Annotated in this window: 106 protein-coding genes, 1 other RNA gene and 3 pseudogenes (1 of these 110 only partly in view); 41 read left to right on the top strand and 69 right to left on the bottom strand. The window is 65.2% G+C overall.

Annotated features, from left to right (window positions below; genetic code table 11):
* Nucleotides 1-3: 3 nt before the first annotated feature.
* Nucleotides 4-1,215, bottom strand: a complete 1,212-nt coding sequence (locus ACY34H_RS19145; RefSeq protein WP_464975433.1) for an ISL3 family transposase — start codon at nt 1,213-1,215, stop codon at nt 4-6.
* A 220-nt stretch (nt 1,216-1,435) separates the two neighbouring features.
* Nucleotides 1,436-1,612, bottom strand: coding sequence for a hypothetical protein (locus ACY34H_RS19150; protein WP_464979060.1), 177 nt, complete (start codon nt 1,610-1,612; stop codon nt 1,436-1,438).
* A 91-nt stretch (nt 1,613-1,703) separates the two neighbouring features.
* On the opposite strand from ACY34H_RS19150, the pseudogene ACY34H_RS19155 reads away from it, so the two are divergent.
* Nucleotides 1,704-1,943, top strand: a pseudogene (locus ACY34H_RS19155) (transposase); the annotation flags it as partial.
* Nucleotides 1,944-2,046: 103 nt separating this feature from the next.
* On the opposite strand, the gene ACY34H_RS19160 reads toward ACY34H_RS19155, so the two are convergent.
* Nucleotides 2,047-3,339 carry a PQQ-dependent sugar dehydrogenase gene (locus ACY34H_RS19160; protein WP_464979061.1) on the bottom strand — a complete coding sequence of 431 codons (1,293 nt, stop codon included), beginning with the start codon at nt 3,337-3,339 and terminating at the stop codon, nt 2,047-2,049.
* A gap of 5 nt (nt 3,340-3,344) precedes the next feature.
* Nucleotides 3,345-3,824, bottom strand: a complete 480-nt coding sequence (locus ACY34H_RS19165) for a DUF2231 domain-containing protein (RefSeq protein ID WP_464979062.1) — start codon at nt 3,822-3,824, stop codon at nt 3,345-3,347.
* A 182-nt stretch (nt 3,825-4,006) separates the two neighbouring features.
* On the opposite strand from ACY34H_RS19165, the gene ACY34H_RS19170 reads away from it, so the two are divergent.
* The 4 genes from ACY34H_RS19170 to yacG all read left to right on the top strand — a co-directional run bounded on the left by ACY34H_RS19170 (nt 4,007) and on the right by yacG (nt 6,536).
* Entirely contained in the window at nt 4,007-4,882 is an 876-nt protein-coding gene (locus ACY34H_RS19170) for a prepilin peptidase (RefSeq protein WP_464979063.1), read from the top strand.
* Between the two features lie 9 nt (nt 4,883-4,891).
* Nucleotides 4,892-5,515 carry a dephospho-CoA kinase gene (gene coaE, locus ACY34H_RS19175; protein ID WP_464979064.1) on the top strand — a complete coding sequence of 208 codons (624 nt, stop codon included), beginning with the start codon at nt 4,892-4,894 and terminating at the stop codon, nt 5,513-5,515.
* 73 nt (nt 5,516-5,588) lie between these two features.
* On the top strand, nt 5,589-6,344 hold the full coding sequence (gene zapD, locus ACY34H_RS19180) for a cell division protein ZapD (protein ID WP_464979065.1): 756 nt from the start codon (nt 5,589-5,591) through the stop codon (nt 6,342-6,344).
* Nucleotides 6,345-6,356: 12 nt separating this feature from the next.
* Nucleotides 6,357-6,536, top strand: coding sequence for a DNA gyrase inhibitor YacG (gene yacG, locus ACY34H_RS19185; protein WP_131147573.1), 180 nt, complete (start codon nt 6,357-6,359; stop codon nt 6,534-6,536).
* Between the two features lie 144 nt (nt 6,537-6,680).
* On the opposite strand, the gene ACY34H_RS19190 is transcribed toward yacG, so the two are convergent.
* Genes ACY34H_RS19190 through argJ form a run of 3 tightly spaced genes read right to left on the bottom strand, consistent with a single transcriptional unit; the run spans nt 6,681 to nt 9,210 of the window.
* Nucleotides 6,681-7,076, bottom strand: coding sequence for an NUDIX domain-containing protein (locus tag ACY34H_RS19190; RefSeq protein WP_464979066.1), 396 nt, complete (start codon nt 7,074-7,076; stop codon nt 6,681-6,683).
* Entirely contained in the window at nt 7,073-7,975 is a 903-nt protein-coding gene (locus tag ACY34H_RS19195; protein WP_464979067.1) for an ATP-binding protein, read from the bottom strand. Before ACY34H_RS19195 ends, ACY34H_RS19190 begins: the two co-directional genes overlap by 4 nt.
* Nucleotides 7,975-9,210, bottom strand: coding sequence for a bifunctional glutamate N-acetyltransferase/amino-acid acetyltransferase ArgJ (gene argJ / locus ACY34H_RS19200; protein WP_464979068.1), 1,236 nt, complete (start codon nt 9,208-9,210; stop codon nt 7,975-7,977). Before argJ ends, ACY34H_RS19195 begins: the two co-directional genes overlap by 1 nt.
* 323 nt (nt 9,211-9,533) lie before the next feature.
* On the opposite strand from argJ, the gene ACY34H_RS19205 reads away from it, so the two are divergent.
* Together ACY34H_RS19205 and ACY34H_RS19210 are read left to right on the top strand one after the other, a co-directional pair.
* Nucleotides 9,534-10,757, top strand: a complete 1,224-nt coding sequence (locus ACY34H_RS19205) for a porin (protein WP_464979069.1) — start codon at nt 9,534-9,536, stop codon at nt 10,755-10,757.
* 9 nt (nt 10,758-10,766) lie between these two features.
* Entirely contained in the window at nt 10,767-11,186 is a 420-nt protein-coding gene (locus ACY34H_RS19210) for a type 2 periplasmic-binding domain-containing protein (RefSeq protein WP_464979070.1), read from the top strand.
* Nucleotides 11,187-11,357: 171 nt separating this feature from the next.
* Here ACY34H_RS19210 and secA read toward each other — a convergent pair whose 3' ends face one another.
* A complete protein-coding gene (gene secA, locus ACY34H_RS19215; protein WP_464979071.1) occupies nt 11,358-14,126 on the bottom strand; it encodes a preprotein translocase subunit SecA in 2,769 nt (922 codons plus the stop codon).
* A 228-nt stretch (nt 14,127-14,354) separates the two neighbouring features.
* On the opposite strand from secA, the gene ACY34H_RS19220 reads away from it, so the two are divergent.
* Nucleotides 14,355-14,888 (top strand): DciA family protein, encoded by a 534-nt coding sequence (locus ACY34H_RS19220; RefSeq protein ID WP_464979072.1) that lies wholly within the window; start codon nt 14,355-14,357, stop codon nt 14,886-14,888.
* A 31-nt stretch (nt 14,889-14,919) separates the two neighbouring features.
* Here ACY34H_RS19220 and ACY34H_RS19225 read toward each other — a convergent pair whose 3' ends face one another.
* Both ACY34H_RS19225 and ACY34H_RS19230 read right to left on the bottom strand, forming a co-directional pair.
* Entirely contained in the window at nt 14,920-15,393 is a 474-nt protein-coding gene (locus tag ACY34H_RS19225) for an AtaL-like protein (protein WP_464979073.1), read from the bottom strand.
* 15 nt (nt 15,394-15,408) lie between these two features.
* Nucleotides 15,409-15,828: pseudogene (locus tag ACY34H_RS19230) on the bottom strand (NmrA/HSCARG family protein); the annotation flags it as partial.
* Between the two features lie 2 nt (nt 15,829-15,830).
* On the opposite strand from ACY34H_RS19230, the pseudogene ACY34H_RS19235 reads away from it, so the two are divergent.
* A pseudogene (locus tag ACY34H_RS19235) lies at nt 15,831-16,190 on the top strand (LysR substrate-binding domain-containing protein); the annotation flags it as partial.
* An 11-nt stretch (nt 16,191-16,201) separates the two neighbouring features.
* Here the strand turns inward: ACY34H_RS19235 and lpxC are convergent.
* Together lpxC and ACY34H_RS19245 are read right to left on the bottom strand one after the other, a co-directional pair.
* A complete protein-coding gene (gene lpxC / locus ACY34H_RS19240; protein WP_464979074.1) occupies nt 16,202-17,134 on the bottom strand; it encodes a UDP-3-O-acyl-N-acetylglucosamine deacetylase in 933 nt (310 codons plus the stop codon).
* Nucleotides 17,135-17,208: 74 nt separating this feature from the next.
* Nucleotides 17,209-18,051, bottom strand: coding sequence for a DMT family transporter (locus tag ACY34H_RS19245; RefSeq protein ID WP_464979283.1), 843 nt, complete (start codon nt 18,049-18,051; stop codon nt 17,209-17,211).
* Between the two features lie 150 nt (nt 18,052-18,201).
* Between ACY34H_RS19245 and ACY34H_RS19250 the strand changes: the two genes are divergently transcribed.
* The 3 genes from ACY34H_RS19250 (at nt 18,202) to ACY34H_RS19260 (ending at nt 20,685) form a co-directional block, all read left to right on the top strand.
* Nucleotides 18,202-18,702, top strand: coding sequence for an SET domain-containing protein (locus ACY34H_RS19250; RefSeq protein ID WP_464979075.1), 501 nt, complete (start codon nt 18,202-18,204; stop codon nt 18,700-18,702).
* Nucleotides 18,703-18,979: 277 nt separating this feature from the next.
* Nucleotides 18,980-19,849, top strand: coding sequence for a PEP-CTERM sorting domain-containing protein (locus ACY34H_RS19255; protein WP_464979076.1), 870 nt, complete (start codon nt 18,980-18,982; stop codon nt 19,847-19,849).
* Complete coding sequence (locus tag ACY34H_RS19260) at nt 19,846-20,685, top strand: PEP-CTERM sorting domain-containing protein (protein WP_464979077.1); 840 nt, start codon at nt 19,846-19,848, stop codon at nt 20,683-20,685. Before ACY34H_RS19255 ends, ACY34H_RS19260 begins: the two co-directional genes overlap by 4 nt.
* Before the next feature lie 48 nt (nt 20,686-20,733).
* Here ACY34H_RS19260 and ACY34H_RS19265 read toward each other — a convergent pair whose 3' ends face one another.
* The 18 genes from ACY34H_RS19265 to rnpB form a co-directional block, all read right to left on the bottom strand.
* On the bottom strand, nt 20,734-21,237 hold the full coding sequence (locus ACY34H_RS19265) for a redoxin family protein (protein WP_464979078.1): 504 nt from the start codon (nt 21,235-21,237) through the stop codon (nt 20,734-20,736).
* A 233-nt stretch (nt 21,238-21,470) separates the two neighbouring features.
* Entirely contained in the window at nt 21,471-22,679 is a 1,209-nt protein-coding gene (ftsZ, locus tag ACY34H_RS19270) for a cell division protein FtsZ (protein ID WP_464979079.1), read from the bottom strand.
* 162 nt (nt 22,680-22,841) lie between these two features.
* Nucleotides 22,842-24,074 (bottom strand): cell division protein FtsA, encoded by a 1,233-nt coding sequence (ftsA, locus tag ACY34H_RS19275; RefSeq protein ID WP_131147587.1) that lies wholly within the window; start codon nt 24,072-24,074, stop codon nt 22,842-22,844.
* A 79-nt stretch (nt 24,075-24,153) separates the two neighbouring features.
* Entirely contained in the window at nt 24,154-24,918 is a 765-nt protein-coding gene (locus tag ACY34H_RS19280) for a cell division protein FtsQ/DivIB (protein WP_464979080.1), read from the bottom strand.
* A 6-nt stretch (nt 24,919-24,924) separates the two neighbouring features.
* The gene (locus tag ACY34H_RS19285; RefSeq protein WP_464979081.1) at nt 24,925-25,893 is read right to left on the bottom strand and encodes a D-alanine--D-alanine ligase; all 969 of its coding nucleotides are present in this window, start codon (nt 25,891-25,893) and stop codon (nt 24,925-24,927) included.
* Nucleotides 25,894-25,918: 25 nt separating this feature from the next.
* A complete protein-coding gene (gene murC, locus ACY34H_RS19290; RefSeq protein ID WP_464979082.1) occupies nt 25,919-27,307 on the bottom strand; it encodes a UDP-N-acetylmuramate--L-alanine ligase in 1,389 nt (462 codons plus the stop codon).
* A 44-nt stretch (nt 27,308-27,351) separates the two neighbouring features.
* The gene (gene murG, locus ACY34H_RS19295; protein WP_464979083.1) at nt 27,352-28,419 is read right to left on the bottom strand and encodes an undecaprenyldiphospho-muramoylpentapeptide beta-N-acetylglucosaminyltransferase; all 1,068 of its coding nucleotides are present in this window, start codon (nt 28,417-28,419) and stop codon (nt 27,352-27,354) included.
* 44 nt (nt 28,420-28,463) lie between these two features.
* A complete protein-coding gene (gene ftsW / locus ACY34H_RS19300; protein WP_464979084.1) occupies nt 28,464-29,675 on the bottom strand; it encodes a putative lipid II flippase FtsW in 1,212 nt (403 codons plus the stop codon).
* Nucleotides 29,675-31,177: a UDP-N-acetylmuramoyl-L-alanine--D-glutamate ligase gene (gene murD, locus ACY34H_RS19305; RefSeq protein ID WP_464979085.1), complete on the bottom strand. Its 1,503-nt coding sequence runs from the start codon at nt 31,175-31,177 to the stop codon at nt 29,675-29,677. Before murD ends, ftsW begins: the two co-directional genes overlap by 1 nt.
* Before the next feature lie 16 nt (nt 31,178-31,193).
* Complete coding sequence (gene mraY / locus ACY34H_RS19310) at nt 31,194-32,363, bottom strand: phospho-N-acetylmuramoyl-pentapeptide-transferase (RefSeq protein WP_464979086.1); 1,170 nt, start codon at nt 32,361-32,363, stop codon at nt 31,194-31,196.
* A gap of 2 nt (nt 32,364-32,365) precedes the next feature.
* Nucleotides 32,366-33,766: a UDP-N-acetylmuramoyl-tripeptide--D-alanyl-D-alanine ligase gene (locus tag ACY34H_RS19315; protein ID WP_464979087.1), complete on the bottom strand. Its 1,401-nt coding sequence runs from the start codon at nt 33,764-33,766 to the stop codon at nt 32,366-32,368.
* Entirely contained in the window at nt 33,766-35,307 is a 1,542-nt protein-coding gene (locus tag ACY34H_RS19320) for a UDP-N-acetylmuramoyl-L-alanyl-D-glutamate--2,6-diaminopimelate ligase (RefSeq protein ID WP_464979088.1), read from the bottom strand. Before ACY34H_RS19320 ends, ACY34H_RS19315 begins: the two co-directional genes overlap by 1 nt.
* Nucleotides 35,307-37,085, bottom strand: coding sequence for a peptidoglycan D,D-transpeptidase FtsI family protein (locus tag ACY34H_RS19325; protein WP_464979089.1), 1,779 nt, complete (start codon nt 37,083-37,085; stop codon nt 35,307-35,309). The genes ACY34H_RS19320 and ACY34H_RS19325 overlap by 1 nt, the downstream gene beginning before the upstream one ends.
* Complete coding sequence (ftsL, locus tag ACY34H_RS19330; RefSeq protein WP_464979090.1) at nt 37,082-37,354, bottom strand: cell division protein FtsL; 273 nt, start codon at nt 37,352-37,354, stop codon at nt 37,082-37,084. Before ftsL ends, ACY34H_RS19325 begins: the two co-directional genes overlap by 4 nt.
* Nucleotides 37,351-38,328: a 16S rRNA (cytosine(1402)-N(4))-methyltransferase RsmH gene (gene rsmH / locus ACY34H_RS19335; protein ID WP_464979091.1), complete on the bottom strand. Its 978-nt coding sequence runs from the start codon at nt 38,326-38,328 to the stop codon at nt 37,351-37,353. Before rsmH ends, ftsL begins: the two co-directional genes overlap by 4 nt.
* An 11-nt stretch (nt 38,329-38,339) precedes the next feature.
* On the bottom strand, nt 38,340-38,768 hold the full coding sequence (mraZ, locus tag ACY34H_RS19340) for a division/cell wall cluster transcriptional repressor MraZ (RefSeq protein WP_137316218.1): 429 nt from the start codon (nt 38,766-38,768) through the stop codon (nt 38,340-38,342).
* Nucleotides 38,769-39,625: 857 nt separating this feature from the next.
* Nucleotides 39,626-41,113, bottom strand: a complete 1,488-nt coding sequence (gene glpK, locus ACY34H_RS19345) for a glycerol kinase GlpK (RefSeq protein WP_464979092.1) — start codon at nt 41,111-41,113, stop codon at nt 39,626-39,628.
* A gap of 9 nt (nt 41,114-41,122) precedes the next feature.
* Nucleotides 41,123-41,460: RNase P RNA component class A (gene rnpB, locus ACY34H_RS19350), an RNA gene on the bottom strand.
* A gap of 131 nt (nt 41,461-41,591) precedes the next feature.
* On the opposite strand from rnpB, the gene ACY34H_RS19355 reads away from it, so the two are divergent.
* Nucleotides 41,592-43,310, top strand: a complete 1,719-nt coding sequence (locus ACY34H_RS19355; protein WP_464979093.1) for a thiamine pyrophosphate-binding protein — start codon at nt 41,592-41,594, stop codon at nt 43,308-43,310.
* A gap of 31 nt (nt 43,311-43,341) precedes the next feature.
* On the opposite strand, the gene ACY34H_RS19360 is transcribed toward ACY34H_RS19355, so the two are convergent.
* The 3 genes from ACY34H_RS19360 to ACY34H_RS19370 form a co-directional block, all read right to left on the bottom strand.
* Nucleotides 43,342-43,878, bottom strand: a complete 537-nt coding sequence (locus tag ACY34H_RS19360; RefSeq protein WP_464979094.1) for a hypothetical protein — start codon at nt 43,876-43,878, stop codon at nt 43,342-43,344.
* A 109-nt stretch (nt 43,879-43,987) separates the two neighbouring features.
* Nucleotides 43,988-45,103, bottom strand: coding sequence for a porin (locus ACY34H_RS19365; protein ID WP_464979095.1), 1,116 nt, complete (start codon nt 45,101-45,103; stop codon nt 43,988-43,990).
* A 156-nt stretch (nt 45,104-45,259) separates the two neighbouring features.
* Complete coding sequence (locus tag ACY34H_RS19370; RefSeq protein WP_464979096.1) at nt 45,260-46,900, bottom strand: methyl-accepting chemotaxis protein; 1,641 nt, start codon at nt 46,898-46,900, stop codon at nt 45,260-45,262.
* Between the two features lie 334 nt (nt 46,901-47,234).
* Between ACY34H_RS19370 and ACY34H_RS19375 the strand changes: the two genes are divergently transcribed.
* From ACY34H_RS19375 to ACY34H_RS19420, 10 genes are all read left to right on the top strand, one after another.
* Complete coding sequence (locus ACY34H_RS19375) at nt 47,235-48,209, top strand: TauD/TfdA family dioxygenase (RefSeq protein WP_464979097.1); 975 nt, start codon at nt 47,235-47,237, stop codon at nt 48,207-48,209.
* Between the two features lie 29 nt (nt 48,210-48,238).
* Nucleotides 48,239-49,156 carry an AEC family transporter gene (locus tag ACY34H_RS19380; RefSeq protein ID WP_464979098.1) on the top strand — a complete coding sequence of 306 codons (918 nt, stop codon included), beginning with the start codon at nt 48,239-48,241 and terminating at the stop codon, nt 49,154-49,156.
* 181 nt (nt 49,157-49,337) lie between these two features.
* Nucleotides 49,338-50,324, top strand: coding sequence for a MerR family transcriptional regulator (locus ACY34H_RS19385; RefSeq protein WP_464979099.1), 987 nt, complete (start codon nt 49,338-49,340; stop codon nt 50,322-50,324).
* A gap of 176 nt (nt 50,325-50,500) precedes the next feature.
* Complete coding sequence (gene ftsY / locus ACY34H_RS19390) at nt 50,501-51,565, top strand: signal recognition particle-docking protein FtsY (protein WP_464979100.1); 1,065 nt, start codon at nt 50,501-50,503, stop codon at nt 51,563-51,565.
* 22 nt (nt 51,566-51,587) lie between these two features.
* Entirely contained in the window at nt 51,588-52,247 is a 660-nt protein-coding gene (locus tag ACY34H_RS19395; protein WP_464979101.1) for a cell division ATP-binding protein FtsE, read from the top strand.
* Nucleotides 52,244-53,158 (top strand): permease-like cell division protein FtsX, encoded by a 915-nt coding sequence (gene ftsX / locus ACY34H_RS19400; RefSeq protein ID WP_464979102.1) that lies wholly within the window; start codon nt 52,244-52,246, stop codon nt 53,156-53,158. Before ACY34H_RS19395 ends, ftsX begins: the two co-directional genes overlap by 4 nt.
* Before the next feature lie 488 nt (nt 53,159-53,646).
* Complete coding sequence (rpoH, locus tag ACY34H_RS19405) at nt 53,647-54,540, top strand: RNA polymerase sigma factor RpoH (RefSeq protein WP_464979284.1); 894 nt, start codon at nt 53,647-53,649, stop codon at nt 54,538-54,540.
* Between the two features lie 232 nt (nt 54,541-54,772).
* On the top strand, nt 54,773-55,237 hold the full coding sequence (locus tag ACY34H_RS19410) for a hypothetical protein (protein ID WP_464979103.1): 465 nt from the start codon (nt 54,773-54,775) through the stop codon (nt 55,235-55,237).
* Nucleotides 55,234-56,979, top strand: coding sequence for a gamma-glutamyltransferase (gene ggt, locus ACY34H_RS19415; RefSeq protein WP_464979104.1), 1,746 nt, complete (start codon nt 55,234-55,236; stop codon nt 56,977-56,979). Before ACY34H_RS19410 ends, ggt begins: the two co-directional genes overlap by 4 nt.
* Before the next feature lie 119 nt (nt 56,980-57,098).
* On the top strand, nt 57,099-59,207 hold the full coding sequence (locus tag ACY34H_RS19420) for a TonB-dependent siderophore receptor (RefSeq protein WP_464979105.1): 2,109 nt from the start codon (nt 57,099-57,101) through the stop codon (nt 59,205-59,207).
* A gap of 27 nt (nt 59,208-59,234) precedes the next feature.
* Here the strand turns inward: ACY34H_RS19420 and ACY34H_RS19425 are convergent, their stop codons facing one another.
* Both ACY34H_RS19425 and ACY34H_RS19430 read right to left on the bottom strand, forming a co-directional pair.
* The gene (locus tag ACY34H_RS19425; protein ID WP_464979106.1) at nt 59,235-59,579 is read right to left on the bottom strand and encodes an antibiotic biosynthesis monooxygenase family protein; all 345 of its coding nucleotides are present in this window, start codon (nt 59,577-59,579) and stop codon (nt 59,235-59,237) included.
* The gene (locus ACY34H_RS19430; protein ID WP_464979107.1) at nt 59,579-60,649 is read right to left on the bottom strand and encodes a cytochrome P450; all 1,071 of its coding nucleotides are present in this window, start codon (nt 60,647-60,649) and stop codon (nt 59,579-59,581) included. Before ACY34H_RS19430 ends, ACY34H_RS19425 begins: the two co-directional genes overlap by 1 nt.
* A 74-nt stretch (nt 60,650-60,723) precedes the next feature.
* Here ACY34H_RS19430 and ACY34H_RS19435 point away from each other — a divergent pair, with 74 nt between their 5' ends.
* The 4 genes from ACY34H_RS19435 to ACY34H_RS19450 all read left to right on the top strand — a co-directional run bounded on the left by ACY34H_RS19435 (nt 60,724) and on the right by ACY34H_RS19450 (nt 65,628).
* Nucleotides 60,724-61,467 carry a helix-turn-helix domain-containing protein gene (locus ACY34H_RS19435; protein ID WP_464979108.1) on the top strand — a complete coding sequence of 248 codons (744 nt, stop codon included), beginning with the start codon at nt 60,724-60,726 and terminating at the stop codon, nt 61,465-61,467.
* Between the two features lie 99 nt (nt 61,468-61,566).
* Nucleotides 61,567-62,328 (top strand): ABC transporter ATP-binding protein, encoded by a 762-nt coding sequence (locus ACY34H_RS19440; protein WP_464979109.1) that lies wholly within the window; start codon nt 61,567-61,569, stop codon nt 62,326-62,328.
* A complete protein-coding gene (locus ACY34H_RS19445; protein ID WP_464979110.1) occupies nt 62,325-64,637 on the top strand; it encodes a lysostaphin resistance A-like protein in 2,313 nt (770 codons plus the stop codon). Before ACY34H_RS19440 ends, ACY34H_RS19445 begins: the two co-directional genes overlap by 4 nt.
* A gap of 49 nt (nt 64,638-64,686) precedes the next feature.
* Nucleotides 64,687-65,628, top strand: coding sequence for an alpha/beta hydrolase (locus tag ACY34H_RS19450; RefSeq protein ID WP_464979111.1), 942 nt, complete (start codon nt 64,687-64,689; stop codon nt 65,626-65,628).
* Between the two features lie 12 nt (nt 65,629-65,640).
* Here ACY34H_RS19450 and ACY34H_RS19455 read toward each other — a convergent pair whose 3' ends face one another.
* The 12 genes from ACY34H_RS19455 to ACY34H_RS19510 all read right to left on the bottom strand — a co-directional run bounded on the left by ACY34H_RS19455 (nt 65,641) and on the right by ACY34H_RS19510 (nt 75,924).
* The gene (locus ACY34H_RS19455; protein WP_464979112.1) at nt 65,641-65,934 is read right to left on the bottom strand and encodes a hypothetical protein; all 294 of its coding nucleotides are present in this window, start codon (nt 65,932-65,934) and stop codon (nt 65,641-65,643) included.
* A 250-nt stretch (nt 65,935-66,184) separates the two neighbouring features.
* Nucleotides 66,185-66,766, bottom strand: coding sequence for a TerD family protein (locus ACY34H_RS19460; RefSeq protein WP_464979113.1), 582 nt, complete (start codon nt 66,764-66,766; stop codon nt 66,185-66,187).
* Nucleotides 66,767-66,790: 24 nt separating this feature from the next.
* Nucleotides 66,791-67,489, bottom strand: a complete 699-nt coding sequence (locus ACY34H_RS19465) for a TIGR00266 family protein (RefSeq protein ID WP_464979114.1) — start codon at nt 67,487-67,489, stop codon at nt 66,791-66,793.
* 3 nt (nt 67,490-67,492) lie between these two features.
* On the bottom strand, nt 67,493-68,068 hold the full coding sequence (locus ACY34H_RS19470; RefSeq protein ID WP_464979115.1) for a TerD family protein: 576 nt from the start codon (nt 68,066-68,068) through the stop codon (nt 67,493-67,495).
* 174 nt (nt 68,069-68,242) lie between these two features.
* Nucleotides 68,243-69,289, bottom strand: coding sequence for a DUF475 domain-containing protein (locus ACY34H_RS19475; RefSeq protein ID WP_464979116.1), 1,047 nt, complete (start codon nt 69,287-69,289; stop codon nt 68,243-68,245).
* 92 nt (nt 69,290-69,381) lie between these two features.
* On the bottom strand, nt 69,382-70,353 hold the full coding sequence (locus tag ACY34H_RS19480; protein ID WP_464979117.1) for an HpcH/HpaI aldolase/citrate lyase family protein: 972 nt from the start codon (nt 70,351-70,353) through the stop codon (nt 69,382-69,384).
* Entirely contained in the window at nt 70,346-71,470 is a 1,125-nt protein-coding gene (locus ACY34H_RS19485; protein ID WP_464979118.1) for a cysteine protease StiP family protein, read from the bottom strand. The genes ACY34H_RS19480 and ACY34H_RS19485 overlap by 8 nt, the downstream gene beginning before the upstream one ends.
* Nucleotides 71,467-72,222, bottom strand: a complete 756-nt coding sequence (locus tag ACY34H_RS19490; protein WP_464979119.1) for an HAD family hydrolase — start codon at nt 72,220-72,222, stop codon at nt 71,467-71,469. Before ACY34H_RS19490 ends, ACY34H_RS19485 begins: the two co-directional genes overlap by 4 nt.
* On the bottom strand, nt 72,219-73,409 hold the full coding sequence (locus tag ACY34H_RS19495; protein WP_464979120.1) for a phosphoribosyltransferase domain-containing protein: 1,191 nt from the start codon (nt 73,407-73,409) through the stop codon (nt 72,219-72,221). Before ACY34H_RS19495 ends, ACY34H_RS19490 begins: the two co-directional genes overlap by 4 nt.
* Nucleotides 73,406-74,383 carry an ATP-grasp domain-containing protein gene (locus tag ACY34H_RS19500; protein WP_464979121.1) on the bottom strand — a complete coding sequence of 326 codons (978 nt, stop codon included), beginning with the start codon at nt 74,381-74,383 and terminating at the stop codon, nt 73,406-73,408. The genes ACY34H_RS19495 and ACY34H_RS19500 overlap by 4 nt, the downstream gene beginning before the upstream one ends.
* A 323-nt stretch (nt 74,384-74,706) precedes the next feature.
* Nucleotides 74,707-75,288, bottom strand: coding sequence for a TerD family protein (locus tag ACY34H_RS19505; RefSeq protein ID WP_464979122.1), 582 nt, complete (start codon nt 75,286-75,288; stop codon nt 74,707-74,709).
* 60 nt (nt 75,289-75,348) lie between these two features.
* Nucleotides 75,349-75,924, bottom strand: a complete 576-nt coding sequence (locus tag ACY34H_RS19510; protein ID WP_464979123.1) for a TerD family protein — start codon at nt 75,922-75,924, stop codon at nt 75,349-75,351.
* Between the two features lie 210 nt (nt 75,925-76,134).
* On the opposite strand from ACY34H_RS19510, the gene ACY34H_RS19515 reads away from it, so the two are divergent.
* From ACY34H_RS19515 to ACY34H_RS19525, 3 genes are all read left to right on the top strand, one after another.
* On the top strand, nt 76,135-77,037 hold the full coding sequence (locus tag ACY34H_RS19515) for a LysR family transcriptional regulator (RefSeq protein WP_464979124.1): 903 nt from the start codon (nt 76,135-76,137) through the stop codon (nt 77,035-77,037).
* A 239-nt stretch (nt 77,038-77,276) separates the two neighbouring features.
* Nucleotides 77,277-78,611 (top strand): hemolysin family protein, encoded by a 1,335-nt coding sequence (locus ACY34H_RS19520; RefSeq protein ID WP_464979125.1) that lies wholly within the window; start codon nt 77,277-77,279, stop codon nt 78,609-78,611.
* Between the two features lie 118 nt (nt 78,612-78,729).
* Nucleotides 78,730-79,476, top strand: coding sequence for a DUF3108 domain-containing protein (locus ACY34H_RS19525; RefSeq protein ID WP_464979126.1), 747 nt, complete (start codon nt 78,730-78,732; stop codon nt 79,474-79,476).
* A 47-nt stretch (nt 79,477-79,523) separates the two neighbouring features.
* Here ACY34H_RS19525 and ACY34H_RS19530 read toward each other — a convergent pair whose 3' ends face one another.
* From ACY34H_RS19530 to ACY34H_RS19555, 6 genes are all read right to left on the bottom strand, one after another.
* Nucleotides 79,524-80,606 (bottom strand): AI-2E family transporter, encoded by a 1,083-nt coding sequence (locus ACY34H_RS19530; RefSeq protein ID WP_464979127.1) that lies wholly within the window; start codon nt 80,604-80,606, stop codon nt 79,524-79,526.
* A 121-nt stretch (nt 80,607-80,727) separates the two neighbouring features.
* Nucleotides 80,728-81,303, bottom strand: a complete 576-nt coding sequence (locus tag ACY34H_RS19535; protein ID WP_464979128.1) for an SCO family protein — start codon at nt 81,301-81,303, stop codon at nt 80,728-80,730.
* A 1-nt stretch (nt 81,304) separates the two neighbouring features.
* Nucleotides 81,305-82,198: a heme o synthase gene (gene cyoE / locus ACY34H_RS19540; RefSeq protein WP_464979129.1), complete on the bottom strand. Its 894-nt coding sequence runs from the start codon at nt 82,196-82,198 to the stop codon at nt 81,305-81,307.
* The gene (locus ACY34H_RS19545; protein WP_464979130.1) at nt 82,195-83,304 is read right to left on the bottom strand and encodes a COX15/CtaA family protein; all 1,110 of its coding nucleotides are present in this window, start codon (nt 83,302-83,304) and stop codon (nt 82,195-82,197) included. The genes cyoE and ACY34H_RS19545 overlap by 4 nt, the downstream gene beginning before the upstream one ends.
* 26 nt (nt 83,305-83,330) lie before the next feature.
* Nucleotides 83,331-83,924 carry an SCO family protein gene (locus ACY34H_RS19550; protein ID WP_464979131.1) on the bottom strand — a complete coding sequence of 198 codons (594 nt, stop codon included), beginning with the start codon at nt 83,922-83,924 and terminating at the stop codon, nt 83,331-83,333.
* Nucleotides 83,902-84,642: an SURF1 family protein gene (locus ACY34H_RS19555; RefSeq protein ID WP_464979132.1), complete on the bottom strand. Its 741-nt coding sequence runs from the start codon at nt 84,640-84,642 to the stop codon at nt 83,902-83,904. Before ACY34H_RS19555 ends, ACY34H_RS19550 begins: the two co-directional genes overlap by 23 nt.
* A gap of 36 nt (nt 84,643-84,678) precedes the next feature.
* On the opposite strand from ACY34H_RS19555, the gene ACY34H_RS19560 reads away from it, so the two are divergent.
* Nucleotides 84,679-84,879, top strand: coding sequence for a twin transmembrane helix small protein (locus ACY34H_RS19560; protein ID WP_464979133.1), 201 nt, complete (start codon nt 84,679-84,681; stop codon nt 84,877-84,879).
* 171 nt (nt 84,880-85,050) lie between these two features.
* Here the strand turns inward: ACY34H_RS19560 and ACY34H_RS19565 are convergent, their stop codons facing one another.
* From ACY34H_RS19565 to ACY34H_RS19595, 7 genes are all read right to left on the bottom strand, one after another.
* Nucleotides 85,051-85,911: a cytochrome c oxidase subunit 3 gene (locus ACY34H_RS19565; RefSeq protein ID WP_464979134.1), complete on the bottom strand. Its 861-nt coding sequence runs from the start codon at nt 85,909-85,911 to the stop codon at nt 85,051-85,053.
* An 82-nt stretch (nt 85,912-85,993) separates the two neighbouring features.
* Nucleotides 85,994-86,194: a DUF2970 domain-containing protein gene (locus ACY34H_RS19570; protein WP_464979135.1), complete on the bottom strand. Its 201-nt coding sequence runs from the start codon at nt 86,192-86,194 to the stop codon at nt 85,994-85,996.
* Entirely contained in the window at nt 86,191-86,760 is a 570-nt protein-coding gene (locus ACY34H_RS19575) for a cytochrome c oxidase assembly protein (protein WP_464979136.1), read from the bottom strand. Before ACY34H_RS19575 ends, ACY34H_RS19570 begins: the two co-directional genes overlap by 4 nt.
* A gap of 3 nt (nt 86,761-86,763) precedes the next feature.
* Complete coding sequence (locus ACY34H_RS19580; protein ID WP_464979137.1) at nt 86,764-86,865, bottom strand: cytochrome oxidase small assembly protein; 102 nt, start codon at nt 86,863-86,865, stop codon at nt 86,764-86,766.
* A 13-nt stretch (nt 86,866-86,878) separates the two neighbouring features.
* Nucleotides 86,879-88,528, bottom strand: a complete 1,650-nt coding sequence (gene ctaD / locus ACY34H_RS19585) for a cytochrome c oxidase subunit I (protein ID WP_464979138.1) — start codon at nt 88,526-88,528, stop codon at nt 86,879-86,881.
* Nucleotides 88,529-88,542: 14 nt separating this feature from the next.
* On the bottom strand, nt 88,543-89,766 hold the full coding sequence (gene coxB / locus ACY34H_RS19590; protein ID WP_464979139.1) for a cytochrome c oxidase subunit II: 1,224 nt from the start codon (nt 89,764-89,766) through the stop codon (nt 88,543-88,545).
* Between the two features lie 309 nt (nt 89,767-90,075).
* Complete coding sequence (locus tag ACY34H_RS19595) at nt 90,076-90,984, bottom strand: methyltransferase domain-containing protein (RefSeq protein WP_464979140.1); 909 nt, start codon at nt 90,982-90,984, stop codon at nt 90,076-90,078.
* A gap of 71 nt (nt 90,985-91,055) precedes the next feature.
* Here ACY34H_RS19595 and ACY34H_RS19600 point away from each other — a divergent pair, with 71 nt between their 5' ends.
* The 5 genes from ACY34H_RS19600 (at nt 91,056) to ACY34H_RS19620 (ending at nt 98,204) form a co-directional block, all read left to right on the top strand.
* Nucleotides 91,056-91,784 carry a ComF family protein gene (locus ACY34H_RS19600; protein ID WP_464979141.1) on the top strand — a complete coding sequence of 243 codons (729 nt, stop codon included), beginning with the start codon at nt 91,056-91,058 and terminating at the stop codon, nt 91,782-91,784.
* Nucleotides 91,785-91,798: 14 nt separating this feature from the next.
* Nucleotides 91,799-92,269: a tRNA (uridine(34)/cytosine(34)/5-carboxymethylaminomethyluridine(34)-2'-O)-methyltransferase TrmL gene (trmL, locus tag ACY34H_RS19605; RefSeq protein ID WP_464979142.1), complete on the top strand. Its 471-nt coding sequence runs from the start codon at nt 91,799-91,801 to the stop codon at nt 92,267-92,269.
* Between the two features lie 141 nt (nt 92,270-92,410).
* On the top strand, nt 92,411-92,995 hold the full coding sequence (locus ACY34H_RS19610; protein ID WP_464979143.1) for an RNA polymerase sigma factor: 585 nt from the start codon (nt 92,411-92,413) through the stop codon (nt 92,993-92,995).
* The gene (locus ACY34H_RS19615) at nt 92,979-94,016 is read left to right on the top strand and encodes a FecR family protein (RefSeq protein WP_464979144.1); all 1,038 of its coding nucleotides are present in this window, start codon (nt 92,979-92,981) and stop codon (nt 94,014-94,016) included. The genes ACY34H_RS19610 and ACY34H_RS19615 overlap by 17 nt, the downstream gene beginning before the upstream one ends.
* Before the next feature lie 141 nt (nt 94,017-94,157).
* The gene (locus ACY34H_RS19620; RefSeq protein ID WP_464979145.1) at nt 94,158-98,204 is read left to right on the top strand and encodes a TonB-dependent receptor; all 4,047 of its coding nucleotides are present in this window, start codon (nt 94,158-94,160) and stop codon (nt 98,202-98,204) included.
* Nucleotides 98,205-98,254: 50 nt separating this feature from the next.
* Here the strand turns inward: ACY34H_RS19620 and ACY34H_RS19625 are convergent, their stop codons facing one another.
* Nucleotides 98,255-99,127, bottom strand: a complete 873-nt coding sequence (locus tag ACY34H_RS19625; RefSeq protein WP_464979146.1) for a helix-turn-helix domain-containing protein — start codon at nt 99,125-99,127, stop codon at nt 98,255-98,257.
* Between the two features lie 163 nt (nt 99,128-99,290).
* Between ACY34H_RS19625 and ACY34H_RS19630 the strand changes: the two genes are divergently transcribed.
* Nucleotides 99,291-99,527 carry a hypothetical protein gene (locus ACY34H_RS19630; protein WP_464979147.1) on the top strand — a complete coding sequence of 79 codons (237 nt, stop codon included), beginning with the start codon at nt 99,291-99,293 and terminating at the stop codon, nt 99,525-99,527.
* Nucleotides 99,528-99,549: 22 nt separating this feature from the next.
* Here the strand turns inward: ACY34H_RS19630 and ACY34H_RS19635 are convergent, their stop codons facing one another.
* The 6 genes from ACY34H_RS19635 to ACY34H_RS19660 all read right to left on the bottom strand — a co-directional run bounded on the left by ACY34H_RS19635 (nt 99,550) and on the right by ACY34H_RS19660 (nt 108,098).
* Entirely contained in the window at nt 99,550-100,917 is a 1,368-nt protein-coding gene (locus tag ACY34H_RS19635) for an alginate export family protein (RefSeq protein WP_464979148.1), read from the bottom strand.
* Nucleotides 100,918-100,924: 7 nt separating this feature from the next.
* A complete protein-coding gene (locus ACY34H_RS19640; RefSeq protein WP_464979149.1) occupies nt 100,925-102,733 on the bottom strand; it encodes an amidohydrolase in 1,809 nt (602 codons plus the stop codon).
* A 194-nt stretch (nt 102,734-102,927) separates the two neighbouring features.
* Entirely contained in the window at nt 102,928-103,824 is an 897-nt protein-coding gene (locus tag ACY34H_RS19645) for a LysR family transcriptional regulator (protein WP_464979150.1), read from the bottom strand.
* An 86-nt stretch (nt 103,825-103,910) separates the two neighbouring features.
* Nucleotides 103,911-105,686: a monovalent cation:proton antiporter-2 (CPA2) family protein gene (locus ACY34H_RS19650; RefSeq protein ID WP_464979151.1), complete on the bottom strand. Its 1,776-nt coding sequence runs from the start codon at nt 105,684-105,686 to the stop codon at nt 103,911-103,913.
* Nucleotides 105,687-105,743: 57 nt separating this feature from the next.
* Nucleotides 105,744-107,375, bottom strand: a complete 1,632-nt coding sequence (locus ACY34H_RS19655) for an FAD-dependent oxidoreductase (protein ID WP_464979152.1) — start codon at nt 107,373-107,375, stop codon at nt 105,744-105,746.
* A gap of 60 nt (nt 107,376-107,435) precedes the next feature.
* Nucleotides 107,436-108,098, bottom strand: coding sequence for an isochorismatase family protein (locus ACY34H_RS19660; RefSeq protein ID WP_464979153.1), 663 nt, complete (start codon nt 108,096-108,098; stop codon nt 107,436-107,438).
* Between the two features lie 211 nt (nt 108,099-108,309).
* On the opposite strand from ACY34H_RS19660, the gene ACY34H_RS19665 reads away from it, so the two are divergent.
* Nucleotides 108,310-108,774: a DUF421 domain-containing protein gene (locus tag ACY34H_RS19665; protein WP_464979154.1), complete on the top strand. Its 465-nt coding sequence runs from the start codon at nt 108,310-108,312 to the stop codon at nt 108,772-108,774.
* On the opposite strand, the gene rfaE2 is transcribed toward ACY34H_RS19665, so the two are convergent.
* Nucleotides 108,749-109,246: a D-glycero-beta-D-manno-heptose 1-phosphate adenylyltransferase gene (rfaE2, locus tag ACY34H_RS19670; RefSeq protein WP_464979155.1), complete on the bottom strand. Its 498-nt coding sequence runs from the start codon at nt 109,244-109,246 to the stop codon at nt 108,749-108,751. The two genes, ACY34H_RS19665 and rfaE2, sit on opposite strands and share 26 nt — an antisense overlap.
* 145 nt (nt 109,247-109,391) lie before the next feature.
* Between rfaE2 and ACY34H_RS19675 the strand changes: the two genes are divergently transcribed.
* The 3 genes from ACY34H_RS19675 to ACY34H_RS19685 all read left to right on the top strand — a co-directional run bounded on the left by ACY34H_RS19675 (nt 109,392) and on the right by ACY34H_RS19685 (nt 111,739).
* The gene (locus ACY34H_RS19675) at nt 109,392-110,357 is read left to right on the top strand and encodes a hydrogen peroxide-inducible genes activator (protein WP_464979156.1); all 966 of its coding nucleotides are present in this window, start codon (nt 109,392-109,394) and stop codon (nt 110,355-110,357) included.
* A 12-nt stretch (nt 110,358-110,369) separates the two neighbouring features.
* The gene (gene ubiA / locus ACY34H_RS19680; RefSeq protein WP_464979157.1) at nt 110,370-111,275 is read left to right on the top strand and encodes a 4-hydroxybenzoate octaprenyltransferase; all 906 of its coding nucleotides are present in this window, start codon (nt 110,370-110,372) and stop codon (nt 111,273-111,275) included.
* Between the two features lie 89 nt (nt 111,276-111,364).
* Nucleotides 111,365-111,739, top strand: coding sequence for an ElaB/YgaM/YqjD family protein (locus ACY34H_RS19685; protein ID WP_464979158.1), 375 nt, complete (start codon nt 111,365-111,367; stop codon nt 111,737-111,739).
* Between the two features lie 59 nt (nt 111,740-111,798).
* Here the strand turns inward: ACY34H_RS19685 and ACY34H_RS19690 are convergent, their stop codons facing one another.
* A protein-coding gene (locus tag ACY34H_RS19690) for a hypothetical protein (protein ID WP_464979159.1) crosses the window boundary here: on the bottom strand, nt 111,799-111,828 show its 3' end. Its footprint extends 195 nt past the window's final position; only the last 30 of its 225 coding nucleotides appear in the window; its start codon lies beyond the right edge, outside the window; it ends in the stop codon at nt 111,799-111,801.

Genomic DNA, 111,828 nt, shown 5'->3' on the forward strand with positions numbered 1-111,828 from the left:
GGTTCATCGCACTTTGCCGGGGAACGCATTCTTGATTTTCAAGAAGAAGTAGGATGCGTCCCGGAATCCGTAAGCCATGCGTTTGATCACTTTGATGCGATTGTTGACGCCTTCCAGGATGGATGAGTTCATCGGATAGATGGCCGAAGCCAAGATACCGCGCCGGTATTTGGCCAAGCGTTTAGCGAACTGGATCAGCGGTGCGATCTGGCTTTCCAGGGCGAGCTTGAGCCAGGTTTTCCATCGACGAGCACCTTCCCAGGCCGATGGCGCATACCAGATCTCTTTCAGTTCGGTCTTGAGCAGGTAGACCGTTGCCAAGGGCTGGTTGGCGGCGAGCAGTTCGTCAAGTTTGATCGCCTGGTCGGTTTTGAGATTGTCGCGATTACGCAGCAAAAGCCATCGGCTGCGCTTGATGACCTGACGGGCTTTTGGCTCTGCACGTAGTGCATTGGCTTGATCGACCCGTACCCGGTCAACGACTTCGCGGCCAAAACGGGCCACGACATGAAATAGGTCGTAGACCACCTCGGCATTGGGGCATTGCTGGCGCACTTCGAGATCCATAGCCGTGTTCATGTCCATCGCCACGGCTTCAATCCGCTGGCAGCCTTCCGGTCCCAGCATCTCGAAAAATGGCCGGATCGCTTCCCGGCTATTGCCTTCTCCAACCCACAATACGCGCATCCGTTCAGCATCGAGCGCGACAGTGGCATAGCGGTGTCCCTTGTGCAGGGCGAATTCGTCCATCACCAGGCGCCGTACACCCTCTGCTGAGAAGTCAGCATGCAAGTGCTTCAAGCGCCGATGATCGATCTCTTTGACGGTATGCCAGTGTAGGCCGGTCAGCCGGGCCACATGTGCTATCGGAAGCAGTTGCGCCAGCGCCTCGACCCACAGGCGCACACGATGCGTAATGCGTGAACGCCGGTCAAGCCAGACAATGTGCTCGGCAACCCGTGCATTACAGTGATGGCAGTCCAGTCGCCGCACTGGCACATCAAGCCAGACGCGTTTGTCCAGAATATCGCGGTCGCGCACCTTGCGTCTTCGGCGCTCATGCACCAAGGCGCAAGGCTGGCGGCACGACCCACACAAAGCATCACTTGTCGGACAGGGTTCGAGAACGATCAGCAGGGAACCGTCTTTCTGTTCTTGGACGGAGTCGAGAATATGGCCTTCCCAAAACGGGAGAGACGACATAGCATTGAGCATGGCGGTGGTTTGAAAGATTGACTTGTTTGGCGACTATCAATCTACCAACTTCAGACCCCCGCCACCACTTCCTGCTCAGATCGTCAATCCCGTCTTCCCCCATTCCCCGCGAAGAACCAAACATAAGGCATCGGAGTCTTCCTCAAGTGATCAGAAAACTGCCCATGCGACTGTAGCCGCGATACGAAGGCGGGAACCGCCCCGAAGCGGACGATGGACTTCACACATCTTCAAGATCAGAAGCCAAGGCAGGATATGCATCCCAAGTAGCGTGGTGACACACAAATTCAGCCTTTGTCTCTCTAGAGCTACGTTTCAAGGCGATCATCTCCAGCAACTCATTTACAAGCTCAGCTTCGAGAAAATAAAGAAACCCTTCTTCCTTGTCGTGCCGCACGAACAAGTCGTCCTTTCCAAGCTGGACGATCTTCGCCTCCTTGAATCGCCCCGGGTTTTATAGAGGCTCCATTGTTTGAGAGAATGGAGCTATGAAGAAGCAACCCATATATTCCCCTGAGGTGATCGAGCGTGCCGTGCGCATGGCCGGCGAGGCACCCAGCGAGTACAGCTCGCAGTGGGCTGCGATCGAATCCATCGCAGCCAAGATTGGCTGTACACCGGAGACGCTACGGCGCTGGGTACGGCAGCAGGAACGCGACACCGGGCAGCGCCCTGGCCCCACTACTGCTGAAGAAGAGCGCATCAAGGCTCTAGAGCGAGAAAACCGTGTGGCAGAGTCATTCTCTGCTGGCATTGAACTTGGCACGCTACCGATGTCCCCACACAGGGGGCAGTTACGCTGTTGCCGGTAACGACCCGAGCAAATCGGCATCACCGGCTCCGCACCACCCTCCACACCGTATTGGCCAGGTCATCCGCGATGATCAGCGCCCCGCGCGGGTCGACCGTCACGCCGACCGGCCGGCCGCGCGTCTTGCCATCGGCGTCGCGGAAACCGGTCGCAAAGTCGACCGGCTGGCCGGCAGGCATGCCGTCCTTGAACGGCACGAAGATCACCTTGTAGCCCACCGGCTGGTTGCGGTTCCAGCTGCCGTGCTCGCCGACGAACGCGCCGTTGGCATACTGTTCGCCCATCGCCGGCACGGAGAAGCTCAGGCCGAGCGCGGCGACGTGCGAGCCCAGGCTGTAGTCCGGCTTGATGGCGGCGGCGACCTTGTCGGGGTCCTGCGGCATGACGCGCGGGTCGACGTTCTGCCCCCAGTAGCTGTACGGCCAGCCGTAGAAGCCGCCTTCGCGTATCGAGCTCAGGTAGTCGGGCACCAGGTCCGGCCCCAGCTCGTCGCGTTCGTTGACCACGGCCCACAGCTTGCCGGTGTCGGGGTGGATCGCCAGCGCCGTCGGATTGCGGACGCCGGTCGCATAGGGCTTGTGGGCACCGGTGCCCGCATCGATCTGCCATACCTGCGCCCGGTCGACTTCGGCCTCCATGCCGCGCTCGGTGATATTGCTGTTGGAGCCGATGCCGACATACAGGAAGCGCCCGTCGGGAGTGATGGCCAGCGACTTCGTCCAGTGGTGGTTGATCTCGGAAGGCAGCTTTGCAACGCTGGCCGGCGGACCGCTGGCCCTGGTCTGGCCTTCCGCATAGTCGAAGCTGACCAGCTCATCCTGGTTGGCCACATAGAGCTTGCCGCCGGCCAGCGCCAGGCCGTAAGGCGCATCGAGCTTGTCCGCAAACACCGTTTTCAGTTCGTACCGGCCGTCGCCATCGGCATCGCGCAGCAGGGTCAGGCGATTGCCGCTTTCGACCTTGGTATTGCCTTTCGCCTTGATATAGCCGGCGATCACATCCTTGGGCTTGAGCTTGGCGGCATTGCCGCCACGGCCTTCCGCGACGAGGATATCGCCGTTGGGCAGCACCAGGGTCTGGCGCGGAATCTTCAGGTCGGTGGCAATCGCGGTAATGGTGAAACCCTGCGGCACCGTGGGTTTCTGGCTGCCCCACGACACCGGTTCAGCGATCTTCATGCTTGGTAGCAAGCCGCGCTCCGGTTCCGGCAGCTTGGGGTCCGGGCCGCGTGCCTGCTGGCTGTCGCCGTTGTCGGAACACGCGGCGAGCAACACGGCCATCCCCAGCAATGCCAGGGGCTTCATTGGCGTCATCGGCTTCATTTCGTCACCTCCAGATGCTTGTCGAGGGTGATCCAGGCTCCGATGCAGGCGAGCACGGCAACGACCACCGACATGATCAGTCCATCCGGCATCGCCGCCCATGCGTCCTTGGCATGGATAAAGGCATTGCCCAATCCCAGCGCCCAGGTTGCCACCAGCAGCAGCAAGGCAATCAGCGGCCGCCCCGTCCTGCGGTGCGCCCGCAGCAGGGCCGCGATGGAAAGCACCAGGGCAAGACCGCAGAAGAGCAGGCCGCCGGCGATGAGCCACGACGCAAAATTGCTCCACTGAATCTGGTAGGTTTGATAGTAGGCAACATCGCTCGCCAATGCGCCGAGAAACAGCGGAACCATCCCGCCGAGCAGGATGGAATGCAGCCGTCCAATCGGATATCGATGGAGCGGGCCGTTTGTTATCTGTGCAGACATGACATGGTCCTCGTAACTGGTTTTCGCTTGATCCAATCGTATCGACATTACAAATCTCCTGTCGCATAGCTGAGCCTGGGGCCTGCGCGACCAGGGCGATCCGGCCCGCCGCGCCGGACAGCGGCGGCGTGAAGCCATCTGCGGCGCGCCCATCTGCAAATGGCGACCGGTGGTGTAAGCTCTGGTTTTCATCTGCCGCCCCGGCAAGCCAGGGATCACGGAACCCACACATGCTCGAGCAACTCTTTCTTTTCTCACCGCCCGCCACCCTCCCCGCCGCGATCATCGCCGCCATCTTCGGCCTGCTGGTCGGCAGTTTCCTGAATGTCGTGATCTACCGTGTGCCGAAGATGATGCAGCGCGAGTCCGACAACTACGTGGCCAGCGAATCGGGCCTGCCGCTGCCGCACACCGACCGCTTCAACCTGATGGTGCCGCGTTCGGCCTGCCCGCATTGCGGCCACCGGATCACGGCGCTGGAAAACATCCCTGTCGTCAGCTGGCTGGCGCTGCGCGGCAAGTGCAGCCAGTGCAAGGCGCCGATCTCGGCACGCTATCCGGTCATCGAGGCGCTGACCGGCGTGCTGTCGGCCGCGCTGGTGTGGCAGTTCGGCAGCGGCTGGACTGGGCTGGCCACGCTGCTGTTCGCGTACCTGCTGGTCGCGATGACGTTCATCGATGCCGATACCAAGCTGCTGCCGGACGACCTGACCTATCCGCTGCTGTGGGCCGGCCTGCTGGTGAACCTGAACGGCACCTTCGTGCCGCTGGCGGACGCGGTGATCGGCGCGGCGGCCGGGTACCTGTGCCTGTGGTCCATCTACTGGCTGTTCAAGCTGGTCACGGGCAAGGAAGGCATGGGCTATGGCGACTTCAAGCTGCTGGCCGCGCTGGGCGCCTGGCTGGGCTGGATGATGCTGCCGACGATCATCCTGCTGTCTTCCATCGTGGGCGCGGTGGTCGGCATCGGCCTGATCCTGTTCGCGAAGCGCGGCCGCGACAACCCGATCCCGTTCGGCCCCTACCTGGCTGCCGCGGGCATGATCGCGCTGCTGTTCGGGCCGCAGATCGCCGCGTTCACGGGGCGCTTCCTCGGCATGGCATAAGGGCGGGACATGAAGCAGCGTTTCACCGTCGGCCTGACGGGCGGCATCGGCAGCGGCAAGAGCGTGGTCGCGCGCCTGTTCGCCGAACGGGGCGTGGACATCGTCGATACCGACCAGATCGCACGCAGTCTCACCGGGCCGCATGGCGCGGCGATGCCTGCCGTGCTGGCCGCGTTCGGCGGCGACTTCGCCGATGCCCACGGCGCGCTGGACCGGGCGAAGATGCGCGCGCTCGTATTCTCGCGGCCGGAGGCCAGGCGCACGCTCGAAGGCATCCTGCACCCGATGATCCGCGACGCGGTATTTGCCGAGAGCCTGCTGGGCACCGGCCCCTACGTGATCTTCGACATTCCGCTGCTGGTCGAGTCGGGCACGTGGAAGGAGCGCGTGCGCCGCGTGCTCGTGGTCGATTGCCCCGAAGCCGTGCAGGTGGCGCGCGTGATGGCCCGCAACGCGCTGCCGGAACAGCAGGTGCGCGCGATCATGGCCGCCCAGGCGCCGCGGCAGGTGCGGCTGGCGGCCGCGGACGACGTCGTCGACAACGGCGGCGCGCTGGACGCGCTGGCGCCGCAAGTCGACAGCTTGCATGCAACTTACTTAGCGATGGCTGAAGAAGCAGTAAGAAACAGTTAACAACGTTTGTATTTTTGCCTCGCATGCCTCAGAATCACGGGCATATTTCAGGCCCACCCACGAGGGATTCACTTTGATCGTCTATGAATATCCTTTCAACGAGCGCATCCGCACGCTGCTGCGCCTGGAGGACCTGTACGAGAAGTTCAAGTTTTTCCTGAACCAGGAACATCCGCTGCAGCACCACGTGGCGCTCGCCACGATCTTCGACATGCTCGAAGTGGCCGGCCGCGCCGACCTGAAGTCCGACCTGCTGCAGGAAATCGAGCGCCAGAAGCAGACGCTGATGGGCTACCGTTCCAACCCCGCCGTACAGACCGAGATGCTCGATGCGATCCTCGAGGAACTCGACAGCGTATCGTCCGCGCTGGTCGCATCGCAGGGCAAGACAGGCCAGAACGTGCGCGACAACGAATGGCTGATGAGCATTCGCGGCCGCACCATCATTCCCGGCGGCGCCTGCGAATTCGACCTGCCGTCGTATTACGCCTGGCAGCAGCACTCGTTCGAACAGCGCTACAACGACATCGCCACCTGGTTCGCGCCACTGGCGCCGCTGTGCGACGCGCTGGCCCTGGTGCTGCGCCTGCTGCGCAATTCCGGCGCGCCGAAAAAGATGATCGCCAACGCCGGCAGCTACCAGCAGATGCTGCAGGGGAAGGTGTTTCAGATGCTGCGCCTGACGCTCGACGAGTCGCTGGGTGCGATCCCCGAGATCTCGGCCAACAAGTACATGCTGTGGGTACGTTTCACCAGCCAGGGCGGCGACTGCAAGCCCAAGCCGCTGGAAGACGACGTGCCGTTCGAACTGACCCTTTGTAATTTCTGATCTTTACCTGCCATGCCAACCGTTGTCGACTGCCCTACCTGTGGCAAGAAAGTGGAATGGAGCGAGAAAAACAAGTACCGCCCCTTCTGTTCCGAACGCTGCAAACAAATCGACCTGGGCGCCTGGGCCGAGGAAAAATACACGATCCCCGGCACCGCCCCCACCGATCCGCTCGAAGAAGACAAGCAATAACAAATAGGGACGGACCCTGTTTTTGAGGAAATTTCCTGGAAAACAGGCAGTCTGCGCACCGGTCCGTCCAAGATTAATGATCCGCTCACGAAGCAAATTAGTTGCCCGAAAAATGGGGACGTACCCCATTTTCTGGGCAACTAATTACCCGCGGTCGATCCACTGCAGCAGCGGGATCGTGGCCGGCAGCAGCGGTTCGACGCCTACTTCCCCCTGCCATGCGAATGCCTGGCCTTCCAGGCTTTGCGGTTCGCCGCGCCATTCGCGGCTGATGAAGAAGTGCAGCCGCACGTGGGCGTGTTCGTACACGTGCTCGACGCCGCACCATTCCTCGGCCGACAGCACTTCGATGCCCAGCTCTTCCATGAACTCGCGCTGCAAGGCCGCGAAGATGGTTTCGCCTGGGTCCACTTTCCCGCCGGGGAATTCCCAGTAGCCGGCATAGGGCTTGCCGGCCGGGCGCTGGCCCAGCAGCACGTCGCCGTTCGGTTTCATCAGGATGCCGACCGCCACGTCGATCGGCTTCGTTGCCTCCGTCATGCCGCTGGCGTCCCGGATGCGTCCGTGTTCATCTTGCCGGCATGGTCGCGGGCGAACTGCCAGGCCACGCGGCCGGAACGCGAGCCGCGCTGCAGGGCCCAGCGCAGCGCATCGCCGCGTGCTTCCTCGATCTGCGCGGGCGTGCAGCCGAACGTGCCCAGCCAGTGCGCCACGATGTCCAGGTAATCGTCCTGCTTGAACGGATAGAACGACAGCCACAGGCCGAAACGTTCGGACAGCGAGATCTTCTCCTCGACCGTCTCGCCGGGATGCAGGTCGCCATCCTCGTCATGCTTGTAGCTGGTGTTGTCCGACATCCGTTCCGGCAGCAGGTGCCGCCGGTTCGACGTGGCGTAGATCAGCACATTGTCCGACTGCGCGGTGACGGAACCGTCCAGCGCCACCTTCAGCGCCTTGTAGCCGCTTTCGCCTTCCTCGAACGACAGGTCGTCGCAGAACACGACGAAGCGCTCGGGCCGGCCGGCCACCAGGTCGATGATGTCCGGCAGGTCGGCGAGATCGGCCTTGTCCACCTCGATCAGCCGCAGGCCGCGGTCGGCGAAGCCGTTCAGGCAGGCCTTGATCAGCGACGACTTGCCGGTGCCGCGCGCGCCCGTCAGCAGCACGTTGTTGGCGGGCCGGCCTTCGACGAACTGCCGCGTGTTCTGCTCGATCGCCGCCTTCTGCTTGGCCACGTTGTGCAGGTCGTCCAGCCTGATCTTCGACGCATGCGCGACCGGCTGCAGCCAGCCGGCCGCACCGGCGATGCCGCTGCGCTTGCGCCAGCGGAATGCGAACGCGGCGTTCCAGTCCGGCGCCGGAAGCGCCGGCGGCAGCAGCGCCTCCACGCGCGCCAGCACGCTTTCGGCGCGGCGCAGGAAGTCTTCCAGGCCCGTCATCAGGAACGGTAATCCGCGTTGATCGACACGTAGTCGTGCGACAGGTCGCAGGTGTACACGGTGGCGGCGGCGCTGCCGCGCGCCAGCTTCACGCGCACGGTGATTTCGCTCTGCTTCATCACGCGCTGGCCGTCTTCTTCCTTGTAGTCGGGGTTGCGGCCGCCGTCCTTCGCCACCCACACGTCGTCCAGCCACATATTGATCTTCGAGACGTCCAGGTCCACGCCGGCGTAGCCGATCGCGGCCAGGATGCGGCCCAGGTTCGGGTCGGAAGCAAAGAAGGCCGTCTTCACCAGCGGCGAGTGGCCGATCGAATAGGCGATCTTGCGGCACTCTTCGACGGACTCGCCCTCTTCCACCGTGATGGTGATGAACTTGGTGGCCCCTTCGCCGTCGCGCACGATGGCCTGGGCCAGGAACACGGAAAGCTCGGTGACCGCGGCCGCCAGTTCGCGGTATTCCGGCGAATCGACCGAGTTCACCTCGAGCGTGCCGGCGCCGGTGGCGATCAGCATGAACGAATCGTTGGTGGAGGTATCGCCGTCGATCGTGATGCAGTTGAACGACTTGTCGGCGGCTTCCTTGACCAGCACGTCCAGCACGGGCTGCGCCACTTTCGCATCGAACGCCAGGTAGCCCAGCATCGTGGCCATGTTCGGCTTGATCATGCCGGCGCCCTTGCTGATGCCCGTCAGCGTGACCGTGTGGCCTGCGATGGTGACGGTGCGCGAGCCGGCTTTCGGCTGCGTGTCGGTGGTCATGATGCCTTCGGCCGCGTTGAACCAGTTGTCGGCTTTCAGGTTCTGCACGGCGGCCGGCAAGCCGGCCTTGATCCTGGCGACCGGCAGCGGTTCCAGGATCACGCCGGTGGAGAACGGCAGGATCTGCTGCGCATCGAAGCCCAGCTCGGCCGCCAGCGCGTCACAGGTGGCGCGCGCATTGGCCAGGCCCGCCTCGCCGGTACCCGCGTTGGCATTGCCCGTGTTGACGAGCAGTGCGCGGATCGGCTTGCCGCCGGCCTGCGCCGCCGCCAGGTTGTCCTTCGAGATCTGCACGGGCGCCGCGCAGAAGCGGTTCAGCGTAAACACGCCGGCCACGGTGGCGCCCTCGGCCAGTTTCATTACCAGCACATCCTTGCGGTTCGGTTTCTTGATGCCGGCTTCGGCGTAACCGATCTCGATACCGGCGACGGGTTTCAGCTCAGCGGCGACAGGAATGGGGGAATTGACGGCCATGTGTTGTTCTCGTGCGGGTTAGTGAAATCGCTATTTTAAACCCTGTGACAACAGGTGGCGGGCGGTACCCGGCCAGACGGGAAAGACTTATATTTTTTTATAGTAATTGTTTCCAGATAGCGCAATCAGTTCACAAAAAACGACAGTAACTTTCATCGTATACATCTTCCGATAAAGAAAATTTGGTGCCGTGCGGAAATATCCAATAAGGTGGAGGCCGCATGCATTTTGTCGTGACCAACGCGCCGCTCCCCTACCTCCGCAGCGGCCCCACGGCAGGCAGTACCCCATACAAAACAATCATCGGATCGGAATCCTTCAGCATGAAAATGAAACTGTCAGCAGTACTCGTCCTGGGCGCACTGGGCCTGATGCAGGCCGGCGCGGCCAATGCGGTTGCCATCGGCGACGGCAACCTGAACGTCAGCGGCTTCGGCACGCTGGCCGCCGCGAAAAGCAACACGGAAGATGCACGCTTCACGCGCGCCAACCAGCGCGAGGGCACGGCCGGCACGAGCACGCTCGGCCTTGATTCCAACCTGGGCCTGCAGGCCACGTATACGTTCTCGGACAAGCTGTCCGCCACCACCCAGATCCTGTCGCGCAAGTCGACCGGCGACAGCTTCACGACCGAGCTGGCATGGGCGTTCGTCAAGTACAAGCTGAACGACGAAGTGTCGTTCCGTGCCGGCCGCATCGTCGTGCCCGCATTCCTGATTTCGGATTACCAGAACGTGGGCTACGCGAACACGATGATGCGTCCGCCGGTGGAAATGTACGGCCAGATGTTCATCGAGAACGCCGACGGCGTCGACGTGAACTGGCAGCGCGCCTTCGGCGATACGAACGTGACGGCGCAGGCCTTCGTCGGTATCGCGCGCGGCAAGTCCTATGTATCGAGCGACCATTCGTCGCCGCGCTACCAGGCCCCGGTTGGCGGTTTCGCCGTCAGCGCCGAGCATGGCCCGGTCACGCTGCGCTTTGCGCATGCCCAGGGCAAACTGAAAGCCACCGACGTGAAGCCGATCAACTCGCTGACGGCCACGCTGGCCTCGGTGGGCTTCGGCCAGCTGGCCGACGACATCACGATCGCCGACTACAAGCGCGTGGCCTTCACCTCGGTGGGCCTGATGGCCGACTGGAACAACATCGTGGTGCAGTCCGAATTCGGCATGCGCCGCGCCAAGGACCCGGTGTACCTGGCCGACAGCAATGCCTGGTACACGATGGTGGGCTACCGCTTCGGCAAGGTGTTGCCATACTTCTCGCACGCCAAGTACGACGGCAAGGGCTCGACCGTGGCTGTGCCGGCCGCGCTGGCCCGCATCCCGACGCTGAACGCCGGTGTGAAGAACCTGCTGGCACCGGGCAGCCAGTCGTCCAATACCGTCGGCGTGCGCTGGGACTTCGCTTCGTCGGCGGCACTGAAGGTGCAGGTCGACCGCGTCAAGCCGGGTGCCAAGAACGGCTTCCTGAGCGACGTAACGCCGGCCGGCGTCGGCAAGAAGGTAACCGTCGTCGCGGCAGGCGTGGACTTCGTTTTCTAAGGAATACACATGAAAAAGATCACTATCACGCTGGTCATCGCCGCCCTCGCCGCGACGGCCTCCATCCTGCCTTCCTCGGCTTTTGCCGAGACCGTGGTCATCGTCAGCGCAAAGAACCCGGCCACCCGCATGTTCTCCGAACAGGCGGCCCAGTTCTTCCTCGGCAAATCGACGATGTTCACGCCGATCGACCAGGCCGACGGCTCGGCGATCCGCAACGAGTTCTACAAGAAGGTGACCGACAAGGACGCCGCCCAGGTGAAAGCCATCTGGTCGAAGCTGGTCTTCACCGGCAAGGCCCAGGCGCCGAAGGAGTTCAAGTCGAACGCCGACGTGAAGAAGGCCGTGGCGGACGATCCCAAGGCCATCGGCTACATCGACAAGTCGGCGGTGGACGACACCGTCAAGGTGATCCTGACGCTGCAGTAAGCAGCCTCAGCCAGCATCGCGAAGCCCGGCCCTGTGCCGGGCTTTTTCATGCCAAAACTGGGGACGTACCCTTGTTTTCAGGAAGCATTGCCTGAAAACAGGGGTACGTCCCCGGTTTTTTTGTCTACGGTATCGGGCGAAAAAAAACCGGGGCGCGCCCCGGTTTTTGCATCAAGCCAGCTTGCCGTGGCAAGCCTTGAACTTCTTGCCGCTGCCGCATGGGCATGGATCGTTGCGGCCGACCTTCGGCCCGACCTGCACCTGGGCTTCCGGCATGCCGCCGGGAGCCGGATGGGCGGTCGGTGCCAGCAGTTCTTCCGGCGCCGCGTTCGGATCGAAGTCGGCGTGCTGGAAACTGACGTTTTCCAGGTGCGTGGCGGCCATGGCCGCCTCGGCCGCTTCCACTTCCTCGCGCGACTGGATACGCACGGTCATCACCTGGCGCACCACTTCGTTCTTGATCATGTCCAGCATCTGGGCGAACAGTTCGAACGCTTCGCGCTTGTATTCCTGCTTCGGGTTCTTCTGCGCGTAGCCGCGCAGGTGGATACCCTGGCGCAGGTGATCCAGCGCGGCCAGGTGTTCGCGCCAGTGGCTGTCCACCGATTGCAGCATCACGCTGCGCTCGAAACCGCCGAACGCTTCCTTGCCGACGATGGCGATCTTGGCGTTGTACTGCTCGTCCGCCGCGGCAACCACGCGCTCGGCGAGGTCTTCGTCGGTGAGGTTCGTTTCCTTCTCCAGCATCTCGGCCAGCGGCAGGTCGATATGCCATTCGGCCGCCAGCGTGGCCTGCAGGGCCGGCACGTCCCACTGCTCTTCGACGGATTCCGCCGGCACGTACTGGCGTACCAGATCGGTGAACACGCCATGGCGCAGGTTCTGGATCATTTCCGCGATCTCGGTGGCTTCCAGCAGCTCGTTACGCTGCTGGTAGATCACCTTGCGCTGGTCGTTGGAGACGTCGTCGTATTCGAGCAGCTGCTTGCGGATATCGAAGTTGCGGGCCTCGACCTTGCGCTGCGCCGATTCGATGGAGCGCGTGACGATACCCGCCTCGATCGGTTCGCCTTCCGGCATCTTCAGGCGTTCCATGATCGCGCGCACGCGGTCGCCGGCGAAGATGCGCAGCAGCGGATCGTCCAGCGACAGGTAGAAGCGCGACGAGCCAGGGTCACCCTGGCGGCCCGAACGGCCGCGCAGCTGGTTGTCCACCCGGCGCGATTCATGGCGCTCGGTGCCGATGATGTGCAGGCCGCCGGCCGCCACCACCTGCTCGTGCAGCGCCTGCCAGCCGTCGCGCAGGGCCTGCGCACGGGCTGCCTTGTCGGCCTCGGACAGGCTCGCATCCGCCTCGAGGAACTTGATCTGGTTCTCGACGTTGCCGCCCAGGACGATGTCGGTACCGCGGCCGGCCATGTTGGTGGCGATCGTGATGGCCTTCGGCGAGCCGGCCTGCGCGATGATCTCCGCTTCGCGGGCATGCTGCTTCGCGTTCAGCACGTTGTGCGGCAGCTTGGCCTTGTCGAGGATCGATGCCAGCAGCTCGGAATTCTCGATCGACGTGGTACCCACCAGCACCGGCTGGCCGCGCTCGTAGCAGTCGCGGATGTCGGTCACCATCGCCTGGTATTTTTCCTGCGCCGACTTGTACACCTGGTCCTGCTTGTCCTTGCGGGCGGACGGGCGGTTCGGCGGGATCACCACGGTTTCCAGGCCGTAGATGTCCTGGAATTCAAACGCTTCCGTATCGGCGGTACCGGTCATGCCGGACAGCTTGGCGTACATGCGGAAGTAGTTCTGGAACGTGATCGAGGCCAGCGTCTGGTTCTCGTTCTGGATCTTGACGCCTTCCTTCGCCTCCACCGCCTGGTGCAGGCCGTCCGACCAGCGGCGGCCCGTCATCATGCGGCCGGTGAATTCGTCGACGATCACCACTTCGCCGTTCTGCACCACGTAGTGCTGGTCCTTGTGGTACAGCGCATGGGCGCGCAGCGCGGCATACAGGTGGTGCACCAGCGTGATGTTGGCGGAGTCGTACAGCGAAGCGCCTTCCGGCAGCAAACCCATGCTCGTCAGGATCGCCTCGGCCTTTTCGTGGCCGGCTTCGGTCAGCAGCACCTGGTGCGCCTTCTCGTCCTTCGTGTAGTCGCCCGGCACTTCGACACTGCCCTTGCCGTCCGGCTTTTCTTCGCCGATCTGCAGGGTCAGCAGCTTGGGCACTTCGTTGATCTTGTGGTACAGGTCGGTGTGGTTCTCGGCCTGGCCGGAAATGATCAGCGGGGTACGGGCTTCGTCGATCAGGATCGAGTCGACTTCGTCGACGATCGCGTAATTCAGGCCGCGCTGCACCCGGTCGCGGATGTCGAACACCATGTTGTCGCGCAGGTAGTCGAAGCCGAACTCGTTGTTGGTGCCGTAGGTGATGTCCGATGCATAGGCCTGCTGCTTGATCGCATGGTCCATCTGCCCCAGGTTGACGCCCGTGGTCAGGCCCATCCAGCGGTACAGCTTGCCCATGGTCTCGGCATCGCGCTGGGCCAGGTAATCGTTGACGGTCACGATGTGCACGCCCTTGCCGGACAGTGCGTTCAGGTAGGCCGGCAGGGTTGCCGTCAGCGTCTTGCCCTCGCCGGTGCGCATCTCGGCGATTTTTCCGTAATGCAGCACCATGCCGCCGAGCAGCTGCACGTCGAAGTGGCGCATCTTGAAGACGCGCTTGGAAGCTTCGCGGCAGACGGCGAAGGCCTCCACCAGCAGATCGTCCAGCGTTTCGCCTGCCGCCACGCGCTCCTTGAAGGCGGGCGTTTTCGCCTGCAATTCGGCGTCCGACAGCTTTTCGTACTCGGGCTCGAGAGCGTTGATTGCTTTGACGGTTTTTTGGTATTGCTTGAGCAGCCGCTGGTTACGGCTGCCGAAAATCGCGGTCAGTAAGGACATGCTTGAATTCTTGAATAAACGCCGTTAAAAAAAGCTCGCTTCGCGACCTCGCCCAAAGCCTATGGCAAAAGACCATGATTTTAGCACGGGGGTACATTGGGATGGCTGCCGGAAAGACAATAGCCGACAGGCATCGCGGTTCACCCGCTGCGGCCCACCTGCGCGCCTGCCCCGCTTTCTGCCCCGCCTCTGCCCCCCATTCCTCCCTGCGCGTGTCCGCGCCCATGCTTGCGCTACCACGGCGCCGATGCTGCATGCGCGGCGAGGCTATGCTATGTTTCGCGCATGCGATTCAACTCCCGCGATCTGACCCGTTACAACCGGGCGGCTGTCGAAGCCACCGACTTCCTGCGCCGCAACGACCGCCTCGCGGCGCTGCTGCCGGCCGTCCAGCGCATGGCCACCTTGCAGCAGGACTGTGCGAAAGTATTGCCGACCGCTTTCAACTTTTGCGAAATCATCTCGTTCGAGGCCGGCCAGCTGGTGTTGTCGACACCGAACGCCTCGGTTGCCGCCAAGCTTAAACAGCAATTGCCAAAATTGCAAGAAGCACTGGCCAGCAAGGGCTGGCAGATCGACAACATCCGTCTGAAGGTGCAGATGATGAAGGCGATGACGACGCCACCCGTGGAGCGGCGCCAGCTCGTCATTCCCGAAGTGGGGGTCGATTCGTTTGCCCGGCTGTCCGAAGAACTCGAGCCGACCAAGGCCAATGCCACGCTGATCGCGGCACTGAGAAACCTGGTGGCGCACCGGCGCTAGTGGCCGGTGCGCCCGGCCTGCGCCAGCCGGGTCAGATGCTGCCTTCCCCGATCAGCGCGCGGGTGCGCGCGAGCGTGGACAGCAACGCGGTGCGATAGCCGCCGTCGCTGTCCATCCACGCCTGCTCGGCCTGTTCTTCCGGCCCGCCCGGCGCCTTGCCGCGCAGGCCGAGGTAGCAATAGAAGCGCAGCTGCAATGCTCCCTGCCCATCCTCGAACAGTTCGTTGACGATCACGCCCTCGCGCGGGCCTGCCGCCTGGAAGAACGACACCTTGCTGCCGGGCTCGAAGGCGATGATCTCGCGCAGGTCGTCGCCCGCAATCGTGGCTTCGCGCACGATGTGCGTGGTGCTTTCCTCCACCACTTCGCAACGGGTGCATAGCCCGGGCGGCAGGAACAGGCGCGCGTCGCGGGCTTTCCTGACGAGGCCGGCCCATGCCTGCTCGCGGGTCAGCGGCGCTGCGCCTGCCGGGTTGACGGGGATGGTTGCGGTCGAATGGATCATGGTGTTCTCCCTGGCTCAGGCCGCGATGGTGGCGGCAACATCACGATAGGACGCCAGCGGGCGGCCCAGCAGCGCGACGAGGCGCTCGACATCGCCCGGCTCGGCCAGCATGCCGTCGCTCTGGAAGCGCTCGCTCATCAGGCGCATGTCGTAGGCCATCCACGACGGCATGAAGTGGCGCAGGCTGTGCTCGAAGGCGGCGGTATCGTCGCCACCGTAGGCAACCGGCCGGTCCAGCACCTGCGACCAGATCGCGGCGACCTGGGTGCCGGTCAGCGTATCGGGACCGACCAGGTTGAAGCGCTCCGTCGGCAGCGGGCCGGCCGCCTGCTCGCGGCGCAGCAGTTCGATGGCGGCGATCTCGCCGATATCGTGCGCCGATATCATGGCCAGCCCTTTGCCGCCAATCGGCGCCGGGTACACCCCATGTCCCACGATCGCCTCCCGTGGTGCGCGGCGCGAATGGCCACCCGGAAAGCTGGATGGTGAAGGTGGCCGGGGAGACGTCGCCCCTGATGGTGGAGCCGGTGCTGTCACTGTCGTCGCTGATCATGGTACGCGACGCCGTGCGCGCGGGCGTGGGCGCGGCGCGGCTGCCGATCTCGCTGGCGGCGCGCGACCTGGCGGCCGGCCGGCTGGTGCAATGGGGGGATGTGGACGGGCCGGAGATCGCGCTGTGGGCGCTGTATCCGTCGCGCCGGCTGTTGAACGCCCGCGTCTCGGCCTTCCTCGATTACCTGCGGGAAGCCTTCCCGAACGGCACGCCGGACGAGTTGGCGGCCCTGCTGGACGCCTGAGCGTCAGCCGGTCAGTTGTAGGCCCACTCCTGCTCCAGCTGGCGGGCATACGACGGCGGCGCCTGGTCGGCCGACTCGTAGCTGACGAATTCATACGCGTCCGGATTGGCCAGCAGTTCGCGCAGCAGCTTGTTGTTCAGCGCGTGGCCGGACTTGTGCGCCTCGTAGGCACACACCAGCGGGTGGCCGATCACGTACAGGTCGCCGATGGCGTCGAGGATCTTGTGGCGCACGAATTCATCGTCGTAGCGCAGGCCGTCCGGATTGAGGATCCGGTACTCGTCCATCACGATGGCGTTTTCCAGCGAACCGCCGCGCGCCAGGCCGATCCCGCGCAGCATTTCCACGTCCTGCATGAAGCCGAACGTGCGCGCCCGCGCCACCGCCTGGATATACGACTGGCTGCCGAAATCGATCTGCGCGCGCTGCGCGGTGCCGTCGACCGCCGGGTGGTTGAATTCGATGAAGAAGTCCAGCTTGAAGCCGTTGTGCGGCACCAGCCGCGCCCACTTCTCGTTGGCGCCCTGCCCTTCGCGCACCTCGACCGGCTGCTTGATGCGGATGAATTTCTTCGGCGCTTCCTGCTCCGCGAGGCCGGCCTGCTGCAGCAGGTAGACGAACGACGACGCCGAGCCATCCATGATCGGGATTTCCTCGGCGGTGACGTCGATATACAGGTTGTCGATGCCCAGGCCCGCGCAGGCCGACATCAGGTGTTCGATGGTCGACACGCGGGCGCCGTCGCGGATCATCACGGTGGCCATGCGGGTGTCGCCGATTGCCAAAGGGCCAACCGGGAACACGACCGGCGGCTGCAGGTCCACGCGAGCGAAGACGATGCCCGTGTCGGGCGGAGCCGGGCGCAAGGTCAGTTCGACCTTGGTGCCGGAGTGCACGCCGACACCGGTGGTGCGGACTTGTTCTTTGATCGTACGTTGTTTCATTTCACGATTATATCGGCTTTCCAGGCCCTGCGTTCTTATGCAAAAAGGGATAAAAGCATGACAACATGCGGGTTTCAGGGGTGTTCCGCCTCGCTGTGCACTGCCTCGCGCCGCACCAGGTAGATGCCGCTGCCGATGATGATCGCGGCGCCTGCCAGCGTCCACTGGTCCGGCAGCGTGCTCCACAGTGCCCAGTCGATCGCCACGCCCCAGGCCAGCGCCGTGTACTCGAACGGCGCGACGATCGAGGCCTTGCCCATGCTGAATGCCCTGGTGATCGCCAGCTGGCCGAGAAAGCCGGAGAACGCCAGGGTGGCGATCACGGGCCAGTCGTCCCAGCGCAGCGGCACCCAGGCCGGCCAAGCCAGCGGCAGCGCGCCCGCGCCGATCATCACCAGCAGCCAGAACATGATCTGCTCGTTCGAATCGGTGCGCGACAGGATGCGGCTGGCGATCGCGGAAACCGCATAGCATGCCGCCGAGCCGAGGATCGCCAGCCCGGCCAGGGAAATGAAGCTGGTGCCTTCCGGCCGCAGCACCACCAGCACGCCGACCAGGCCCACGCCGATGGCCAGCCACTGCATGCCGTCGACTTTTTCCTTCAGGATGAAGACCGACAATGCCGTGATCAGCGCGGGCGCGATGAAGAACACGGCATACGTTTCAGACAGCGGCAGCGACTTCAGGCCGTAGGCGAACAGCGTCAGCATGCCGATGCCCAGCGCGCCGCGCAGCAGCTGCAACGGCCAGTTCACCTTGAAGATGCCGCGGAAGCCGCCGCGGTACGCCACGAAGGCGCAGACCAAGGGCATAGAGGAAAAGGCGCGCAGCACCGTCACCTGCATGGCCGGATAGCGGGCGGCAAGCAGCTTCATGGCCGTGTCCATGATCGAGAACATCGCGACGGCGATGACCATCGCATAAATGCTGTGCAGGTTTTCCTTGGCTTGCTGTTTCAAAGGCGATTCCCGATGTGCCGATCGTTGGTGAGCCGGCCATTGTAAATCGCCATGCCCGAACAGTGCACGGCTGCGGCGTGGCCAGGATGAAAACGGTATGATATTTACATGACCACGCCCGCCACCAAACCGAAAACCACCGCCATCTTCGAAGTGCATGATTCGCCGATCCACGGCAAGGGCGTATTCGCCCGCCGCAAGATCCCGGCCGGCACCCGTATCGTCGAATACACCGGCGAGATCGTCGACTGGGATGAGACCTGCCGCCGCACCGCCGAAAAAAACGGCCCGATCAACCACACTTTCTTTTTCACGCTCAATAACGGCCTGCTGATCGACGGCGGCGCCGGCGGCAACGAGTCGCGCTTCATCAATCACTCCTGCGATCCGAACTGCGAGGCGATGGAAGAAGACGACCGCGTGTTCATCCACGCGCTGCGCGACATCGAAAAAGGCGAGGAACTGCGCTACAACTATGGCCTGATCTACGACGAGCGCCATACCCCGGCCGTGAAGAAGGCCTTCGCCTGCCGCTGCGGCGCGCCGAACTGCACCGGCATCATGCTGGCGCCGAAGAAGCGCAGCCGGGGCAAGAAGGCCGCCGCGTAAATGTAACTGGCGTAGCTGATCTACAACGTTGCCTTAACGCAAGATCGTTAAATCATCGCCACGCCAGTACCTCCCCGAAAGGGGAATGGTTTTCTTGCCGGACGCTCAACTGCCGTGCTCGTTCCGCTTACACCTGTCTCTGTCGAATTACGCCACGGATATACCGCTTTCCCTCCTTAATTGTTGCCTACAGTAACTTTGTAACGGCAGGGCCAACGCTGCTTCAGGCCGTGTCCGCCTACGCATAATGAAATTCCTGACAACAATAGGAGTTTCAATGAAAAGCCTGGTAATTCACCTGCTGGCCACATCCGTGCTGGCGGGCATGGCGCAAGGCGCCGCCGCAAGCGCCACGAGCGCCGGCGGCATCGGCGCGGTCACGATCACGCTGATCGACCTCGATCCCGACGACGGCATCGCGCCCTCGCTGCTGTTCGCTCCGGATACCGGAGGAAACAGCGGCGGCACGGTCAGCGGGGAGCTGCGCTCCTTCACACCCAACGAGGAAAGCTTTCGCGAATTCCGCAGCCAGGGGTTGGGACTCGCATCGCCGGTCAGCGCCGGCCGGGACCTTGCAATGGCGTCGGGCAGCGGCAGCATTACCGGGCTGGCCGGTCCCGGTTTCTCGGCACTCGCCGCGCAGGGCCAGGCCGGCAGCGGGACCGCTTCGCGCGGTACGTATGACGTGACGGCGCAAAGCGCATGGGTGGGCTTCACGCTGTCCGCCAACACGGCGGTGCGCTTCTCGGCCAACGGCTGGGCGCAAGGCACGACCTCGACCGGCGGCGACCCGAGCACCGGCTGGGACGAAGCCGGCGGCGCACTGGTGGCACTGGGCGTCGCAGGCTTCGACAGCACGGGCACGCTCGTGTGGGACGAAGACCAGCAAGTCGCCACCGCACGCTACACGCTCGATGACGCCGGCAACGTGCAGGGCGATGCGCAATCGTGGAGCGGCCTGCTGTCGGTCTCGTTCAGCAACACGACCGGTGCCAGCGCGGACGGCATTTTCACGGCCGAGGCCAGCGCGTTCGGCCACTCCGCCGTTTCGCCCGTGCCCGAACCATCGTCCGGCCTGATGCTGCTCGGCGGCCTGGGCCTGGTCGGCATGATGGCCCGCCGCCGCCCGGCACGGGAGGCCGCATGAAACGCTTCCTTCTTGCCGCGGGCCTGATGGCCGCCGCGACGGGCGCCCTGGCAGCCGCCAGCAGCAGCGTATCCATCAACGGCGTGACGATCACGCTGACCGACCTTGACCCGAACGACGGCATTGCCGCGGCGGCCACGATGATGCACGGCAGCCAGCCCTACCTGAACATCGGCAGTGCCAGCCTCGATCCGGCGTACAGCAACGACGCTTACGCAGCGCTCGGCACGCATGGCGGCAGCGTGCTGCACGGCGACGTCGGCACCGCGTTCTCTCACTCGTCGGCAACCATCGCTGGCCAGGCGTCGATCGTCGGCTATTCCAGTATCGCGCTCGATGGCGCGGCGCTGAGCGCTGCCGCCGGCCATGGCGAATACGGCGCGACCGCGGCGCCGTACACCGCGATGAACATGCAGGTGGCCGCCAACACGCGGGTCACGGTCACGTTCGACGCCAGTATCGACGTGGCGACGACGCTGGGCCTCGATGCGTCGGGCAACGGCGAGCGCGCGATGGGCCGCGTGATGATGGCGTTCGACGGACTGGATGCGGACGGCGCCTGGGTCATCGACGAGCAATGGCAGGAACTGGTCGCCGGATACCGGCTCGATGCGGCGGGCAACGTGCTGGGCGACAGCCTGCACTGGGATGGCCAGCTGTCCGTCAGCTTCTCGAACTGGACCGGCGGCGACACGGTCGCCACGCTGTACAGCGAGGGGGGCATTGGCGGGAATTCGGTGGTGAGCGCCGTGCCGGAACCGGCCACGTACGGCATGCTGCTCGGCGGGCTGGCGGTGATGGGCGCCGTGGCGCGGCGCAGGAAGGCGGTGCGCTGAGGTTCCAGGGGTGCCGGGGCGCGAACACGCGTCCCGGCGATGCCAGGCTTACACCTGGCCCAGCAGCGTCTCCGCGTTCGACACTTCGAACTTGCCGCCCTGCTCGATGTTGAGCTGCGTGACGACGCCGTCCTCGACCAGCATCGAGTAGCGCTGCGAGCGCGTGCCCATGCCGAATTTCGAGAAGTCGGCGTCCAGGCCCAGTGCCTTCGTGAACGCGGCGTTACCGTCGGCCATCATGCGCACGATGCCGGTGGACTTCTGTTCGCGGCCCCAGGCACCCATCACGAAGGCGTCGTTGACGGCGATGCACCAGATCTCGTCCACACCCTTGGCCTTGAAGGCATCGGCGTGCTCGACGAAGCCGGGCACGTGCTTGGCCGAGCAGGTCGGCGTGTAGGCGCCCGGCAGGCCGAAGATCGCGATCTTCTTGCCCTTGACGAGGTCTTGCACGCTGAACGTGTTCGGGCCCAGCGAGCAGGCTTCGGTTTCTACTTCGATGAATTCGGACAGCGTGCCTTCCGGCAGCGTGTCGCCGATCTTGATGGTCATGGTTATCTCCTTGTGAACCGTTGCGTGCCGTGCTGCCCGATGAGAACCAGGCGCAGCGCAAGCACGCAAAAAAGCCGCGCGGGCCAAAAAAAAAAGCCGCTCCTCGGGTGGCTGCACCCAGGGCGGCAGCTCCGGCAGTATGCCAGAGCGTGAGCGAAACCGCTCGAAGGCGCCAGCCCCTCTCACGTAGGCCGGCGCAGCGGAGTTCGCGAGAACCCCGCAACAACTACCAATCAGTCCGCCTGCTTGCGCAGGAATGCCGGGATGTCGTAGGTTTCCATGCCGTTCTTTTCCATCGCGCGCACCTGCTCGGACGCCGATTCGCGGCGCCATACGGCCGGCTCCCGCTTGCCTTCGAACGAATGGCCGCCGGCGGCGCCCATGCCCATGGCGACCGATGCCGCGGCGCCACCCAGACCAGCCTGCGGATTCAGCGGGTTGTTGTGGGTGCCCGTGCGCAGCATCTGCTGCGGCACCAGCTGCACGTGCTTCTTGTTCTTGCCCAGGCCCGTGGCCACCACGGTCACGCGGATCGAATCGCCCATCGAATCGTCGTAGGCGATGCCCTGTGCGATCGATGCGTCCGGCGCGGCGAAGGCGCGCACGGCGGCCATCACTTCCTTGATTTCCTTGCCCTTCAGGCTGCGGCTGGCGGTCACGTTGACCAGCACGCCACGCGCGCCGGACAGGTCGATGCCGTCCAGCAGCGGCGATGCCACGGCCTGCTCGGCGGCGATGCGCGCACGGTCCACGCCGGCGGCGGTGGCGGTACCCATCATCGCCTTGCCCTGCTCGCCCATGATCGTCTTCACGTCATTGAAGTCGACGTTGATGTGGCCCGGCACGTTGATGATCTCGGCGATGCCGGCCACCGCGTTGTTCAGCACATCGTCGGCATGTTGCAGCCATTCGATCAGCGACTCGTCCTCGTAGATCTCTTCGAGCTTCTCGTTCAGGATCACGATCAGCGAATCGACGTTCTGCGACAGCTGCTCCAGGCCTTCGTCGGCGATTTCCATGCACTTCTGGCCTTCGTGCGAGAACGGCTTCGACACCACCGCCACGGTCAGCGCGCCCAGCGATTTCGCCACTTCCGCGACGATCGGCGCGGCGCCGGTGCCGGTGCCGCCGCCCATGCCCGCGGCGATGAACACCATGTGCGCGCCGCGCAGCGCATCCTCGATGCGCGCGCGCGATTCCTCGGCCAGCTTGCGGCCGACGTCGGGCTTCATGCCCGCACCCAGGCCGGTCTCGCCGATCTGGATGATGTTGTCGGCCTTGGAAGCCGACAACGCCTGGGCATCGGTATTGGCGGCGATGAACTCCACGCCGCTCATGCCCTTGTTGATCATGTGCTGCACCGCGTTACCGCCCGCGCCGCCCACACCGACCACCTTGATCACCGTTCCCAGTGACGCGTTATCGACCATATCGAACTCCATGATGTGCTCCTAGTTGAAAGCGCCCGTCAAGCGCCAGCCTTCATATCGGTAGAGGCCGGGGGTTGAAGAATGCGTATATATAAAAATAGTTTACCCTGTTGTTACCGTTTTGGGTGCATTGCAGGCCGTCGCGAAACGCGGCGGGCCCGCAAGACTCCCCCCTCAGAAGTTCCCGAGGAACCATTCCTTCATGCGTTGCCAGACCGCCTTCACGGACCCGTCCTGGCGCGTCACGATATGCCCGCGCAAATACTGCTTCTTCGCTTCCAGCAGGAGGCCGAGCACGGTGGCGTAGCGGGGGCTGCGCACCACGTCGGCCAGCTGGCCGCGATAGTCCGGCGTGCCGAGGCGCGCCGGTTTCAGGAAGATGTCCTCCGCCATTTCGACCATGCCAGGCATGATCGAGGAGCCGCCGGTCAGCACGATGCCGGACGAGAGCACGCCCTCGTATCCGGACTCGCGCACGACCTGGTGCACCATGGCGAACAATTCCTCCACGCGCGGCTCGATGACGGCAGCCAGCGCCTGGCGGGACAGGTTGCGGGGGCCGCGGTCGCCCAGGCCCGGCACTTCCAGGTGTTCCCCCGGATCTGCCAGTACCTGCTTTGCCACGCCGTAGCGGATCTTGATTTCTTCCGCTTCGGACGTGGGCGTCCGCAAGGCCATCGCGATGTCGTTGGTGATCTGGTCACCGGCGATCGGGATCACTGCCGTATGGCGGATCGCGCCGTCCGAGAACACTGCAACGTCGGTGGTGCCGCCGCCGATATCGATCAGCACTACACCTAATTCTTTTTCGTCCGGCGTGAGCACGGCATCCGCGGATGCCATCGGCTGCAGGATCAGGTCGGAGACCTCGAGCCCGCAGCGCCGCACGCACTTGACGATGTTCTGCACGGCGCTCACCGCGCCGGTAACGATATGTACTTTTACTTCGAGCCGGATGCCGCTCATGCCGATCGGCTCGCGCACGTCTTCCTGGCTGTCGACGATGAATTCCTGCGGCACCGTGTGCAGCAGCTGCTGATCAGTAGGGATGTTAACGGCCTTCGCCGTTTCGATGACGCGCGCCACGTCGGTGGCCGTGACTTCCTTTTCCTTGATCGCCACCATGCCGCTCGAATTGAAGCTGCGGATATGGCTGCCCGCAATGCCCGCATACACATTGCGGATCTTGCAGTCGGCCATCAGCTCGGCTTCCTCGAGGGCGCGCTGGATGGATTCCACGGTCGCTTCGATGTTGACCACCACGCCCTTCTTGAGGCCCTTCGATTCGTGCTGCCCCAGCCCGATCACTTCATGGCGGCCATCGCCCATCACTTCGGCCACCACGGCCACCACCTTCGAGGTGCCGATGTCGAGGCCGACGATCAGGTTTTTCGCGTCTTTAGTCATTATTTGCTCGTTAAATTCGTTTCGCTCTGCTCGGCCCGTTGCGGCCTGTTCTTTTGATTTTTCTTCAGCCTGTATTGCGCTATTTCTTCACTTTTTCGGCCGGTATCTTCAGGCCCGCCGCCGACAGCGCCAGCCCGTTCTGGTAGCGCATGTCGATCGTCTCGATATCCGGCACGCGCGCGGCCAGCTGCGGCCACACCGATACCAGCCGCGCCACGCGGTCCTTCAGCATCGTCGGCGTCTGTTCGCGGCCCAGCGCCACGCTGGCGCCGTTTTCCAGCGTCACAGTCCACGCATAGCGGCTCGACAGCGCCAGGCCGGCCGGCACCAGCCTGGCCGGCGCAAACCACTTGCGCAGCTCGGCGTAGCGCGACAGCACTTCCTTTTCGCTGCCGTCCGGGCCGGAGAACTGCGGCAGTTCGTGATCCTCTTCTGCCTCGGCCAGGTTGGCAGTGAACACATCGCCCTTCACCGACAGCAGCCGACCATCCTCGCCCCAGGTGCCCAGCGCCTCGTGCTCTTCCACTTCCACGATCAGCTGGTTCGGCCATTCGCGCCGCACCGTGGCGCGCCGCACCCAGGGCACCGATTCGAACACCTGGCGCACCTGGTCGAGGTTCGCCGTGAAGAAGTTGCCCGGGATGCGGCCCTGCGTACCGTTCTTCAGCGTCAGCAGGTTGACGTGGCGCAGGTCAGCTTGCTCGATCGCCTCGACACGGATCGTGCGCAGGTCGAAGATCGGCCGGTGCGCGATCCACCAGACGCCGGCGGCGACGCAAACGGCAAGCACCAGCGCGAAGATGCCGCTGGCGGTTGCGTTCAGTGCTTTTGCGTCGTGCCACATCGCCTGTTATCCCTTGATCTTCAAACGCGCGCTGCGCAGGATTTCCACGCACAGCGCCTCGTACGACATGCCTTCGGCGCGCGCCGCCATCGGCACCAGCGAGTGGCTCGTCATGCCGGGCGACGTATTCGCTTCCAGCAGGAACGGCCGGTTGTCGCTGTCGCGCAGCAGCACGTCCACCCGTGCCCAGCCCTCGCAACCCAGCGTGCGGTAGGCGTCCACGGCGATGCGCCGCATCTCGGCCTGGATCGCTTCGTCGAGCTGCGGCGGGCAGAAGTACTGCACGTCGTCCGTGAAATACTTGTTCTGGTAATCGTAGTTGCCCTTCGGCGCCACGATTTCCACCACCGGCAGCGCGCGCGCACCGGCGCCGGTGCCCAGCACCGCCACGGTGAACTCGCGGCCGGAGACGAACGATTCGGCCAGCACCGAATCGTCCAGCGGCGCGCATTTTTCATACGCCGCGCCGAACTGTTCGACCGCCTCGACTTTCGAGAAGCCGATCGACGAACCTTCGTGCGGCGGCTTCACGATCAGCGGCAGGCCCAGTCGTGCCGCCACGCCCGCCAGGTCGGAGGCATCGTCCAGCACCGCGAAATCAGGCGTCGGCAGGCCGGCTTTCAGCCACAGGATCTTGGTGGTGATCTTGTCCATCGCCACCGAGCTGGCCATCACGCCGCTGCCCGTGTACGGAATGCCCAGCAGTTCCAGCGCGCCCTGCAGCGTGCCGTCCTCGCCGTAGCGGCCGTGCAGCGCGATGAAGACGCGGTCGAATTTCTCCGCCGCCAGCTCGGCCAGTGAACGCTGGCCGGGGTCGAACGGATGCGCGTCGATGCCCTGGCTGCGCAGCGCCTCCAGCACGCCCGTGCCGGACATGATGGACACGTCGCGTTCCGCCGAGCGGCCGCCGAACAGCACGCCGACCTTGCCGAACGATTGCGCTTCTTCTTTCGTGATACCCGTGCTCATGTTCATGCCCTGTAGTTCATGCCGTGTAAGTTCATACCGTGTAATTAAGCAGCTTTGCCGGAACGCCGCTGATCGAGCCGGCGCCCATCGTCAGCACCACATCGCCATCGCGCACCAGGTTCATGATCGTTTCCGGTACCTCGCCGATGGTCTCGACGAACACCGGCTCGGTCTTGCCGCGCGCCCGGATCGCGCGCACCAGCGCGCGGCCGTCGGCACCCACGATCGGCGCTTCGCCGGCCGGGTACACCTCCACCAGCACCAGCAGGTCGACCACCGACAGTACGCGGGCGAAATCCTCGAACAGGTCGCGCGTGCGGGTATAGCGGTGCGGCTGGAACGCCAGCACCAGGCGGCGCCCCGGATACGCGGCGCGCGCGGCGGCCAGCGTCACTTCCGTTTCCACGGGGTGATGACCGAAATCGTCCACCAGCGTGAAGGTGCCGCCGCCCTGGATCGCCACCTCGCCGTACCTGGTAAACCGGCGGCCCACGCCGGCGAAACCGGCCAGGCCGGCCTGGGTGGCGCTGTCCTCGATACCGATCTCGCGTGCAATGGCCACGGCCGAGCAGGCGTTCTGCACATTGTGCATGCCGGGCTGGTTCAGCACCACGTCGAGGTCGGGGAAACCTTCCTGCAGCACCGTGAAGTGCATCTGCGTGCCGACCGCCCGGGCGTTGATCGCGCGCACTTCGGCATCTTCCGCGAAACCGTAGGTGGTGACCGGCTTGGTCACCTGCGGCAGGATGCTGCGCACGTGCGGGTCGTCGATGCACAGCATCGCGCGGCCGTAGAACGGCAGACGGTGCGTGAAGTGCACGAAGGCCTGCTTCAGCTTCTCGAAGTCGTGCTCGTACGTGTCCATGTGATCGGCATCGATGTTGGTGATCACCTCGATCATCGGTGCCAGGTTCAGGAACGAGGCATCCGATTCGTCGGCCTCGGCCACCAGGTATTCGCCGGAACCCAGCTTGGCGTTGGCGCCGGCCGCGGTCAGCCGGCCGCCGATCACGAACGTGGGGTCCAGGCCGCCCTGGTACAGCACGGAAGCGACCAGCGAGGTGGTCGTGGTCTTGCCGTGCGTGCCGGCGATCGCGATGCCCCGTTTCAGGCGCATCAGCTCGCCCAGCATCACGGCGCGCGGCACGATCGGGATCTTTTTCGCGCGCGCGGCGAGCACTTCCGGATTGTCCGCCGCCACGGCGGTGGACGTGACGACCGCGTCGGCCGCGCCGATGTACTCGGCCGCGTGGCCCTGGAACACCGTTGCACCCATGCCGGCCAGGCGCTGGGTGACAGCCGAGCTGCCCAGGTCCGAGCCGCTGACGTTGTAGCCGAGCGTGACCAGCACCTCGGCAATGCCGCTCATGCCGCTGCCGCCGATGCCGACGAAGTGAATGTTCTTGACCTTGTGTTGCATGTTTGCGTTCGTCCGTGTTCTGCCGGTTATGTCGGTTATTTCGGTTATGCCAGTTGTTCGAGTACGTTCGCGATCGCCTCGTTCGCGTCGCGCTTGCCCACCGCGTGCGCCGAAACAGCCATGCCGCGGCAGGCGTTGCGAGTCAGCGTCTGCAGCAGCGTCGCCAGTGCCTGCGCGGTCAGTTCGGTCTGCGGCATGTGGATCGCCGCGTTCTGCTGCGCCATCCAGCGCGCGTTGTCGCGCTGGTGGCTGGTGGTCGACGCCACCAGCGGCACCAGCACGCTGGCCACGCCGGCCGCCGTCAGTTCCGACACGGTGATGGCGCCGGCGCGGCAGATCACCACGTCGGCCTGCGCATAGGCGCTGGCCATGTCGTCGATGAAATCGACGACACTGGCCTGCACGCCCGCCTGCGCGTAGCCGGCCCGCAGCGCATCGATGTTCTTCTTGCCCGACTGGTGCGTGACCAGCGGACGATCGCCTTCCGGCAGCAGGGCCAGCGCGGCCGGCAGCGCATCGTTGAGCGCCTTCGCGCCCAGGCTGCCGCCGACGACGAGAATGCGCAGCGGCCCCTCGCGGCCGGCGAAGCGCTGCTCGGGCGCCGGCAGGTCGAGGATCTCCCTGCGCACCGGGTTGCCGGTAACGACCGCCTTGCCGGCCGCGCGGCCGAAGTCCGCCGGGAAGCCGAAACACACCTTCGATGCCACCGGTGCCAGCGTCCTGTTCGACAGCAGCAGCGCCGCATCGGCATTGACCAGCACCAGCGGCACGCCGCGCAGCTTGGTCATCATCCCGCCCGGCACCGTCACATAGCCGCCCATGCCCAGCACCACGGCCGGCTTGCGGCGGCCGATGATGCCGTAGCAATCCCAGAAGGCCTTCAGCATCTTCAGGCCGCCGGTCACCGTGTGGCCCAGGCCCTTGCCGCGCATGCCGGAAAAATGGATGGTGTCCATCGCCACGCCGGCCTTCGGCACCAGGTCGCCCTCCATGCCGTGCGACGTGCCCAGCCAGCTCACGTCCCAGCCGCGCGCGCGCATCGTCTGCGCGATCGCCAGGCCGGGGAAGATATGGCCGCCGGTGCCGGCCGCCATGATGACGAGCTTTCTCATTGGCGTATTCGTTGGCGCATTCGTTGGCGCATTCGTCGGCGTCCTCATGTGCGTCCGCCCCGCATCAGTACCCGGTTTTCGTAGTCGATGCGCAGCAGGATCGCCAGGCCGAGGCAGTTGACGAGCACCCCCGTGCCGCCATAGCTCATCAGCGGCAAGGTCAGTCCCTTGGTGGGCAGCAGCCCCAGATTAACGCCCATGTTGATGAATGTCTGAATGCCGATCCAGATGCCGATGCCCTTGGCGACCAGGCCCGCGAAGGTCTGCTCGATGGCGATCGCCTGGCGGCCGATCTCGAAAGCGCGTTTAACGATCCAGTAGAACATTCCGATGACAGCGAGCACGCCGACCAGCCCCAATTCCTCGCCGATCACGGCCAACAGAAAGTCGGTATGCGCTTCCGGCAGGTAGTGCAGTTTTTCCACGCTGCCGCCCAGGCCCACGCCGAAGATCTCGCCGCGGCCGAACGCGATCAGCGAATGCGTCAGCTGGTAGCCCTTGTCCAGTGCATTGGCTTCGTCCCACGGATTGAGGTAGGCGAAGAAGCGCTCGCGCCGGAATTTCGACAGCGCGATGATCGACACGAACACCGTGACCAGCATGCCGGCGATGCCGCCGAACCAGATCGCGTTCACGCCGCCGAGGAACAGGATGCCCATCGCGATGCAGACGATCACGCCGAAGGCGCCCAGGTCGGGCTCGAGCAGCAGCAGCAGGCCGACCACGCTGACCGCCATTGCCATCGGCAGGAAGCCCTTGGTCAGCTTGTGCATGTATTCCTGCTTGCGCACCGTGTAGTCGGCGGCGTACAGCACGATGAACAGTTTCATCAGCTCGGAAGGCTGCAGGTTGTAGATCTTCAGCGACAGCCAGCGCCGTCCGCCGTTCACCACCACGCCCACGCCCGGGATCAGCACCAGCACCAGCAGGAACATCGTGCCGAGGAACAGGTATGGCGCCCAGCGCTGCCAGGTAGCGACGGGAATGCGGAACGCAACGAAGGCCACCACGGCGGAAATCGCGATGAACGTGGCCTGGCGCGTCAGGAAATACGCATTGTCGTACGAGGCGTACTTGCGCGAGTCGGGCAGCGCGATCGATGCCGAATACACCATCACCATGCCGAGCAGCAGCAGCAGCACGATCACCCACAGCAGCGGCTTGTCGTACTCCATCATGCGCGACTGGCGCGAGCGGATGTCGATCGGCGTGGCCGATCCGCCACCGGAAAACTTGAAGGGCAGCTGGAAGGCCATCAGATCTCCTGCCCAGCATCGAGCGCGATGCCACGCACGGTGTCGACGAACACCTGGGCGCGGTGCGCATAGTTCTTGAACATGTCCAGGCTGGCGCAGGCGGGCGACAGCAGCACGCAATCGCCGCTGAGCGCCATCGCGGCGGCGCTGCCGGTCGCCTCTTCCAGCGTGGCGAAATCTTCCAGCCGTACGCCGGTACCGGCCAGCGCGGCGCGAATGGCGGGGGCATCGCGGCCGATCAGCACCACGGCGCGCACGTAGCGCGACACCGGGCCGGCCAGCGGATCGAATTCCTGCCCCTTGCCGTCGCCGCCGGCGATCAGCACGATCTTTTGCGCTTCGCCGCCGAAACTCTTGCCCAGGCCGTCGATGGCTGCCACGGTGGCGCCCACGTTGGTGCCCTTGCTGTCGTCGTAGAACTCGACGCCGTTGATCGAGGCAACCAGTTCCACGCGGTGCGGCTGGCCGCGATAGTCGCGCAGGCCATGCAGCAGCGGCGCGAACGGCAGGCCGATCGCGCGGCACAGCGCCAGCGCCGCCAAGGCGTTCGTCGCGTTGTGCGTGCCGCGGATCTGCAATGCATCCGCCGGCATCAGCTTTTTCACGTAAGTCTCGACCGCCGGCACCGGCTCGTTCTTGCGGCGCTTCTTTACCGGCTCGGCATCGTCCGTCGGCTCCGCGGTGGCGAGCCACCACACGCCCCGTTCGTTGACGAGGCCAAAGCCGTGCAGGCCCTCGGGCTCGCCGCTACCGAAGGTAACGCTGGTGCCGACCGGATTGGCCATCCGCATCGTCCAGGCGTCGTCGCGATTGAGCACGCGCACGGTGTGCTCGCCGAAGATGCGCGCCTTGTCCGCCGCATAGGCTTCCATGCTGCCGTGCCAGTCGAGGTGATCCTGCGTCAGGTTCAGTACCGTGGCGGCGTCGGCCTGCAGCGAATACGTGGTGTGCAGCTGGAAGCTGGACAGTTCCAGTACCCAGGCCTGCGGCAGCGCCTCCGCATCCATCGCTTCACGCAGCACGTCCAGCGCGGCCGGACTGATGTTGCCGGCCACCTTCACCGACAGGCCGGCGCGCTCGCACAGCTGGCCGGTCAGCGTGGTGACGGTGGTCTTGCCGTTGGTGCCGGTGATCGCGATGACTTTCGGTGCGTAGGCACGGTCGGTCTTCAGCCAGGCCAGCGCCTGGGCGAACAGTTCGATCTCTCCCCAGACCGGGATGTTTTTCTGCTGCGCGGCAGGCAGGATTTGCGACAGCTCGCGGTCCGGCGCCAGGCCGGGGCTGACGGCGACGAAGTCCACGCCGTCGAGCAGCGCGGCATCGAACGGGCCGGAGATGAACTGCGTGCCGGGCACCGTTTCGCGCAGCGCGGGCAGGCGTTCCGGCACGGCGCGCGTATCGGCCACGCGCAGCAGCGCGCCGCAGCGGGCGAGCCACTGCGCCATTGCCAGGCCCGATTCGCCAAGGCCCAGCACCAACGCGATTTTGCCGTTGTAGATCATCGTCGCTCGTCGCCCGTTATCGCAGTTTGAGGGTCGAAAGACCCACCAGCACCAGCATCATGGTCACGATCCAGAAACGCACCACTACCTGGGTTTCCTTCCAGCCCTTTTGTTCGAAGTGATGGTGCAGCGGCGCCATCAGGAAGACGCGGCGGCCCTGGCCGTAGCGTTTCTTGGTGTACTTGAACCATGCCACCTGGATGATCACCGAGATGGTTTCGGCGACGAAGATGCCGCCCATGATGAACAGCACGATTTCCTGGCGCACGATGACGGCGATGGTGCCCAGCGCGCCGCCCAGCGCCAGCGCGCCGACGTCGCCCATGAATACCTGCGCGGGATGCGTGTTGTACCAAAGGAAGGCCAGGCCCGCGCCAGCCATCGCGCCGACGAAGATGATCAGCTCCCCCGCCCCCGGAATATGCGGGATGAACAGGTATTTCGAATAGGTGGCGCTGCCGGTGAGATACGCAAACAGGCCGAGCGCGGAGCCGACCATCACGGTCGGCATGATGGCCAGGCCATCCAGGCCATCGGTGAAGTTGACGGCGTTCGACGAACCGACGATCACGCAATAGGTCAGTGCGATGAAGCCCCACACGCCCAGCGGATAGCTGATGGTCTTGAAGAACGGCACGATCAGGTCGGCCTTCGGCGGCAGGTCCATCGAAAAGCCGGACTGCACCCAGTTGAAGAACAGCGAGAACACTTCGGCCGGCGTCGGCGCCGACACGGAGAACGCCAGGTACAGCGCGGCGGCCACGCCGACCAGCGACTGCCAGAAATATTTTTCGGCCGAGCGCATGCCCTCCGGGTCCTGCCTGACCACTTTCCGGTAGTCGTCCACCCAGCCCACGGCGCCGAAGCCCAGCGTGACGACGATGACGGGCCAGATCAGCCGGTTCGACCAGTCGCACCACAGCAGCGTGGAAACGCCGATCGCGATCAGGATCAGCACGCCGCCCATGGTCGGCGTGCCGTGTTTTTTCAGGTGCGTCTGCGGACCGTCGGTACGCACGGCCTGGCCGTACTTCATCGCGGTCAGTTTGCGGATCACGGCGGGACCGGCGACGAGGCCGATCACCAGCGCCGTGATCGTGGCGAACACGGCGCGGAATGTAATGAAGGTAAAGACGCGGAATGCGCCGATATCGTCCTGCAGGTACTGGGCGAGCCAAAGCAGCATGATCAGTGGGTTTCCTTGTTAGCTTGTTGCGATCCAATCAAATGCTGCACGACCCGCTCCATCTTCATGAAACGGGAGCCCTTGATCAACACCGTGGTGTCCGGCGTCACTGCCGCGTCGACTGCCGCGAGCAATGCGTCGAACTGTTCGAAATGACGGACCGCATCGGCACCCGGCATGCTCATATGCCTTGCCAGCTCGCCCGTCACGAGCACCTGTTCGATGCCCTTCTGTGCCGCGTAGGCGGCGATCTCTTCGTGGAACTCCTTGCCCTGGGTGCCCACTTCACCCATGTCGCCCAGCACCAGCACGCGCGGCGCCGGGCTGTTTGTCAGCACGTCGATCGCGGCGCGTACCGAGTCGGGGTTGGCGTTGTACGTATCGTCGATCACGGTGGCACCGCTGGCGGCCCGCTTGCACTGCAGGCGGCCGCTGACCGGCGCGAAGCTGTCCAGCCCCGCCTTGACGCGGTCGAACGAAATACCGGCTGCGGCCGTGCAGGCGATGGCGGCCAGCGCGTTGCGCACGTTGTGCTCGCCGGCTGCCTGCAGGGCGACATAGAACTGGACCAGTTCGCCATCGCTGCAGCGGATCGACACGAACATCTGGTTGCCGAAATCCGCCGGGCGGAACGTGCAACTCACATCGGCCTCCTTGGTCAGGCCGAAGGTGATCGTGCGGCGGCTGCCGGCGAGCTCGCGCCAGACCGGCGTGAATTCATCGTGCGACGGGAACACCGCCGTACCGTCGGCCGGCAGCGCGGCCAGCACGGAACCGTTCTCGCGCGCCACGGCTTCCACCGTGTGCATGAACTCCTGGTGCTCGCGCTGCGCGTTGTTGACCAGTGCGATGGTCGGCGCGGCAATATGCGCCAGCCGGCCGATCTCGCCCGGATGGTTCATGCCCAGTTCGATCACGGCGGAGGAATGATGCGAGGCCAGGCGGAACAGCGTGAGCGGCACGCCGATCTCGTTATTCAGGTTGCCGCGCGTCGCCAGCCGGTCTTCCTCGCCATGCGCGGCGGCCAGGATGGCGGCGATCATTTCCTTGACGGTCGTCTTGCCGTTGCTGCCGGTGACACCGATCACCGGCAGGTCGAACTGGCTGCGCCACCAGCGGGCGATCTGGCCCAGCGCCGCCAGCGTGTCGGGAACCACGATGGCCGGCGAGGTCCAGCCTTCCGGCAGGCTCTCGACGACGACGGCGGCCGCGTTGTGCGCCACCTGCGGCAGGAAATCGTGGGCGTCGAAATGCTCGCCGCGCAGCGCGACGAACAGCGCGCCCGGCGCCACGGTACGGCTGTCGGTCGACACGCCATCAAAGGCGATCGCCTCGCTGCCGGGCTCGCCCTGCAGGCGCGCGCCGGAGAGTGCGCCAAGGATCTCGTGGAGCGTAGCGCGCATCAGTTCGACCTCATCATCGTCAGTCGGGCCGTCAGCGCCAGCTGGGCGTGATCGGCATCGGAAAACGGCAACTTCTTGCCCTTGATTTCCTGGTACGGTTCATGGCCCTTGCCGGCTACCAGGATCACGTCGCTCTTCGCCGCGTGCTTGACCGCGGAAAGGATCGCGGCGGCACGGTCCTCGATCGCCTGGGCGGGCCGGCCGGCATCCATGCCGGCCACGATCTGCGCGATGATCGCGTGCGGATCTTCGCTGCGCGGGTTGTCACTGGTAACGAGCACGTGGTCCGCCGCCTGCGCGATGCGGCCCATCTGCGGGCGCTTGCCCGGGTCGCGGTCGCCGCCGCAGCCGAACACGCACCACAGCTGGCCGCCGCGGTCGGTGGCCACCGGGCGCAGCGCCTCGATGGTTTTTTCCAGCGCATCGGGCGTGTGGGCATAGTCGATGACGACCATCGGCGCATCGTTGCCGCCGACCAGCTGCATGCGGCCCGGCGCCGGCACGAGCGCTTCGATCGCGTCGACGGCGGCACGCAGCGGCATGCCTTTCGCCAGCAGCGCGCCCAGCACGCCGAGTGCGTTGCTGACGTTGAACGCGCCCACCAGTTGCGTCTTCACCTGGGCGGCGCCGTAGGGCGAGTCGAGGTGGAACTCGGTGCCGGCGCTGCGGCTGCGGACCTGGCTGGCACGCAGCACGGAGACGCCTGGCAACGCGGCCAGGTCGATGTCGTTCCTCAACGTATAGCCGATCACCTGGGCGCCGGTCATCCGTGCAGCCATGCGCGCGCCGGCCGGATCGTCCAGGTTGATCACGGCGGCCTTCAGCCCCGGCCAGGCGAACAGCTTCTGCTTGGCCGCTTCGTAGGCTTCCATCGAACCATGGAAATCCAGATGGTCGCGCGTCAGGTTGGTGAACACGGCGACGTCGAAATGCATGCCCGCCACGCGGCCCTGTTCGAGGCCGATCGACGACACCTCGATCGCCAGCGCGCGTGCGCCGGCGGCGCGGCACTCGTCCAGCGTGCGCGCCAGCAGCACCTGGTCCGGCGTGGTGTAGCCGGTGGCCAGGAATTCGGGCTCCGCACGCCCGTTGGTTCGGCCATAGAACAGGCCGACGCCCAGCGTGCCGATGACGGCCGCGGTTTCGCCGGCGCGCGACAATGCATGGCCCAGCCACACGGCCGACGATGTCTTGCCGTTCGTGCCGGTGATGCCGACGGTGAACATGCCGGCATCCGGCATGCCGTACACGGCGTGCGCGATCGGGCCGGCCAGCTGCTTCAGCATTGCCACCGGCAGGCTGGCAACGCGCCATTCCGGCTTCCATGCGAATCCCTGCGGGTCGTACAGGACCGCCGCGGCGCCCTGCTCGATCGCCACCTCTATATAGTTGCGGCCGTCACCGGCGTCGCCCGGGTAGGCGAAGAATACGTCGCCCGGCTTGATGCGGCGCGAGTCCGAGGCCAGCTGGCCGTTCGGCGCGGCCTGCATGATCCAGCCGCGGATCTGGTTGATGTCGTCGTTATTGTTCATGTCCGTCATTACATGGCCTCCCCGTCGTTGCTCGTCGGAGCCACGATTTCCGTCACGGTGGAATCGGGAGGCACGTTCATGGCCCGCAGCGCGTTTTCCGCGACCTTGGCGAAAGTGGGAGCCGCCACCTGGCCGCCGAACCTGCCGCCCTGGGTCGGCTCGTCGATCATCACCGCGATCACGAAGCGCGGCGCCGACAGCGGCACGATGCCCACGAAGGAGCCGATGTACTTGCGCGGGATCGGATAGCGGCCGTTTTCCACCTTGTAGGCGGTACCGGTCTTGCCGCCCACGCGGTAGCCCGGAATCTGGGCCTGCTTGGCGGTACCGTCCTTGCCGGTGACGACCATCTCCAGCATCTCGCGCATCTGGCGCGCGGTCTGCGACTTGATGATCTGCTGGCCCTGCGGCAGCTCGTGGCTTTTCTGGAAGGTCAGCGGGATCGTGTCGCCGTCGCGTGCAAACATCAGGTACGAGCGGGCCAGCTGGATCAGCGATACAGAAATGCCGTTACCGTAGCTCATCGTGGCCTGTTCGATCGGCCGCCAGTTCTTGTAGGGGCGCACGCGGCCGGCGACTGCGCCGGGGAAGCCCCACTTCGGCTGCTGGCCAAAACCGACCTTGGTAAACATCTCCCACATGTCCTGCGGCGGCATCGACAGCGCGATCTTCGAGGTGCCGATATTGGACGACATTTCCATCACCTGCTGCACGGTGATCACGTGGTGCGGCTTGGTGTCGCTGATCGTGCGGTCCTTGATCGTCAGGCGGCCGTTGCCGGTGTCGATATGGGTGTAGGGCGTGACCACGCCCTTGTCCAGCGCGAGCGCCACGGTAATCGCCTTCAGCGTGGAACCCGGTTCGAACGAATCGGTCATCACGCGGTTGCGCAGCTGCGCGCCGGTGAGCTTGCGGCGGTCGTTCGGGTCGTAGCTGGGATAGTTCGCCAGCGCCAGCACCTCGCCGGTGTGCACGTCCAGCACCACGGCGGCGCCGGCCTTGGCCGCGAATTTCTCGACCGCGGCCTTCAGCTGCGTGAAGGCGATGTACTGGATCTTCGAATCGACCGACAGCACCAGGTCCTTGCCGTCGTGCGGCTCGTGCTTGGCGCCGATGTCCTCGACGATGTGGCCCAGGCGGTCCTTGATCACGCGGCGCGTGCCGGGCTGGCCCACCAGCGTTTTCTGGTGCGCCAGCTCCATCGATTCCTGGCCCACGTCTTCCACGTTGGTGAAGCCGACCACGTGCGTCATCACTTCGCCCTGCGGGTAGAAGCGCTTGTATTCCTTGCGGGTGTCGATGCCGTCGATCTTCAGATGGGCGATCTTGTCGGCGATTTCCTGCTCGACCTGCCGCTTCAGGTAAACGAAGTTGCGGTCGGAGTCGAGTTTCTTGCGCAGCTCGGCCTCGCTCATGTCGAGCAGGCCGGCCAGCGCGCGGAGCTTTTCGGGCGGCGCCTGCAGCACGTCGTCCGGAATTGCCCAGATGGCCTTGACGGGCACCGACGAGGCCAGCACCTGGCCGTTGCGGTCCATGATCTTGCCGCGCGTGGCCGGCAGCTCGATGGTGCGCGCGTAGCGGATCTCGCCCTGCTTCTGCAGGAACTGGGTGGACAGGCCCTGCAGCCACAGCGCGCGCACTGCCAGCGCGGCGAACGCGGCGAACAGCACGAACAGCACCACCCGCGAACGCCAGGTAGGCAGCCGCACCGCGAGCACTGGGCTCTTGGAGAACGACACGCCTTTCGAGGCGGCCACGCGGGAGCTTGCGGCGTTCGAGCGGCTCATTGTTCGCCCTCGGTCAGGTATTGCGTGCGCGCCGGCGTGAGCTGGGTCATGCCCAGGTCACCGTGCGCGATTTCCTCGATGCGGGCGTGCTTGCCCAGCGTCGACTGGTCCAGCTGCAGCTGGGCCCATTCGATGTCGAGCTGGCGCGCCTTGGCCTGCGCCCGTTCCAGTTCGATGAACAGGTGGCGCGCCTGGTATTGCGCGTTGACGAGCGACAGCGCGCAGCCCACCAGCAGCGCGGCCAGCACGGCGGCGAGCTTGCCGCTCATGCCGGCCTCTCGTGTCTGGAAGTCGTTGCCGGGAGCCGCATCGCCACGCGCATCACCGCCGAGCGGGCACGCGGGTTCTCGCCCACTTCCCGGTCGGATGGCTTGATCTTGGCCAACAGCTTCACTTCCGGCTGCGGCAGGTCGGCGGCGCGGATCGGCAGCCGGCGGTCCGGCTGCGGCACGTTGGCACGCTCGGCAAGGAAACGCTTGACGATGCGGTCTTCCAGCGAATGGAAGCTGATGACGGCCATGATGCCGCCTGGCGCCAGCGCGTCGTATGCCTGCTTCAACCCTGCCTGGAGGTCCTCAAGCTCTTGATTGATGTAAATCCGGATAGCCTGAAAGGTCCTTGTGGCCGGATCCTTGCCCTTCTCCCGGGTTTTGACCGCGCCTGCCACGATGCCGGCAAGCTGTCGTGTGCTTGAAATTGGTTCGACTGCCCGGCGAGCAACAATCGCCTTTGCAATCTGAAAAGCAAACCGTTCTTCCCCATAATCCCTGATCACCTTTTCAAGAGTCTGTTCCGATTCCGTGGCCAGCCATTCGGCCGCGGAGATGCCGCGTGTCGTGTCCATCCGCATGTCGAGCGGCCCGTCATTGCGGAATGAGAAACCGCGCGCGGCGTCGTCCACCTGCGGCGACGAGATGCCCAGGTCGAGCAGTACGCCGTCGACCTGGCCGATGCCGCGCGCGGCGAAGGCGTCCGCCATCGTGGCGAAACTGTCGTGCACGATGGTGAAGCGCGGGTCTTCGATGGTTTGCGCGGTGGCGATCGCCTGCGGATCCTTGTCGAACGCGACCAGGCGGCCGTTCGGCCCCAGGCGCGACAGCAGCAGGCGGCTGTGGCCGCCGCGGCCGAACGTGCCGTCGACATAGATACCGTCTGCGCGCACGCCGGCGATGGCAAGCGCATCGACCGCTTCGTCCAATAGCACCGTACGATGCTGGAATTCTGGCACCGCTGTGTTCGTCATGTTGCGGGCCTTTAGAAAGAAAAATCGGACAGTGTGTCCGGCATGCCGACGTCGATCGTGGCTTGCTCGTTTTCGGCGCGTTTGGCCGGGTCCCAGATTTCAAAGTGCGTCAGCATGCCGGACAGGATGACTTCGCGGCCCAGCCCGACGGCGGCGCGCAACTCCGGCGCAACGAGAATGCGCCCGGTGGCATCCATCTCCACGTCGCTGGCATTGCCCAGCAGGATGCGCTGCCAGCCGCGTGCCGACATGGGCCAGGAAGCGATCTGGTCGCGCTTGGCTTCCCAAACGGGGCGCGGGTACATCAGCAGGCAGCCGTCCGGGTGCTTGGTCAGCGTGAGGCGACCTTCGCACTGGATCGTCAGCGCGTCACGATGCTTGGCAGGAATGGACATCCTGCCTTTCGCATCGAGAGTGATCGCGGAAGCGCCCTGGAACACGGCTGTACTTTCTCTTCAGAACCTGGTTTGGATAAATCTGTTGTCGGTATTAGGTGGCGCCGTTTCCGCCCCGATATCCCACAAAACTGCACTTTTTCACACAGGTGCCCACTTTAAAGGGCGGCACGACAGTGGTCAAGCGATTTCCGAAGAGTAAAACTCGATTTTTACTAATGAAATTAAGGACTTAGCGCGTATCGTTCAAGCAGTCTCAAGGCAGAAAACGTCGACAAATCAGGTACCTAGGCTATTTAGTGCATGTGCTACCTCATCTGCGGGAGAGCACAAAACACTGCCAAGTGGCAAACAATAAAATTTGAGGAAAATATAATGTTGCCTCACCACAACGGCTGCGTGGCGGGCCCGCGACGGCTTAAGGAAGAGATTGTGGGGTTCGGGCTGTCGTGGTTTCCCGACACTGTATCCGCATACAGGCAGGGCTCCCGGCGCAGTGAGCACTACCGGGGGCGGGTAATAAAAATGTTTATAAGACAACGTTTAGCGATTGTAATGAAAGACTGGGAGATCACTAAAAATTCTGGGAGGAAACAGGATGTATAGACAACTTTGAGCGCGTCCGCCGGTTTTTTCAGCAGCACGCCCGTACTGAAATCGCTCCGTCAGACGATCCCTGACCGGCTCCAGCATGTACGGCGCCATGCGCCCTGCAGCCAGAGTGAGTACTCATCAGCATGATGAAAGTGGATTTCGCGACTTGCCATCCGAAGCCGGATCGATCCCGGCACCCGATGCCGGGCAAGCAGGTACAAACGACTGAAGAGGAGTACATCGACTGCGGCTCAAGTGGTCCGTCGGATGCTGGAAGGCTTGCTGAGGCCTCGCAAAGCGGAAAAATCTCAGCCCGCTTCCCACCCGCGCGACCGCTCCACCGCCCTGCCCCACCGGTCCAGCAAGGCGCCCCGCCGGTCCTCCGACATCCCCGGCTCGAAGCGCCGCTCGCACTGCCACTGCGCGGCGATTTCCTCTTGCGATGCCCAGAAGTGCACGGCCAGCCCCGCCAGGTAGGCGGCGCCGAGCGCGGTGGTTTCCGTCACGCGCGGGCGCACCACGGGCACGCCCAGCAGGTCGGCCTGGAACTGCATCAGCATGTCGTTGCGGGCCGCGCCGCCATCGGCGCGTACTTCGAGCACCGGGTGCGCGGCGTCGCGCTGCATCGCCGCCAGCAGTTCCGCGCTCTGGTAGGCGATGGCTTCGACGGCGGCGCGGGCAATGTGGGCGGCGGTACTGCCGCGCGTGAGACCGGCGATGGTGCCGCGCGCGTACGGGTCCCAGTGCGGCGCGCCGAGGCCGACGAAGGCCGGCACCAGCATCACGCCGCCGCTGTCGGGCACCGACGCGGCCAGCGCTTCCACGTCGCCTGACTGTTTGATGATGCCGAGGCCGTCGCGCAGCCATTGCACGGTGGCGCCGCCCATGAACACGCTGCCTTCGAGCAGGTAGCAGGCGCCATCGTGGAGGCGCCAGCCCACGGTCGACAGCAGCCGCTGGTGCGATACCGCCGGGCGGTCGCCGGCATGCATCAGCATGAAGCATCCGGTGCCGTAGGTGTTCTTGACCATGCCCGGCACGTGGCAGGCCTGGCCGAACGTGGCGGCCTGCTGGTCGCCGGCGATGCCGGCCACCGGGATCGGGCTGCCGAACAGGCCGGCATGCGTGGCACCGACCTCGCCGCTGGACGACACGATCTCCGGCAGCACGGCTTCCGGGATACCGAACAGCGCCAGCAGGTCGGCGTCCCAGCGCATCAGGTGGATGTTGAACAGCATCGTGCGCGACGCGTTGCTCACGTCCGTCACGTGGGCGCCGCACAGCTTGAATACGAGCCAGCTGTCCACGGTGCCGAAGCACAGTTCGCCGCGTTCGGCGCGGGCGCGGGCATCGGGCACGTTATCGAGCAGCCAGGCCAGCTTGGTGGCGGAAAAATAGGCGTCCAGTTCCAGGCCGGTGCGGTCGCGGATCGATGCCGCCTTGCCGGCGGCGCGCAGCGCGTCGCACTGGTCGGCCGTGCGCCGATCCTGCCAGACGATTGCCGGGCCCACCGGACGGCCGGTGGCGCGCTCCCACAGCACGGTGGTCTCGCGCTGGTTGGCGATGCCGATCGCGCGCACCTGCGACGGGCGCACGTTCGCTTCGCGCAGTACCTGGCGCGCCACGGCGAGCTGGCTGGTCCAGATATCGCCGGCGTCGTGCTCGACCCAGCCGGGCCGGGGGAAATGCTGGGGGAATTCCTGTGCGGCGCAGCCGCCGATGCGGCCTTCGTGATCGAACAGGATGGCGCGCGAACTGGTGGTGCCCTGGTCGAGGGCGAGGATGTAGTTCTTCATGACCGAATTTAGTGAAGCAAGCCGATAGGCCGGATTCTGTTACGGCACCGGCAAGCCGGTGCTATGACAGCCATTCCTCTAGGCGACGGATTACTCCGCCGCTCAAGCTTTCTACCCGCACGCTCCGCGAGCAGCATCATCGCGTGCCTATTTGAAATTGCACCAGGTGGAGGTTACCGCGTTTCACCGTAACTTAATACGCTCGTCTCTGTGGCCCTATTCCTCGCCTTATACCTCGTGAAAGGCTTTCGGCGGACGGCCGTTAACCGTCACCCCGCTCTGTGGAGTCCGGACCTTCCTCCCGCCAACACATTGCTGTGCCGGCCAGCGGCTGTCTGGCTTGCTTCGGGCGCTATTGTACCCGATCGCCGGCCGGGGCTCGAACACCTGCGCCGCAAAACGGAAATCGGTGTCGCCATTTCAAAAGCCCGGCGCCAGGCCCGGCTCTAGAATGCCGCATCACCCACAAGAGGCCCACATGACCCATCCATCCCGTTCCGGCGGCCAGATCCTGGTCGATGCGTTGAAGATCCACGGCGTCGATACCGCGTTCGGCGTGCCCGGCGAAAGCTATCTCGACGTGCTGGATGCCTTGCACGAATCGGGCATCCGCTTCGTGATCAACCGCCAGGAAGGCGGCGCGGCATTCATGGCCGACGCCTACGGCAAGATGACGGGCAAGCCGGGCATCTGCTTCGTCACGCGCGGGCCGGGCGCCACCAACGCATCGATCGGCGTGCATACGGCTTACCAGGATTCCACGCCGATGATCCTGTTCATCGGCCAGGTGGGCGGCGACTTCATCGACCGGGAGGCGTTCCAGGAAGTGGACTACCGCCGGATGTTCGGCCAGATGGCGAAGTGGGTGGCGCAGATCGACCGCGCCGAGCGCATTCCCGAGTACCTGGCGCGCGCCTTCCAGGTTGCTACCAGCGGGCGCCAGGGGCCGGTGGTGCTGGCCCTGCCGGAAGACATGCTGGTTGCCCAGGCCGCCGTGCCGGATACGCGCCGATATCAGCCGGTGCAGGCCAGCCCGTCGCAGGCGCAGATCGACGCATTGCGCGCCATGCTGGCCACGGCCCGGCGCCCGCTGCTGCTGCTGGGCGGCAGCGGCTGGACGGAGCAAGCCTGCGCCGACATCGCCCGGTTCGCCGAAGCGAACCATCTGCCGGTGGCCTGCGCCTTCCGCTACCAGGACCTGCTGGACAACGATCATCCGCACTACGTCGGCGACGTGGGCATCGGCATCAACCCGAAGCTCGCGGCGCGCGTCAAGGAAGCCGACGTGCTGATCGCCCTCGGCCCGCGCCTGGGCGAAATGACGACCGGCGGCTACACCGTCATCGAGGCGCCGCTGCCGCGCCAGCGGCTGGTGCATATCCACGCCAGCACGGAGGAACTGGGCAGCGTCTACCAGGCCGAACTGATGATCGCCAGCGGCATGCCGCAGGCCGCGGCGATGCTGGCCGCGATGGCGCCCATCGACACACCGGCGTGGGTGGGCAGCGTCGCCGATGCCAGGGAAGAGCTGCGCGCGTGGCAGGAACGCCCGGCCATTTTCCAGGATGGCCAGGCGCCGCTGGATTTATGGCAGGTGGTGCGCGACATCGATACGCTGGCGCCGCACGACGTGATCATCACGAACGGCGCCGGCAACTACGCCACCTGGGCGCACCGCTTCCACCGCTATGGCGGCATGCGCACGCAGCTGGCGCCGACCAGCGGCGCGATGGGCTACAGCGTGCCGGCCGGCGTCGCTGCCCGGATCATCGATCCGCAGCGCACGGTCATCACGTTTGCCGGCGACGGCGAATTCATGATGAATGGCCAGGAGCTGGCCACGGCCGTGCAGCACGGCGTCGGTGTGATCGTGATCGTGTTCAACAACCGCATGTTCGGCACGATCCGCATGCACCAGGAGCGCACATACCCGGGCCGGGTGTCGGGCACGGACCTGGAAAACCCGGACTTCGCCGCGCTGGCGCAAGCCTATGGGGGTCAGGGCGAAATCGTCGAGCGCACCGCGCAGTTCGCACCGGCACTGCAGCGCGCCCTCGCATTTACGCGCGAAAGGAATCTGCCGGCGGTGATCGAGTTGCGCTACGACGGCAACCTGATCACGCCGGGCGCCACGCTGGAGACGATCCGCGGCAATGCCGAGAAGGAAAAGGCGGCCCGCGCCGGGCAGCCCGACTAGACGTTATCGGCGGCGCGAGCCCAGGGCCGAGTCAGCCCTGCGACGGCGGCAACGTTTCCCACTTTGGCGCCGCCGGCTTTTCGCCGGGCGCCTCCTTGCCGGCCGGGCAGGCGCGGCAAGCCTTCGGCTTTTGCGCGAAATCGCGCACCTTCTGCAGGGTCATCGGCAACGACTCGTCGGCGCAATAACCGCCATCCAGCGTCAGCGTGTTGCCGTCCCTGGAAAACTTGCCGCTGAGCGTACGCTCCGGCTCGTCCGGCGGCTGCACCGTGAAATACATCATCCGGCCGCGCGGGTCGATGTTGACGTCGTTCGCCACCACCGGCCACGACAGGCCACCCGCCGTGTATTCGTAGATCACCGTGTCCACCTCGGCAAAGCGCTGCAGCGTGATGCGCTGGCCGCCGAACTCGCCGCCGGGCTGCACGCACAAATCCGAATAGACCGCCATGCCGTAGCGCGGCAAGCCGCTTTTTTCCGGCGTGGCTTTCTTTGCGCCCTGCGGCGCGGCCATGGCAGCGGTACAGGCCAGCAGCAATGCGAGGGCGACGCTCGATCTTGTTTTCATTAATGGAGTCGGCAAAGTAAACGTGGCGTCATTCTAACGCACGAAAAAAAACCGGCCCGCGAGGGCCGGTCTTGTTGGCGCGAATGAATTGCGCCGTCATGCGAACAACTTAGAAGGCGTGACGCACGCCCACGTTGAACGCGCTGTCGCCCGAACCGGCGTCGCTGTTGCCGCCGACGGTGAACGCTGCGCCGTTCTTGTTGTCGATCTTCGCGTACGACACGTAGCCGGTGGTGCGCTTCGAGATGTCGTGCATGTAGCCGATCGCCCACTGCTTGGCATCGCGGTTCACAGCTTCGCGGTCATCCTTGTAGATGAACGAAGCGATGACCTTGCCAGCGCCAGCCACTGGCACTTGCACGCCCAGCAGGCCGTCGCGGCTGTCGCGCGATGCCGGCACGGCCACGGTCGTGTAGGCGATGCCGCCCTGATTCACGCCATTGACCACTTGGCTGTTCGCGTAAGCAACGCTGTTCAGGCCCTTGCTGCGGTTGAACATGAAGTAAGCCTTGGCAACCTGGAAGTCATAGTTCACGGCCAGCAGGCTGTTGTGGCCAATGCCGCGTTCCACTGCTGCGGCCGTAGCGGTCGAAGCGGTGTCGTTGTTGCGGTTGTTGTAGGCAACGCGGGCGTTCAGCGGGCCGTTGACGTACGACACGGCAGCGCTCAGCTGGCGGCCGGCCGACGCTTCGGACTGTTCGCCGAAGCCGTAGAACACTTCACCGGAGAAGCCGTTGTAGACCGGGGTCTGGTACACGACAGCGTTGCTGTTACGCAGGTTGATGCCGTTTGCCGGGAACAGGTTCTTCGCGGAACCAGCCAGGCCGGCAGCGAACGGGTCGCCCACTTGCGCCAGCGCGTTGTACCACGGGGTGTACTGGCGGCCGACGGTCAGCGTACCAGCGGTGGTGGAACGCAGGCCGACGAAGGCCTGGCGGTTGAACAACGTGTTGCTGGTGTTGTCCAGCTGGCCGTCGTCGACCTTGTAGCCGGTTTCCAGGGTGAAGATCGCGGACAGGCCGCCACCCAGGTCTTCGGTACCGCGGAAGCCGATGCGCGATGCATTGGCGACGCCGGACGACAGCTTGGTGACGTTGCCGTCTTTACCGCCGCGCTCGGCGACGATACCAGCGTCAACGATACCGTAGATCGTTACATTCGATTGTGCAAAAGCGGCGCTGCTCATTGCGCCCAGAACTGCAACGGAGATTAGAGTTTTTTTCATTACATTTCCTTCAGTTGTGTTGCATCTAAAAAGTAAGGCAACGGCTTAATTCGGTCTTGCGGTGCCGGGAGACGAACACTCCGGACCGCTTATTGGTGAGGGCAAACCCCGATTTGCCACTGTGCCGCGAGCCTTCGGTAAAGGTGCGGCGTTCACTTATTGTCGCGGCCGATTCAATCGCGCCGTCTTGTTATCAGTGCGCCGGGCACTGGAGGCGGCACTATACTGATGGTTTGCTAATCCATCAAGAGTAAAAATACTTACCAGCTGTGCCAGGCTGGATGCCTGATCCTGCATGCTGTGCGACGCGGCGGTAGCTTCTTCCACCAGCGCCGCGTTCTGTTGCGTGACGGCGTCCATCTGTGCAATGGCTTCGTTTACCTGCACGATACCGGCGCTCTGCTGCTGGCCCGCCACGGTAATCTCGCCCATGATGTCGGTCACGCGGCGCACGCTCACCACCACTTCTTCCATCGTGCTGCCGGCCTGGTTGACCAGCTTGGTACCGGCTTCGACCTGGTCGACCGAATCGCCGATCAGTTCCTTGATCTCGCGCGCCGCCGCGGCGGAGCGTTGCGCCAGGTTGCGCACTTCCGACGCCACCACGGCAAAGCCGCGGCCCTGTTCGCCCGCCCGGGCAGCTTCCACCGCCGCGTTCAGCGCCAGGATATTGGTCTGGAAGGCGATGCCGTCGATCACGCCGGTGATGTCCGAAATCTTCTTCGCCGACTCGTTGATCGAGCCCATCCGCTCGACCACCTGCGACACCACCTGGCCGCCCTGCTCGGCGATCGCCGACGCGCTCACGGCCAGTTCGTTGGCCTGGCGCGCGCTGTCGGAATTGTGGCGCACGGTCGACGTCAGTTCTTCCATCGATGCCGCGGTTTCTTCCAGCGAGCTGGCCTGTGCTTCGGTACGGGACGACAGGTCCACGTTGCCGGCCACCACCTGCTGTGCCGCGCTGGCGATCGTTTCGGTGGAGTGGCGTACCTGGCCGACGATGTTGGCCAGGCTGTCGCGCATCGATTTCATCGCGAACAGCAGACTGCTGTCATCGCCCGCCTGGGTGCGCACATCCACGTTCAGTTCACCTGCCGCGATCCGGCCGGCCAGCTCCACCGCGTACTGCGGCTCGCCGCCCAGCGTCTTCACGAGCCAGCGGGTAATCAGCAGCGCAGCCAATGCACCGAGCAGCACCGAGATGACCAGCAGGCCGGCGATCCAGGTGCGCGACGCATTGTATACCTGATCACCAAACTCTGCCGCCGCGTTGCCGCCTTCGCCGTAGTATTTAACCAACTTGTCCACCTGGCCGCGCAAGGCAACGATCAATTTATTGGATTCGCCGCGAATCAGCTGCTTCGCCAGCACCGTGTCGCCAGCACGCACGGCCGCGCGCAGTTTCGCATCCTCGGCCATGTAGCGATCCCACAATGCCAGGAATTCGCTGTACAGCGCCTGCTCTTCCGGCGTCTTGATCAGGGTGACGTATTCGTCCTGCATCTTCTTCAGGTCGACGAGGTCGTTCGCGATCACCTTGTCGTACTTGTCCAGCTCTGCAGCCTGGTCGGAAATGATGTACTGCAGCTCACGGGTGCGGACACGGGCGATCTGGGACTTGATGTCCTGGATCACGCGCATCGCCGGCATCCAGCGCGACGACAGGTCGTTCGCGGTGTCTTTTACCTTGGCGAGCTGGTTGATCGAGAAGATGCCGACGATGGCCGTCAGCAATAGAACCGCCGCGAAGGCCAGGCTCAGCTTGGTGGAGAGCTTGCGCTCAATTAGCCACTTCATGTGTTTCCCTTGGATTGTCTGTGAAAGAAGGCAAATTGCCGTGTGGCAAAATTTTAGCGCATTGCAGCAAACGGCGTATGGATCCCTTGATTTAATGTCCAGCACAAATGCGATTGTGTCGCTTTTGCGTCTTTCCAAAGAAACATTGATGCATGAATGCAAGGTGTTGCAGAGTGAACAAACTTCCCCGCCATTGCAGGGCTTCAGCAGCAAATAATTCACAAATAAACCTGTGTCTTTGCTGCGATGCATCAAAAATTTCTTGAAGAAAATTTTTACCTGCTCCAGAATGCGGTCTTTATTGCCGTGTGGCAATTACAGTTCAGGAGCTTCCATGTTTTCGTCCATTGAGCAATCCGGCAACATCGCTGTCGTCCAGACCAATTTTTCCTGGGGCGACGACCTGCCCCGCATCATCGCCATCGTCGAGCGCCACTTCGACGATTTCAACGGCAACGGTTTCTATCCGCATCCCGACGAGGAAGCGCTGCAGCGCGAACTGCTGGCCGTGCCGACGCTGCGCGATTTCGCCGCGCATATGGCCGCCCGCAAGGCACGCGGCCTGGCCATCACGGGCCTGGGCCTTGCCGGCCTGTCCGAAGCGCACCGCAATGCGGTGCTGTATGCGATCGCGCTGACGCAGGGTTTCCCCACGTCGACCGACCAGCGCACCAAACGCGTCGCGTGGGACGTGCGCGCCCGCCCCGGCAGCCAGTCGAAATTCGTCACGTTCTCCGAACGCACCGGCAATGCGGACATGCATACCGATTCCTCGTTCTACCCGATGCCGGAAGAGCAGTTCCTGCTCTACGTGGTTGCCTCGGCACGCTGCAATGGCGGCGAATCGCTGCTGATCGACGTCGAAGACATCGTCGCCGAACTGCAGAAAACCTCGGCCGGCCGCGCCGCCTACGCGCTGCTGTGCGAAACGCAGGTGCCGTTCCGCGTGCCCTCGGTGTATGCCGCCGGCGACGACGGAATCGAATTATTCTACGCACCCGTTTTCCATGCCGACGGCCGGGCGATGCGGTGGCGCTACGATTCAATTGAAAAAGGGCTTGCAGCCAGGCCCGACTTGGCCACTGCCGAACTGGTCGCCGCACTGCGCCTGCTCAACGAGATCGTCGAAGAGCGCGCGCCCCGCTTCGTGCGCCAGTTGCCGGACGACACGCTGCTGTGGGCCGACAACCACCGCACGCTGCACGGCCGCGCCATGTATACAGACCCGGACCGCCACCTGATCCGCATCCGCATTTCCAGCACGCCGAACGCGCACCGCGTCGGCCCATCCGGCATATCGGCGGATTGACGGCTGAAAGTCCCTATTAGAATCGCATCATGCTTGCTTCCATCCTCCCCGTTTTCCTGATCATCCTGCTGGGCGTGGCGATCCGCCGCTTCGGCTGGATGCCGGCCGAATTCTTCCCGTCGATCGAGAAATTCGCCTACAACATAGCCTTCCCGGCGATGCTATTTGCCGGCACCGCCCGGCTGTCGTTCGAAGGCGGCGAGGTTGGCGAGCTGGCGCTTGCCACGCTGCTGCCCACGTTCGTCGTGGTGCTCCTGACGCTGGCCGCGCTGCTGCTGCTGCCCGGCCTGCCGGGCCCCAGCCGCTCGTCGGTCATGCAGGGGGCAATGCGTCCGAATACCTATTTCGGCCTGGCCGTGGCAGCCCTGTTCTTCCCGGCCGAAACGGCGTCGCTGGTCATGCTGGCGCTGGCGCTGTGCCTGCCGGTAGTGAATGCGCTGTCGGTCCTTGCCCTGGCGTGGTGGAGCGGCAGCAAGCCGAACATGGCCAGCGTCGGCAAGACGCTGGCACGGAACCCGATCATCCAGGCCACGCTGGCGGGGGTGCTCGTCAGCATGCTCGGCATCGCCCTGCCGAAAGAGCTGATGAACACGCTCGACATCCTCGGCAAGTCCGCCACGGCGCTGGGCCTGCTGTGCGTCGGCGGCGGGCTGGTGTTCTCGCTCGACGGCGCGCGCCCGGCGGCACTCGCGGTAACGTCGGTGCTGAAACTGCTGGTGATGCCCTTGCTGGCGGCCCAGGTCTGCGTGATGCTGGGGGTGTCGCCGCAGATTGCGCTGGCGGCCTGCTTCTATTGCGCGCTCCCGACCGCGCCGAACGCCTATATCATGGCGAAACAACTGGGCGGCGACGCCCGCCTGATGGCGTCGCTGATTACACTGCAGACCTTGCTGGCCGTGATTACCGTGCCGTTGAGCCGCTACTTCATGCCATGGCTGGGCGCCTGAGCGTTCCATGGCATAAATATTTTGCAGGGCGTTTGTCCACGACATGCACGGTGGAAAGCTGTAAATAAAAAACATCCATGCATCCTGCCTGCCCATGTCATGGACAAGCCGCGCAGGATGCATTTTTCGCCCCTCGCCATCCGGGAAGGGCTGCAATTTTTCTCCTGGAAAAGGCATTAGAATGCTGCACGCCCAAGAGCAGGAGTACTCCGCGCAGATGAATAACCCGATGTCTTTCTCGCCCATGCCGTGCACGATCAGCGACGTCGAGCGCGACACCGGTGTGGCCAAGGAAACACTGCGCGTATGGGAACGGCGGTATGCGTTCCCGCGGCCGGAACGCGATCCGTTCGGCGAACGGCTGTATCCGGTCGACCAGGTATACAAGTTACGCCTGGTGAAGCGCCTGATCGATCTCGGCTTCCGGCCCGGCAAGGTGATCGGGTACTCGACGCAGGAATTGCATGCCCTGGCCGAGAAAACCGCTGCGGGCAACCGGTCACGCCTGCCGGACGCCGCCGAACTGGCCCCCTACCTGGAACTATGCCGCAGCCATGACAGCGACGCGCTGCGCCGCAAGCTGTCACAGGCGCTGCTGGTGATGGGCTTGCGCAACTTCGTCATCGAGCTGATGGCCCCGCTGACGGCCGCCATCGGCGACTCGTGGGCTTGCGGCGACCTCGGCGTATGGCAGGAACACCTGATCACCGAAACGCTGCAAATGGTATTGCGCAGTGCAATCTTCTCGATGCCGCCGGCCAACCCACTTGGCGGTGCGCCGCGCCCGCGCATCCTGCTGACGACCACGCCGCAGGAAAAGCATGGCCTCGGCCTGTTGATGTCCGAAGCGCTGATGGTGGCGGAAGGCTCCGGCTGCTATTCGCTGGGGCCGCAAACCCCGCTGCCCGACATCGTCGACGCGGCCCGCGCACTGCAGGTGGACGTGGTGACGCTGTCGTTCTCGACGTCGATGAACACCCGCCAAGTGCTGGACGCACTGAAGGAACTGCGGGCCCGCCTGCCGGAACCGGTGGCGCTGTGGGCTGGCGGCGGCAATGCCGCGCTGCGCCGGCGCGTACCCGCTTACGTGCAGGTGCTGACGCTGCCGGACGTGGCCAGCGCGCTGGCCAGCTGGCGCCGCGACCAGCGCAGGCACACCGCGGCCTGACCTTCAATAACTGGCGCCCGGCGGCCGGGCAAAGGCCGGGCATGGGCAAGCCCGGCCGGTAAAAACCGAAAATACCCTTTCAGCAAGGTTTTCCGAAGCGCTCTGGTAGAATAGCCGGCGCAAGAAACCATTCCCAGCGTGTTACCGGCCCCGAGCGGCCGCAGCCCCCACGACACATGTTCAGCTTCTTCAAGAAAAAAACCGTCACGCCCGACGTGCCGCCGGCCGCACCTGCGGACCAGGCGCCCGTCCCGGCTCCCCATTCCGCAGATCCCGTGCCGCCCGTCCATGCCGATGCGGCGCCGCTTGTTTTCGACGCCGAAACGGCGCCACGCCCGGAAAGCAAGCAGTCCTGGATGGGCCGGCTCAAGGCCGGCCTGTCGAAAACCTCCGCCAACCTGTCGCTGCTGTTCGTCGGCGCCCGCATAGACGACGACCTGTACGACGAGCTGGAAGCGGCGCTGCTGATGTCCGACGCCGGCATCGATGCCACCGGCTACCTGCTCGAAGCACTCAAGCGCAAGGTCAAGGATGACAAACTGACCGATGCGGCGGCCGTCAAGGTGGCGCTGAAGGCCTTGATGATCGACCTGCTGCGCCCGCTCGAAAAATCCTTCGAGCTGGGCCGGCACCAGCCGACAGTGATGATGATTTCCGGCGTCAACGGCGCCGGCAAGACCACCACGATCGGCAAGCTCGCCAAGCACATGCAGGCGCACGGCCAGTCCGTGCTGCTGGCCGCCGGCGATACCTTCCGCGCCGCCGCCCGCGAGCAGCTGATGGTCTGGGGCCAGCGCAACAACGTGACCGTGGTCTCGCAGGAATCCGGCGACCCGGCCGCCGTATCGTATGACGCGGTGCAGTCCGGCAAGGCGAAGGGCACCAATGTCGTCATGATCGATACGGCAGGCCGCCTGCCGACCCAGTTGCACCTGATGAACGAGCTGCAGAAGATCAAGCGCGTGATCGCCAAGGGCATGGCCGAGGCGCCGCACGAAACGCTGCTCGTCATCGACGGCAACACAGGCCAGAATGCGCTGGCGCAAGTCAAGGCATTCGACGATGCACTGCAGCTGACCGGCCTGATCATTACCAAGCTGGACGGCACCGCCAAGGGCGGCGTGCTGGCCGCGATCGCGCGCGTGCGCCCGGTGCCCGTGTACTTCATCGGCATCGGCGAGAAGATCGAGGACCTGCAGCCGTTCGACGCCGAGGAATTCGTCGAAGCGCTGCTCGGTTGATGGCTGGGGAGCGCAAACAGCCATGATCGAATTCGTCAACGTCACCAAGCAATACGCTGGCGACACCACCGCGCTGCGCGATGTCACGCTGACGGTCGCCAAGGGCGAGCTCGTCTATCTGGCGGGCCCTTCCGGCGCCGGCAAATCCACGCTGCTGAAGCTGATCGCGGCGATGGAGCGCCCCACGTCGGGCCAGGTCACCGTGAACGGCACCGACATCGGCCGGCTGAAAAGTGCCGGCGTGCCCTTCCTGCGCCGCAACCTGGGCCTGATTTTCCAGCAGCAGCGCCTGCTGACCGACCGCTCCGTGCTGGCCAACGTGATGATGCCGATGCTGGTCACCGGCTTGCCGCGCGGCCAGGCGGAAGAGCGCGCCCGTGCCGCGCTGGACAAGGTAGGCCTGCTGAGCCGCGCCGCCGCCAGCCCGCTGGCCCTGTCCGGCGGCGAGCAGCAGCGCGTGTCGATCGCCCGCGCCATCGTCAACCGGCCGCAGATCATCCTGGCCGACGAGCCGACGGCGAACCTGGACCGCGCCAGCGCCAACAAGGTGTTCGATGCGCTGCGCGCCTTCAACAAGGCCGGCGTGACGTGCCTGATTTCCACCCACGACGAGCTGGTGCTGGACAGTGCCAGCCGCGTGATCCACCTGAAGCAGGGTGCACTGCTGGCGGAGGCCGCATGAGCGTGTGGCTGCGTCAACACGGCTTTGCGCTGGGCGCGGCGCTGGCGCACCTGCGCCGTGCGCCGGGCTCGTTCTTCTTCAACATCCTCGTGGTGGCGATCGCGCTGGCGCTGCCGTTCGCGGGCGTGACGGTGCTCGACAATATCCGGCCGATGTCCGAACAGCTGGCCGTCGATCCCGAACTGTCGGTCTTCCTGAAGCAGGATCTGCCGCGCGAGCATACGCAGGGCATGGCGGGCTCGCTGCGCGCGGTGGCGAAGGATGCGCGGATCGTGTTCGTGCCGCGCGAAAAGGCACTGGAAGAACTGCAGGAAAAGAACGGCGTGGCCGGCGTCATCGACACGCTGGGGGAGAACCCGCTGCCCGACAGTTATATCGTTCGGCTGAACGCTTTCCAGAGCGCTGCCGAAAGCGCGCATGTGGATGACATCGCGGAAAGCATCCGCGCCATCCCCGGCGTCGAATCGGTGCAGGTCGATTCGGAGTGGGTCAAGCGGCTGGCCGCGCTGCTGGGCGTGCTGCGCGTGGGCCTGCTGCTGCTGGCGGCCACGCTGGGCACGGTCGTGGTAGCGGTCGTGTTTAATACGATCCGGCTGCAGGTACTGACGCAGCGCGAGGAAATCCTCGTGTCGCGGCTGATCGGCGCCACCGATACCTATATCCAGCGCCCGTTCTATTACACCGGCGCACTGCTGGGGCTGTTCGCTGGCGCCGTCGCGCTCGGTGCAGTGGCGTTGTCGCTGCGGCCATTGAACACGGCAATCGCCGAGTTTGCCCGGCTGTATGCGTCCGAATTCCAGCTGGCACCACTCGAGCCGCTGGCGATGGCATTGCTGCTGGCGCTGTCTGCGGGGCTCGGGCTGGTCGGTGCGGCGCTGTCGGTGCGCCGCCAGCTGGCGCGCCTTTCCTGAGCATTTTTTCAAGGCGGTCTGCCCTTGCAATCGCGCAGACTGTCCTTATCTGTTTGTTCACACCTGCCTGCCGGCGTACAACCACGTTGGCTGCGCTCCTACACGGCCTCCGGGACGACCGTGCGTTCTCGCACAGAGTTCGTTGTCACGCGCCGATACTCTTGTCCCTAATCCTTTGATCCAGATCAAATTCTACCCAGTAACATTAGGGTGGCAGGTCGCATTCCTGGCCTAACGGTTAGTATCGAGCCATAGTAATTAGGCTATCGGAGCCATTGAATTGTCTAGATTGGCACTCACCGACGGAGAGTGCTAATATATGTTTAAACGCAACGTTGAACACGATAAAGCTTTACCAGGTCTTGACACGAGGTGCTTGCCGGTGGTTAAGACGGAATTAAGCTCAACGCTGCATGCTGTACGCAAATGTCCTGCTGCAATCCCGCAGCGGGTCCATGCAAGACTTCAAGCGAGGAATGAAAATGAATATGATGTCCGCACCCTCCGCCCTGGTTCCAGCCGGCAGCAGTGCACTGGGACTCGGCTTCAGTGGCAACCTGGGTAACCTGGATGCCTACATTTCCGCTGTTAACCGCCTGCCGATGCTGACGCATGAAGAAGAAGTCTCGCTGGGCCGCCGCCTGAAGGATAACAATGACCTGAAGGCCGCGGAAAAGCTGGTGCTGTCGCACCTGCGCCTGGTGGTGTCGATCGCCCGCGGCTACCTCGGTTATGGCTTGCCGCACGCCGACCTGATCCAGGAAGGCAACATCGGCCTGATGAAAGCCGTGAAGCGCTTCGATCCGGACCAGAACGTGCGTCTGGTGTCGTACGCGATGCACTGGATCAAGGCCGAGATGCACGAGTACATCCTGAAGAACTGGCGCCTGGTGAAAGTGGCCACGACCAAGGCCCAGCGCAAGCTGTTCTTCAACCTGCGCAGCCACAAGACCGGCCTGGATGCGATGACGCCCGACCAGATCGACGCGCTGGCGAAAACGCTGGACGTGAAGCGCGAAGAAGTGATCGAGATGGAAACCCGTCTGTCGGGTCGCGATATCGCGCTGGAAGCGCCGACCGACGATGAAGACGACAAGTTCTCGCCGATCGCCTACCTGTCGTCCGACCTGTCGGAGCCGACCAAGGTGCTCGAAGCGGAACAGGTGACGCGCCTGCAATCCGAAGGCCTGGAAACCGCATTGGGCAAGCTGGATGCACGCTCGCGCCGCATCGTCGAAGCACGCTGGCTGGCCAACGACGACGGCTCCGGCGCCACGCTGCACACGCTGGCCGACGAATTCGGCGTGTCCGCCGAGCGGATCCGCCAGATCGAATCCGCCGCGCTGAAAAAGATGAAAGGCGCGCTGGCCGCCTACGTATAAGGCGCCCCGCTCCCCCTCGAACCCGGCCTTCGCGCCGGGTTTTTTACCGTTCAAAACTGGGGACGGACCCTGTTTTTGAGGAAATATTTCTTCAAAAATGGGGTCCGTCCCCTTTTTAAAGCAACTTTATTTCCTGAATTGATGTTTTCCGGGCAGCTATAGCTCAGCAGTGCGACGCAGGACATGGCAATTTGATAACCTTGCCGTTCAGCCTTTGCCGCACGGAGGACATATGCAAGCCAGGCTCATCGGAATAGTCGGCTGCGCGCTGATGGCCGGCATGGTGGCGGCATGCAGCATCGACAGCACGCAGGCCGATACGGTGGAGCGCAAGCCACGCAAGACCAGCGCCAGCTACGCGCTGGGCCAAGGCGACAGCGTGATGCTGGCCGCCGGCACGCACCTGACACTGGAAAGGATCAACGACAGCCGCTGCCGGCAGGGGGCGGTCTGCGTCTGGGCCGGCTACATCAGCTACACGTTCAAGCTGACGGGCCGCCATGGCACGCGCAACTTCGTGCTTGCCGAGAACATGCCGAACGCAAAGCCGACGCTCACGCAGGATGGATTGACATTCGCGCTGGAAAAACTGGTGCCGCCCGAACCGCCGGCCGTGGACGCGCCGCCGCCGGATTATCGGGTAAGCTTGCGCGTTACGATAGCCCGACAATCACTGCGAAACGCCGCCAATACATGACCAGACGCCTCGTCGCCACCATCGTCCTGACCGCCATCGGCACGGTCGCCATCGCGAAAACCCCGGTCGCAACCGGTACCGGCGGCGCGGTCGCCACGATCAGCGAGCGGGCATCGCAATCCGCGCTGGCGATCCTGGACCGGGGCGGCAACGCGGTCGATGCCGCCGTCGCGGCCGCGGCCACGCTGGGCGTAACGGATCCGTTCAGCTGCGGCATCGGCGGTGGCGGTTTCATGGTGGTGTACCTGGCAAAGGAAAAACGCGTCGTCACGATCGACCACCGCGAAACCGCGCCAGCCGCATTTACGCCCGCGGTCTTCCTCGACAACGGCAAGGAGATGGATTTCGACACCGTGGTGGCCAGCGGCCAGTCGGTCGGCGTGCCGGGCACCGTGCGCGGCTGGGACGAAGCGCTGCGCCGCTACGGCACGATGTCGTTCCGGCAGGTGCTGGCGCCGGCCATCGAGGTGGCCGCCGGAGGTTTTACGGTCGATGCCAATTTCTCCCGGCTGGTCGAAGAAAACACCGGCAAGTTCGGCCGCTTCCCCGCCACCGCCGCGCTGTACCTGAAGGATGGCAAGGCGCTGCAGGCCGGCGCGCGGCTGAAGAATCCCGGCCTGGCGCGCGCCTACCGCACGCTGGCGCAAGGCGGTGTCAAGGCATTCTACGAAGGGCCGCTGGCACGCGCGATCGTCGATGCCGTCAACCGCCCCGCCACCGCCCCCGGCGTGACCGTCCGCGGCGGCGCGATGACGCTGGCCGACCTGGCCAACTACGAAGCGCGCATCCGCCAGCCGGTGCGCAGCACCTACCGCGGCTATGAACTGTATGGCATGCCGCTGCCCGGCAGCGGCGGCGTGACCGTGTTCGCGGCGCTGAACATCCTCGAAGGCTGGGACCTGAAAGCGCTGCCGCGCGCGCAGGCCGAGCACCTGTACCTGGAAGCGAGCCGCCTTGCGTTCGCCGACCGCAACGCGTACCTGGCCGATCCCGAATATGTCGATGCGCCCGTGGCCGGCCTGCTCAGCAAGGAGTACGCGGCACAGCGCAGGAAAGCCATCGACGCCGCCCGTGCAGCCTCGGGTCCCGTGGCGGCCGGCGATCCGTATCCATTCCAGCAGGATGCCAGCGTGCCGCTGCGTCCCGTCCCCGCCGCGAAACTGCGCCAGGAAAGCGCGCACACGACGCACCTCACGGTATCGGACAAGGACGGCAATATCGTCGCCTACACGTTCACCATCGAATCGTGGGGCGGCAGCGGCATCGTGGTGCCCGGCTATGGCTTCCTGCTCAATAACGAGATGACCGACTTCGAGTTTTCCGGACCCGGCCCGAACGTGCCGGAAGCGGGCAAGCGCCCGCGCAGCAGCATGGCGCCGACCATCGCGCTGAAGGACGGCAAGCCGGCGTTCACGATCGGCAGCCCGGGCGGCGCCACGATCATCACCACGGTACTGCAGACGATCGTCAACCATGTCGACTTCGGCATGCGGATGGACCAGGCCATCGATGCGCCCCGCCTCTCCGAACGCAACGGCGCGGCCACTGACATCGAGCCGGGCTTTACCGGCAGCGCGCAGGCCGCCGGCCTGGCCCCGTTCGGCCAGCGCTGGGCGGGCAAGCCGGAGGAGATCGGCGCGGCCAACGCCCTGGTATTCAATCCGGACGGCACCGTGACCGCCGTCAGCGAAGGACATCGCCACGGCATCGGCAGCGCGCTGGTGCAGAAGAAGGCGCACTGACGTTCGTCCGGACACACCACCTTTACGCCGTTTTACCCGTTTTGCCGGACAAGGCACCTAGGCATGGCTTGTCTCTTTCGCTAAAATGAGAATAATTCTCATTTACATCGAAGGATATCATGCTGCGTCCCGCCCGCCTGCCACGCCCTACCCCGTTCGCCCTTGCCGCTGCCCTCCTGTGCGGCATTGCGCATGCCGCCCCGGAACCCGACGAAGCCGAGCAGCGCATGCAGACGGTGGTCGTGCAGGGCAGCGCGGAAGCGGAAAGCTACACGGCGCAGCGCAGCGCGGGTTCCGCCCGCCTCGACCTGTCGCTGCGCGAGACGCCGCAATCGGTATCGGTGGTCACGCGCGCGAAACTCGACGACTTCCAGCTTGATTCCGTCAACGACATGCTGGAAACCGTCACCGGCGTCACCGTCGAGCGCGTGGAAAACGACCGCACGTATTACACGGCGCGCGGCTTCGACATCACCAATTTCCAGTACGACGGCGTCGGTACCCCCTTTGTCTTCGGCCTTGTGATGGGCGACCTGGACACGGTGATGTACGACCGCGTCGATGTCGTGCGCGGCGCCAACGGCCTGATGTCCGCCACCGGCAATCCATCGGCCACCGTCAACTTCATCCGCAAGCGCCCGACGATCCCGTTCCAGGCGTCGGCCAGCGTCAGCGCTGGCTCATGGGACACGAAACGGGTGGAAGCCGACATCTCCGGCGCGCTGAACGAGGAAGGCACGATCGCGGCCCGCATCGTCGGCGCCTACGAGGATGGCGATTCCTGGCTGGACCGCTACTCGGCAAAGAAGAAGGTGTTCTACGGCGTGGTGGAAGCAAAACTGGCGAAAGACACCACGCTGTCGGTCGGCCACTCCAGCCAGGTCAACGACACGAAGGGCGCCATGTGGGGCGCTTTGCCACTGATCTATTCGGACGGCACGCCGACCGACCTGCCGACCGGCTATTCGACCGCGCCGGACTGGACCCGCAACCACGTCAGCGACCAGCGCACCTTCGCGGAACTGGTGCACCAGTTCGGCAACGGCTGGCACGCTCAGGTCACCGCCACGCGCAGCACCATCAGTACCGACGGCAAGCTGTTCTACACCTATGGCGACGTGGATGCGGTAACGGGGCTCGGGCTGGCTTCGTATCCTTCGCTGTACGCATCGGAGCTCAGGCAGAACCTGGTCGACGCCTCCGCCACCGGCCAGTTCACGCTGGGCGGCCGCCAGCACGAGCTGACCTTCGGCGCCAGCTGGTCGCGTTCCACGCTGGACGACATCTCGCACTACGGCCAGGGCATCGGTACCGCCCTGCCGGCACTCGGTCAGTGGACCGGCAACTATGCGGAACCCGCGTTCGATGCGTCGACCGACGGCAGTGCCTATGTCGACAGGCGCAAGTCCGCCTACGTGGCGGCACGCTTCAATATCACCGATCCATTGAAGCTGATCACCGGCGTCACGCACACGAAGGCGGACAGCACCGGCACGGCATATGGCATCACGAAGTTCAAGTCGAATACCAGGACCACGCCCTATGTGGGCCTGACCTACGAGCTGACGCCGGCGCTGACCGCCTACACCAGCTTTACCGAAATCTTCAACCCGCAAAGTGAAACGGATGCCGCCGGCGTCACGCTCGATCCGATGGAAGGCAGGACCACCGAAGCGGGCATCAAGGGCGAGTGGTTCGGCGGCAGGCTCAATGCCGCCGCCTCGGTCTACAAAACGAAGCAGCTGAACACCGCCGAGCAGGAAGGCGTGACCACCGCCGGCAAGTCGTACTATCGCGGCATCGATGCCGAATCGAAGGGTGTCGAATTCGACCTGTCCGGCGAGCTGGCCAGGGGCCTGCAGGCCAGCGCGGGCTTCTCCGTGATGAACCTGGAAGACCCGGACGGCAACACCGTCAAGACCTACATGCCGCGCCGCCTGCTGCGCCTGTCCGCCACGTACCAGATCCCGTCGCTGCCGCGGCTGCGCCTGGGCGCCACCGCCAGCTGGCAGGACGACATCTACCGCAATGAAGCCAATGGCGTGATCCGCCAGCCGTCCTACGCCACGCTGGGCCTGATGGGGCGCTACGACATCGACCGGCACCTGTCGGTGGCCGTCAACGTCAACAACGTAACGGACAAGCGCTACCTCACGAGCCTGTACTGGAGCCAGAGCTACTACGCGGCGCCGCGCAACGCCAGCGTGACGCTGAACTGGAAGTACTGACGGCGCCCCGGCCGCGCCCGAAGCGTTTCAGCCATGCCGGGTGCGCGAGTCTGCCGGCGCCTCTTCCCGCTGGTGCAGGCCATAGTCGCGGATCACGCCGGCGATGCGCAGGCGGTAATCGGCAAACAGCCCGCCGCGCCCGGCCTGCTGCGCGGCGCGATGATCCTCCAGGTTGCGCCATTGCCGCAGCGCCGCCTCGTCGCGGAAGAAGGACAGCGACAGCAGCTTGCCGGGATCGGCCAGGCTCTGGAAGCGCTCGACGGAGATGAAGCCGTCGATCCCTTCCAGCAGCGGCCGCAGCGCCGCCGCACGGTCGAGATAGGCCTGCTTGCTTTCGGGATGCGGCATCACTTCGAAGATCACGGCAATCATTATTTACTCTCCACGATAAAGACAGGCATGCGGGCATTGACCGACGGCCTGTAGCGCCACTGCACGCCCGGGGTTACGGCATTTTGCAAGGCATGCATGGCCTGCGTGGCGATGGTCCGCGCCAAGCCCTGGCCAGGGCAGGCGTGGCGGCCGTTGCCGAAGGGCGCCGTGCCCGCCAGCACCAGCAGCAAGGCCTGGCCCGCCGGCACGTGCACGCCGGCGATACAGAGTTCGCCGGCGGTAAACCGGCGCGTGTTGTGGATGGCGGGATCGCGTTCCATCACGGCCGTCACCAGCGCCGCGGGATCGCTCGCGTCGCCGCGCAGCCGGGCGACGATGCAATTGCCGAGCAGGCCCGCCGTGGCTTCATGCGTCTGCGTCATCAGGCCTGCCAGGTTGGCCAGCAGCGCGTGCTCGTCCGGCCATGGGGCGGCGAGTACTCCATCCAGCAAGGCTGAATTCCCTCCGTGCCGTCCATTCCGCAGCAGCCGGCGCACGGCATCGGCCAGCGCCAGCGCCGCTTCGTGCGCCGCCGCGATCTCGCTGGCCGAAGCGAGCGGCGACAGGCACGCCACATAGCGGGCCACCAGCGCCGCCACGCGAGGCAGTTCGCCGTCCGCGAAACCCAGCAGGCTGGCCACCGTTCGCACCGGCACGCCGAAGACAAAGGCGTTCAGCGCGGCGGCATCGCCCGTCCGCTCCGGCACCATGTTCGCCGCGACGCTTGCCGCGCGGTGTGCGGCGGCCGCCTCCGGCAATGCCGCCAGTGCTTCTTGCAGCACAGCCCTGGGCGCGGCATGGCGGGGGCCGTCGTTCATCCGCGCCAGTGCGCCGAACAGGTCGCCCGCCGGCCCGGCCAGCGCCGCGGGCACCGGTTCCTGCACCGGCCGCACGCGGCAATCCCGGTGTGCCAGCAGTTCCCGCACGGTGCCGGGATCCGCGGCGACCCACAGCCCAAGGCGCCCGTCGTAACGGGGCGCCGGATCGCTCGCCAGCGCCGCGTAGTACGGATAGGGGTCGAGGTGCGTCACGGCAGCCACCGCGTCGGCGGGCCAATGATCGGTGTCCATGCTGCTCCTTTGCGTGATCGAATGAATGCAGTATGCTGAAAAGCCCACACCGATACTTCGCCGGAGACCGAAACATGGATGCAGCAAACGCGAAGACAGGCACCGCGGCCGCAGCCAATGCCACCAGTGCCGACGATCGCCTGGCGCGCATCGCCGCCGCCATCGCCGAACCGGCCCGCGCGCGCATGCTGTGCAGCCTGCTGGACGGCCATGCGCGCACCAGCACCGAACTGTCCGTGGTGGCCGGCGTCGGCGCGTCGACCGCCAGCGCGCACCTGGCACGGCTGCACGAGGACGGCCTGCTGCGCCAGCTCGCGCAAGGGCGGCATCGCTACTACAGCCTGGCCGGCGGCGACGTGGCCGCGGCGCTGGAAGCGCTGCTCGTCGTCGCCGGCGTGCAGCGCACGCCCTTCGTGGCGAACACGCCGGACCGGCTGCGCGAGGCGCGCACCTGCTACGACCACATGGCCGGCGCGCTTGCCGTCCTGCTCAACGACCATTTCGTGGCGGCGGGCTGGCTGGTGGAAGACGATGGCGCCTATGCGCTGTCGGCGCATGGTGAAGCGCGTTTCGCCGCGCTCGGGCTGGACATTGCCGCGCTGCGCGGCCAGCGCCGCCGCTTCGCCTGCCCGTGCCTGGACTGGAGCGAGCGCCGGCCGCACCTGGGCGGCGCACTGGGCGCCGCGCTGCTGCGGCTGGCCCTGCAACGGGGCTGGGTCGAGCAGGATCTCGACAGCCGCGCGCTGGGCGTCGCGCCGCAGGGCCGGCGGCGCATGCTGGCCGCCTTGGGCATCGCCGGGAAATCGCCGGACGCATGAGCCGGTACGCATGAGCCGGACGAATGAGCCGGTGCCCGCGCCCGTGCCGCGAACGGGGGCAATGATAAGATCGGCGCTCTGCATCCGGGCGGGAGCGACATGATCGAATTCGATGGGCTGGCCAAGCGCTACGGCGACTACGAAGCGGTAAGGCCGCTGGACCTCGCCGTACGGCGCGGCGAAGTGTTCGGCTTTCTCGGCCCGAACGGCGCCGGCAAGACCACCACGATCCGCATGATGATGGGCATCCTGGTGCCCAGCGCGGGCCGCGTGCTGGTCGATGGACTCGATTGCCATGCCGATGGCGCCGAAGTGAAGCGCCACGTCGGCTACCTGCCCGACAACCCGATCTTCTACGATTACCTGCGCGGCCGCGAAATCCTGCAATTCGTCGGCGAAATGCACGGCCTGCCGCGCCGCGATGCCGCCGCCCGGGCCGAAGGCCTGCTCGCCGAGTTCGGGCTCGGCGAAGTTTCCGAGGAATTCGCCGTCAACTATTCGATGGGCATGAAGAAGAAGCTGGGGCTGGCCTGCGCGCTGGTGCACGACCCGGCCGTGCTGATCCTCGACGAACCGATCAACGGCCTCGACCCGCGCGCCGCGCGCGACGTGCAGGACCTGCTGGTGGGCCGCGCCGCGGCCGGCAAGACGATCTTTGTCTCCACCCACCTGCTCGACATGGCCCAGCGCATGTGCGACCGCGTCGGCATCATCCACCGCGGCACGCTGGTGGCGACCGGCGCGCTGGACGAACTGCGCGACGATCGCGCCACCTCGCTCGAGGAAGTGTTCCTGCGCCTGACGGACGAGCCGGACCAGTCGGACCAATCGGACCAGCCGGACACCGTCGCGCCGCAATGAACGGCCACCTGCCCGTCGGTACCGCGCGCGCGGCCTGGCTGCTGGCCCGGTTGCGGCTGCGGCGCCTGCTGAACATCGCCACGCTGTCGATGCGGCGCAAGCCGCGGGCCGGCCGGGCGGCCACCGCCGGCAAGCGCCGTGGCCGCTGGATCCTGCCGCTCGTGATGGCGCTGCTGATGCTGTTCGCCTTTTCCTTCCAGTCGCAGCAGATCGTGCTGAACCTGCATTGCGAGCTGTCGCCGCACACCGCCTGCGCCGGCCAGGCCAGCCTGGATGGCCGGCAGCGCGCGGCGTCGGACGAACTGCGCGCGGCGCCGTTCAGCGCGCCATTGCAGCGCGCGCTGGCGATGGAGCTGTGGCTGCTGTGGCTCGTGGCGCTGCTGGTGCCGCTCGGCAGCCGCGAGCTGGCGCAGCCGGACTGGGACCTGGAATGGCTGGTCACCCTGCCGGTGCGGCGCAAGGGACTGCTGTGGGCGCGGATACTCGAACGCAGCGTCGCCAACCCCACCGGCTGGCTGGTGCTGTGGCCCGCGCTGCTGATGACCGGCTGGCATGCCGGCCTGCGCGGCAGCGCACCGCTGGCTGCGACGGCCGTGGCACTTGCCTTGCTCGCACTGGCCGCCACGGTGCGCACGCTGGTCGACACCGGGCTGCGGCTGGCGCTGCCGCCATCGCAACTGCGCAACCTGCAGGCGGCGATCTCGGTGGCGTCGATGCCGCTGATCTATCTCGTCATCGCGCTGTCGACCGGCCGCGGCATCACGATGGAGTGGGCGCGCGCGTGGCCGGCATGGACGCTGTGGACGCCGCCCGGCCTCGCCGTCCAGCTGCTCGATGCCCGTTCGCTGCCGGCGGCCCTCGGCCATGGCGCGCTGCTGGCGCTGCAGGCCGGCGTGCTGCTGTGGGCCGGGATCGCACTGCTGGCGCGCCAGTTGTCGGCCGGCGTGGTGGCCGCCAGTTCGCGCGAGGCCGCGCGCACGCAGCGGCCGCCGCCCGCGTCGCTGCATCCCCTGCCCGGCACCGCGCTGCAGCGGCGCGAACTGCGGCTGCTCGGGCGCGACCGCACGTTCCTCGTGCAAAGCCTGGTCGTGCCGCTGGTGATCATCGGCAGCCAGCTGTTCTTCACCGGGCGCATGGACGCCATGGCCCAACTGGGCACCGACCAGGCGCTGCTGGCATCGATCGCGTTCGGGCTGGGCAGCTACGTGCTGCTGCTGTCCGCGTTCCAGACGATCAATACCGAAGGCCAGGCCCTGTGGCTGCTGTACACCTTCCCCGGCACGCTGGAACGGATGCTGCTGCAGAAGGCGCGGCTGTGGGCCGTGCTGGCGCTGGTGTATCCGGCGGCCGTGTTCGCGATCGGCATCGGCTACGCGCCGGGCATCGATGCGGACCTGATCGCGCGCATCGTGCTGGTCGCCCTCGGCATTCCCGTGTTCGCGCTGATCGCGGTGGCGCTCGGGGTGTGGGCTTCCGACCCGCTGGCGCAGGAAGCCGGCGCACGCATCCGTCCAACCTATGTGTACCTGTACTCGCTGCTGGCGGGGCTGTACGGTTTTGCGCTGTACACCACCACCTTGCCGCACCGGGTGGCCGTCGTCGTGCTGCTGGTCGCGCTGGCGCTGGCGCTGTGGCAGAAGGCGCGCGACCACCTGCCCTACCTGCTCGACCCGACCGCGGCGCCGCCACCCCGCGTGTCCGCCGCCGACGGCATGGTTGCCGCGCTGCTGTTCTTTGCCGTGCAGGCGATCGTGCTGGCCCTCCTGCACGACGGTGGCGGGCCGCCCACGCTGCCGGACCTGGCGCTCTCGCTGGCGATCGGCGGTGCCGTCGTGTGGGCACTGGTGCGCTTCGTCTACTGGCGCATGGGCACCAGCGGCGTGCCCAGGTTCCGGAACGGGCCGGTGCTGCCGGCCGTGCTGGCCGGTGCCGCGTGGGCGTTGCCGGCGATCGCCGCCGCCGCGCTGTACCTGCTGGCGGCGCGGCATTTCGGCATCGCACTGCCGCGGCCGGACGGCACCATCGCGCTGCCGCTGCTGCTGGCCATCGCCTGCGTGGCGGCGCCGCTGTCCGAGGAGTTCATCTTCCGCGGCTTGCTGTTCGGCGGGCTGCGCCGCTCATTGCCATTCGCGGCGGCGACCGCCGTCAGCGCGGCGCTGTTCGCCATCGTGCATCCGCCGGCGTCGATGCCGCCGGTCTTCGTGCTGGGCCTGTGCGCGGCACTGGCCTACGGCCGCAACGGCAGCCTGCTGGCGGCCGTCGCCACCCACGCGGTGTATAACGCGGCGATGATCGCCCTGCAGGCCTGAATCGTTGGGCTGAGTTAGAATGAGACTTATTCTCATCTAATAGAGTGCAATGACGACGATCCCCGCTTCTTCTTCCCGCCGCCGGCTGCTGGCCACCGGCGGCGCCCTGCTGGGTTCCGCGCTGCTGCCCGGCGTGGCCCTTGCCGACGAGGCCCGCGCGGGCGATGCCTGGCAAGCCGTGCTGCTGCCGCAGGCGCGCCAGCGCGACCTGGCTTCTTCGATCACTGGCGGGCAATACCGCATCTTCGTCAGCGTGCCGGACACCCCGGCGCCGGCGGCCGGCCATCCGGTGCTGTATGCGCTGGACGGCAATGCCTCGTTCCCGCTGCTGGCGCAGATGGCGCGCACGGCGGCACGGCGCGGCAAATTCACGGGCCAGGCGGCGCCGGTCATCGTCGGCATCGGCTACCCGACCGACGACGACTACCACCCGGCCCGCGGGCGCGACTACACGCCCCCGACGGCCGGCGCCCCGGCCACGGACGGCGGCGCCGACCGCTTCCTCGATTTCATCGAACAGGAACTGAAGCCGCTGGTGCGCTCGCTGGCACCCATCGACCCGGCGCGGCAGGCGCTGTACGGGCATTCGTATGGCGGCCTGTGCACGCTGCATGCGCTGTTCACGCGGCCGGCGATGTTCCAGACCTGGCTGGCCGCCAGCCCGTCGATCTGGTACCGCGAGCGCGCCGTGCTGGCGGGCCTGGAGGGCTTCGACAGGCGCGTGGCCGCGCTGGCGGCGAAGCCGTCGGTGCTGCTGTGTGCCGGCGAGCTGGAACAGCCGGCCAACGGCGGTGCCGGCGCGGCTCCCGGTTCACGCGACGCGGTTGCCGCCCAGCGGCGGATGATCGATGAAGCGCGCGACCTGTCGGTGAAGCTGGCAGCGATGAAGGGCACGGTAGCGCGCGCGCAGTTCATGCTCTTCCCGGGGGAAAACCACGGCTCCGCGGCATTCCCGGCGATGGCGCGCGGGATGGAATTCTTCCTCGGCTAGCGTCGCCGGCAGCTACAGCAGGCGCGCCGGCATCACTGCCCGCGCCAGCCACAGCGCCGCCGCGCCCAGCGCGCTGGTGGCGATCGTCGTCAGCACGATCAGCGTCGGCAACGCGTGCTGGCCATAGTCATCGGCCAGCACGATCGTCCCCAGCGACACGATCAACTGCGCCGGCACGATCACGCGCAGCCAGCGCCGGGCGCCGGGATACCCGCGCCGCACCAGATTGCGCGCCACCAGCACGACCGGCCCGCACAGCACGGCAAGAAAGACAGCGACGAACAGGATCAGTTGCAGGATGCGCATTCGGTTCCTCGGCAAAAGGCCGCCAGCATAACCCAATAGCCCTGAAAAACATTTCCTGAAACCGGGGTCTGACCCCAGTTTCAAGAAATGTTTCCTAGAATCGGGGTCTGACCCCGGTTCTGGGAAACATCCGGAAAAAAAGCGGTGGCCGGGTTAGCGGGCCACCGCGAAGGGAAGCGCGCCATGGGGCTGGCGCAGGTGAAACGCGGTGCGTGGCGGTGCGGCGAAGCCGCGGCCGCCGTGAGGTTTGCTACAGGTGCTGCGCGACCTGCGGCATCAGTTCCTCGAACGTGCGGCCGATGCCGTTTTCGCCGATCGCGTGCATCTTCCATTCGCCGTTGTGGCGGTACAGCTTGGCCATGATCTGGGCGCTGTGCGAGCCCTGCACGGAGAGGTCGAAGCGCGCCACTTCCTTGCCGTCCTTGGCGTTGACCAGGCGGCAGTAGGCGTTCTGCACCTGCGCGAAGCTCTGGCCGGTGAAGCTGTTCACGGTGAACACGATGCTCTTCACGCTGGCCGGCACCTGCTGCAGGCTGACGCTGATCTGCTCGTCGTCGCCATCGCCGGCGCCGGTACGGTTGTCGCCCGAGTGCACGATGCTGCCGTCGCGGCTCTTCAGCTGGCGGAACCACACCGCGTCGACCGGCTTGTTGGCGTCATCGAACAGCAGGCACGAGGCGTCCAGGTCGACGTCGGCGCTCTTGCTGCCGAAACCGAGGAAGCCCTTGCTCTTCACGGCATCCCATCCCAGGCCCATCGTCACCTGCGACAGCGCGCCGCCGGCTTCCTTGTCCAGGGAGATCTTCTGGCCCTTGCTCAAATTGACTGACATGTCATCCTCCTCGTCACTGCACTGTTATTGCGGCTTGGTGCTCGACAGCCACGACAGGAACGCCGCCCGGCTGCGCGAGCACACCACGACCTTGCCGTTTCCGGAGAAACGCAGCACCATCCCTTCGCCGCTCGTCACGCTGTTGACCAGGTTGCCGAGGAAGCCGCCGCTGCGGCTGGTCGACACCGAGATCTCGTAGCGCAGCGAGCTGTCCCAGCAGACCACGTGGGAATTGTCGATCACGATGTCCTTGCCAGCTTCCACGTCCAGCGTGGCCACCGAGCCGAAGCCCGACACCACCAGCTGGCCGCTGCCCGAGGTTTCCGTGATGAAGAAGCCGCCGGTCTGGCCGAACAGCGCGGTGCCCACGTTCTGGGTCCGCACGTTCAGGTTCACGGTCGACGTGGCAGCCACGAATGCGCCGTCGCTGATCATGTACTGGCGCTGGCCTACGTCCAGCACCTGCATCGCGCCCGGCAGCGTGGGCGCCAGCAGGCAGTCGCCATCGCCCTTGACCGCTTCGATGTGCTGCTGGAAGAACGACTCGCCGTTGGCGAAGGTGCGCATCAGCGCCGCGCCCAGCCCGCCGTTCATCTTGCCTTTCAGCTCGAGGTTCGACTCCATCATGACCATCGCGTTGGCTTCGCAATAGATCTTTTCGCCATGGCGCAGGGTCACGTGCAGGAACGGATCCTCTTCCCCGGTAATGGTAAATGCGGGCATCGATTACACCGCTACGCCGTAGCTCTTGGCCAGTGCCGCCAGGCCACCCGCGTAACCCTGGCCCACGGCGCGGAATTTCCAATCGCTGCCGTTGCGGTACAGTTCGCCGAACACCATGGCGGTTTCCGTCGAGCTGTCCTCGGACAGGTCATAGCGCGCCACTTCGGAGCCGTTGGCCGCGTTGACGCAGCGCACGAACGCCTTCTGCACCTGGCCGAAATTCTGGCGGCGCGCGTCGGCATCGTGGATCGTCACGCAGACGGCGATCTTGTCGACGTCGGCCGGTACTTTCGACAGGTCGACATTGACGGTCTCGTCGTCGCCTTCGCCTTCGCCGGTGCGGTTGTCGCCCGAGTGCACGATGGAGCCGTCGGCGGATTTCAGGTTGTTATAGAAGATGAAGTCGGAGTCGCTGCGTACCTTGCCGTCCGTTTTCAGCAGGAAGGCCGAGCTGTCGATGTCGAATGCGGCGCCGTCGGTGTTGCGCACATCCCAGCCCAGGCCGATCGTCAGTTGCGACAGACCGGGAGCTTCCTTGGACAGGTTGACGTTGCCGCCTTTTTGCAGACTGATTGCCATGGTCGATTACTCCTTCGATGGTTTGAGACACCTTGCTTCCGGCGGCGCGACTGGTGTCGGATGCCGCGCCGCGTTTTGCGGACGGGCTGGCCGCCCGTCCATTCTTGTGATGGACCTTAACCGACGGTCCTTATATTGCCCTTATGATTCCCTGATGAAAGCCTCGTTCCGTCCTCATGCCGGCGCGAGCGCTTCCTGCTGCTTGCGGTACCGTACCGACGACCATACCGAGGCGGCGATGAAGGCCACGCCGATCAGGCCGGTGAAGATCTCGGGCACATGGAACTTCATGCTTGCCAGCATGATCGCCGCCAGGATGCCGATCGCATAGTGTGCGCCATGTTCCAGGTACACGTAAGCGTCGAGCGTGCCTTTTTCAACCAGGTACACCGTCATCGAGCGCACGAACATCGCGCCGATGGCCAGGCCCACCATGATGATGACCACGTCCTTGGTGATCGCGAACGCGCCGATCACGCCGTCGAACGAGAACGATGCATCGAGCACTTCCAGGTACAGGAAGCCGCCGATACCGCCGCGCTTGACCATCTCGCCCACGCCGCTTTCGCTTTCCTCGCCGGCTTCCAGGTAATTCGACAGGGCATCGACGCCCACGTAGACCAGCAGGCCCCACAGGCCGGACAGCAGCACCGCCAGCTTCTGGCCTTCGCCAACCAGCGTCATGCAGCCCAGCAGCGTGCCCAGTGCCACCATGATCGAGATCGACGAGACCTTGCCCAGCGAACCGAGCTTCTGCTCGAAGTTGCCCAGCCAGTGCGTTTCCTTTTCCGGGTCCAGCAGGAAGTTCAGGAACACCATCAGCAGGAAGATGCCGCCGAACGCCGCCACTTCGGCATGGTGCTCGGTCAGGTGGCGCGAATACTCGTCCGGGTTGTTCAGTGCCAGCGTCCACACGTCGGTCAGTCCGATGTCCGCGGCAACGGCCACGATCACGAGCGGGAACAGCAGCCGCATGCCGAACACGGCGATGATGATGCCCACGCCGAGGAACAGCTTGCGCCAGAAGTCGTCCCATGTTTTCAGCACGGAGGCGTTGACCACCGCGTTGTCGAACGACAACGAGACTTCCATCACGCCGAGAATCATGGCAATGCCGAGCGCCGACAGCGCGCCGGTAAGGCCAGCAGCCCGGTAACCCCACCACCCGGCGATTGCCAGGCAGACGGCTGTCACCAGGAATGAAATCCTGAAGTGCTTCATATGATATTTCCCCTGTATTTATGCGGTTATAGAACTACATGCTGCAGTGTAGAGAAAACCCGCCAATTGGAAAATAGTAGATAGTATGAAGATCACTTCGCAAAAGCCGAACCATTGACCCGGCTGTCGTCCTCCGCCCATCCCGCTGCCTGCATTGCCGCCGCATCGCCGGCAGGGTCGGCGGCCACCGCGTGCATGCCGAAACGGCTGGCGCGCGCAACGACGGCGCTGGCCCAGCTGCGGTGGGTGGCCACTTCGCACATCGAATCGTCGAGCCTGAACACGGCCGGCGCATCGCGGTCCAGGATGCGCAGCGCCATCGCCACCTCCTTCGGCTGCACGCGGAAGTGCTGCTCGATCGGCTCGATCTGCGACGGATGGATCGCGGTCTTGCCCGCCATGCCGTAGGCGATGTCCTGCTGCACTTCCTGGGCCATCAGCGCGGGGCAGTCCAGGTGCTCGAACACGGGCGACGTCAGGCGGAAGCCATGCGGCCGGAAGGTCGTGACGAGGCTGGCGATCACGGGGCCCAGCGGCGACTGGTAGATCGTCATGTCGCGCGAGCGGCGCAATCCCAGCAGCGCCAGCAGGTCGTTGCCGCCGATGCGCAGCGCCAGGATGCGCTGCGCGACGTCGGGCATCGACAGGCGCACGCGCAGCGCGCGCATTTCCGCCGTATCGAACACTTCGGCCGTTTCCAGCGTGGGCATCAGCAGGTGCTTCGTGCCGCCCAGCAGGCGCAGGTAGTCGTCCAGGTTGTCGCGCGTGGCCTTGGGAATCACGAATCCCGCCAGCTTCTCCGCGCCGGGCATCGCCAGCACGCGCGCCAGCACGCCGGCGTTGCGCACGCGCACGAAGCGGTCGAGCCGCACTTCGGCGCGCATCGTCTCCAGCGTGGCGGCCAGGCAGGCCAGCGCCGTTTCCAGGTCGCGCTCCGCCACCGCATCCTCGGTGCAGAAGATGACCGAGCGCAGCGCCGGCATCCGTTCTCCGTTGGCGATGTCGAACAGGTGCCTGTGCGTCGCAGGTACATACAGCGAAGCACCTATCGGTTTGTCATGCATCGCCTTCCCTCCTGATCAATGAAACGCCCTGGTAGGGCAACGTCCGGTCGATCTCGACCGGTACTTCCTTTTCCTGCGCCAGCAGCTTCAGGTGCGCCACGTCGGCGGCATCGGGGTCGCGCAGGATCAGCAGGCGCGGCACGCGCCGCAGCAGCACGCGCGTCGCTTCGCCGATACCCGGCTTGATCAGGTTCACGTCCGCCACGGCGTAGCGCTGCGCCAGGTCGCGCAGGCAGGCGTGCGACGTGGCTGCCGCGCGCGCCCTGTCGACAGGCACCGGAGCCAGCTCGCCGGCCGCGGCGATCTCCATTGCCGCGGCGACGATATCGTCGGCAAAGCCGCGCGAGCGGTCGTGCGCGGCGAATTCCTGGTAGTACAGGCAGCCGTGATAGTCATCCGGCCCGCTGTCGCCGCCGATCACGGTGCGGCTGACCAGCCCGGACACGGTGGCATTCAGGATGCTCGACGGAATCAGGTAATCGGCATCCGAACTGGCGCATGCCGCCGCGCCGGCCAGGTCCGACAGCACGAACAGGCCGGCATCGATGCGCACGCGGTGGCGCGCGTTGAAATGCGCGACCGAGCGTTCCAGCTCGCGTGCGATGACGCCCTTGCCGGTCCAGCCGTCGACGAACACGATCGACGCAGGCACGTGGCGCGCCAGGATCGTGCGCAGCGCCGCCTCGTCGATGCCGCGATCGCGCACGATCGACACCGAATAGTGCACCACGTCGCGGTGCAGCACCCGTTCCAGCAGGTGCCGGACGATCACGCCGACCGGCGTGCCGGCCCGGGCCAGCGATACCAGCGTGATCTGGCCGGCGCGCCGCGCCGCGATCAGGTGCGCGAGGCGCAGGCAATCGGCCGCCATGCGGCCGCGGTTGGCGTGGCAGGCCTCGTCGAACAGCGCCAGGTGGCGCTCCGACGGCAGGCGCTCGGCCGACAGCATTTCGCTGTAGTGTTTCCGGCCCGACTGGATCAGTGCCTCCTTCTCGCCGACCGGCACGAAGGCGTGGCCGGACAGGCGCCTGAGCAGGAACTGCACCTCGCCCTGCCGGTAGCTGCCGGAAAACGAGGAGAACGCGCCGGTGCCGGTGCCCTGGTGCGGCGCGCTCATAGCGCCTCCAGGGCCAGTGCCGACAACTGCGTGCCGCGCGGGATGATCGCATAGTCGCAGGCCGCCATGAAGCGCGCATCGGAACGGCTGTCGCCCATGCCGAACGTCATGATCGCGCCGTGCTCGTCGCGCAGCCGGGCCTGCAGGTAATCGACGGCGCGGGCCTTGTTCAGCCGCTTCGGCAGCACCGCCAGGTTGTTGCCGTTGCGGTGCAGGCAGTAGTCGCGCCCGGCGGCCGTGGCCAGCCACGGCTCCACGGCCTCGCGCTCGATCGCGTCGAGCCGCGCCAGGTCCTTGTCCGGATCCTTGACGTTCACGTAGAACGGCAGGCCTAGATCCTCGACCAGACGCACCCGCGCCGGGATGCCGGCCCGCTGGGCGTAGTCATCGATCGCTTCCTGCACCTGCCGCAGGCCGGGCAGCGCGGTGGCCATGTCGTCGCCCATGCGCGCCAGCCAGACCGGGTCGGGCGTGCCGTCCGGGGCCAGGATGATGCCGCCGAAGTCGATGATCCGGTAGTGCGAGAACGGGTAGTCGACGCGCGCCAGCGACGCGCGGTCGCGCGCGGTGGTCGGAATCAGCGTCATGCCTTCGCCGACCATGTCGAGGAAGGCGCGCTGGCGCCGGTTGGTGTACGAGTTCGCCGCGCCGTCCTTCAGGAAGGCGATCGGCTGCAGCTCCTCGTTCGGGTCGCACTTGGCCAGCGAATGGAACAGCGTGTCGTCCAGGTCGACGAACAGGAACTTGTTCAAGGCAGTTCTCCCGCGATGTCGCTTTCCGAGCGGAAGTGCACCAGCCGGCCGCCGACCTGGCCGGCCAGGTCGCGCAACGCGTCGTTGGCCGGGGTTTCATGACAGACCAGCACATGCGCGTACTGGCCGGGCAGCACGTTGTACAGGTAGTTGGCGATGCCTTCGCCGTAGTTGTCGGCGAAGGACAGCCGGCCGCCGATCGCGCCCCATTCGAGGATCGGCGAGCGCGTGCTCGACTGCACCACCACGTCGATGCCGCGTCCGGCCAGCGCGTTCGCCAGCAGGTATGGCGGATGCATGAATTCTCCCGTACCCAGCACCAGCACCGTCTCGCCGGGGCCGATGCCCGATGCCAGCGCGTCGACCGTGGCCGCGGGCAGTACCAGGGGCCGCGCCAGGCCCGCGCGGCCGAACGCGCCGCCCACCGCGACGCCGCCGGCCGCGCCGACGATCTGTGCCGGCGCGGCATCCGCGAAGCTGGTGCCGGCGGCGAACGCGAAGCTGCCGTGCAGCGCCGCGCCGTGCGTGACCGGCAGGCCGATGCCGGCCGACAGCGCGTCGCCTGCCTGCGCACCCATGAAATCGGTCAGCGTCGCCAGGTGGACATGGGCCAGCGCCGGATTGAGCGCGCGGCAGGCCGCGGCCAGGTTGCGGAACGTGGTGCCGGTGCTGGCTTCGTCATCGACCAGCACCAGCGAACGCGCGCGCATGAACAGCGCGTGAAGCGCCGGATCGGCGGGCAGGTGCAGGAACTGGCGCGGCGCGTGGCTGTGCGGCTCGGCGAACTCGACGGTAGGCACGCCGTCGATGCGGTAGCGCGTGGTGTGCAGGAACAGCGCTTCCCGGCCAGGATGGCGGCGCAGGTGCGCTTCGAACACGCCCTGCCCCAGCCCAATCGCCGTTTCGGCCAGCGCGATGAATACCACGGGGCCCGGCAGCGCGGCCGGCAACTGGCCGGCCAGCATGTCGTGCAGCCCGCGCATCATGCCGGGCCGCGAGGGCCAGTGCTTGCCGAGGACCTTGCTGACGAACAGGAAGCCGCGCTTCGCGTTGGCGCGCGCGCCGAAGCCGACGAGCGCATCGAGCGGATACGCGCCAGCTTCGGCTTGCACTGTCAATACGCCGGTCGGCATGACGATCTCGCGCCCGCCGGCGGCCGCCAGGCTTCCCGCTGCACGGTCGTTCATTGCGTGCCCTCCAGTTCCACCGCATGCTGCCATTCGCCGACACGCATGCCGGCCCGTACCTCGGGAATCTCCAGGTGCTCGTAGCCCCGGTCGAACCCGGCCAGCGCCAGCCAGGGCAGCGCCGGCCCCGCCATGCAGGCCATGCCGACGCCGCCCGACATGCGCGGATTGATCTCGAGCAGCCGCATGCGGCCGCCGCTGACGCGGAACTGCACGTTGAACACGGCATTCAGGCCATAGGCGGCGGCCAGCCGCGTGACGGCGTCGAGGATGACCGGCTGCGGATCGATGACTTGCCCGGCGCCCGGCTTGAGCAGCTTGCGGCGCGGCACCGCGCAGACCAGCCCGCCATTGTCGGCCAGGCAGTCGACGCTGTATTCCAGGCCTTCCAGGAATTCCATCAGCAGCATGGTGCGGAATTCGCCCAGGTTTTCCAGGCCGGCGCGGAAATCATTCAGGCCGATCTGGTACTGGTCGCCCGCCATCAGGATCTGCGCGCTGTTGCGCTGTTCGTCGAGCGCGGCGAAGCCCAGCCCGTAGACCGATTTCGACGGCTTCACGCACAGCTGCGGATACTTCGCGCGCAAGGCGGCATAGCCGGCATCGAATTGCGCCGCCGTCGTGAACGGCACGGTGTCGGGCGGGGGCGCCTCGGGCAAATCCACGGTCGCATAGAAACGTTCCTTGTCGTGCAGCAGCGCCAACGCTTCAGGCCCGGCCACCGCCATCACCCGCGTGCCGATGGCTTCGAAACGCTCGCGCGCGCCGCTGACCAGGGCCGCCTCGCGGTGCGGCACGAAGATGCCGATGTCGCGGCGCTGGCAGAAGTCCAGGCACCATTCCAGGTACTCGTCGCCCTTCAGGGGCGGCTCGGCTTCGAAAGCGTGGGCCGCGCCGGCGGCAACGCTCCGGCTGCCGGCCGTGTACAGCAGGTGATAGCGGCCGGCGCGGTCGTGTTGCCGGATCAAGGTCATTGCGTTGTAGATCGATGAAAACGTTCGGTTGTACCAGACTCGCATATGTCCTCTTCGTGGAATGATCGGCCGCCGGGCCGCGGTGCGTGCAACCCCGAGAATAAACTGAAACCGGGCTGAAAATGAGCCGAAAAAAATAAGCTCGACGACAGGCCCAAAAAAAAGCGGTGGCCGGTTGACCGGACCACCGCAAAGGGAAGCGCGCCATGGGGCAGGCGCAGGTGAAACACGGTACGGGCCGCGGCGCGTGCGCTGCGGCAGCTTATTGTTCGTATGGCTGCATGTCTTCGCGCGGCGGCACCGGGCCGCCGCGGCTTGGGTCGTTACAGGTGCTGCGCGACTTGCGGCAGCAAATCGTCGAAGGTGCGGCCGGTGCCGTTTTCGCCGATCGCGTGCATCTTCCATTCGCCGTTGTGGCGGTACAGCTTGGCCATGATCTGGGCGCTGTGCGAGCCCTGCACGGAGAGGTCGAAGCGCGCCACTTCCTTGCCGTCCTTGGCGTTGACCAGGCGGCAGTAGGCGTTCTGCACCTGCGCGAAGCTCTGGCCGGTGAAGCTGTTCACGGTGAACACGATGCTCTTCACGTTGGCCGGCACCTGCTGCAGGCTGACGCTGATCTGCTCGTCGTCGCCATCGCCGGCGCCGGTGCGGTTGTCGCCCGAGTGCACCACGCTGCCGTCGCGGCTCTTCAGCTGGCGGAACCAGACTGTGTCGACCGGCTTGTTGGCTTCGTCGAACAGCAGGCACGAGGCATCGAGGTCGACGTCGGCGCTCTTGCTGCCGAAACCGAGGAAACCCTTGCTCTTCACGGAATCCCAGCCCAGGCCCATCGTCACCTGCGACAGCGCGCCGCCGGCTTCCTTGTCCAGAGAGATCTTCTGGCCCTTGCTCAAATTAACTGACATCTTTGACTCCTTCGATTGCTGCTTGCCGTTGCCGGCGGCGGGTGCCGCCGGCAAACCTGGTTAGACCGATACGCCGTAGCTGGTGGCCAGCGATGCGAGACCGCCGGCGAAGCCCTGGCCCACGGCGCGGAACTTCCAGTCGCTGCCGCTGCGGTACAGTTCACCGAACACCATCGCGGTTTCCGTCGAGCTGTCCTCGGACAGGTCGTAGCGGGCCACTTCCTGGTTGTTGGCGGTGTTCACGCAGCGCACGAACGCCTTCTGCACCTGGCCGAAGTTCTGGCGGCGGCTGTCGGCATCGTGGATCGTCACGCAGACGGCGATCTTGTCCACGTCGGCCGGCACCTTCGACAGGTCGACCTGCACGGTCTCGTCGTCGCCCGCGCCTTCGCCGGTGCGGTTGTCGCCCGAGTGCTGCACGGCGCCGTCGCTCGATTTCAGGTTGTTGTAGAAAATGAAGTCGGAGTCGCTGCGCACCTTGCCATCGGCTTTCAGGATGAATGCCGAGCTGTCGATGTCGAATGCGGCGCCATCGGTGGTGCGCACGTCCCAGCCCAGGCCGATCGTCAGTTGCGACAGACCGGGAGCTTCCTTGGACAGGTTGACGTTGCCGCCTTTTTGCAGACTGATTGCCATGATCGATTACTCCTTCAGTTAGTAGGACACCCTTGTTGCATATCCGGCGCGACTGGTGTCATGTAGCGCGCCGCGATTCGTCGTGGGCGTTGCCGCCCGTCTTCGTCTTGCCGACCACTTGTTGCTTGATCAATGTCATGCAGTGTAGAGGAAACATTTGAATTGAAAAATAGAAGATAATATGAACATTACTGCGTAAAAGGCGAAACCATGAAAACCAGCGGCATCAATTTCCGCCACCTGTATTTCTTCCGCGTGGTGGCCGCGGAAGGCAGCGTCACGCGCGCGGCCGAGCGGCTGGGCCTGGCCATCCAGACCATCAGCGCCCAGCTCGCGGCACTCGAACAGTCGGTCGGCAAGCAGTTGCTGACGCAGCAGGGCCGGCGCCTGGTGCCCACCGAGGCGGGCCGCGTGGCGCTCACGTACGCCGAGCAGATTTTCGAGCTGGGCGACCGCATGCAGGAAGCGCTTAACGAGGCCGATGCGGGGCGCACGCGGCTCACGGTGGGCATCTCGGACTCGCTGCCGAAGCTGATCGCGTATCGCCTGCTGCGCGCGGCATTCGACATGAAGGTGCCGTGCAAGCTGGTGTGCGTGGAACGTGAATTCGAATCGCTGCTGGCCGACCTGGCGCTGCACAAGCTGGACGTGGTGCTGACGGACCGCTCGGTACGCGCGTCGGCCAGCCTGCGCGTGTACAACCACCTGCTGGGCGAAAGCGAGATGCTGGTGTTCGGCACGCCAGCGCTGGTCGAAGGGTTGGGCGCCAATTTCCCCCGCAACCTGAACCATGCGCCGATGCTGCTGCCGACGCGCAACAACGCTCTGCGCGGCCGCATCGACGAATGGCTGCTCAAGCACGACGTACGGCCCGACGTGGTGGGCGAATTCGAGGACAACGCGATGCTGACCACGTTCGCCCGCGACGGCATGGGCCTGTTCTTCGCCCCCGCCGGCCTGGAACCCGACATTCTCGGGCAATACGGCGCCATTCCCGCCGGCGCCGCCACAGAACTGCGCGAACAGTTCTACGCGATCTCGAGCGAGCGGCGCATCAAGCACCCCGCGGTGGAAGCGATCATGGCCGCCAACACGGGGCTGTTTACCGTCTAGCCGAATGTCCTCGCCCAGGGTTGCCCTGCCCCCGGACCGGGGTCAGGCCGCAACGGTGGAGCGTCCGATTATCGGAAACATTTCAAAAAAATCGCAGCCTGTCACCGCTCTCACCGGTTTTTTGCCGGGCGTTGGCTGCGGGTCGGCTAAGATGTGCGTTTTAACTACCCGCTTCGACGAACTTCGCACCACCGCCGCGCCATGCCGCGCGGTGACGAAAGCACCTCGAAGTGCGCCTTATGCATAATCTATTGCTGGTCCTGTTTGCACTGTTCCTCGTTGCGCTGAACGGTTTTTTCGTTGCCGCCGAATTCGGTATCGTGACTTTGCGCCGCACCCGCGTGCGCGCCATCGCGAAAACACAGGGCCTCAGGGGCCGCATCCTGGAAAAAGTACACGGTGAGCTCGATGCCTACCTGTCCGCCTGCCAGCTGGGCATCACGCTGGCCTCGCTGGGCCTCGGCTGGATCGGCGAACCGGCATTCGCCGGCCTGCTGGAACCGCTGCTGACGGCGGTCGGCGTCACCTCCCCCGAAATCCTGCATGGCATCTCGTTCGTGTTTGCCTTCGTCACGATCTCGTTCCTGCACATCGTGGTCGGCGAACTGGCCCCGAAGTCGCTGGCGATCCGCGTGCCGGAAGCGGTGGCCGTGTGGTGCGCCCTGCCGCTGTATGGCTTCTACTGGATGATGTACCCGGCGATCTGGCTGCTGAACAAGAGCGCCAACATGGTGCTCCACCTGGCCGGCCTGCGCGGCCCGGGCGGCCATGACTCGCATTACTCGACGGAAGAGCTGAAGCTGATCCTGCGCACCAGCAAACCGGGCGAGCAGTTCGACAAGGACGAGCGCAACATCCTTGCCAACACGCTCGATTTCTCGCAGTTGCGCGTGTCGGACCTGATGCGGCCCATCAACGAGGTGATCGCGCTGCACGCCTCGCGCTCGCTGGAAGCAAACCTGGAAACCGTGGTGCGCAACCGTTTTTCGCGCTACCCCTACTTCGATGACGACGAGTCCGTGCTCGGCATCGTCCACCTGAAGGACCTGTTCTTCGCCCAGCAGAACGGCAAGCCGATCAAGTCGTTCACGCCCTTCCTGCGGCCGGTCGAGACGATTTCCGCGCGCACGCCGGCGATCGAACTGTTCCGCCGCTTCCGCGAAGGTGCGCCCCACTTCGCCCTGATCGGCGAAAAAGGCAAGCGGCCGGTGGGCTTCCTGACGCTCGACAATTTGCTGGGCGCGATGGTGGGCGAGATCCACGACGAGTTCCGCCTGAACGAGAACGATTGGCTGAAAGGCGATGACGGCTCGCTGATCGGCAAGGCCAGCCTGCCGATCTTCTCGCTGGAACGGGTGCTGGGCATCGACATCGAGAACGAGGAGCTGGGCCTGGACGAAGTGGAATCCGTGGGCGGCCTGATCATGCTGAAGCTGGGCGACATTCCGAAGCAGGGCCAGCGCGTGAGCTTCAACGCGTTCGACATCGTGGTGCGCAAGATGAACGGGCCGCGCATCCTGCTGGTGAAAGTCATCCCGCGCATCCCGCGCAGCGCCGAGGACGAGCAGGACTGACGCCGGCCTGCCCGGCGCCGCGTTTTCCGGCGCGGCCTCCCCGCTTTCCTTCCCGGCTGTTATCTTCCAGGCTGTTATCTTCTTTATAATCGGGTCTTTCACCACCGTGGAGACCCGAATGCCGCGCTTCCGATCGTTCCTGCCTGCCCTCCTGCTGGCCACCACGGCGCTGGCCCAGGCCGCGCCGCAATACGTCGAAGTGGGCACGCCGCTACCGCGTTTCCACCTGCTGAAGGAAGGCAGCCACCGCTACCTGCGCTACCTGCGTTCCGCCGACGGCAATATGGCGCTCGACATCTGGCAGCGCGACATCCATTTCGACGGCAAGCGGATACAGATCCGCCAGCGCTGGGACACGGCCGGCAAGGCGCCTTCCGTGAAGCGGCTCGAATCGACGTTCGAGAGCGCCACGCTCCGCCCGCTGACGCATGTGCGCATCACCGAAAAGGACGGCAGGAAAACCGTGGAGGGCTTTGCGTTCGCGGCCGACCGGATCACCGGCATGGCGGGCCTGCAGGACAACACGCAAAAAAACCTGGCGGTGGAAACAAAGGAGCCCGCGTTCAACTTCGAGACGGACATGGAACTGCTGCAAGCGCTGCCGCTGGCCGACGGCTACGAGGCGCAGCTGGTGCTCTACCACCCCGGCGGCAGTGCCGCCCCTGCCCGCTACACGTTCCGGGTCACCGGCAGCGAAGCGATCGCCGGTCCCGCCGGCCCGGTCGACTGCTGGATCGTCGCCACCGACTACAACCAGCCGGGCAGCGTGTCGAAGTTCTGGTACGCCAAGGGCACGCAGCTGCTGGTGAAACAGGAAAGCACGCTGCCCGACGGCCGCACGCTGGTAAAAACCCTGCTGGACTGAAACATTTCCCAAAACCGGGGTCTGACCCCGGTTTTAGGAAACATTACTTATGGTGCCGCTTCGCCCTGCTCGTGTCCTGGCCGGTGTGGCGTGACGGGGTTGACGTTGGTCCAGTTGCGCAGCAGGCCGAGAGCGACGGCAAGCAGGGTCGGGCCGATGAACAGGCCGACGAAGCCGAAGGCGATCACGCCGCCCAGCACGCCCAGCAGCACCAGCAGGAACGGCAGGCTGGAGCCGCGGCTGATCAGCACGGGCTTGACGACGTTGTCGACGCCGCTGATCAGGAACACGCCCCACACCGCCATGAAGATCGCCCAGCCGGTGCTGCCCTGGTAGAACAGCCAGATGGCGGCGCCGCCCCAGACCAGCGGCGGACCGACGGGAATCAGCGAGAACAGGAAGGTGGCCACGGCCAGCAGCGCGACGGCCGGCACGCCGGCGATCATGAAGCCGATGGCGGCCACGGCAGCCTGGGCCAACGCGGTGCCCAGCAGGCCGTACATCACGCCGCGCACCGTGCGGCTGACGGTATCGGCCACTTCCAGCGCGTGCTCGCCCATGATCTTGTCCATGCCGACCGACAGGGCCTTCAGCAGCGTGTGGCCGTCGCGATACAGGAAGAAGCTGACGAAGGCCGCCAGGCTCACCTGCGCCACGCCGCTGCCCAGCACGAGGCCGCCGCCCAGCAGAAAGTGGCGTGCCGGTTCCATAAGGCGCTTGGCGGCGTCGATCAGCTGCTCGCGGCTGCCGATCAGGTTCTGCACATAATTGAAGACGGTCTCGCCGACAATGGGAATGCCGCGCAGCCAGTCCGGCGCCGTGATCGATCCCGAGGCCAGGGCATCGCGCAGCGCGCGGTAGACGTTGCCGGCATTGTCGGCCACGTTCCACGTCACGAGCGCCAGCGGCAGCAGGATCACGAGGACCAGCGACACCGTCATCACCGTGGCGGCCAGCGTGCGGTGGCCGCGCATTTTATCCAGCAGCAGCAGGTACAGCTGCCAGCTGGATATCGTGATCGCGCAGGCGAACAGCACGGCCGGCAGGAACGGCCGCAGCACCCACAGGCAGCCGACGACGAGAAACACGATCGCCGCGAGGCGGGTATAGGGTTGAAAGCGCTTTTCCATGCGGCGGCATCCTCCAGGTATCCCCGGCAAATGGGGGCGGCCTGCAAAAGATGCAAGCTTGGACGAATGACAAACCGGGAAAGCACTCCGCCGCGGCCGCGGCGGAGTCAGGGGGGGACGATCAGGACAGCAGTTGCTTCAGGTCGTGCACCACCGGCTTGGTGCCTTGCGCGTGGCGCAGGAACAGGCGCACCTTGCCCTGCTTGTCGAACACGTAGCTGCCGGCGGTATGGTCGATCGTGTAATTGGCCGGATCCTTGCCGGGCACCTTCTTGTAGAACACCTTGAATTCCTTGGCCGTCTGGTCGATCTCGGCCGGCGTGCCGTACAGGCCGACGAAGCTCGGATGGAACGCCGGAACGTACTGCTTCAGCAGTTCGGCTGTGTCGCGCTCCGGATCCAGCGTCACGAACAGCACCTGCACATCCTTCGCCTGCGGGCCCAGCTCCTGCATCACGGCAGCCATCTCCGCCATCGTGGTCGGGCACACGTCGGGGCACTGCGTGAAGCCGAAGAACATCACCACCACCTTGCCCTTGTAGCTTTCCAGCGTGACCGGCTTGCCGTCGTGGTCCTTCAGCGAAAAGCCCTGGGCGTAATCGAGGCCGGTGATGTCGGTGTTGACGAAGCTGGCACGCTTCTCGGAACAGGCGACCAGGGTGGCCAGCAGGAACAGCACGGCGAACAGTTTTTTCATGTCAGATCCGGATGTAGTGATCGAGCAGCAGCGCGCCGAACAGCAGCGCCAGGTACAGGATCGAGAACGCAAAGGCCTTGCGGGCCAGCAGGTCGCTGTAGTTGCGCCAGATGCGCCAGGCGTACCACAGGAAGACGGCATCGAGCACGACGGCGCTGGCCAGGTAGATCAGGCCGCTCATGCCGACCGCGAACGGCAGCAGCGTGGTGGCCGCCAGCGCGATGGAATACAGGAAGACGTGGAATTGCGTGAATGCCATGCCGTGCGTGACAGGCAGCATCGGCAGGCCGGACTTGGCGTAGTCGTCGCGGCGGTACAGCGCCAGCGCCCAGAAGTGCGGCGGCGTCCACAGGAAGATGATCAATACCAGCAGCCACGCCTGCATCGGTACGTCGTTGGCGACGGCGGCCCAGCCCAGTGCCGGCGGCATTGCGCCGGACAGGCCGCCGATGACGATGTTCTGCGGCGTGGCCGGCTTCAGGATCATCGTGTAGATGACCGCGTAGCCGACGAAGGTGACGAAGGTCAGCCACATCGTCAGCGGGTTCACCAGTGCATACAGGATCCACATGCCGGCGCCGCCGATGATGCTCGAGAAAATCATCGTCTGCGTCGGCGTGATTTCGCCGCGGGCCATCGGGCGGCGCGCGGTGCGCGCCATGCGCGCGTCGATCTCGCGTTCGGCCAGGCAGTTGACGGCGAACGCGGCACCGGCCAGCAGCCAGATGCCGATCGTGCCGGCCACCACGATGCGCCAGTCCGGCAACTCGTCGGTGGCGAGGAACATGCCGATCACGGCGCAGAACACGGCCAGTTGCGTGACGCGCGGCTTCGTCAGCGCCCAATACTGGGCGATGCGGCTGGTCTGGCGATGGGCTGCGGCTTGGGCGGTCATGGAGAGGGCGTCGAAAAACTGGCCCGGTAGTTTACCATGGTCAGGAAAAGCACGAGGGCGGCGGCGCCGGCGTTATGCAGCACGGCGATCGTCAGCGGGAAGTTCAGGTAGATCGTCGCCACCCCGGTCAGGAACTGCAGGACCAGCACGACGGCGATGCCGAGCACCGGCTTGCGCAATGCCGGCACGCGCCACGCCCGCCAGCACGTGTAGCCCAGCACCAGGAAGACCACCAGCGCGAAATTGCGGTGCACCCAGTGGATCGCGGTCAGGGCCGAGAACGGCAGGTAGTGGCCGGCCCTGGTCTTGCCCAGTTCGCGCCACAGGTGGAAGCCGTGCTCGAAATCCATCTCGGGAATCACCTTGCCGCCGCCGCACAGCGGAAACTCCATGCACGCCAGGGTCGCGTAATTGGTACTGACCCAGCCGCCCAGGAACAGCTGCACGAACACCACGAGGCCGGACAGCACGGCCAGCCGGCGAATGGTGCGCAGCGTGGGAGCCGGCACGCCGGCCGGGCCGAACGGCTTCATTGCATGGTCCTGCCGGCCGCCGAACCAGGTGAGCAAGGCCAGCAGGCCCATGCCCAGCAGCAGGTGGATCGTGACGATCACCGGTTGCAGCTTCAGCGTGACGGTCCAGGCGCCGAACGCGCCCTGCAGGCAGACAAAGAAGAACAGCAAGGTGGGATAGCCCGGATGGTAGCCGGCCTTGCGCTCGCGGCGCCAGCGGTACCAGGCCACCGCCATCATTGCCATGATCAGCACACCGATGGCCATCGCGAAATAGCGGTGGATCATCTCGACCCAGGCCTTGAACATCGTCACCGGGCCGGTCGGCATCAGCGCCTCGGCGGCGCGGATTTCCTCGTGGGCCAGGAAGGGGTTGGCCAGGCCGTAGCAGCCCGGCCAGTCCGGACACCCCAGGCCCGAGTCGGTCAGCCGGGTGAATGCGCCGAACACGATGAGATCGAACGTGATGAACACGCTGATCCATACCAGCTTGCGGTACTTGTTGACATCTTTCGAAATGAACACGATCGACAGCGGCAGCAGTGCGACGATCAGGGCGGTGATGGCCATCTGGGCCAGCGTGGTGTGATGCATGGTGTTTCCTTGTTCAGCCGGCGCGCTTACCCGATTGCCGACGCCTTCAGCAGCTTGCCGATATCCTTCTTCATCTTCGCGGGGTCGGGATTCTTCGGGAAGCGCATCATCAGGTTGCCGAGCGGGTCGATCATGTAGATGTGTTCCCGCGCGTTTCCGCCCGCTTCCACAGGCAGCCACTTGTAGACGGTATCGGCCGGCGCGCGCAGCATCCGGGTACCGTCGTTCACGCGCAGCAGCATGGTTTCCAGCGGCTCCTCGTCCGTGATCAGCCACACGCGCTCGATGCGTTCGCGCTCCCTGCCCTGCATCGTGCGCAGCTGGCGCATGGTGAACAGCTGGTCCTGGCATGCCTGCCCGCAATCGGAGCCGCCCACCTTCAGCATGATCCACTTGCCGCGCATCGATTCCAGCGTGACCGGGTCGCCGGCCAGCGTGCGCGTGGCCATCGCCGGCATCGGCACGGTGCGCGGGTCGATCAGCGCGCCGTAGTTGGTGCGGCCGGACGGCTTGACCACGTAATACATGAAATAGGAAGCGATGAGCGGCGATGCGCACACGGCCAGCACGGCGAACAGCTTCCAGCGCCCGCGCGCCTTATTGATCGGTTTTTGTTCCACTGCTTTTTCCGTTTTTCAATCCGCTGATGATAAAGAACAGCAAGGCCGTCAACGCCAGCGCATACCACTGGAACGCATAGCCTCGGTGCTTGTCGACGCCCAGGTCGGGCCGCGGCCAGTTGCGCAGCAGCACGCCTTCGCTGCCGTCGGCGGAAGTCTGCTCGAGCACGAAAGGCTGCAGTTGCAGGCCGCTGGCGGCAGCCACCTGCGCCACGCCGGCATTCTGCACGATCGCGCCGGCCGCCAGCGGCGGCGCGTCGCCCAGTTCCATCACGTGCCCGGCGTTCGGCTTGGCCACGCCTTCGATCGTGACAATGCCCGATGGGGTGGGATACGAAGCAATGCGCTGGCGGTCGGCCGCGTCGCGCGGCAGCCAGCCACGCGCCACCAGCACGTGCATCGCCGTGCCGTCGATCCGGAACGGCATCAGCACGTAGAAGCCGGCGCGCCCGTCATGGGGGCGGTTGTCCAGGTACACCGGCCAGCCGGAGACGAACGTGCCGGTGGCGGACACGCGGCGAAACTGCGCCTGCTCGGGTGCCAGCGGCGCTGCGCCCAGCACCAGCGGCGCGCCGGCGCTACCGCCCGCCAGTTCGGCTGCCACCGCCAGCTTTTCATCGGCGCGGCGGTCCTGCCAGCGCCCCAGCGCGATGCCCAGCACGACGAGCAGCAGCGTCGCGATGAACGGCACTGTTTTAAAGCGGAAAGCGATACGCATTACAATGAAGCCCCACCCTTCCGGCTCGCAGCCACCATGAAAATTTTCGTTGCCATCGCCTTCATCCTGATCATCGGCAGCCTGGGCTCCGCACTGTTCTACCTGATGCGCGGCAAGGGCGGCAATCCCCGCACCGTGCGCGCGCTCGCCCTGCGCGTGGGCTTCTCGATCGCGCTGTTCGTCATCATCCTCGTGCTGAACCGGATGGGCTATATCCAGCCGACCGGCATCCGCTAGGGACAAACAAAAAGCCGCAGTGACGACGCCACTGCGGCTTCCCGGTCGGCGCAGGCGATTATAGCCCTTACCCTGAGCTCGCTACGAGTGGTCGTGGCAAGGCGCGGCGACGCAGACAGTGCTTCAGCACGGCAAGGAGCCGCAACGCAGCCACGGCCGCTCGTAGCGGGCTCACAGCCAGTACACTACGACATAAAGGCCTAGCCAGACCACGTCCACGAAGTGCCAGTACCATGCCGCGCCTTCGAACGCGAAGTGGTTCTCCGGCGTGAAATGTCCCTTCATCACGCGGAACAGCACGATGGCCAGCATGATCGCGCCCATCGTCACGTGGAAACCGTGGAAGCCGGTCAGCATGAAGAACGTGGAACCGTAGATGCCAGACGTGAGCTTCAAGTTCAGGTCCTGGTAGGCGTGCATGTATTCATACACCTGGAAGCCCATGAACACCGCGCCCAGCAGGATCGTGGCGGCCAGCCAGAGCGCGCACTTGCTGCGCTTGCCCGCCTGGATCGCGTGGTGCGAGATCGTCAGCGTGACGCCGGAGGCCAGCAGCAGCGCCGTGTTGATGGTCGGGATCGGGAACGGGCCCATCGTGTTGAAGGTGTCGACCACGCCGGCCGGGCCGGCATTGCCCCATTGCGGCGAGAAGTCCGGCCACAGCACCTTGTGGTCCAGGTCGGCCAGCCACGGCATCGAGATCACGCGCGCATAGAACAGCGCGCCGAAGAACGCGCCGAAGAACATCACCTCGGAGAAGATGAACCAGGCCATCGACCAGCGATAGGAATGGTCGATGCGCTTGCTGTACATCCCTGCTTCGGATTCGTGGATCGCGTCGCCGAACCAGCCATACAGCACGGCCAGCATCGCGGCGATGCCGACCAGGCAGACCAGCTTGCCCCAGCTGCTGTCATTGACCCAGGCCGACGCGCCGATCATCGTCACCAGCATCGAGATCCCGGCCAGCATCGGCCAGCGGGACGGGCCGGGCACGAAGTAATACGGTGCTTGCTTCGAATTCATCTTCATCTCCTCGCGAACTTACGATCGAATTTCTTATTGAGTATTTCTATTACGATTTGTATTGCGGCTGGTCTTGCCGATGTTGCGCCTACTGCTGCGATACCACGATCTTGACGATGGCCACCAGGATGCCGATGAACAGCGCCACGGCAAGCAGCCCGGCCACGATCACGTGGATCGGATTGAGCTTGCCCGTATCCTGGTCGAAATCGCTCTTGCGCCGCAGGCCCACGAACGACCACAGCACCGCCTTCAGCGAATACAGGAACGACGGCTTGCGCCCGTTCACAGCCGCACAGACCCGGCAGCGACAGCGTCGGGCCGCGGCGACTGCGCCAGCCCGCCGATCTCGATGAACGTGTACGACAGCGTGATCGTCTTCACTTCCTTCGGCAATTCAGGGTCCAGGAAGAACATCACCGGCATCTGCTTTGCCTCGTGCGCCTGCAAGGTCTGCTGCTTGAAGCAGAAGCACTCCACTTTCTTGAAATGCGGCGTGGCGCTTTGCGGCGCGTAGCTCGGCACCGCCTGCGCGTTCACCACGCGGCCCTGCGAATTGACCACTTCGTACACCACCGTCACCATCTCGCCCGGGTGCACGGTGACGCTGCTTTGCGTGGGGCGGAACCGCAGCGTGCCCTGCACGTTGCTGTCCAGCTCCACGGTAATGCTGCGCGTGCGGTCGATCTGCGTATTTTCCGGCGGCGCCACGGTGCCATCCTTCTGCGTCAGCACGTTAATGCCGAGAACTTCGCAGATGTGCCTGTAGACCGGGATCAGCGCGTAGCCGAAGCCGAACATCGCCACCGCGATCACGACCAGCTTGCGCAACAGCCTGCGGTTTTCGCTGACCATCGCTCAGCCCAGCAGCCGCTTGGCGATCACGGAGACGAAGAACACCAGCGCGATCGAACCGAGGATCAGCGCCAGCCGCAGGTTGCTTTTTTTCTGGTTCGACATGGCACGCTCCTGCTTACTTGACGGTCGGCGGGGTTTCAAAGGTGTGGAACGGCGCCGGCGACGGCACGGTCCACTCCAGGCCTTCGGCGCCTTCCCATGGCTTGGCCGGCGCGGCCTTGCCGCCGCGGATCGTCGGCAGCACCACGAACAGCAGGAAGAACACCTGCGTCAGGCCGAAGCCGAACGCGCCGATCGACACGAGCGTGTTGAAGTCCGTGAACTGCGCCGGGTAGTCGGCGTAGCGGCGCGGCATGCCGGCCAGGCCCAGGAAGTGCATCGGGAAGAACGTGACGTTGAACGTGACCAGCGACACCCAGAAGTGGATCTTGCCCATCGTTTCGTTGTACATGTGGCCGGTCCACTTCGGTGCCCAGTAATAGAAGCCGGCGAACAGCGCGAACAGCGAGCCTGCCACCAGCACGTAGTGGAAGTGCGCCACCACGTAGTAGGTGTCGTGCACCTGGATGTCGATCGGCGTCACCGCCAGGATCAGGCCCGTGAAGCCGCCCATCGTGAACACGAAGATGAAGCCCACGGCGAACAGCATCGGCGTCTCGAACGTCATCGAGCCCTTCCACATCGTGGCGATCCAGTTGAACACCTTCACGCCGGTGGGCACCGCGATCAGCATCGTGGCGTACATGAAGAACAGCTGCGACGTGACCGGCATGCCGGTGGTGAACATGTGGTGCGCCCAGACGATGAACGACAGGATCGCGATCGACGCGGTGGCGTACACCATCGAGGCGTAGCCGAACAGCGGCTTGCGGGCGAACGCCGGAATGATCTGCGAGACGATGCCGAAGGCCGGCAGGATCATGATGTACACCTCGGGGTGGCCGAAGAACCAGAAGATGTGCTGGTACATGACCGGGTCGCCGCCGCCGGCGGCGTTGAAGAACGAGGTGCCGAAGTGGCGGTCGGTCAGCGTCATGGTGATGGCGCCGGCCAGCACGGGCATCACGGCGATCAGCAGGTAGGCGGTGATCAGCCAGGTCCAGCAGAACATCGGCATCTTCATCAGCGTCATGCCCGGTGCGCGCATGTTCAGGATGGTGACGATGATGTTGATGGAACCCATGATCGACGACGCGCCCATGATGTGCATGGCGAAGATCGCCATGTCCATGCCCGGGCCCATCTGGGTGGACAGCGGCGCATACAGCGTCCAGCCGGCGGCGGTGGCGCCGCCCGGTGCCAGGAACGAGCCGGCCAGCAGCAGCGCGGCGGGCGGCAGGAGCCAGAAGCTGAAGTTGTTCATGCGGGCGAACGCCATGTCCGATGCGCCGATCTGCAGCGGGATCATCCAGTTCGCGAAGCCGACGAAGGCCGGCATGATGGCACCGAACACCATCACCAGGCCGTGCATCGTGGTCAGCTGGTTGAAGAATTCGGGGTGGAAGAACTGCAGGCCCGGCTGGAACAGTTCCATGCGGATCATCAGCGCCAGCACGCCGCCGGACAGCAGCATGATGAACGAGAACCACAGGTACAGCGTGCCGATATCCTTGTGGTTGGTGGCGAACAGCCAGCGGCGCAGGCCGGTCGGGTGCTCATGTGCGTGGTCATGTGCGTGGTCATGGTCATGCGCGTGGTCATGCCCATGATCGTGGCCATGCTCATCGGCGTGATTCTGGCCGTGGTCGAGAGTAGTCGTGCTCATCGTAATGCTCCTGATTACTTGCGTGCAGCCACAATTTCAGCCGGTTGAACGATGTTTTCCGCTGGCTTGTTCGACCAGTTGTTCCGCGTGTAGGTAATGACGGCGGCAATGTCGGTGTCCGACAGCTGCTTCCATGCCGGCATCTCGGCCGGGTACTTGCCGGTCTTCTGGCCGTTCAGCAGCACGTGGATCTGGTCGCCCTTGGCGCCGTTCACGACGGCCGAGCCGTCGAGCGGCGCGAAGGCGTTCGGCACGCCCTTGCCGTTGGCCTGGTGGCACACCGCGCAGTTGGCGGCATACACTTTCTCGCCCTTCGTCGTCAGTTCGTCGATGGTCCAGGTCTTGTTCGGATCGTCCGCCAGCGCGGCCATTTCCGCCTTCTTCGCGTTCACCCAGGCAGTGTACTCGTCGGCCGTGACGACCTTCACGACGATCGGCATGAACGCGTGTTCCTTGCCGCACAGTTCCGCGCAATTGCCGCGGAACGTGCCGGTGTGCTCGGACTTGAACCAGGTGTCGCGCACGAAGCCAGGGATGGCATCCTGCTTGACGCCGAAAGCGGGAATCATCCACGCGTGGATCACATCGGTGGCGGTGGTGACGACGCGGATCTTCTTGTTGACGGGAACCACCACTTCATTGTCGACTTCCATCAGGTAGTTCTCGCCGCGCGCCTGCGTGGCGGGAACGCCCGGCTGCCCGATCTGCTCGCGCGGCGTGGACAGGTTCGACACGAACGAAATGCCCTCGCCTTCGCCCTTCAGGTAGTCGTAGCCCCACTTCCATTGCATGCCGGTGGCCTTGATCGTGATGTCGGCGTTCGACGTGTCCTTCATGCCGACCACGGTGCGGGTCGCGGGCAGCGCCATGCCGATGACGATCAGGAACGGCACCACCGTCCAGGCGATTTCAACGGCGGTCGATTCGTGGAACGTGGCGGCCTTGTGGCCGACCGATTTGCGGTGCTTGAGGATCGAATAGAACATCACGCCGAACACGGCGATGAAGATCACCAGGCAGACGATCATCATCCAGTTGTGCAGCGTGTGGATTTCGGAAGCGATCTGGGTCGCGGCGGGTTGCAGGTCGAGCTGGTTGGGCAGCGGTCCGCCGGTGCCGCCTGTGGCCGTGGTGTATGTTCCGGTTGCCGTCGCTGCCGGCGCTGCCCAGGCCGCCGAGCAGGCCAGCGCCGCCCATGATGCGGCCAGCAACGATGTGAGTCGCTTCGCAAGTGTCATATGTTCCCCAAAACCAACCCAAGATAGTAGAAAAATTTATTATGGCGACGACCTGCCTGTAGGGGTGGATCGTCTGGCTTTCAACACCTTGTGATCCTTGCTGGACCACGACCATGCCACCGGCAGTGCCACTATCGCCGATGACGCGGGCTACTGATGCTTGTTGAATCCCGGCTATTTCAACGTCCGGATCTTGCTGTCCGTATGGAAAAAAGTAGCCAAAACAGTCAAGGATTATAAGCAGTAAATCTTATCGACTTCAAGGTAAATTGCGCCACGAAAAATGGTGCGTCGCGGCATGTATCGCTATCATTTCGGTGCCCTGGGAGCGAAGCGAATGATGGCTTCGCCGTCCTTCGTCACCCGTGCTTCGGGCTTGAAAGCATGCCCGTAAATGACCTCGAAAGTGAGGCCGATCTTGCCGTCTGCGCGGCGCTGTTTTTGCAAACCCGCAAACAGCTTCTCACGGGCTGAACGGCTGAGCAAGCCTTTACGTACGGTGCTCAGGGGGTTGCCGCCCAGGGCGCGGACATCGGCCAGCAGTTTCGCCGGATCGTCGTACGTCACGGTGATTTTTTCCATGTCCATCACCGGGGTCGAGAAGCCCGCTTCGACGAGCTGGTCGCCGAAATCATGCATGTCCACGAACGGCAGTGTATGGGGAGCAAGATCGATATCGGTAAAGGCAGAACGTACTTCCTGTAAGGAGTCCGGACCGAAGCAGGAGAACATCATCAGCCCGTTGACGCGCAGCACGCGGCGCCATTCGGCAAATACCCGGTCCGGCTGCGGATGCCAGTGCAGCGCCAGGTTGGACCAGACCAGGTCCACGCTGGCCGCGCCCAGCGGCAGGTCGGCGAAATCGCCGCAGATGAGGTCGATGCCGCTCTTGGCCGGCAGCAGCTTGCTGATCAGGCGGTTCAAGCCTTTCGCGCCGCCCGTGTCGATGCTCTTCAGCATCGGTACCGACGCATCGAGGCCGACGACCTGCGCCGCGGCATAGGCTTTTTGCAATGTTGCGAGATCGGCACCATTGCCGCAGCCGGCATCGAGCACGCGCGACGGCGCCAGGCGCACGAGTCGCAGGCGTTCGAACATCCGCTGGGCGATTTCACGGCGCAGGAAATCGGCGTTGCGCACGCGCTCCGGCCGGGAGAACAGGGTACGAACCCGCTCCACGTCGATGGGAGCGGACAGTTTGGGGGGACGGGCTTGCATGGGAAATAATGGACTGAGTGCGATAATGTGCGCAGTCTACATGCTTGGAGCAAATTGCGATGGCGATGGCGATGGCGAAGGTCCTGGCCATGTTGCTGCCCTGCCCGTGCGTGCTGTGCGGCATGCACGGCCGGGAAGCGCTGTGCCCGCCCTGCCGTGCGCAGTTCCTCGGCGATGCCGTCGCGCGCTGCCCTGTCTGCGCGGACCCGCTGCCGGCCGGCTCCGGCGTGCTCATGTGCGGCGCCTGCCTGGTGCGCCGCCCTTGCTATGACGCGACGGTGGTGGCGGCGGCCTACGCGCTGCCCTGGGACCGGCTCGTGCTCGAACTGAAATTCGGCGGCCAGCTGGCGCATGCGCGGCTGTTCGCTGAACTACTGGCGCAGGCCGTGCGCGCGCTGCCGGGCGGGCCACCGATGGTGCCGCCTGCGCCTGCCGCGCCTGCGCTGCTGTGCCCGGTGCCGCTGGGACCGAAGCGCCTGGCCGAGCGGGGCTTCAACCAGGCGCTGGAAATTGCCCGCCCGCTGGGGCGGCTGCTCGGCATCGCGGTGGCGCCGCGGCTGGCCGAGCGGGTGCAGGAGACACCGGCGCAAAGCGGGCTGCATGGCGGCCGGCGCCGCGCCAACGTGGCCCACGTGTTCGCGGTACCGGACCGGGCACTGGTCGAAGGCCGGCATATCGGCATCGTCGACGACGTCATGAGCAGCGGCCAGACGCTGGGCGAACTGGCGGCCGTTTTCAAACGCCATGGCGCCGCGCGGGTGACGAATTTCGTGTTCGCCCGCACGCCGCCGCGCAATTAATCGAGGAGAAAGAGTTGTTTCACGTAGTACTGGTCAATCCGGAAATCCCGCCGAACACCGGCAACGTCATCCGCCTGTGCGCCAATACCGGCGCGCAACTGCACCTGATCGAGCCCCTGGGCTTTCCCCTCGACGACGCGAAGATGCGCCGCGCCGGCCTCGACTATCACGAATATGCGCAAATGAAGGTGCACAAGGACTGGGACGTGTTCCTTGCCGCCGTGTCGCCCGATCCAGCGCGGATGTTCGCCATGACCACCCACGGCTCCACGCCGTTCGGGCAACTGGCATTCCAGCCCGGCGACGTCTTCGTGTTCGGTTCCGAAACACGGGGGCTGGCCCCGAAATTTCGCGAAACATTTCCTGTGACGCAACGAATTCGGCTGCCGATGCGGCCAGGGAACCGCAGCCTGAACCTGTCCAACACCGTGGCCGTGGTGGTGTACGAGGCGTGGCGGCAGAACGGCTACGACGGCGGCGCGTAGCACGGCGCCTGCTTCCATCGACTTCGTTCGCTCATATCGTTGCGCGCACGCCTGCCCGGCTCGCGCAAATAAATTCTCCTGCTCCCTTAGGAAACCGCCGGCCCGCTCGTCGTAGCGATACGAACAAAAAAAGCATGGGATATGAGGGACGATACTGTTGCCTGGGTGATTAAGCACTTCCTGCCGTTCGAGGCGGAACTGCGCAGCGTGCTGCGGCGGGTCTGCGCCAGGCCGGAGGAAGTCGACGACGTCATACAGGACGTGTATTCGCGCGTCCTCGACAGCCCAAGCCTCGCGCACGTGCGCGAGCCGAAGGCCTTCCTCGTGCAGACGGCGAAGAACCTGCTTATCGACAAGCTGCGCCGCGACGCCGTCGTGCGCATCGATGCCGTGGCCAACCTGGAAGACCTGAACGTCCCGGGCGACAGCCCGGACCCGGAGCGCATCGCGATGGCGCGCGCCGAGCTGAAGTGGGTCATCGGGCTGATCGCCAACCTGCCGGCCCGCTGCAAGGCCGTATTCCGTGCCCGCCGCATCTACGGCATGTCGCAGAAGGAAACCGCTGAAACCGTCGGTATCTCCGAAGAGCTGGTGGAGTATGAAACCCGCCGGGGACTCGACCTGATCTCGAAGATGATCGAGCGCGTCGGCACGGAAAGCGCCCGGGATAAAGCCGCCATCCACAAGAACATGTTTGCAAAGAAAAAAAATGTCCACGATCTATGAACAGGCGCTGGACTGGGTCGTGCTGCGACAACGGCGCGGCCTGACCGCACAGGAAGCCGCCGCCTTCGACGCCTGGTACGCGGCGGATTCGCGCCATCGCGGCGCCTGGCTGCGCGCCACCGCGATCCATACGATGCTCGATGACGCGACGTTGCAGGAATCGCTGAAGCCACGGCCGGAATGGCTCGAGCAGGAATGGGCCGGAGCGAGCTGGCAATCGGCGGCGCGGCGGCGCCCCCCGGCCAGCACCCGGACGCGCACCTGGGCCATGTATGGCGCCATCGCCGCCAGCCTGGCCGTCATGGCCGGCACCTGGTTCGGCCCGCTGCTGGCCGGCGATCCAGCACTGGAGACGGCACAGGGCGAACTGCGCCGGCTGCCGCTTGCCGACCATTCCGTGGTCAATCTCAACAGCGCCAGCCGCGTCAGCGTCAAATACACCGACACAGGGCGGCAGGTTCAACTGCAGCAGGGCGAGGCCTGGTTCGAGGTCGCCAAGGACAAGGCGAAACCATTCGTGGTCGAGGCCGGCGATGTCCGCGTGCGGGCCGTCGGCACGGCATTCTCCGTGCGGCGCTACGGCAACGGCGCGGAGGTCCTGGTCACCGAAGGCAAGGTGGAAGTGTGGAATGCCGACGGCGTACGGCGCAAGAAGCTGCTGCTGGCCGGACAGCAGGCATTCGTGCCGGACCAGCCGGCCGAGATCACGGTGCGGCGCGAGCCGCAGGAAGTCCAGCGCAAACTAGCCTGGCGGGAGGGCAAATTGATCTTCAAGAACCAGACACTGAGCGATGCGGTCGCCGACTTCAACCGCTACAGCCGCAAGAAAATCGTCATCGTCGATCCCGGCCTGAGTGCCACGACTCTGGTCGGGCACTACCAGATCGACCAGCCGGAACGCTTTGCCAGGGACGTCAGTGCCTTTCTCGACGTGCCCGTGTCGATCACGCAGGACAAGATACTGATCGGCGATTCGGCATCGCAGAACGCGGTGCCGCCTTCCGATGGCATGGTCCGGTAAGCACGATCCAATCCGTCATTTTCGTGATCGTTTGCCCACGAATGTCCAATATATATTAGGAACGTCTCTTGCCGTTCGTCGATGGGATCAACGGGCAACATAGTCCGGGACAGAGAAGCCAGAATCGAGGAGATACGCAGGATGTTTTCGCATCGTTGCGCCATGACGGCCGTCATGCTGGGCACTGCCCTGCTGGCGTCCGCTCCGGCAACGTCCAATGCACAGGAAATCCGGGTCGACTTCAATATCTCAGCCGGCGCGGCAACCGATTCCATCGCGGAATTCGGTAGCCAGGCCAAACTGAACATACTGGCTGCCGGTGGCAGCCTGAAGGGCATCACGACCAACGCGGTGCGCGGCCGGTACGGCGTGGCCGAGGCATTGGACATTCTTCTATCGGGAACTGGACTGGCAAACCGGCTGAACACGAATGGTTCCGTGTTCATCTTATCGACGACGCCAGGACCGCGCGGCGACGCGGGTCTTGAATCCAGGGAAGAGACAATGACCGATGCAAGAATACCGGGCCAGCGCACGGCCACGTGCTGCGCCGTTTCCGCCGCGCTGCTGCTGATGGGGGCGCCCCTGTCGCAGGCACAGGAGCAGGCCAACAGGAATGTGCAGGTCGCGCCCACCGGCTCGGTGGACGATGACGTGAGGCAGGTGCTGGTGGTGGGGCAGCGCCTGTCCGAGCAGAGCGCCATCGAGCGCAAGAAGAATGCAGCCACGGCGATGGATTCGCTGGTGGCCGACGATATCGGCTCGATGCCGGACACCAACGTGGCCGAAGCCGTGTCGCGCATCGCCGGCGTGATGCTGACCCGCGGCGACTACGGCGAGGGCAATTCCATCACCGTGCGCGGCGTGGCCAACGAGGAAACCCGCGTCGAGCTGGATGGCCTGACGACCACCTCGGCGGGCGGCTCCGACCTGGCCGGCAGCGGCGAGGGCCGGGCTTCGGACCTGCGCGAACTGCCGTCGGAACTGATCTCGACGATCGACGTCGTCAAGGGCTACACGCCGGACATGACGGAAGGTTCGCTGGGCGGCAGCGTGATCATCAAGACCCGCACCGGCCTGGACTTCAAGAAGCGCACGATCCTGGTCCGGGCCTCCGGCTCCTACGCCACCATCAACGAAAAGACCACTCCCGGCTTCAACGTGCTGTTCGGCGACAAATTCCTGGACGGCAAGCTCGGTGTCGTCGTCAACCTGTCCAAGTCGCGCACCGACAACCAGAACCACCGCGTGCGCCACGTCGCCGGCACGCACGGCATGCAGCGCACCTACGACCTGGACAATTCGCCGGAAAAGACGTTCGCGCTGAATCCGAACGCGCTGGACCTGAGCCAGCCGGCCAGCTCGGCACCATTGCCCTATGCGAACGGCGCCGGCACGACATGGGCCGTCAACGATGGCGGCGCCCGCTTCGCCGGCCACAGTGCGAAAGACATCCTGGCCATGTCCGCCGCGGCGAACAGCAAGCAGGAGTGTTTCTCGGCATTTCCCGTAAGCTCCCCCGAATTCGGCCGCATCGCGTCCGCCACCGACCGGGCGGCGGCACAGCGCTACCGCGCCCAGGCCCTGAAGGCCTGCCTGAACCAGTGGAACGACTATGTGCCGCAAGGGATACGCTACGAAGTCGGGCGCCAGCAGGAAGAGCGCTGGAACGGCGACATCCGCCTCGACTTCAAGGTCCACAAGGACCTGTCGGTCTACGGCAAGTTCAGCAAGAACAACCGCGACGTGCACTACACCAACGACAACCTGACGATGGGTGCCATCGCCACGCGCACCACCTCGCCGGTCGACACCACCACGCCGATGTACACGGAGACGCCGGGCAGCGTGGCCACGCCCTATGTCCGCACCGTGAACAGCATTGGCGTCCAGAACGGCTACCACTTCTACCCTGGCAACTACAACCTGCGCGACAGCACCGGCGGCGCCCTGGTCGACGGCGTGGGCCTGAACATCGCGCCCGGCTCGATGCAGTTCGTCGATCACCAGCTGACCCAGTTCACGCTGCCCGCCTCGCGTTTCAACAACGCCGTGTTCAACCAGGAATCCCACACGGGCACCCGCACGCACCAGTTCGGCGGCAACTATCGCAACGGCGGCTTCAAGGTGGAATTCCTGTGGGGCGTGACGCGTAGCGAATCCTGGCGCTACCGGAATACCAGCGGCATCGCCTTCGACTACGGCGGCGCCACGGTGCGCCGCAACGGCGATGGCCTGTACGACTTCGACTTCAGCAACGGCGTCAACCCGCTGGAGGGCCAGACCGATGCATCGCTGTACACCCGGCTGGTGCCGGGCACGGAACCTGGCCAGCTGCGCGGCGCATCGACACCCACCATCGTGGCCGACAGCATGCGCATCGGCGAAGTCAAGGAAGCGGTGCGCAAGTTCGATGCGACCTGGTCGATCGGCAGGTACGTACCCTACTTCGACCGCATCAAGTTCGGCTACAACGCCCGCACGTTCGAGAGCCAGAGCTGGTCGAACAACGACACCGTCATCATCACGCCGGCGCAGAACGGCAATCCCGAGATCGCCGTGGCGGGCCAGAAGGGTACCAACTACATCCAGATCTGCGAGAACGTGCCGGTGGCGGGCGGCACCGCGACACCGTGCCCGTACGGATTCGAGCAGCGCAACAAGCTCGGCCCGAACGGCGCCGGCACGTACACGGTGAACCAGGCCGACTTCTGGAAGCTGGTGCAGGCGGGCCTGCGCCCGGCCGAGACGAAGTTCCTGAACGACGCCAACGAGAACATCAACTTCCCGGGATGGCTGCAGTTCGACGCCGCTTCCGTCTACAAGGTGCTGGGCCAGGCACCCGTGGACCTGGACTGCATCAAGTCCTGCATCGGCAGCGACGGCAAGATCCACGACCGGCCGATCTCGCGCATCCGCGAAGGCAACCGCGCGGCCTACCTGATGACGGACTTCAAGTTCGACCGGAATCCGTTTACAGGCCGCGCCCTGCCCTTCGACTGGGAACTGGACGGCAACTTCGGCTACCGCATCGTGCAGACCGACGTGGTGGGCACCAGCCGCATCACGTACGAGGCCATCACGGTCAATCCAGGCTGGAACCGGATCAGCAATCCGGATGACGTCACCTCGTACAAGATCACCAGGAACCAGGCCATCGACGACCGGCTGACGTTCTACATGCCGGCGCTGAACCTGGCGTTCTGGCCGATCCGCGACACGCTGGTGGTACGCTACAACCGCACCAAGACGATGGCCCGGCCGCCGGTGGCGCAGATGCTCAACGACGGCGTCACCTGCACCTACGACGAGCGCAATGTCCTGCAGGGCGACCAGCCCGGCAACGTCGATTTCGAGGATGGCGACATGCCGGACAGCTCGTGCAGCGGCAACGTCGGCAATCCCGGCCTGCAGCCGAAGAAGAACTGGAACCAGAACCTGTCGTTCGAATGGTATCCGGACCGCGACACGTCGCTGTCGCTGGCGCTGTATCACCAGAAAGGCATCGTCGGCGCGGGCTACCGGGTGCCGGTCGAGAACGTGCGGCCGTTCGAGAACACGTCCGTCGACGTGGGCGGCACGGCGCTGCAGGATGTGCAGTTCAGGTACAACACCTACGCGAACGACGTGCCCTTCAACCGGCGCGGCGTCGAGGTGGGCGGGCGCACGGCATTCACTTCGCTGCCGGGCGTGCTGCGCTTCTCGGGCATCAGCGCCAATTACTCGACGGCCAAGGCGGAGCGCGTCGGCGGCAACCGCGTGTCGTTCCTGAGCGGCGCGGAAGTGCCGCCGGACCGGGAATACGCCTACACCTGGAACACCGCCCTGTGGTATGACGACGGCCGCTTCAATGCGCGCATCGCCATGCAGGTGAACGGCAAGGCCGTGCAGGCATGGACTGCCCCCGAAAGCGTGCCGTTCCCGACGGTCGGCGCCCCGCTGGCCACGATCGCCAGCGCGGCCTTCCTGCCGCCCAACACCATCTGGAAGGACCCGCAGCGCTATATCGATGCGAAGTTCTCGTACAAGTTCAAGAACGGCCTGCAGCTGCAGTTCGAGGCCCGCAACCTGACCAACGAGATCACCTCGTATTCGATGGGCGACAACGGCGGCGCGCACCGCACGATGGTGGACTACGCCTACAACGGCCGGCGCTTCCAGGCCAACCTGGTGTGGAACAACCTGTAGCGCGGTAGCACTGCCCGTTCCCGCATGTCCCGGGAATGGGCAGCGATGCCTCAGCGCCTTCTCTCGTTGCGCCACGCACCTGGCGCCATGCCGGTCAGTTTCCGGAACGTTCGTCCGAAGTGAACCGCGTCGGCAAAGCCTGTCGCTTCCGCGACGTCGCCGAGGGACACGTCGGTCGCGGACAGCAGCTGTTGCGCGCGCCGGATACGGGCATCGAGCTGCCATTGGTAAGGCGCCAGTCCCGTCGATGCCTTGAACGCACGGCTGAAATGTGCCTGGGATAAATCAAGCTGGGCTGCCAGGGTTTCCAGTTCGATGCGATGCGGGAAATGGCTTTCCATGTACCCGGTCACACGGCGCAACTGCCACGGCGCGAGTTTCCCGGTCCGGTCGGGGACAGCTTGCGGCGCCGTAAAAACCTGCGATGCGATGGCGGCGACCAGGCCATCGCCATACAGCTGCATCGACGGATCGGGATTGTCCACCGCGTCGGCCAGCATCTTGACCAGGGTCCAGATGCGGTCATTGGAAAACCGCGCCAGCGGCACGCTGAGCCTGGCCGGGTCGAATCGCGTCGCCAGGCGTTCGCCCAGCGTATCGACGTCGAAAGCCAGCGTGGCGTCGACCACCCGCGACGCATTCGTGTGCCCCCACACTTCCTGGTCGGCCGGCGAGAAATGCAGGTATCTCGGCATATGCCCTACAGGGCAGGGTTTGTGCGGGTGGAACCGCGCCTCGCACGTGCCACCGGATTCCTCGAGGATGACGCCCAGGCGCGCCCGCTCCTGCCGGGGAAGCGAAAGGATGACTTCACCGCTGCACTGGAACACGGCAACGCTGAGCTGGACACCATTCCAGGAGCGTTCGGTCACCTGCAGGCTGGCCACGTTCTCCGGCAGGGATGGCGATGATTCGACTGGCATCTGGTCTCCTCGGTTTCAGGGATGCAGGGGCTCAGGCAGCGTAGGCATACGTCCGGGACATCAGGAACGATCCATCAACCGCAGGAACGAACATTGTCGGGCCCGCACCACGTGCTTATCGTTCTCGTACCGCCGATCACTGGCCATACAAGGACGATCCGACATGAATATCAACGATCTTCGCGCAGCTGCTTCCATCCTGCCCGACCGGACACTACCCGGTCGCGCCGTCCTGTACGTGATCTGGGCACGGGTGATGCCGGTGGCGGTCACGTATGCCAATTCCGGGCTGGTGGCAGCCCTGGCCACCGCATGCAGCCTGGCCCTCGCCGACGACGCGCCGTGCCCGGCAGGCAGGCCGTTTCCGGACACGACGCTGGACCTCGACAGTGCACCATGATCTCATTGGGCTCCACTCCTGTTCAGAACCGGTACTGCACGCCGACGCTGACGAAACTCAGCGCATCGCCGGCGCCCGTCTCGCGCAGGAACGCGCCAGGCCGCCCGTAGGCGACGGCCGCGGTCGACGACCAGCCCGGCGCGATTGTCGAGATGATGCCGAGCGATGCGATGGTCGCCACATAGCGGGCATGGCTATCGCCGGCAGGCCGGATCAGCATGCCGTTGGGCGCATACACGCCGTCGCGGATGCTGTGCCGCCAAAAGAAGTCGAGGCTGGCGTTCAGCTGGACCCGGGGCGCGAGCCGCATGGTCAGTGCCGGATGGATATTGAAGAAGTTGCGTGGTCCGAGCGTTGCTTCGTCGCCGAAATAATTGCCGCGCGGGTAAAGGGGATTGACGGTACCGAGGCGGTCGTCGCCGGGATCCTTGTCGCCGCTGGCGATAGCGACGAGGAGCGCCACCCTGGGCTGGCCGGCCACGCCGGCGAAGGTGTGGCCGGTGTCCGTCGCGAGCGACCAGGCGCGGATGCCCGCGTCGCCGAAGCGCCCGCCCTGCAAGACGGCTTCCCAGTTCCAGTCCCACGCTGCCCGGCCGCCGGACACCCGCATACCGGCCGACCAGCGCCGCTCGTGCGCCTCGCCCTGCGCGTAGCGGGCATTGGCGTCTTCGAAATGCAGCGCATACACGTCGAGCGAGACGTCCCGCGAAGCGACGCCGCCGGTGCGGGTCGCGTAGATGCCACGCAGCGCCTGGGTTCGCGAGCGGGCATCATCGAGGCTGCCCGGCCGGTTCTGCCGCGGTGCCGCCGCGAAGGCATCGACGCGCCAGGCGCCGCTGGCCGCATAAGCGCGCACCGCTTCGAAGCTGCGCCGCACGTTCGGGCCCTCGCGGGCGTCGATGACGCGCCCCGAGCCGAACTGCAGCTCCTGGATGCCGGCACGCAGGCCGATGCCGCCTTCGCCATTCCCCGCCGACCGCCATTCGACGAACAGGTTGGTCGGATCGAGCCTGTTCTCGTCGACCGGGGACGGGCCGGCCGCTCGGCCCCTCGTGATCGAGCTGGCCAGCTGCGCGAAGCCGCGCCACTGCCGGCCCAGGCGCAGGTCGGCGAAGACGGAACCGCGCTGCATCAGCACACCCCATCGATCCTGGGGTTGCAGCCCGTAGCGCGGATTGCCGGTGTGCTCGTAGCGCCAGCGCAGGTCGCCGCCCATGCTCAGCCGCACGTCATCGGCGATCGGACGGTCCTTCCAGCATGCGCCGCGGTCGTCGACACCGGCGCATGCCTGGCGCTGGGCGCTGAAATCATCGTCGAACCGCAACGGACGGAACTGCGCCGGCGCCGCTTCGGCCACCAGCAGCAACACGAGGCCGAGCCAGGCGCGCACGCTTGCCTCACCGGGCCTGGTGATAGCCGCCGAAGTGCTTGACCGGCGACCAGGCGGGCAGGATCTCGGGCAATGCCGGCGACAGCGCCTGGTAATCCTGCGCACCGTACACCACCCGGCCGTCCATCACGGTCAGGACCGGGGCAACGGACTTGATCTGCGACTCCGGCACCGTGAAGTAATCCCTGTCCAGAAGCACGAAGTCGGCCAGGTAGCCGGGGGCGATCATGCCCAGCTCGGACTCCGCATGCATGAACCACGCCGCGGTGCGGGTGAACAATCCCAGCGCTTCGGCGCGCGTCAGGCGGTTGTCCCGGGCCAGCACTTCGGTTCCGGAAACCGATTGCCCCGTCACCATCCAGCTGATGCCGACCCAAGGATTGAACGAGGCCGCCCGGAAGGCATCGGTGGTCATGGCCAGCGGGATGCCGCTGTCGACGAGCTGGCGCAGGCGCGGTGTCTGCAAGGCCTTGTCGCGGCCGTGGGTCTTGATGAAGGCGTCGCCATGCAGCGCCATCTTGGTGTCCAGGGCGATGCCGCCGCCCAGCGCCTTCACCCTGGCGATGTTCGCGGGACTGATCGTCTCGGCATGCTCGAGGCTCCAGCGCAGTCCGGCGAGCGGCGTCTTCTCGTTCAGCTTCCCCAGCGCATCGAGGAAAGGCGTGATGTTCTCGTCATAGGTGATGTGCTCGCGGAAAGGAATGCGCCGCTGCACCAGCCTGGCGACATCCCGCTCCACCAGTTCGCGCATCTTGTCCGGCTCGATGATGACCGCCGGGCGGTCGAAGTTCTCGTGATCGTGCACCTCGGCCGACAACAGCTCGCCGGCGCCCCGGTAGACGTGGCCGTGCGCCAGGCCCGGGTGCAGGTTGTGCCCGGGACTGATCGGCGCGGTCTTGGTGATCGCCGTGATCTGCGCATCCACCATGTTGAAGTCCGCGCCTTCCCCTAGCTGGATGTCGACGAAGGGCATGCGGACGTTGAGGCGGTTGTCGCGGGCAAGGACATCGACGGTGCGCACTGCCTTGGGATACCCGCGAAAGCCCGTGCCCGCATCGACGACGGAGGTGACTCCGACCCGGTTGATACTGTGGATCGTCTGGACCAGCGAGCTCACCTCTTCATCGAAGGAGAGCTGTGGAACCATGGCCTCCATGGCGACGAACTGGAAGGTATAGCCATGGACCACGCCGGTGTACCTGCCCTGCCCGTCCTTCTCGAACTCGGTGCCCGGCAACAGGGGAAACTTGCCGGAGCCCACGCCGAGGGCATCCATCGCCTGCTGGTTCATGAAGGCGCGGTTGTAGGCATACTGCACGATCAACGGGCGATCCGGGACTGCCCGGCGCAGTTCGTCCATGGTGGGAAAGCGCTTCTCGTCGAACTGGTAGGGAGACCAGCCGCCGACCACCTTCACCCAGTGGCCTTCCGGTGTCCGCCTGGCCTGCTCGCTCAGCATCGCCAGGGCCCGGCGCAGCGTCGGCACGCCGTCCCACCGCAGCGTGTAGTTGTAGCCGCCCTCGTTGAGCACGTGGGTGTGCGCGTCGATGATGCCCGGTATCAGCCGCCTGCCGCTGGAATCGATGACCCGCGTGCCGGCGTTCTTCAGGCCCAGCACCTCGGCATCGCTCCCCACTGCGTAGATGCGGCCGTTCTTGACGGCCAGGGCGGACGCCGAGGGCTGCGCGGGATTGCCGGTGAATATCTTCGCGTTGTGCACGATCAGGTCCGCGCCTGGCGCCTCCTGGGCGGCCTGTGCATGGGTGTTGGCCAGGCCGCTCACCACCATGATTGCCATCAGTATTGTCGACTTCACTGTCGTTCCCCTGTGTTGGATTTGAAAGGCACCGCGCTGCGCCGATCCGGCCCGGCGAGCGGAAGGGAACGTCCGCCAATGGCGGCATTCCTGAGGGACGATTGTGCTTTTCGCCAGCCTTCCGCGATAGCGCTACCTGATGGCGTGCTGTGTCGCCAAATGGGGAACGCGGACCGGCATGCGGGCGCCGGAAGTCAGCCGAGAGGAACCCTGGCGATATGGGGCATGCTGTCGAAATGCTCGATCAGCAGTTCGGTCAGGATGCGTATCTTCTTTGCAGGATTCGGGCCGGGCGGCCGGACGACGTAAGCCGCCGCAGGGGGCGGCGGATAGCGCGTCATGACGGCGACGAGCGCGCCGGAATCCAGATGTTCCTGGACGAGGATGTTGGGGAGCCAGCCAATGCCGAGCCCCGCGAGCGCGGCCGCCACCAGGGCTGCGCCGTTATCGGCCTTGAAGCGCCCTTGCGGGCGTACCGTGACGGTCTTGCCGCCATCCATGAAAAACCAGGATTCGGTGCCCTGCATCAGGGCCTGGTGGCCAAGCAGCTCATCGGGTGTCGCGGGCGCTCCATGCGCCTTGATGTATTCCGGACTCGCGACCGTCGTTCCATGAACCGGTCCGACCCGTCTTGCGATGAGGTTGGAGTCCTGGAGATAGCCGACCCGTATCGCGCAGTCGTAACCTTCCGTGATGAGATTGACGACGTGGTCGCTGTAGCAGGTCTGGATCTGCAGCTGCGGATGGCGTCGTGCCATCTCCGCGAGCACCGGCGCGAAATGCGTCGGGCCGAATGTCAGCGGGGCGGCAATGCGCAGGCGTCCGCGCAGTTCGCCCGCCGGGGCAATCGTTTCCTTTGCCAGGTCCATCTCGGCGCAGACCCTGGCCGCGTAATCGCGAAACGTGGCGCCGGCTTCCGTCAGCGCTGCGCCGCGGGTGGTGCGCGACAGCAGCTGGATGCCCAGGTCCTCTTCCAGCCGGGCGAGCCGGCGGCTGACGATCGACTTGGCAACGCCGAGCCGCAGCGCGGCAGGCGAGATGCCGCCGGCATCGGCAACTTCCACGAATGTCCGTAATTCCTCGATATCCAATGACTGCTCCGTTTCGCGATACAGGCTCCTCCTCGATGGTACTTCCTGCCGAACATGAAAGCACGAAAAAATTGCCTGTCATGTCACTACCTGGCGAGCGGTTTCGCCAATGGTGGTACATGCAGCGGCTCCGGAATGATCGGAAAATGGATACGGTCGAGGCCCGACATGGAATCCCCCTGCACCTGCTCCGACAGCCGCTCGGCATCGCGCTGGCGGATGTCGCTGGCCGCCTCGTCGACATCGGCCGGCGCGTAGCCCAGTGCGCGCAAGCCCTCCGCCCCCATCAGGTAAGCCGATTCGACCGTTTCGCGGATCTGGAAATCCACGCCCGCGCGGATCAGTTCCACCGCATGTTCGCGGTCATAGCTGCGCACCAGGAGCCTGGCCTGCGGGAACTGGCTCTGTGCCAGCTTCACGATCTGCGTGGCGGCCTTCCGGTCGTCGATGCATACCATGATGGCATCGACGTCTCCCCCGCCCGAGTGGCGCAGCGTGTCCAGCCGGGTGCCTTCGCCAAAGAAGACCTTGAAACCATACCGCTGCGCATCGCGGATGCGGACGGGATCCTTGTCGATGACGGACAGCCTGACGCCACTGGACAGCAGGATCTGCGAGGCGATCTGCCCGAACCGGCCGAAGCCGATGACGAGCACCCTTCCCTTCAGGTCCCGGGCGGCGTCGATGCCCTCCATCGACGCTTCCGTTCGCAGCAGGCGGTCGGCGGAAAGCATGATCACGGGCGACGCCGCCATCGACAGGATGACGACCGTGGAGAACAGGGCATTGGTCCGCGCATCGAGAATCCCGGCCGACATGGCGGCGGCGTACAGCACGAAGGCGAATTCGCCGCCTTGCAGGAACATCGACGTGCGGTGCAGGGCCTGGTGCCGGGATGCTCCGAAGATGCGCCCAGTCGCATACACCGCGACACCCTTCGCGAACATGAATGCGAGCAGCAATGACAGCAGCAAGCGCCATTCCGCCGCGACGATGGCCAGGTCCAGTGACATCCCGACCGCCAGGAAGAACAGTCCCATCAGCAGGCCGCGAAACGGTTCGATGTCGCTTTCGATCTGGTGCCGGTAGCTCGAACTCGACAGCATCACGCCGGCCAGGAATGCACCCATGGCCATCGAGAGGCCGGCGAATTCCATCAGCAACGCGGCGCAGAGCACGACCAGCAGCGCGCCCGCGGTCAGCACTTCGCGTGTCCGCGTCTGCGCCAGCAAGGCGAAGAACGGGTTCAGGGCCCAGCGCGACACGGCCAGCAGCGACAGCAGCGCCGCGATCGCGATGAGCATGCCGGACCATCCGGATTCCTGTTGCGCCGGCGGCGACAGCAAGGCTACGACGGCCAGCAACGGCACGATCATCAGGTCTTCGAACAGCAGGATCGCCACGGACTTCTGCCCCTCCGTTCCAGACATCTCGCCCCGGTCCTGCAGCACCATCATGATGACGGCGGTCGACGACAGAACGAAGCCGGCCCCGGCGACAAAGGCAGCTGGCGCCGGGAAGCCAAAAACCGCGTACGCAGTCAGCGTCAGCGCGGCAGTGGCAGCGGTCACCTGGGCGAGACCGAGGCCGAAGATCTGGCCACGCATGGCCCACAGCTTGTGCGGGCGCAGTTCCAGTCCGATCACGAACAGGAACATCACCACGCCCAGCTCGGAGATATGGAGGATCGACCCGGCATTCGTCACCAGTCCCATGGCCGACGGACCGATCAGCATGCCGGCGGCAAAATAGCCGAGTACCGATCCAAGGCCGAGCCGTCGAAACAACGGCACCGCGATCACTGCAGCGCCCATCAGCACGACCGCCGGTCCGATGGTTTGTACCAGGCTCGTTCCAGACATCACGTCTTCCTTTTCAATGTAGTTCGAATACGTCGGCAGGGCGAGCTTCCGGCGCGGTCATTCGCCCGGCCGAAGGAGATGCTCCCAGACGCGGGAGATGACGACCGACCCTTCTCCGACCGACGAGGCGACACGCTTGGTCGAACCGGCCCGCACGTCGCCGACGGCGAAGATGCCGGGGCAGGAAGCGGTGTAGGGCGAATCGGCGTCGACGTCGCCACCGGTCAGCACGAAGCCCTTGTCGTCGAGCCGCACCAGGCCGGCAAGCCAGCCCGTGTTCGGCACCGCGCCCACCATCACGAACACGGCGCAGGTGTCGACCGTTTCGTCCGAACCGTTGCGACGGATCGTTACCGCTGCCAGCCTCCCGTCGCCATGCAAGGCCACCATCCTGGCGCCGTAGTCGATCGTGATCGCGGGATCGGCCTCGAGGCGGGTCGACAGATAGCTGGACATCGAGGCGGCCAGCGAGTCGCCGCGGACCAGGAGCCGGACCTTGGCGGCGACGCGGCTGAGGAACATTGCCGCCTGTCCGGCGGAGTTGCCGCCGCCGATGACGATCACTTCTCCGTGACGGCAAAAGCGTGCCTCGTTCTCGGTGGCGGAATAGTAGATCCCCGCCCCCTCGAATTCGGCGAGGCGGTCGATGGGCAGGCGGCGATACTGGACGCCGGTTGCGATGACCACGGCGCGGGAGCGGATCCGCTGGCCATTGTGGAACGTGGCGCAGAACGTACCGTCCTCCAGCCTGTCCAGGGCCTCGACGCGAAGCGGCATGGCAAAGCGCGTGCCGAACTTCATCGCCTGCACATGTCCCCGCCACACGAGGTCCGCGCCGGAGATACCTGTCGGGAAGCCCATGTAGTTCTCGACCCTGCTCGACGTGCCGGCCTGCCCGCCGATGGCGATGTCCTCGACCACCAGTGCGCTCAACCCCTCGGCACCCGCATAGACGCCTGCCGAGACGCCTGCCGGGCCGCTGCCGACGATCAATACGTCGACTGCCTCGTCGTCGACGAGGTCCTGGTTCAACCCGATCAGCCGGGCGATCTTTTCCGGCGTCGGATCGGTGACGACCGTGTCCTTGCCGAAGATCACGGCGGGCCGGTCCGGATCGGCCGAGCAGCTCACGGCCACCGCATGCGCCTGCGCGCTGCCCAGCGGGTGGGACACGTACGGCAGCCGGTTGCGGCCGGCGAATTCGGCAATCCGCCGGATCTCGCGGTGCTCCTCCTCGCCGATGAGCACGAGCGAGCTGTGCCCCGTTTCCAGGGCCACTTCCAGCTGCTTGCGGCGCCGTCCCGCAAGGATGGTGATGATGATGTCCGACATCTCGGGGACGTGCGCCATCAGCGCGAGCATGTCGGCGCGAGGCACCTCGATGACAGTAGTATCGCGGGCCGCCCGGAACATCGTCGACCAGCTGCCGCCAGCAAGGAACGAAATCTCTGCCATGAACTGGGCCGGTCCCAGCGTGGCGGCGACCAGGCGCTCCCCGGTGAAACTGTTCACGACCTCGATCTCGCCCTCCTCGACGTAGACGAAGTTCTCGACGGGATCACCGGGCCGGACCAGTACCGTGCCGGCCGGATGGCGGGTCCGGGTGCCCGCGCCGCGGATGGCGGCGACGTGCGATTGCGCCAGCGGTACACGCTGCATTCCCGACAGGTCTGGTCCAATGTTTTCCACGTGCGGCTCCCGGTTTGCGCCGCCGCGGCGCGACGCGTGAATGTGCGTCTGCTGTTTAGATCAGAAGCCCGAGCTCTGCAAGGTCTCCACCTTGGTATTGAGCAGTTGCTGTTCCCACAGGAACGCAATACCGCTGCCCGGCTCATGCGCCTTGAGCACTTCGACGAATTCGAGGATGTGCTCCGTGCGCGCATGGTCGCGCTGCCATTCGGACGCCACCGCCAGCCACGTCATCACATTGGCGCCGGCGGCGAGCATGCGCTGGATGGCTCTTTCATGGGCCTCGACGGTCACGCCGCCGCAGGCATCGGCGACCACGGTCACGTCCCAGCCCTCGCCCAGCGCGTGGATCACCGGCATGGCGACGCAGATCTCGGTATAGAGGCCGGCGATGATCAGCTGCTTGCGGCCGGTCGCCTTGACGACATCGACGACGTTCGGGTCTTCCCAGGTGTTGAGGGTGGTGCGATCGATCACTTCCTGATTGGGGAAGACATCGGTGATCTGCGAAAAGACCAGGCCGCCCCGGTCGGCGATGACGCTGGTAAGGATGGTCGGGACGCGGAAGGCCTTGGCGGTTTTCGTCAGCGCCGCCGCGTTGTTGACTACCTCGTGTGCGGTGTGGCTGTGCAGGTTCGCGAGCTGGAAAGGCTGATGGTCGATCAGGACGAGTACCGAATCCTCCGGGCGAAGCAGCGAATTGAGGCCGTTACGAAAGCTCATGATGATCCTTTGCGTTGGTTGAACAGGGCTGGTTTCCAGCGGCAGACGCGGTGGCGTTGCCGACTGAAATATTGTCATCCTGCTTATCGCCCCGCTAGTACCGTCGGCAGTCTGGCTGTGTCGCAGATCGGGGAACACCGCAAGCTCTGCGGTGTTGGCATAAATGCATGAAAAGTCGTATAAGCACACTCATCATCAAGATGGAGGTGCTATGTTCGACATGGGCTTGCCGTGGTGGGAATTCGTCGTGCGTGGCGCCATCGTTTACTGCTTCCTGCTGGTCATGGTGCGCATCACGGGCAAGCGCACCATTGGCCAGTTCACGCCGTTCGACCTGCTGATCGTGATGCTGCTGTCGGAGGCGGTGTCGAACTCGATGACCGGGGGAGACGAGTCGCTGCCGGGCGGCCTGATCATTGCCACCACGCTGATCGCACTGAATGTGTTCTTTGCCGTGGCCACGTCGCGCAGCCGCAAGCTCGCCGACCTGATCGATGGGCGCCCCGTGCTGCTGGGCCGGGACGGCAAGATTTTCGATGACGTCGTCAGGAGCTGCCGGGTGGCCGAAGGCGACGTCGAGCAGGCCCTGCGCGAGGCCGACTGCCCGGTTCACAAGATGAAATGCGCTTTCCTGGAACCGGACGGGAAGATCACGATCCTGCAGAACGAGCAGTGAATTCGCGTACCCTGGCCAGCAGCTTCGTCGTCGAACGGTCATGCTCGAAGTCGATCGCCACGGCCTTGCCGCCGTAGGCCAGCACTGCCTGCCCTTCCGGGATTGCCGCCATGTCGTAATCGCCGCCCTTGGCATAGATTTCCGGCTGCGCTTCCAGCACCACTTCCAGCGCCGTGTCCTCGTCGAACGGCACGACCAGGTCCACCGACTCCAGCGCGGCCAGCACGGCCATCCGGTCGTCCAGCGTATTCAGCGGACGGTCGTCGCCCTTGCCCAGCCGCTTGACCGAGGCATCGGTATTGGCCGCCACCACCAGCGCGGCGCCCAGTGCGCGCGCCTGCGCCAGGTAGGTGACGTGGCCGCGATGCAGGATGTCGAACACGCCGTTGGTCACCACGACCGGCTTGGGCAGGGCGGCAACGCGGGCGCGCAACTGGTCGCGGGGGCAGATCTTGTCTTCGAACGAGGGCATGGCAAAAACCGGTAAGTGTCGGACCCCGCATTATAGAGGCCCGTGCGGGGGCCCGGCCAGGCGCACCGCGAGCCGTTCCCGCAGGGGCATTCCGTTACAATACCCCGTCCGGAACGCCCCGCATGTATCGACCTGCATTGACTCTATGACACTCACCGAACTGAAATATATCGTCGCCGTCGCGCGCGCCAAGCACTTCGGCCACGCCGCCGAAGCCTGCTTCGTGGCCCAGCCCACGCTGTCGGTAGCGATCAAGAAGCTCGAGGACGAGCTGGGCGTGATGCTGTTCGAGCGTGGCGGCGCGGAAATTTCCGTCACGCCGCTCGGCGCACAGATCGTGGCCCAGGCCGAACGCGTGCTGGAGCAGACCGCCGCCATCAAGGAGCTGGCCAAGCAGAACAAGGATCCGCTGGCCGGCCCGCTGCGCCTCGGCGTCATCTACACGATCGGCCCCTACCTGCTGCCGCCGCTGGTGAAGACGATGATCGAGCACACCCCGCAGATGCCGCTGATCCTGCAGGAAAACTATACGGTCAAGCTGCTCGAACTGCTGCGCCAGGGCGAGCTCGATGCCGCCATCATGGCCCTGCCGCTGCCCGAGCACGGCATGGCCATGCAGACGCTGTACGACGAACCGTTCGTGGTGGCGATGCCGAACAGCCATCCGTGGACAGCCCGCGAACGCATCCCGGCCGAAGACCTGAAAAGCGAAACCATGCTGCTGCTGGGCGCCGGCCACTGCTTCCGCGACCAGGTGCTCGAAGTGTGCCCCGAGATGGCGCGCTTCTCGACGCCCGGCAACGGCATGCAGCGCACGTTCGAAGGCTCGTCGCTGGAAACCATCCGCCACATGGTTGCTTCCGGCATCGGCCTGACGGTGCTGCCGCGCGCTTCGGTGGCCGACATGGAAGCAAAGGACGGCATGCTGCAGTTCCGCCATTTCGAGGACCCGCAGCCGTCGCGCCGCGTCGTCATCCTGTGGCGCAAGAGTTTTACCCGCAAGGCCGCGATCGACGCGGTATGCGATGCCATTGCCCAGATCCGCCTGCCCGGCGTGATCAATCTTGGCTTGAACAATCCCGGCTCGAACACGGCCGAAGCGACCGCCTGAGGATCACCGATCATGCACGCTCCTGCTCCCGATTCCGCTCCCAATCCTGCTTCGTCCCCCGCCCCGAGCAGGCTGCAACTGTATGTCCGCCTGGTCCGGCTGGACAAGCCGATCGGCACCGTGCTGCTGTTGTGGCCCACGCTGTCGGCGTTGTGGCTGGCCTCGAACGGCGTGCCGGACTGGCACCTGCTGGCGATCTTCTGCCTCGGCACCTTGCTGATGCGCTCGGCCGGCTGCGCCGTCAACGATTATGCCGACCAGGATTTCGACCGCCACGTCAAGCGCACCGCCGACCGCCCGATCACCAGCGGCCGCGTCAGCGGCAGGGAAGCGCTGGCCCTGGCCGCCGGCCTGTCGCTCGCGGCGTTCCTGCTGATCCAGCCGCTCAATGCCCTCGTCAAGCAATTGTCCGTGGCGGCCTTGATCATTGCCGGCACCTACCCCTACTTCAAGCGCTTCTTCGCGATCCCGCAGGCGTACCTCGGTATCGCGTTCGGCTTCGGCATTCCGATGGCGTTCGCCGCCGTTCAGGACACGGTGCCGGCTTGGGCCTGGCTGCTGTTGCTGGGGAACGTGTTCTGGGCCGTGGCCTACGACACCGAGTATGCGATGGTCGACCGGGATGACGACCTGAAGATCGGCATCAAGACCTCGGCCATCACCTTCGGCCGCTTCGACGTGGCGGCCGTGATGCTGTGCTACGGCGTGCACCTGGCGATCCTGCTGGCCGCCGGCGCCCATTTCGGCCTCGGCACGTGGTACCAGGCGGGCCTTGCAATTGCCGCCGCCTGCGCCGTTTACCACTACTTCCTGATCCGTGGACGCGAGCGTGCGCCGTGCTTTGCAGCATTCCGCCACAATAACTACCTGGGAGCGGCCGTATTTGCCGGGATCGCGCTGGACTTCGCGCTGCGCTGACATCTGTCATGCGTAAATAGTTGCGATTAAGCAATCTCTTGCATGCGGCTGCCTACTCCAGCTTTCCCACAATCAAACACGAGGCGACCATGGATCAGACGAACAACCCCACCGCAGGTAACGGCGCCGGCAGCACCGCTGGCACCGGCAGCATCGGCAGCGACACGAGCGCCGCGCGCGACCGCCTGATGAGCGACCTGAAAACCGCCATCGGCGACGCCGAACAGTGGCTGCGCAGCGCGGCCAGTTCCAGCGCCGACGGTGCCGAAGAAGCCAAGTCGCACTTCAAGGAAACCCTGCGCAGCGCGAAAACCAACCTGCTGACCCTGGAAGACAACGCGCTGGCAAAAGGCAAGCTCGCCGCCCAGTGCGCCGATACCTACGTGCACGACAACCCATGGCGTTCGGTCGTCATCGGTGCCGTCGTGGGCCTGCTGGCCGGCGTGATCATCTCGCGCGACTGATCCCGCCTGTCGGCGAAAAAAACGGCCCGCATTGCGGGCCGTTTTTCATCATCCAGGCATCAGCCCTTTGCCGCCGGCGTATGGAAGCA

This window comes from Pseudoduganella sp. jia 9, from assembly GCF_055502615.1.

What these genes read in the sequence shown, in the direction of transcription:
- ACY34H_RS19375 (WP_464979097.1), top strand. Translation starts at nt 47,235, where the DNA reads ATGTTTTCGTCCATTGAGCAATCCGGCAACATCGCTGTCGTCCAGACC.
- ACY34H_RS19495 (WP_464979120.1), bottom strand. Translation starts at nt 73,409, where the DNA reads ATGAACGACCGTGCAGCGGGAAGCCTGGCGGCCGCCGGCGGGCGCGAG.
- ACY34H_RS19280 (WP_464979080.1), bottom strand. Translation starts at nt 24,918, where the DNA reads ATGTGGCACGACGCAAAAGCACTGAACGCAACCGCCAGCGGCATCTTC.
- ACY34H_RS19535 (WP_464979128.1), bottom strand. Translation starts at nt 81,303, where the DNA reads ATGAAAAAACTGTTCGCCGTGCTGTTCCTGCTGGCCACCCTGGTCGCC.
- ftsX (WP_464979102.1), top strand. Translation starts at nt 52,244, where the DNA reads ATGAGCGTGTGGCTGCGTCAACACGGCTTTGCGCTGGGCGCGGCGCTG.
- ACY34H_RS19170 (WP_464979063.1), top strand. Translation starts at nt 4,007, where the DNA reads ATGCTCGAGCAACTCTTTCTTTTCTCACCGCCCGCCACCCTCCCCGCC.
- ACY34H_RS19410 (WP_464979103.1), top strand. Translation starts at nt 54,773, where the DNA reads ATGCAAGCCAGGCTCATCGGAATAGTCGGCTGCGCGCTGATGGCCGGC.
- ACY34H_RS19555 (WP_464979132.1), bottom strand. Translation starts at nt 84,642, where the DNA reads ATGCGTATCGCTTTCCGCTTTAAAACAGTGCCGTTCATCGCGACGCTG.
- ACY34H_RS19355 (WP_464979093.1), top strand. Translation starts at nt 41,592, where the DNA reads ATGACCCATCCATCCCGTTCCGGCGGCCAGATCCTGGTCGATGCGTTG.
- ACY34H_RS19455 (WP_464979112.1), bottom strand. Translation starts at nt 65,934, where the DNA reads ATGCGCATCCTGCAACTGATCCTGTTCGTCGCTGTCTTTCTTGCCGTG.
- ACY34H_RS19285 (WP_464979081.1), bottom strand. Translation starts at nt 25,893, where the DNA reads ATGAACATGAGCACGGGTATCACGAAAGAAGAAGCGCAATCGTTCGGC.
- ctaD (WP_464979138.1), bottom strand. Translation starts at nt 88,528, where the DNA reads ATGAGCACGACTACTCTCGACCACGGCCAGAATCACGCCGATGAGCAT.
- ftsZ (WP_464979079.1), bottom strand. Translation starts at nt 22,679, where the DNA reads ATGGAGTTCGATATGGTCGATAACGCGTCACTGGGAACGGTGATCAAG.
- ACY34H_RS19245 (WP_464979283.1), bottom strand. Translation starts at nt 18,051, where the DNA reads ATGGTCATCGCCGTCGCGATGTTCTCGATCATGGACACGGCCATGAAG.
- ACY34H_RS19435 (WP_464979108.1), top strand. Translation starts at nt 60,724, where the DNA reads ATGGATGCAGCAAACGCGAAGACAGGCACCGCGGCCGCAGCCAATGCC.
- ftsA (WP_131147587.1), bottom strand. Translation starts at nt 24,074, where the DNA reads ATGACTAAAGACGCGAAAAACCTGATCGTCGGCCTCGACATCGGCACC.
- ACY34H_RS19610 (WP_464979143.1), top strand. Translation starts at nt 92,411, where the DNA reads ATGAGGGACGATACTGTTGCCTGGGTGATTAAGCACTTCCTGCCGTTC.
- ACY34H_RS19395 (WP_464979101.1), top strand. Translation starts at nt 51,588, where the DNA reads ATGATCGAATTCGTCAACGTCACCAAGCAATACGCTGGCGACACCACC.
- ACY34H_RS19145 (WP_464975433.1), bottom strand. Translation starts at nt 1,215, where the DNA reads ATGCTCAATGCTATGTCGTCTCTCCCGTTTTGGGAAGGCCATATTCTC.
- ACY34H_RS19420 (WP_464979105.1), top strand. Translation starts at nt 57,099, where the DNA reads ATGCTGCGTCCCGCCCGCCTGCCACGCCCTACCCCGTTCGCCCTTGCC.
- ACY34H_RS19385 (WP_464979099.1), top strand. Translation starts at nt 49,338, where the DNA reads ATGCTGCACGCCCAAGAGCAGGAGTACTCCGCGCAGATGAATAACCCG.
- ACY34H_RS19625 (WP_464979146.1), bottom strand. Translation starts at nt 99,127, where the DNA reads ATGCCAGTCGAATCATCGCCATCCCTGCCGGAGAACGTGGCCAGCCTG.
- ACY34H_RS19650 (WP_464979151.1), bottom strand. Translation starts at nt 105,686, where the DNA reads ATGTCTGGAACGAGCCTGGTACAAACCATCGGACCGGCGGTCGTGCTG.
- ftsY (WP_464979100.1), top strand. Translation starts at nt 50,501, where the DNA reads ATGTTCAGCTTCTTCAAGAAAAAAACCGTCACGCCCGACGTGCCGCCG.
- ACY34H_RS19265 (WP_464979078.1), bottom strand. Translation starts at nt 21,237, where the DNA reads ATGACCATCAAGATCGGCGACACGCTGCCGGAAGGCACGCTGTCCGAA.
- ACY34H_RS19225 (WP_464979073.1), bottom strand. Translation starts at nt 15,393, where the DNA reads ATGATCCATTCGACCGCAACCATCCCCGTCAACCCGGCAGGCGCAGCG.
- ACY34H_RS19560 (WP_464979133.1), top strand. Translation starts at nt 84,679, where the DNA reads ATGAAAATTTTCGTTGCCATCGCCTTCATCCTGATCATCGGCAGCCTG.
- ACY34H_RS19510 (WP_464979123.1), bottom strand. Translation starts at nt 75,924, where the DNA reads ATGGCAATCAGTCTGCAAAAAGGCGGCAACGTCAACCTGTCCAAGGAA.
- ACY34H_RS19465 (WP_464979114.1), bottom strand. Translation starts at nt 67,489, where the DNA reads ATGCCCGCATTTACCATTACCGGGGAAGAGGATCCGTTCCTGCACGTG.
- ACY34H_RS19365 (WP_464979095.1), bottom strand. Translation starts at nt 45,103, where the DNA reads ATGAAAAAAACTCTAATCTCCGTTGCAGTTCTGGGCGCAATGAGCAGC.
- ACY34H_RS19545 (WP_464979130.1), bottom strand. Translation starts at nt 83,304, where the DNA reads ATGCATCACACCACGCTGGCCCAGATGGCCATCACCGCCCTGATCGTC.
- ACY34H_RS19575 (WP_464979136.1), bottom strand. Translation starts at nt 86,760, where the DNA reads ATGGTCAGCGAAAACCGCAGGCTGTTGCGCAAGCTGGTCGTGATCGCG.
- ACY34H_RS19480 (WP_464979117.1), bottom strand. Translation starts at nt 70,353, where the DNA reads ATGCATGACAAACCGATAGGTGCTTCGCTGTATGTACCTGCGACGCAC.
- ACY34H_RS19425 (WP_464979106.1), bottom strand. Translation starts at nt 59,579, where the DNA reads ATGATTGCCGTGATCTTCGAAGTGATGCCGCATCCCGAAAGCAAGCAG.
- ACY34H_RS19260 (WP_464979077.1), top strand. Translation starts at nt 19,846, where the DNA reads ATGAAACGCTTCCTTCTTGCCGCGGGCCTGATGGCCGCCGCGACGGGC.
- ACY34H_RS19620 (WP_464979145.1), top strand. Translation starts at nt 94,158, where the DNA reads ATGTTTTCGCATCGTTGCGCCATGACGGCCGTCATGCTGGGCACTGCC.
- ftsW (WP_464979084.1), bottom strand. Translation starts at nt 29,675, where the DNA reads ATGGCCTTCCAGCTGCCCTTCAAGTTTTCCGGTGGCGGATCGGCCACG.
- ACY34H_RS19165 (WP_464979062.1), bottom strand. Translation starts at nt 3,824, where the DNA reads ATGTCGATACGATTGGATCAAGCGAAAACCAGTTACGAGGACCATGTC.
- ACY34H_RS19515 (WP_464979124.1), top strand. Translation starts at nt 76,135, where the DNA reads ATGAAAACCAGCGGCATCAATTTCCGCCACCTGTATTTCTTCCGCGTG.
- ACY34H_RS19520 (WP_464979125.1), top strand. Translation starts at nt 77,277, where the DNA reads ATGCATAATCTATTGCTGGTCCTGTTTGCACTGTTCCTCGTTGCGCTG.
- glpK (WP_464979092.1), bottom strand. Translation starts at nt 41,113, where the DNA reads ATGAAGAACTACATCCTCGCCCTCGACCAGGGCACCACCAGTTCGCGC.
- ACY34H_RS19500 (WP_464979121.1), bottom strand. Translation starts at nt 74,383, where the DNA reads ATGACCTTGATCCGGCAACACGACCGCGCCGGCCGCTATCACCTGCTG.
- ACY34H_RS19565 (WP_464979134.1), bottom strand. Translation starts at nt 85,911, where the DNA reads ATGAAGATGAATTCGAAGCAAGCACCGTATTACTTCGTGCCCGGCCCG.
- mraY (WP_464979086.1), bottom strand. Translation starts at nt 32,363, where the DNA reads ATGCTGCTTTGGCTCGCCCAGTACCTGCAGGACGATATCGGCGCATTC.
- ACY34H_RS19440 (WP_464979109.1), top strand. Translation starts at nt 61,567, where the DNA reads ATGATCGAATTCGATGGGCTGGCCAAGCGCTACGGCGACTACGAAGCG.
- ACY34H_RS19360 (WP_464979094.1), bottom strand. Translation starts at nt 43,878, where the DNA reads ATGAAAACAAGATCGAGCGTCGCCCTCGCATTGCTGCTGGCCTGTACC.
- ACY34H_RS19255 (WP_464979076.1), top strand. Translation starts at nt 18,980, where the DNA reads ATGAAAAGCCTGGTAATTCACCTGCTGGCCACATCCGTGCTGGCGGGC.
- rfaE2 (WP_464979155.1), bottom strand. Translation starts at nt 109,246, where the DNA reads ATGCCCTCGTTCGAAGACAAGATCTGCCCCCGCGACCAGTTGCGCGCC.
- murG (WP_464979083.1), bottom strand. Translation starts at nt 28,419, where the DNA reads ATGAGAAAGCTCGTCATCATGGCGGCCGGCACCGGCGGCCATATCTTC.
- lpxC (WP_464979074.1), bottom strand. Translation starts at nt 17,134, where the DNA reads ATGAAACAACGTACGATCAAAGAACAAGTCCGCACCACCGGTGTCGGC.
- murD (WP_464979085.1), bottom strand. Translation starts at nt 31,177, where the DNA reads ATGATCTACAACGGCAAAATCGCGTTGGTGCTGGGCCTTGGCGAATCG.
- coxB (WP_464979139.1), bottom strand. Translation starts at nt 89,766, where the DNA reads ATGACACTTGCGAAGCGACTCACATCGTTGCTGGCCGCATCATGGGCG.
- secA (WP_464979071.1), bottom strand. Translation starts at nt 14,126, where the DNA reads ATGTCCTTACTGACCGCGATTTTCGGCAGCCGTAACCAGCGGCTGCTC.
- ACY34H_RS19195 (WP_464979067.1), bottom strand. Translation starts at nt 7,975, where the DNA reads ATGACGGGCCTGGAAGACTTCCTGCGCCGCGCCGAAAGCGTGCTGGCG.
- ACY34H_RS19525 (WP_464979126.1), top strand. Translation starts at nt 78,730, where the DNA reads ATGCCGCGCTTCCGATCGTTCCTGCCTGCCCTCCTGCTGGCCACCACG.
- ACY34H_RS19505 (WP_464979122.1), bottom strand. Translation starts at nt 75,288, where the DNA reads ATGTCAGTTAATTTGAGCAAGGGCCAGAAGATCTCTCTGGACAAGGAA.
- ACY34H_RS19445 (WP_464979110.1), top strand. Translation starts at nt 62,325, where the DNA reads ATGAACGGCCACCTGCCCGTCGGTACCGCGCGCGCGGCCTGGCTGCTG.
- ACY34H_RS19320 (WP_464979088.1), bottom strand. Translation starts at nt 35,307, where the DNA reads ATGACGGACATGAACAATAACGACGACATCAACCAGATCCGCGGCTGG.
- murC (WP_464979082.1), bottom strand. Translation starts at nt 27,307, where the DNA reads ATGCAACACAAGGTCAAGAACATTCACTTCGTCGGCATCGGCGGCAGC.
- ACY34H_RS19190 (WP_464979066.1), bottom strand. Translation starts at nt 7,076, where the DNA reads ATGACGGAGGCAACGAAGCCGATCGACGTGGCGGTCGGCATCCTGATG.
- ACY34H_RS19160 (WP_464979061.1), bottom strand. Translation starts at nt 3,339, where the DNA reads ATGACGCCAATGAAGCCCCTGGCATTGCTGGGGATGGCCGTGTTGCTC.
- ACY34H_RS19530 (WP_464979127.1), bottom strand. Translation starts at nt 80,606, where the DNA reads ATGGAAAAGCGCTTTCAACCCTATACCCGCCTCGCGGCGATCGTGTTT.
- coaE (WP_464979064.1), top strand. Translation starts at nt 4,892, where the DNA reads ATGAAGCAGCGTTTCACCGTCGGCCTGACGGGCGGCATCGGCAGCGGC.
- ACY34H_RS19315 (WP_464979087.1), bottom strand. Translation starts at nt 33,766, where the DNA reads ATGCGCGCTACGCTCCACGAGATCCTTGGCGCACTCTCCGGCGCGCGC.
- ACY34H_RS19460 (WP_464979113.1), bottom strand. Translation starts at nt 66,766, where the DNA reads ATGTCAGTCAATTTGAGCAAGGGCCAGAAGATCTCCCTGGACAAGGAA.
- ACY34H_RS19450 (WP_464979111.1), top strand. Translation starts at nt 64,687, where the DNA reads ATGACGACGATCCCCGCTTCTTCTTCCCGCCGCCGGCTGCTGGCCACC.
- ACY34H_RS19475 (WP_464979116.1), bottom strand. Translation starts at nt 69,289, where the DNA reads ATGAAGCACTTCAGGATTTCATTCCTGGTGACAGCCGTCTGCCTGGCA.
- ACY34H_RS19615 (WP_464979144.1), top strand. Translation starts at nt 92,979, where the DNA reads ATGTCCACGATCTATGAACAGGCGCTGGACTGGGTCGTGCTGCGACAA.
- ACY34H_RS19430 (WP_464979107.1), bottom strand. Translation starts at nt 60,649, where the DNA reads ATGGACACCGATCATTGGCCCGCCGACGCGGTGGCTGCCGTGACGCAC.
- ACY34H_RS19685 (WP_464979158.1), top strand. Translation starts at nt 111,365, where the DNA reads ATGGATCAGACGAACAACCCCACCGCAGGTAACGGCGCCGGCAGCACC.
- ubiA (WP_464979157.1), top strand. Translation starts at nt 110,370, where the DNA reads ATGCACGCTCCTGCTCCCGATTCCGCTCCCAATCCTGCTTCGTCCCCC.
- cyoE (WP_464979129.1), bottom strand. Translation starts at nt 82,198, where the DNA reads ATGACCGCCCAAGCCGCAGCCCATCGCCAGACCAGCCGCATCGCCCAG.
- yacG (WP_131147573.1), top strand. Translation starts at nt 6,357, where the DNA reads ATGCCAACCGTTGTCGACTGCCCTACCTGTGGCAAGAAAGTGGAATGG.
- ftsL (WP_464979090.1), bottom strand. Translation starts at nt 37,354, where the DNA reads ATGAGCGGCAAGCTCGCCGCCGTGCTGGCCGCGCTGCTGGTGGGCTGC.
- ACY34H_RS19660 (WP_464979153.1), bottom strand. Translation starts at nt 108,098, where the DNA reads ATGAGCTTTCGTAACGGCCTCAATTCGCTGCTTCGCCCGGAGGATTCG.
- ACY34H_RS19205 (WP_464979069.1), top strand. Translation starts at nt 9,534, where the DNA reads ATGAAAATGAAACTGTCAGCAGTACTCGTCCTGGGCGCACTGGGCCTG.
- ACY34H_RS19665 (WP_464979154.1), top strand. Translation starts at nt 108,310, where the DNA reads ATGTTCGACATGGGCTTGCCGTGGTGGGAATTCGTCGTGCGTGGCGCC.
- ACY34H_RS19580 (WP_464979137.1), bottom strand. Translation starts at nt 86,865, where the DNA reads ATGTCGAACCAGAAAAAAAGCAACCTGCGGCTGGCGCTGATCCTCGGT.
- ACY34H_RS19250 (WP_464979075.1), top strand. Translation starts at nt 18,202, where the DNA reads ATGACCACGCCCGCCACCAAACCGAAAACCACCGCCATCTTCGAAGTG.
- ACY34H_RS19325 (WP_464979089.1), bottom strand. Translation starts at nt 37,085, where the DNA reads ATGAGCCGCTCGAACGCCGCAAGCTCCCGCGTGGCCGCCTCGAAAGGC.
- ACY34H_RS19630 (WP_464979147.1), top strand. Translation starts at nt 99,291, where the DNA reads ATGAATATCAACGATCTTCGCGCAGCTGCTTCCATCCTGCCCGACCGG.
- ACY34H_RS19595 (WP_464979140.1), bottom strand. Translation starts at nt 90,984, where the DNA reads ATGCAAGCCCGTCCCCCCAAACTGTCCGCTCCCATCGACGTGGAGCGG.
- ACY34H_RS19600 (WP_464979141.1), top strand. Translation starts at nt 91,056, where the DNA reads ATGGCGAAGGTCCTGGCCATGTTGCTGCCCTGCCCGTGCGTGCTGTGC.
- ACY34H_RS19470 (WP_464979115.1), bottom strand. Translation starts at nt 68,068, where the DNA reads ATGGCAATCAGTCTGCAAAAAGGCGGCAACGTCAACCTGTCCAAGGAA.
- ggt (WP_464979104.1), top strand. Translation starts at nt 55,234, where the DNA reads ATGACCAGACGCCTCGTCGCCACCATCGTCCTGACCGCCATCGGCACG.
- rsmH (WP_464979091.1), bottom strand. Translation starts at nt 38,328, where the DNA reads ATGACGAACACAGCGGTGCCAGAATTCCAGCATCGTACGGTGCTATTG.
- ACY34H_RS19370 (WP_464979096.1), bottom strand. Translation starts at nt 46,900, where the DNA reads ATGAAGTGGCTAATTGAGCGCAAGCTCTCCACCAAGCTGAGCCTGGCC.
- rpoH (WP_464979284.1), top strand. Translation starts at nt 53,647, where the DNA reads ATGATGTCCGCACCCTCCGCCCTGGTTCCAGCCGGCAGCAGTGCACTG.
- ACY34H_RS19210 (WP_464979070.1), top strand. Translation starts at nt 10,767, where the DNA reads ATGAAAAAGATCACTATCACGCTGGTCATCGCCGCCCTCGCCGCGACG.
- ACY34H_RS19485 (WP_464979118.1), bottom strand. Translation starts at nt 71,470, where the DNA reads ATGAGCGCGCCGCACCAGGGCACCGGCACCGGCGCGTTCTCCTCGTTT.
- ACY34H_RS19380 (WP_464979098.1), top strand. Translation starts at nt 48,239, where the DNA reads ATGCTTGCTTCCATCCTCCCCGTTTTCCTGATCATCCTGCTGGGCGTG.
- ACY34H_RS19675 (WP_464979156.1), top strand. Translation starts at nt 109,392, where the DNA reads ATGACACTCACCGAACTGAAATATATCGTCGCCGTCGCGCGCGCCAAG.
- argJ (WP_464979068.1), bottom strand. Translation starts at nt 9,210, where the DNA reads ATGGCCGTCAATTCCCCCATTCCTGTCGCCGCTGAGCTGAAACCCGTC.